The sequence below is a fragment of the Brevibacterium yomogidense genome, from assembly GCF_900163715.1.
Classification (GTDB): domain Bacteria; phylum Actinomycetota; class Actinomycetes; order Actinomycetales; family Brevibacteriaceae; genus Brevibacterium; species Brevibacterium yomogidense_A.
In genome coordinates this window covers 288,358-403,700 of sequence record NZ_FWFF01000017.1, presented here as the reverse complement: position 1 = coordinate 403,700, position 115,343 = coordinate 288,358, and the positions used below count along the sequence as shown (strand labels likewise).

Genomic DNA, 115,343 nt, shown 5'->3' with positions numbered 1-115,343 from the left:
CGCGGCCGCCGGCCAGGTGCTGCAGGTAGGAGTAGTCCTCCGCGATGCGCACGGGGTCCGTCGTCGTGATGAGCGTCGTGGCGGTCGAGAGCTGGATGCGCTCCGTCTGCGCCGCGATGTTCGCGAGCAGCACCGGCGGGTTCGCGGGTGCGGTGAACGGCGGGTTGTGGTGCTGGCCCGTCGCGAAGACGTCCAGGCCCGCCTCTTCCGCGTGCTTGGCGATCGTGACGGTCGCCTTGATCCGCTCGCCCTCTGTGGGCGTCGTGCCGTTGGTCGGGTCGGTCGTGACGTCGCCGATCGTGAAGATGCCGAATTCCATCGCTGCCTCCAGGCTCATGGTCCAGTTGAGTTGTTCACTCCTCAACTACTTACTGAAAACTTTAACCTATAGGAGGCGAGTTTTGTTCCCGGGGGTGCGTGCGGTGGGTCACCGAGGACGTCGGCGAAGGTGTCGGCGAAGACGCCCACGGCCGTCCGTCCCTGTCGGAATCGGACGGCCGCGGGCCGTGTCTCTGAGAACTAGGCCTCTGCGACGACCGGTTCGCTGCCCGCGATCGCGGTCCATCCCAGGTAGCTGCCATCGAGCTCTGCGATGTCATACCCCTGCCGGCGCAGCGCGCTCGCCGCCACGCTGCTGCGGACCCCGCTCTGGCAGTAGGTGACGATCGTGCCGTCCTGCGGGAGTGCATCCATGTGCCACAGGACGCGACCGCCCGACAGCTGCTGCGCACCCGGAAGGTGTCCTGACGCGTACTCCGTCTTGTTCCGCACGTCGAGCAGCATGACCCGCTCGAGATCGTCCAGGTCCTGCGGCGCGACGAGGCGCGGCGGCACCAGATCCAGCCCCTCAAGCGAGCCGATCCACCCCTGGACCGTGTCGATGCCGACCCGCACAAGATGATCGCGCATGCGCTCGGCGTCCTCCGCCGAATCTGCCAGCAGCACGAGCGCCCGTGTCTCGGCCTCCGGGTTGTAGGCCCAGGCACCGAAGCTCGCGGTCTTCGCGGCACCCGGGATGTTGAGCGATCCGGGCACGGTGCCTTCGTGCACGAGGCTGTTGTGCCGGGTGTCGACCAGGATCATCCGGTCGGCCTCCAGCTCTGGTCGCAGGTCGTCGGCGGAGTACTCGACGAGGTCCGGTACGGCACCCAGCACTGCCGGCCCCTCCCGGTTCTGCCGCTTCATGCGACCGAAATACGCGTGCGCGTCCGGCTGTCCGTCCAGCAGTTCGTCGAGGAACCCCTGCTCGTCGTCCTCGCGGAGGTACGGCGCCCACCAGGCGAAGGTCCGCTCGTACCCGACGGTCGTCGTCGGGATCGCACCCAGCGCCTTGCCGCACGCGCTGCCCGCACCGTGGGCCGGGAGCACCTGCACGTAGTCCGGCAGGGCGAGGAAGCGGTCGCGCAGGCTGGCGAAGAGCTGCTTCCCGCCCCCGAAGCGTGTGTCCACTCCCCCGGCAGCCTCATCCAGGAGGTCAGGCCGGCCCAGGTCGCCGACGAAGACGAAGTCGCCCGTGAGCATGAAGCCCGGCGCATCGGCCTGCGCACCGTCCGTCACCAGCAGGGACATATGCTCCGGTGTGTGCCCGGGAGTGTGCACGGCCCGCACGGTGATCTTGCCGAACCGGATCTCGTGGCCGTCCTTCATCCGCACCGCGCCATCGAAATCGGACCCGTACGTCCAGTCCGGGCCGCCCTCGTCCGACACGTACACCGTCGCCCCGGTCGCCGCGGCGAGCTCACGGGTGCCGGAGAGGTAGTCGGCGTGGATGTGCGTCTCCGTGACGCCGACGATCCGCATGCCGTTCGCCTCTGCGATGCGGAGGTAGTCGCCGAGGTCCCGGCGAGGATCGATGACGAGCGCCTCGCCTTCCGCCTGGCAGCCGATGATGTAGCTCGCGTGCGCGAGGTCTTCGTCGTAGATGCGTTCCAAGAGCATGGGAGTCTCCCTGAGATCGGCGGTACGAGTTCAGTCTCGGTGTTCAGTCTCGGTGTTCAGTCGCGGCAGTGGCAGCGGTCCGCCTGCGGCACCCCGGCGAGCGCGTCTTCGATGTGGTCTCCGCATCCCATCCAGGTGGGCTTCTCACACGTGCGGCAGGTGACTCGTCGGCACATAGTTTCTCCTCTTCTCCTATTCCTCTACCCAGTGTGACCGCCGGACACCCCGTGGTCACCTCACAGCGACGACTGTCAGCGATTGAAGAGGCGCGCGAAGAGCCCGCCCCGCTCCGCTCGCGCCGCGGACATCTCTGCGGGCGAGTGCTTCCCGCCGCACCATTCAGCCGTCGGGACGACCTTCTTGACCTGGGCAACGTGCTGTCCGCACCCAGCCCACGTCGTCTTTCCGCAGGTGCGACACTTCGCAGCTCGGCACATCACGACACCTCTTCTCTCCGCATGACACATACCCCCACGGGTATCCAGCTGGAAGCACTATACCCCCACAGGTATGCTGAGAGCTACCCCCGACCCCTCCAACGAGCATAAGGACACAGGATGACTGCAGCCCGCGAGAACATGGCATTGCCAGAATCGATCGCTCACGATCCGGAGGCGAAGAAGAAGATTCTCAACCGCCTCAAGCGCGCGCAGGGTCAGCTGGCCGCGGTGATCGATTCGGTCGAAGACGATTCCCACTGCCGCGAAGTCGTCCAGCAGCTGTCCGCAGTGTCGAAGGCGCTCGATCGGGCAGGGTTCCTCGTGATCTCACACGCGATGCGGCAGTGCATGACGGACCCCGACGGAGACGGCGCAGAAAGCCCGGAGGAGCTCGAGAAGCTGTTCCTCTCCCTCGCCTGATCCAGCCTCACGCACGCCAACCGGATCCTCATGCCGTTACCAGCCGGCGCCTGCGTCCGGCGAGGAATGGTGCCGTCCCACCGGCAGCACGAGCGGCTTGCCCGAGACCGGGTCCTCGATGACCCGGGACGTGAGGCCGAAGACCCTCTGCACCGTCTCCTCGGTCAGCACCTCCTCCGGCAGACCGCGTGCGAACACTCCACCGTCGTGCACGGCGACCAGCCGGTCCGCATACCGGGCCGCCATGTTCAGATCGTGCAGCACCATCGCGATCGTCGTGCCCGACCTGCGGTTCAGATCCGTGAGGAGGTCGAGCACCTCGACCTGGTTCGCGACGTCGAGGAACGTGGTGGGCTCGTCGAGCAGCAGCAGATCCGCCCTCTGCGCGAGCACCATCGCGATCCAGACGCGCTGACGCTGACCTCCGGACAGCTCATCGACCGGGCGCTCCGCCAGATCAGCGGTGTTCGTCACCATGAGCGCCTCTGCGACCGCGCGGTCGTCCTCCGCGGACCAGCGGGCGAACATCCCCTGATGCGGGTGCCGCCCCCGGCCCACGAGGTCGGCCACGATGATGCCCTCCGGCGCGATCGGCGACTGCGCGAGCAGACCCAGTACCCGTGCGACTTCCTTGGTCGGCATCGTGTGGATGTCCCTGCCGTCGAGCACGACGCGTCCGGCCTGCGGCGTGAGCAGCCGTGCCATCGCCTTGAGCAGCGTCGACTTCCCACAGCCGTTCGAGCCGACGATCGCGGTGATCTCCCCGGGCACCAGCTCGATGTCGAGCCCCTCGATGACAGCCCTATCGCCGTATCCGAGCGTGACGTCCTGGGCTGAGAGCTGATGGTCGGTGGTCACTGCGAGCCTCCGGAACGGGTCGAGCGGACGAGGAGATAGATGAGGTACGGGGCGCCGAGCACACCCGTGATCACTCCGACCGGGTAGCGGGTGCCGAACGCGTACTGACCGGCGAAGTCCGCGACGAGGATGAGGAGGGCACCCACTAAGGCTGCGGGGATGAGCGGTGATCCAGCGGATCCCGCCCTGCCCAGCAGTCGCACGGAGATGGGGCCGGACAGGAACGCGACGAACGCCACCGGCCCGGCCGCCGCGGTCGCGAACGCCAGGAGCGTGACGGCGAAGAGGATGAGGAGCAGCCGCGTGCGCTCGACGCTCACGCCCAGCGCGGCCGACGTCTCCTCCCCCAGTCGCAGCGTGTCGAGGCCCTTCGACAGCATCGTGAGGAATACCGCCCCGATCACCACCGCCACGATGAGAGGGGCGGCCTGCTCCATCGTCGCGCCGTTGAGGTTGCCGTTGAGCCATCGCATCGCAGTCTGCAGGTCCCACTGCGCGGCCCGTGAGATCACGTACGAGACGACGGACTGGAGCATCGCGGCGATGCCGATGCCGATGAGGATCAGCCGCGTGCCCGACAGCCCGCCCTTGAAGGACAGGAGGTAGATGACCCCCGCGGTCACGAGCGCGGCGAGGGTCGCGACGACCGACACGGCGGTCTCCGATACGGACAGCATGACGATGCTGAACACCGCCGCGGCCGAGGCCCCGGAGCTGATCCCGATGATGTCCGGGCTGGCGAGGGGGTTGCGCAGCATCGTCTGGAAGGTGATGCCTGCCATGCCGAATGCGATGCCCGCCAGCATGCCCACCAGTGCACGCGGCAGCCGCAGCACGCCGACCGTGAACGAGGCGCCGGGCACCTCGTCGCCCAGGATCACCCGGACCACGTCGCCGGGGCCGTAGAACTGGCGACCGAACATGAGGGAGACAGCGAGCATCGCAAGCACGAGGACCGTGAGCGCTGCGCACACGAGGAGGTAGCGGCGCCGCCGCGACCGGCGGCCCGCGGTGACGCGCTCGATGACCGACCCGACCCGGGCCTCGGCGCCGGAGTGGGCCTCGGCGGTCTGTTTCACAGTGCGCGCACCTTCATGCGGCGGACGATGAGGATGAAGAAGGGTGCGCCGACGAGCGCGGTGACGATGCCGACCTCGAGCTCCTCCGGACGGGCGATGATCCGGCCGATGACGTCCGAGGCGGTGAGCAGCACTGCACCGGTGCACGCCGACAGCGGGAGCAGCCACCGGTGGTCGGGGCCGAAGAGCATGCGGCACACGTGGGGCACGACGAGGCCGATGAACGCGATGGGACCGGCGACCGCAGTCGCGCCGCCGCACAGCAGGACGGCGCCCACGCCGGCGATGATGCGGGTGCGCTCGACGTGGACGCCCAGCCCGCGCGCCATCTCATCGCCGAGCGCCAGCGAGTTGAGCCCGCGCGCGCTCACGAGCGCCAGCACGAAGCCGACGAGGAGGAACGGGGCGACCCGGGAGATCGTGTCGAACGCGGCGCCGCCCACGCCGCCGATCTGCCAGAAGCGGAACGAGTCCATCACCTCGACGCGCGGAAGGATGACGGCGGACACGAGCGAGCTCAGCGCGATCGACGTCGCGGCGCCGGCGAGGGCGAGCTTGAGCGGGGTCGTGCCCCCGCGGCCCAGGGAGCCGACCAGGTAGACGAAGACCGCGGTCACGGCGGCTCCGGCCAGTGCGACCCAGATGAAGGCGTACTGGTCCGTCATGTTGAAGAAGGTCATGCCGATGACGACGAAGAGCGCGGCGCCGTTGTTGATGCCGAAGATGCCGGGGTCGGCCAGCGGATTGCGGCTGACGCCCTGCATCAGCGCCCCGGAGACGCCCAGCGCCGCTCCGACGACCGCGGCGAGCAGGGTGCGGGGGACGCGCTGCGAGACGGCGGCCTCGGCGAGGGTCTCCTGCGATCCGGACACACCGGCGACGATGTCCGCCCAGGTCACCCCGCGTGCGCCGAAGGCGACGGACGCGGCGGCGACGAGGACGAGAGCGACCGCGAGCGCGACGAGCGCGACCGCCCGCACCGACCACGACCGCCTCCGCCCGGTCAGGGCAGGCGGGGCAGGGGCGATGACTGGCGGCGCGATCGGCTGGGCGGTGAGGGAGCTCATGGTGCATCCGCGGCTGGGAGGCCGGATCAGTCCTGTGCGGCCTTCGCAGCGGCCGCGTCGAGGGTCTCGAGGTAGCTGTCCATGTACTCAGTATCGATGTTGAGCGGCGACGGGTTGGACGCGGCGGCTTCCGGGGCGTTCTCCGGCAGCCAGGCGATGGAGTCGCGTTCGACCGCGGGGATCTTCGACAGCAGCGGGTCGTCCTGGAGGGTGGCCTTCTGGTCGTTGTCCTCCGCGACGATGAGGATGTCCGCGTCCGCGAAGGTGTCCGCGGCGGTCTCCGAGCTCTCCGAGCCCATGAACGCCTCGTTGCCCTCGGATGCCGTCGTCACGGATTCGGGGATCTCCATGCCGATCTCCGGGAGGAACTGCACGCGGGGGTCACTGACCGTGAAGAAGCCGAACGTGCTGGCGTCCTGCGGATCCGCGTATCCCCACATCGCGGAGGTCCCGGCGAGGTTGTCGTAGTCGGCCACCTTCTCCTCGAGGACGCCCTCGTTCTCCTCGATGAGCGCCTGGCCCTCCGCCTCGAGGCCCAGTCCCTTCGCGTCCTGCGCGATGGTCTCCTGCCAGGTGGAGCCCCACGGGGTCTCCGGGTAGGCGACGACGGGTGCGATCTGGGACAGGGTGTCGTACTCCTCCTGCGTGAGGCCCGAGTAGCCGGCGAGGATGACGTCCGGCTCCGAGTTCGCGATCGCCTCGAAGTCGATGCCGTCGGTGAAGTCGTAGGTCTCCGGCAGCTCCTCGCCCATCTCCTCGACTGCGTCCTCGACCCACGGCAGGACGCCGTTTCCGTCGTCGTCCCCGTATGTCGCCTGCTCCATGATGACGGGAACGACGCCCAGCGCGAGCGCGGCCTCGTGGTTTCCCCATGCGACCGCTGCGACGCGCTCCGGCTTCTGCTCGATGACGGTCTCGCCGAACGCGTGCTCGACGGTGAGGGGGAAGGAGCCGTCGCCGGATCCTTCGGCCGCCGCACCGGAGTCGGAATCGGTATCGCCGCCTCCGCCGCAGGCGGAGAGGACTAGGGCGGCGGTGGCGGTGACGGCGGCGAGCGCAGAGCGCGTGGTGCGCATGGGCGGTGACTCCTCATGGACGGAATGCGACAGTGGGGACGGACCGAGCGGGCCGGTCCGTCAGGTGTCGGCACGTGCTCGCGCACGCTCGACTCGGGAAGCATACCGCAATGAGATAGGAAGTCCTTACCTAATTCAGGTGATGCTGACCTGACATGGATGCGGGCTGCGGTCGGCGCCTCTACGGTCAGCGCATGACGGAGCTGAGCAGCAGGCTCGATTCGCTGTTGACGATGCCGTCGATCCCGCGGATCCGTCGCAGCATGTCGTCGAAGGCGACCAGGTCGGGGCACGAGGATTCGACGACGAGGTCCCATCCCCCATTCGTCGTGTGCAGCGCCTGGATCTCCGGGAAGCCGCGCAGCTCCCGGATGACGTGGTCCGTCGTGCGGCCCTCGACCTCGACGACGGAGATCGCGCGGACCTGGTCGATCTCCGCCTGATCGCGGACGCGCACGGTGAAGCCGACGATGACGCCGGACGCCGTGAGCCGGTCGATCCGCTTGGTCACCGTCGCGCGCGAGACCCCCAGCATCTGGGCGAGCGTCGCGATCGGCTCCCGGCCGTTGTTGCGCAGCGCGGACAGCAGACGCTTGTCGAGGTCGGTGAGGCGCTCCATGAGCAGAATGCTATATCCGCCCCATCAGACTGTACAGAGAATGGACAGAAGTCGCGCACTTCTCCTCTATCGTGCGCACATCGTTCTCCGTAGCGTGATTCCCGTACCCCACACGACCGATGAGAGAAGGAGTGGCCGATGACCCAGTTCCTCGATGTCGCACACACCGCACGGTGGATCCACCGGGATGGCGCGGAGCGGATCCTCGCCCGCATGACCGAGTACCTCGAGGAGGACTTCCTGCGGTGGGAGCAGTTCGACAAGATCCCGCGCGTGGCGAGCCACACCCCCTTCGGCGTCATCGAGCTCATGCCGACCTCGGACCAGGAGCTGTACTCGTTCAAGTACGTGAACGGGCACCCGTCGAACCCGGCCCGCGGGTTCCAGACGGTCACGGCGTTCGGCGTGCTCGCGGATGTCGACAACGGCTACCCCGTGTTCCTGTCCGAGATGACGCTCATCACCGCGCTGCGGACCGCGGCGACCTCCGCACTGACCGCGCGGGTGCTCGCCCGCGCGGATTCGACGACGATGGCGCTCGTGGGTGCAGGATCGCAGGCGGAGTTCCAGGCCCTGGCCTTCCGCGCGGCGCTGGGCATCGAGGACCTGCGGGTCCGCGATACGGATCCGGCCGCGGTCGCGAAGCTGCGCCGGAACCTGGAGCCGCTGGGCTTCCGGATCACGGAGGCCGCGTCGTCCGCCGAGGCCGTCGAAGGTGCCGACATCATCACGACGTGCATCGCGGACAAGGCGCACAACGCCGTGGTCACGCGCGACATGATCGCCCCGGGCGTCCACGTCAACGCGGTGGGCGGTGACTGCCCCGGCAAGACGGAGCTGGATCCCGGGGTCCTGGAGGCCGGAAAGGTCTTTGTCGAGTTCCCACCGCAGACGCGCATCGAGGGCGAGATCCAGCAGATGGCTCCCGACTTCCCCGTCACGGAGTTCTGGAAGGTGCTTAGCGGGACGGAGACCGGACGGACGTCGGCAGACGACATCACGGTCTTCGACTCCGTCGGGTTCGCGATCGCGGACTTCGCCGCGCTGCGGTGCGCCCGTGACACGACAGCGGGTTCGGACCTGCAGTCCACGATCGACCTCGTCGCGGATCCCGAGGATCCGAAGGACCTCTTCTCACTCGTCACCACTCTGTCTCCTGTGAGGTGAATATGACGTACCAGGCACCCTCCCGGGTCATCCTCATCCGGCCCCACTTCTTCTCCCCCAATCCTGCGACGGCGTCGGACAACGCGTTCCAGACCCCGGCCTCGGGCGATCCTGCCGTCCTCGCCCGCGCAGCGCGCGACGAGGTCACGGGGCTGGCGCGGGCGCTGGCCGACGTGGGCGTCGAGGCGACCGTCTTCGACGACTTCACGACCACGACGCCGGACAGCGTGTTCCCCAACAACTGGTTCTCGACGCATTCCGACGGCAGCGTGGTCCTCTACCCAATGTACGCGCCCAACCGCCGAGCGGAGCGGCGCTCGGACGTCCTCGCACGACTGACGGACGAGTTCCGGGTGCGGCGCGTCATCGACTACTCCGTGGCGGAGCGCGAGGAGAAGTTCCTCGAGGGCACCGGCGCGATGGTGCTCGATCACGACGCCCGGGTCGCGTATGCGTGCCGGTCACGCAGGCTCTCGCCCGAGGTCTTCCGGGACTTCTGCCGCGAGCGCGGCTACCAGCCGGTGCTCTTCGATGCCGCTGACCACCGCGGTGTGCCCGTCTACCACACGAACGTGCTGATGAGCGTGGGGACCAAGCTCGCGGTCGTGGGCAGCGAGATGATCCGTGACGAGCGGCAGAGGGCCGAGGTCCTGGGCCGCCTGCGCGATGCGGGCAAGACGATCGTGGAGATCACCGAGGAGCAGGTGGGCAGGTTCGCAGGGAACTGCATCGAGCTGACGGGTGGTGGGCTGGCAGGCAGTGGGCTGGCAGGCAGTGGGCTGGCGGGCAGTGGGCTGGCGGGCAGTGGGCTGGCCAGCGCTCAGGCGCAGCCTGGCGGCCATACGCAGCACCTTGCGATGTCCTCGACTGCGCACGCGGCACTGTCCGAGGAGCAGCTGGCGCGGATCGCGGAGCATGCGAACGTGCTGGCGGTTCCGGTGCCGACAATCGAACGCGCAGGCGGATCCGTGCGCTGCATGATCGCGGGCAACCACCTCGAGCGGCGGGGAGCGGCTGCGGCGCCGTCGATGGCCGCGTCCTCCGCCGGAAGCCTCATCGCGGTCGGGTGAGTGCGTGGCACATCGCGGTGGGTCGACGTCGCCTCATCGCGCTGAGGAGAGGACGAGTGCCGCTACTGTGGCGGACAGCACCGACGAACGGAGTTCTGCATGACACCCACAGTCGTCCTCACAGGAGGCAGCGACGGGATCGGCGCCGCGGCCGCGCGGATCCTCTCGACCCGGGACGTGAACCTGGTGATCGTCGGCAGATCGGCGGAGAAGACGCGGGCCGTCGCAGCCGAGACCGGCGCGAGTTTCCACATCGCCGATTTCGCGCGTTTGGCGGACGTGGACCGGATCGCCGCTCAGATCGCGGCGGACCACGAGCGGATCGATGTGCTGGCGAACAACGCGGGCGGGATCTTCCCCGGTCCCCAGATCACGGAGGACGGGTTCGAGAAGACGTTCCAGGTCGACCACCTCGCCCCGTTCCTCCTCACCCACCGGCTCCTGGATCCGCTGCTGAAGTGTGGAGGGACGGTCGTGAACACCGCGAGCATCGGCGCGAAGATCTTCGGTCGACTCGACCTGGAGGACATCCAGACACTCGCGACGTTCACGCCCAACCGGGCCTACGGCAACGCGAAGCTCGCGAACATCCTCTTCACCAAGGGGCTGCACGAACGATTCGGGGCACAGGGACTGTCGTCGGTCGCGTTCCATCCGGGAGTCGTCGCGACGAGCTTCGCGTCCGACGGCGGCACCCTGATGAACCGGCTGTACCAGGGAGCGGCGAAACACCTGCTCACCTCACCCGAACAGGGCGGCGGGACGCTGACGCACTTCATCTCCGGCACCCCGGGCGCGGAGTGGGTCTCCGGCGAGTACTACTCCGACCAGTTGAAGGTGGCGCGGACGAACCGTGCGGCGTACGACCCGGAGGTGGTGAGGCGCCACTGGGAGATCGGCGAGGAGCTGCTGCGGCGCCGGGACTGGCTGTGACACGCAGCAGCTGCGACATTCGAGGGGCCGAGCACTCGCTCGGCCCCTCGCTGCCTTCTCTGCTCGTATGCCCGGCGAGCGAAGGATGTCAGAGGAAGGTCGCCGACGCCTCGTCGAGCGCTGTGACCTCGTCGGCAGAAAGCGTCAGCTCCGTGGCGGCGAAGAGCTGGTCGAGCTGAGCCGTGCTTGTCGCTGCTGCGAGCGGAGCGGTGATCTTCCCATCGGCCATCGCCCACGCGAGCGCCACTGAGGCTGCGTCCGTGCTGTGCGCGGCCGCGACCACGTCCAGCGCGGAGACGACCGCCAGCCCTTCCGGGTTGAGGTAGCGCTCGACGGCACCGGCACGCGCACGGCCTTCGAGGTCCGCCTCCGTCCGGTACTTGCCCGTCAGGAATCCACCGGCCAGCACCTGGTACGGGAAGACGGACATGCCGTGCTTGCGAGCCGAGGCCGCCATCTCACCCTCGTACTCCCGTGCCACCAGCGAGTACCGCGGCTGCAGTGCGACCGGCAGCGCGAAGCCGTTCTCCTCCGACACACGGAACCACTCGTCGATCGCATCCGGCGATAGGTTCGACAGCGCGATCGCGCGCACCTTGCCGGCAGTCACGAGGTCGTTGAAGGCCGCCGCGCTCTCGACGATCGGGGTCTCGTCGTCCTGGTAGTGCGCGTAGTACAGGTCGATGTAGTCAGTCTGCAGACGCTGAAGAGATTCGTCCGCGGCGAGTGCGACGTTCTTCGGCGACAGGCCCTCGCGCCCCGGCTTCGCAGCGACCTTCGTCGCGACCACGATGTCGTCGCGCTTGCCGCGCGATGCGAGCCACTGCCCGATCACGGTCTCGGATTCTCCGCCGGAATTGCCGTCGACCCAGAACGAGTACATGTCCGCGGTGTCGAGGAAGTTCCCGCCGCGTTCGACGAAGCCGTCGAGGACGGCGTGGTATTCGGCCGGTGCCTCAGGATTGTTGAAGGTGTTGGTACCCAGTCCCAGCGGGTAGACGTGCAGGTCGGAGGACCCGATGGCTACGGATGTGCTGTTCGCGCTCGATGTCACGAATCGTCCCTTCGCAGTGTCGTATGTGCCTGTTCCCCAGACTAGTCCGGAGTTGCTGTGTCAGCCCTGATCGGCCGTGGGAGCGACCCCTGCCCGCACGCCCCTTGACCTTGACGCAGCGTCAAGGTGTTCCATGGAGGCATGAGAATCGGAGAAGTCGCTCAGCTGGTGGGTGTCACGACGCGGACGGTGCGCCACTACCACCGCATCGGAGTGATTCCGGAACCCGCCAGGCGGGACAACGGCTACCGCGACTACGGTCTGCGGGACGCGATCCTCCTCATGCGTGCGGTCAGGCTCGCAGAGCTGGGCCTCTCCCTCGACGAGGTGGCGGCTGCCCTCCGGGACGATGACATGCGCGAACTTCCCGACATCCTGCAGGACCTCGATGACGACCTGGCTAGGCAGGAGCGCGAACTGCGCACCAAGCGCGATGCTCTCCGAAACCTCCGGCACCGCATCCAGTCCGCATCCGACGACCACAGCTCCGATGCGTTCCTACCGGATCATGCCCGCACACTGTTCGCCTCGCTGCAGATGCACGGAGCAGGCACGAAGAGCCTCGAGGTCGACCGCCAGATCATGAGCGTCCTGCCCGAGGACGCGGTGCAGGAGTGGGCGGACGCAATGTCGGGTGTCGCAGACGACCCAGCCGCAGCCGCACAGATGGCGGATATCTATCGGAGGTTCGACGACCTCGGTCAGGGGGACGCGGCCGAACAGACAGATGATCCCCGAGTCCGGCGTCTTGCTCGCGATCTCCTCGCAGCTGTGCCGGAACCACTCCGCCGGCAGTTCCATGAGGCTCCAGAGGGCGAGGTTCCCGTCCTGGATGCCGTGGCGGACGAACTATCCGCCGCGCAGGCTTCCGTGATCCGGCACCTCCTCGCACTCAGGAGCCCGGAATGAGCACGACACGGTCCACGTCCGGCGCAGAGGTGGCGTCGAATCCCCTCGCGCGAGGACGCGGCACCGCGATCCTCCATGCCGCTCTTCTCGTCCTCGCACCGCTCGAGATCGCCACCGCGATCCTCATCGTTGCCGATGTGCCGGTGGCCGTGTGGATCCCGGTGATCATCGGCGGTCTCCTCGTCACCACCGTGGCCGCCGAGGTCGTCCTCGCCACCCGCGTCTTCCTCCGGGCCCGCCGTGCCGGCTCGCCGAGGAGGGAAGTTGCCAGAACCCTCGTGCGCGAATCCGTTCCGGCGCCGATGGTTCGATTCGCAAGGTTCGAAATCCTGCTGTGGGTCAGCGCCGCGCGGTGGGTAGCACGGCGACCGCTCGTGCCGGCAGGCGGGCGGGGCTTCACCTTCCACTGTCACGAGAGGCCGATCCTCCTCGCCTTCGCCGGCCTGGGACTCGTCGAGATCGCGCTGGTCCACTGGCTGCTGCCGTGGCCGGTCGCGCAGATCATCGCTCTTGTGCTGGGTGTCATGGGAGTGCTCTGGGTGCTGGGGTTCCTCGCGTCATTGTCGACACGGCCCCACTACGTGACCGATGGGACCCTCGCCGTGCGCGTGGACGCCCACACGATGATCCACCTGGACCGGTCGCGTATCGCGACCGCGACACCAGCTCTGAACCACAGCACCGAGGACGGGGTGCGGATCGGCCGGTCCCCCGATGGTGAGGGCGAGGCCGTCTCGATCGTCCGCCACGGTCAGACGAACGTGAGCGTCTCACTGGAACACGGAACGGCGCTCGACGTTCCCGGCCACGGCGTCCTGAACATCAAGAGACTCTCGTTCTGGGTCGATGGGGCGGAGGCGCTGTGTGCGTTGCTCCAGCGGAACTCGCACAGCATCACTGGTTCGGGCACATGACCGTCGACCGGCCATGGCGTCAGCGTGTGGTCACTGCCGCTGAGACGCGCGTTCACGAACTCGCACACGGAGGACCATGGCGAAGATCGACACGACGATGAGCGCAGCTCCACCGAAGCACGCCACGGCAGCAGGAGCGTTGAGCGTCGTGGTCTCTACGTAGCCGCTGGTTTCTGGCCCTGTCCAGCTGAGGCTGCAATGCACCAGCGGCGGGTACAGGGCACTGCTCCACACGCTCCCTCCCGACACTTCTGTTCCCGCAGGTATGACCGGGCAATAGGGACTGGGGTCGTTCAGGTACGTTCTGGAGAGCAGCTGTATCGTCCCCCACTGGTAGACGACCGACAGCAGACTCAGAATCAGTCCTGCGACGAGCAGCAGGCCCCTCCAGCGTTCACGCATGAAATCTGCCATGGATACCCGTTCCTTCCGCAGGTGACAGTGTCACACACAGACCTTCACGAGTTGCTCATCCCTGGGGTGAGCAACGGATAGTGGAACCGAACGATGAAGGGCACCCGTGACATCACAGGTGCCCTTCATCAGATGCTGACGTTGCCGAGGTTCGGCGTCCTCAGATCCACAGCGCCGGGTCGGTGAGCACACCGTCTGGCGTCGGGTGGCCCTCCGCGTCCAGCGGGCGCGACTTGGGGAACTTCACCGTCGCGGGCACGCCCACGGCGGTCCCGCCGGCGGCCACGTCCTTGACGACGACGGCGTTGGCTCCGACAGCGGCGTCCTCGCCGACCTCCACCGGCCCGATCAGCTTCGCCCCCGTGCCGACCACGACGTTGTCGCGCAGCGTGGGGTGGCGCTTCTCCTGCGCCATCGACCGGCCGCCCAGCGTCACCTGGTGGTACAGCATCACGTCGTCGCCGATCTCCGACGTCTCCCCGATCACCACACCGTTCGCGTGGTCGATGAAGAAGCGCTTGCCGATCTTCGCGCCCGGGTGGATCTCCACACCGGTGAGCGTCCGCACCGCCTGCGACAACAGACGGGCGGGCGCCTTCCCCGCGTCGTACTGGTTCAGCTTGTACAGGCCCCGATGCGCCCAGATCGCATGGAGACCCGGGTAAGACAGGGCGATCACCAGATCATTGCGAGCCGCAGGATCACGGCGACGAGCAGTGTCGAGGTCTTCTCGCAGGGTGGCGCGCACAGCCGGACGCGTCAGCCCGAAGGCTGCCGCGCCGACCGCGGCGGCGGCTCCGATCAGTCCGAGGCGTCCACGCATCAGGAATCCATGTACTCCGCGAACAGCGGCGTGGTGAGGTAGCGCTCTCCGAAGTCCGGGAGGATGACGACCACGCGCTTGCCCTGGTTCTCCGGGCGGGCGCCCACAGCCTCGGCGGCGGAGATCGCAGCACCGGACGAGATGCCCACGAGCAGCCCCTCGTCCTTCGCGACCTGGCGCGCGACGTCGAACGAGACCTCGTTCTCGACGGTGACGACCTCGTCGTAGATGTCGCGATCCAGCACCTCGGGGATGAAGTTCGCACCCAGCCCCTGGATCATGTGCGGACCAGCCTCGCCGGTGGACAGGATGGGCGAAGCGGCCGGCTCGACGGCGACGATCTTCGCCTCGATACCCTCCTTCTTAAAGGCACGGCCTACACCGGTGATGGTGCCGCCGGTGCCGATCCCGGAGACGAACACGTCGACCTTGCCGTCCGTGTCGCGGATGATCTCCGGACCGGTCGTCGACTCGTGGATCGCGGCGTTGGCCTCGTTGGCGAACTGGCGGACCAGCACCGCGCCCTCATCTGCGAGTGCTTCGGCCTTCTCCACTGCGCCGCGCATGCCATCGGCCTTGGCGGTGAGCTCGAGCGTCGCCCCGAACGCGCGCAGCAGTGCGCGACGCTCCTTCGACATGGATTCCGGCATCGTGAGGACGACTTTGTAGCCGCGTGCGGCGCCCACCATCGCGAGCGCGATGCCGGTGTTGCCGGACGTCGCCTCCACGATCGTGCCGCCGGGCTTCAGCTGACCCGACTTCTCAGCAGCCTCGATCATCGCGACGCCGATCCGGTCCTTGACCGAGTTCGCCGGGTTCGCACCTTCGAGCTTGGCGACGATCTCTGCGCCGCTGCGCTCGCTCGCCTTGTTGAGTCGCACCAGCGGCGTGCCGCCGACGATCTTCGTGACATCGGAGTGAATGGTCATGTGTGCCCTTTCCGTTCTTCGGTTCCAGTTGCGAGGAACGGCCGGCAGCCGGATGGTGCACACCCGGGCGTCGAGCTCCTCGCTCACACACCAGCCAATGGCTTCAGCTGCTGATTCGTTGCGGTATCAACGATCTTAACCGGGCTGAGGGGCGATTTTGTTCCCGCCGTCCGGAAGGCGGACGGGCGGGTGTGCGCGGCGGGGCGGCCGGTGGCAGGACAGGGCGGGGGCGTTCTGCGCGAGAGACGGGCCAGAGGTTCGAGGGACAGCCGCAGGCGCGTGTCCCTCGAGCGGTCCACCCGTCCCTCGCGAAACAAGCCGGGAGGCGAGGAGGACCGCCACGAGTTCCCCTCATGTCACACGATCACGTCGACGATCACCACTGCGCCCAGCACGCTCATGAGGATCCCAGACGCCGCCGTGACGACGGTCGCCGCGCGCGGTCGTGCGATGAGAATCGCACCCGCGCCCAGCGAGACTGCAAGGTAGATGAGTCCACAGGTGAGGACGTGCACCATGCCCAGGACAATCAGCTGCGCGGCGTCGGACATCGGCGCTGCATCCGACACGAACTGGGGAACCAGCGCCAAGAACATCAGGTACACCTTGGGATTCAGCAGACTGACGCTCAGCCCCTGCAGTGCGACGGCTCGCTTCGAGGGCCGGACGCGCACGCGCTGCTTCACTGCGACTGCGGAGTCGCACTCGCCCACGTGGCCACCGGGCATCATGCACGCGCTGCCCACAGCGTCGAGGGAGCCGCCCCCCTCGTAGCCGAGCGGCATCGGGGAGGCGACCGGCGCCTCGGCGGCACTGCTGCCCGCGGCAGGCGCCGCGGTCCTGCGCTCCTTGAGGAGCGACTGCAGCGCCGAGGTCCCCAGCCAGAGGAGGTAGAGGCCACCGGCGACGCTGATGACGGTGAGCATCCAGGCGTGCTCGGCGACGAGGGCCGCCAGACCCAGTGCCACGGCCAGCGCGATCGCGAAGTGCCCCACGACCATGCCGAGCACGGCCTGGACTCCGCGACCGCGCAGGCCCGCAGTGATGAGGTAGGCCCAGTCGGCACCCGGGGTGCAGATCAGCAGAGTGGTGAGCCCCCAGAAGGCGAAGAGCAGCATGACGTCCATGCGGGCAGACTATTGAGGAAGCGCTCGAATGTGCTTCGCAATCTGTTGCCATTCGCGGATTCTGGCGGGAGACTTATCGCTATGGACGCGATTGACCGGGAGATTCTTTCACTGCTGCAAGACGACGGGCGAGCGACGATGACGCAGGTAGCGGGAAAGGTCGGGCTGAGCCTCTCCGCGTGCCACAGGCGTTTCCGCGATCTGGAGACCAGTGGCGTCATCCAGGGGTTTCGCGCGGAATTGGATTTCGAGAAGCTCGGCAAGCCGTTCGAGGCTCTGGTGTTCGTCACGATGGAGGCTGGGAACCACTCCGCGATGACGGCTTTCGAAGAGGCCGCCGTGCAGGTCCCCCAGATCGTGCAGGCGCAGCGCCTCTTCGGTGCTCCGGACTATCAGCTCTATGTAGCGACGGAGTCGAAGCAGACATACCAGGAGCTCTACGACTCGACGCTCTCGCAGCTGCCGGGTGTGCGGCGCATGACGTCGACTCTCATCATGAAGACCGTGGTCGCCCACCGCGCGCCGCTGTAGAGCTGTGTGCCGATAAGATTCTGCGCATGACCATTCACCCCATCGTCGTCTATGGAGAGCCCGTCCTGCACCGCGCTGCGGACAGGGTGACGGAGTTCGACGACGAGCTGCGCACGCTCGTCGCTGACATGTTCGAAACGCTTGCCGCGTCCAACGGCGTGGGGCTGGCCGCCCCGCAGATCGGCGTCGGCAAGCAGATCTTCGTGTACGACGCGGAGGACGATGTCGCACAGGTGCGGCGCCGCGGCGTGTTCATCAACCCGGTGCTCGTGGGCTCCAAGGTGCCCGACGGCCGTCCGGATCCCGATGACGAATCGGAGGGCTGCCTGTCCGTCCCCGTCCTGGACTTCCCGCTCAAGCGCAGCGAGAAGGTGACGATCAACGGCAAGGACGAGAACGGGGAGACGATCTCACTGGTCGTCGAGGGCTGGTTCGCCCGGATCATGCAGCACGAGTACGACCACCTGCAGGGCACCCTCTACGTCGATCGCCTGCAGGACAAGTGGAAGCGCCGCTGGAAGCGGGCGCAGAAGGCAGAGGGGTACAACGTCCCCGGGGTCTCGTGGCTGCCCGGCACGGATCCGGACCCGTTCGGTCACGGCGAGGACGACGAAGAGGACTGAGGCGGGGCAGACTCAGGCCTCCCGATCACCCCCACCACCAGCACCCTCTCCTGCTACGCTCAGCACACCGAGCCATAAACCACGGGGCAAGGAGCGTTGCACAGGTTTCTTGTCTCCGACCTGACCGCGGAAGGTGCGGAACATGTTGAACCGCCTCCATGACGGCCTGCGACTGAGGACTACCCCAGCGGTGTTCTTCGGGGCTGCAGGCGTCATCATCCTCTTCGTCATCGCTACAATCCTCTTCACGGACCCGCTGTCAACGGCGACGGGCGTCGCGTCCCAGTGGCTCATGGAGAACTTCGGCTGGTTCTACATCCTGGGCGTCACCATCTTCCTCGTCTTCCTCATCTACATCGCAGCCAGCAGGTTCGGCCGTGTGAAGCTGGGACCCGACGACGAGGCTCCCGAGCACTCCAACCTCACGTGGTTCGGCATGCTGTTCGCCGCCGGCATCGGCTCCATCCTCATGTTCTGGGGCGTCGCCGAGCCCGTCAGCCACTTCGGCGACCCCCCGCGGGGTGACGCCCTCGGCATCGAGGCCGAGTCCGTGGCTGCCGCCATGGACGCGATGAACTTCTCGATGTACCACTTCACGTTCCACACGTGGGCGATCTTCACGCTGCCTGCATTAGGCTTCGCATACTTCATCCACAAGCGGAACCTTCCGCCGCGCGTCTCCTCGATCTTCCAACCCATCCTCGGCCGGAGGATCCACGGCCCCATCGGCAAGTTCATCGACATCGTCGCCATCATCGGAACCGTGTTCGGCGTCGCAGTCTCGATCGGCCTCGGCGTCCTGCAGATCAACGGCGGGCTCGAACAGCTCTTCGGTGTGCCGCAGAACGCTGGCTGGCAGCTCATCATCATCGCCGTCGTCACCGGCATCGCAATGATCTCCGTCGGCCTGGGACTCGAGAAGGGCATCAAGGTCCTCTCGAACATCAACATCATCGCCGCTGTCGGCCTGCTGCTCTTCGTGCTCGTCTTCGGCGGCTCGATGCTCTTCCTCCTGAAGGGCACGTTCGAGTCGTTCGGCTCCTACGTGGTGAACCTGCCGGAGCTCGCGCTGTGGAACGACACCTTCGCGAACACCGGGTGGCAGAACACCTGGACCGTCTTCTACTGGGCATGGACCATCACCTGGTCGCCGTTCGTCGGTATCTTCATCGCCCGGATCTCCCGCGGCCGCACCATTCGCCAGTTCGTGGTGGGCGTGCTCGCCGTTCCCTCCCTGTTCTCCGTCATCTGGTTCGGCATCTTCGGCTACGCCGCGCTGGACATCGAACTCAACGGCGACGGCGGACTCGTCGAGCGCGTGGTCGACGACGGCGATATCCCCGGAGCCCTCTTCGAGCTCCTGTCCCACTACCCGGCGGCGTGGATCGTCTCCGTCATCGCGATCGTGGTCGTGGTCATCTTCTTCATCACATCGTTGGACTCCGCGGCCCTGGTGGTCGACACGATGTCCAACGGGCACGAGGACTTCAATCCGCTGGGCCAGCGTCTGTTCTGGGCCGTCGCGGTCGGCCTCATCACCGCGACGCTGCTGGTGTTCTCCGGAGAGGGCGGACTCGAGGCCCTCCAGTCGATCTCCATCCTGATCGGACTGCCGTTCTTCATCATCGCGTTCTTCCAGATGTACTCGGTGCATCGGGCGCTGCGCGAGGATGCCGGCGAGCTGCCCGACATGCGCACCCGCGAGTGGCGCAAGGTGCTGCCGCCGGAGGAGACCATCCGCCGCATGCGGACGGATGACGACAAGTACGATTACGAGGATCCTGCTGACACGACCACGCGGCCACAGCCGGCCACCGAGGTCCCTGTCATGCAGGACCCCTACCTCCGTCCCCCGACGGACCGGGACGTCGACCGCCCCAAGCGCACCGGCACCCTCGCCGGGCGCACGGGCAGCAAGCGGCTGCCGAGGCGGGACCCAGACTCGAACTCCTGAGCGAGCCGATCCCACACCACAACCGCCGCCGAGATCGCAGCTGGGTTCCAGCTGCAGCCTCGGCGGCGGTGTCGGTTGAGGAGGAGTGACGCAGGCGCAGTGTGGCGCAGGCGCCTCGAGAGGTGCTCCTGCTCAGTCGCCCAGGGTGGCGGTCGAGGCCGCACGCACCCGCTTCGCAGTCATGAGCAGGCCGATCGCGGACAGTGCGCCACCGATCGCGATGTACAGCGAGATGCCCGCACTGCCGTCGAAGGTGCCCAGCAGGGCTGTCGCGATCGAGGGTGAGAGCCCGCCGCCCAGCACCGCGCCCAGGTTGTAGGACAGTGCGACGCCGGAGTAGCGGTGCTCGGGCTTGAAGAGACTCACGTAGAAGGCGGCCATGGGGCCGAACACGAAGCTCAGGCCGATGTAGGCGACGATCACCGCGAGGTAGATGAGCTCCACACTGCGGCTGTCGAACAGCCAGAAGTAGGGGAACGCCCAGACGATCTGGAAGAGCGCACCCGCCATCATGACGCGCAGCAGTCCATACCTGTCCGCCAGCCAACCCGCGACGAACACGGCGATGAGCATGCCGACGGACCCTGCCATGCCGCTCAGCAGGATGACGTTGCGGTCCATCCCCAGCTGCTCCGTGCCGTAGGACATGCTGAACGAGTTGATGATGAAGATGAAGAGGTTGAAGCCCAGGTTCACCAGCACACCGCCGATGATCAGCGGCATCGCCGTGGCCAGCACTCCCGCCAGCGGCAGACGCGACGGCTTGGGCTCACTGGCCATCTTCTTGAAGACCGGGCTCTCCGAGATCCCCAGACGCACGTAGATGCCGACCGCGATGAGGATGGCGGAGGCGAGGAACGGCACGCGCCAGCCCCAGTCGGTGAACGCGGGACCGGTCGCGACGGCGACGAGGTTGAAGACGCCGATGCCCAGGATGCTGCCGATGGGCGAGCCAGCGGTGACGAACGCACCGAAGAAGGACTTGCGGCCGACGGGCGCGTGCTCGGTGACCATGAGGAAGGCGCCGGACTGCTCACCGCCCATGAAGAACCCCTGCAGCACGCGGAGCCCCACCAGCAGGATCGGAGCGAGGACGCCGACCGTGGCGTAGGTGGGCAGCAGGCCCATCGCGACCGTGCAGGCGCCCGTGGCCACGAGCGAGACGACGAGCATCGTCTTGCGCGAGAACCGGTCGCCGAAGTGACCGAACACGATGCCGCCCAGCGGCCGCGACAGGAAGCCCGCCCCGAACGTCATGAACGACAGGAGCGTGCCGATCAGCGGGTCGGACTCCGGGAAGAACAGCTTGGGGAACACGAGGCCCGCGGCGAGTCCGAAGATCAGGAAGTCGTAGAGCTCGATGCCGGTGCCGAAGGCACTCGCTCCGGCGACGCGTCGCATCTCCCGCGGGGAGGTGGTCGTGGGTGCGTGCGCAGTCGGCTGGGTGGGTGCGGGTTCGGGGGAACCGGGTGCCGTCGCGGTCATGGAGTCTCCTCTGGTCATCGCCGGGTGCGGTCGGCGCCCGGGAATTCTCTCAGGGAGTGTTAAGAGTCCACGAGAGAGTTCTCCTGGTGAGACGGGAGCGGCCCCGGATGCGCGGGATTCCTACGCATCCGGGGCCGCCGCTCAGACCTCACACGGTGAGGCACCGCGCGGTGAGACGGAGGGTCAGCTCTGCCTGCGCGCCAGCCTCGTCACGACGAGACCGGCGACCACGAGGATGGTGCCCAATGCGAGGGCGAGGCCCACCTGAGCTCCTGTCCGGGGAAGGGTGCCATCGTCGCCGGAGCCACGGTCGTCCTCATCTCCGTGCTCGGCGCCTCCGTCACCGGATCCGTCGTCACCAGATCCGTCGTCACCGGATCCGTCGTCGCCGGAGCCGTTGTCGTCCGATCCGTCGTCGTCTGACCCATCGTGCGGATCATCCGACTCATCGGGACGCGGGGCGTCCGGGGATTCGGACTCGGTCGGGTCGTCGGACGGCTCCCCTGTCGGCTCACCGGTGGGATCACCCGTCGGATCGTCCGTGGGATCGTCAGTGGGATCGTCCGTCGGGTCCTGAGACGGCTCCCCTGTCGGCTCACCGGTCGGCTCCCCCGTCGGATCCTCCGTGGGCTCGCCTGTCGGCTCCTCGCTCGGACCCTCTGTCGGGTCGTCAGACGGGTTGTCCGTCGGGTCATCTGTCGGGTTCGGCTCGGGCTCCTCGTCACCTGCCACGACGACCGTCGTTTCCGCAGTCCGACCATTCACCGTGACACTCACGGTCGCCGTTCCCGGCTGCACCGCGGTGATCTCCCCGGTCCGCGGGTTCACGCGGACTACGTCGGCACCGGCCTCCAGCGCCTCGGCGCCGCCGGCCGCACCCGCAGCACCCGCAGCACCCGCAGCGCCAGCACCCGCAGCACCGCCCGCCTGCGCATCGCGCGCCACAGCCGCTGCGGACGAACCACCCATTGCCTGGTCGCCGCCGTCCACGACGACCCCGTCGCCACCCCACTGCGAGGTCACCGGCCAGCCGACGGGCACGGTGCGGTCGTCCTGTGTGAACTCGGCAGAGACCTCGCCGGTCTGTCCGGGGGTCATCGCCTGCGGAGCGTCGACGCTGATCTCGTCGACCCACGGTCGGGTCTCCGCCGCGAACCACGCGACGCGGTCGGTCGTCGTGGGATTGCCGCCCACATCGCCGAGACCCGGGTCCACACCCAGCATCGTCCACCCGGTGAATCCGCCGTTCGCGGGCGTGCCCGACGGGTTCTTCCCGGAGTTGCCGTTGATCATGTAGCTGACGCCGTCGACGGCGGAGCCGTGGAAGACGCCCACGTGCCCGTTCACCACGGCGGCGGACTTGCCCGTCTCCTCACGGAAGTCACCCAGCAGTGCTTCAAGTTCCTCCGCCTCGCGCCGGTCCGACAGCTGGCTGGACTTCGACGGCAGCGGGTCCTGCGGCGGATGGTGGAAGAACACGGCGGCACCGGTGAGGTGATCGCTCTTGCCCACCTCCTCGAGTGCGTCCTCGAGCATCTGCAGCTGATCCGTATCGCCGTCTCGCAGAGAACCCGACGCGGTGTTCAGCGTGATCGCCTTGGTCCGGCCCAGCGAGCGCTCCGTCGATGCCGGTCCGAAGGCGTCCTCGAAGTTCGAGATCTCCCCGCCCATCACCTCGTGGTTGCCGGGGACGTAGACGTAGGGGATGTCCGACGTCCACTCCTCATCGAGGATCTGCTGTGCGAGCGCGAAGTCCTCCTCCGCCGCCTCGTCGACGAAGTCGCCGTTGATGACGAGCATGTCCGGTTCTGCGGCCTGGATCTCCTGCAGCGTCCGACGGGCACCGGCGACCGCATCGCTGTCCGGGTTCGCCGCGACGAACTGCGCATCGCTCATGACCGCGATGTTCTGCGGCCGGTCCTCGACGCTGCCCGTCGCCAGCAGGGCCGGGTCGTGGACGGGCGCGTCCTCGGTGGGTGCGGCTTCCGGAGTGGCGATCGCCTGGAGTCCGGCCACCGCGATGTCACCCGTGTACTGGGCATCCGGGCGGGTCTCCATCATGCGGATCCGCTCGAACGACAGCGGCTGCGCGAGGCCGGCCGGCACCTCGAAGCGGACCTTCTGCCAGCCGTCGAACGTGAGGTGGTCGCCGTCCAGGTTCGTCACGACGCCGTCCGCTCCGCGCACCTGCAGACGGGGCCACGCGCCGGACCCGTCGCCGCGCACCTGCAGCTCGAAGGCCAGCGTGTTGCCCTCGACCTCCACGGGATCGTTGCTGATGAGGTAGTAGCCGCGGGTCGCGGACGACTGCGTGAAGTCGTAGTCCAGTTCCAGCGACGGCTGCCCGTCCTCGGTGGGCTCGCCGGCGGAGAACGAACCGGTCGCCCGGGCGGTTTCATCGGAGAAGGCGTCCAGGTCGCCGAAGTCCACGACGTCCGTCACGTCCGTGCCCACGGTGACGGGGACGGACGCCGTCACATCCGCCGAGGTCGTCGCGCCTGCCGTGCGGAAGGTCACCGAGCCGCCCGCGGTCTCGTCCGTCGCCGTCACGACGTAGGTGCCGAAGTCGTCGACGCTCACGTCGATGCCGTCACTCGCCTCGACCTCCAGGTCGCGGGATTCGACCCGGGCGGAGTGGCCGTCGGAATCGAAGCCCTCGACCGTCAGCTCCGCGGAGTCGCCCACCTCTGCGAGGTTGAGGGCGCGGTCGCTGGGGCGCAGGCCGATCGCCTCGCCCAGGACGCGCAGATCCTTCCGCGCGGTGTGGCCCTCTGCGGAGTAGGACACGCGCGAGGTGCCGGTCTCGTCACCGCGGACGGATGCGGAGGCGCCGTCCGCCTCGGCGAGGGTCAGCCCGTCCTCGGCCTCGAAGGTGCCGGCCACCGCGAGCGGGTCGAGGTTCTCCCCCAGCCCGGTCCCGCGGTACGAGCGGTGCATGCCGCGCAGGACGGTGTCCTCGCCCTCCAGCTGCGTGTCGAGCTGCACGTCGCTCAGCTGCTCGGCCGGTGCGTCGGAGTAGAAGACGAGTGCGTTGGGCACGTTGCGCTCCGCACCGTCGGACGGCGCGTTCTGGACGGTGGGTGCCTGCGCACCGGCAGGGCGGGCCACCATCGTCGTGGAACCGCCGCCGTCCAGGTTCACCGCGTTGTGCGCGCCGAGGTCCTGGAAGAACTCGCCCATCTCCGGAAGCGTCATGCCGCGGGAGGCTCCGCTGCGCCCGTCGATCGTCGTGACGAACAGCTCCGTGCCGTCCCTGCTGATGCCCACCGCGGTGCGGGGATGGATCCCCGTCGCCAGATCGCCGCTCATGTCCGGCACCGTGCCGTCGGTGAGGATCTGGTTGCTGCCGGCGATCGCGGCGTCGACGTCCTGGGAGGGGCCGATCTCCACGTCGACCGCGTCTCCCACCTCGAGCTCGGCCAGTGCGTGTGCGCCGTCCTCCCGGCCCAGCAGCACCTGGCCGCCTGCGGGGACGTCCGGGTCACCAGCTTCCTCGACGAGGCCCGATGCGTCGACGACTTCCCCGTCGACGACGCTCACACGGGCGATGTCATCGGCGAGCGCGTCCGGTCCGCCTGCGGGGCGGTCCAGCGTGTAGTCGCCCCACGCGGCGGTGTAGACGCCGATCGCGTCGGCCGACAGCTGGGGGTTGTTGAGGCCGCCCAGCTCAAGCTCCTCGCCGTCGGCTGTGAGTGTGCCGGAGGCGGACAGCATCTGCACGGCGGCCTGCTGGCCCGTGATCGTGAGGCTGGGCATGGGCGTCTGCGTGCCGACGCGCAATTCGTCCCGGGACACCGTCGAGTAGATCGGTGCATCGGAGTGGTTGATGTCGAAGAAGGTGCCGTTCACGGCTGCGACAGCCTGGCCGCCCTGCTCGCCGGATGCCATGACCTCACTGGTGGGGGCGCTGCCGCCGGAGACCACGCCGGTGTCTGCGACGTCGACGGAGAGGCTGTCCTCCGTGAGGTCCGCGGTGAGCACATTGCCGTTGTTCCAGCCGCCGTCCTCCATGCGGGAGAAGTTTGTAAGTTCCAGGCCGGGAGCCACCCGGGTGGTCTCCGAGGAGCGCAGGACGGAGCCGTCCGCTCCCAACTGGTCGTCGGTGGGGGCCGCGTGCGCCGGCGCCGAGGTCCCGGGCAGTCCCGGGACGAGCACGGCTCCCGGCGCCACGAGGGCGGTGGCGAGTGCCACCGTCGTGAGGAGTGAGCGTGTGGGTGAGGGTGACATGTTCTCTTTCCGGAGAGTCGCGTCGTCACTCGGTGAGTGACTCGTAGGAGTGCCGCGGAGACTGTGTCATCCCTGATCAGACGTTGTGCGAACACCGAGTAACCCTGAGTGAACCCTGACCGACGGGGGCGTGTCTGTAGCATCGAGGACGGACGTTCCCGCAGAGATGGGTGCAGTCGTCGAAGGAGGCCTGGCGATGGGTGGCGCATTCTTCACGATCGGGCATTCGAACCGGTCGCTCGAGGAGTTTCTGGCGCTGCTCGAGGAGAGCGCAGTGGAGCTCGTCGTCGATGTGCGCCGTCTGCCGGGATCGTCGAAGCACCCACAGTTCGATGAGGACGCGCTGGGCGGGTCCTTGGACACGGCAGAGGTCGAGCTGGTCCCCTCCCCCGCTCTCACCGGCCGGCGCCCCGTGAGCAGGACGGCGCCCTTCGAGGTGAACGCGTGGTGGCAGAACCGGAGCTTCCACAACTACGCGGATCACGCACTGTCCGATGAGTTCGCCGACGCGCTGGACGAGCTGCGCGCGTGGGGATCGGAGAAGCGTGTGGCCGTCATGTGTGCGGAGGCGGTGTGGTGGCGGTGCCACCGGAGGATCATCGCCGATCACCTGCTGGCGCACGGCGAGTCCGTTCAGCACATCATGGGTGCGGAGAAGACCATGGATGCGAAGCTGAGCGACGGAGCCCGCGTGGGCGAGGACGGTCGGGTGACGTATCCGGCGACGGCGCAGGGCTGACGCTGCGGCCGATCCGGAACGGTCACGGTCAGCTCACGCTGCGGCTGGCTCGCTGACCAGTCAGCACAGTGGTCGACGTGGAGACAGACGTCGCCGTGGCGCCAGTCCTCGCCGTGGTGTCAGTCGGCGCTGCGCAGCACGACCCCGTCGACCAGCTGGTGGAGGTGCGCACGGAAGCGGTCCGTCATCGCGGGGCTCGACGCGACCCTGCGCGCGCCGGAGGAGTCGACGAACCCCGCACGGCTGAAGGAGTGGGTCGACCACACGATCGAGTAGGCGAGCATCTCCAGGTCGACGCGCGCCCCGATCCCCGCACGGTCGAGTGCTCCACCGACCCCCTCGGCCACGCGTGCGACGAGCGGCCCTGCGAAATCCTTCACGATCTCATCGACGTCGCTGCCGCGTTCGCCCCGGCTCGCGTCCTCGCCGGCCGGATCCTCCCTGCCGTCCCGATCCGCTCCCTCATCCAGTCCCTCGCCGTCGTCCAGCCAGCGGCGCATCCACAGCGCCGGGACCTCGGGGTGGCTCAGGCAGAAGTCCAGGTAGGCGTCGACGAAGTGGTGGAGCGCCGCGACTGTGGACTCGGCGGTGGGCTCCGCCTCCATCACGTCGCCCAGTGCTGCCATCACCGCAGCACCCTGCGCGGCGTGGGCACGGCGCATCACTTCGCGGTACAGATCCGGCTTGCCGCCCACGTGGTAGGCCACCGTGCCGATATTGAGACCGGCCGCATCGCCGATCGCCCGAGTGCTGGTGGCCTGATATCCGCGCTGCGAGAACAGCTGCGTCGCCGCGGCTATGATCCGCTCGCGGCTGCCGTTCGACTCCTCGGATGCTGTCACGGCCCCACCCTATAGTCACGGGCCCCTCCTCCTTGAGTCACGGTGCCGCACCCCTTGACTTCCTCTCAATCGATCGATTGAATGAGGCGCACGCATCGCTCCGAAGGAGAAGCATGAAGCGCTCACCCACTGTCGTCGTCATCGGCGCCGGCGCAGCCGGACTCGCGACCGCCAAGTCGCTGCTGGACGACGGCATCGACGTCACCGTCCTGGAGAAGGGCGACCGCCCCGGCGGGCTCTGGGCCATCGACAACGCAAGCGGCCTCTCCCCCGCCTACGATTCGCTCCACCTCAACACGAGCAGGAGACGCACCGAGTTCGTCGATTTCCCGATGCCCTCGGACTGGCCCGACTACCCCTCTGCCGCATCGATCGAGGGATACCTGCGGGACTATGCGGATACGTTCGGGGTCACCGACGTCATCCGCTTCGGTGCCGAGGTCACCGACCTCGTGCGCACAGGCGACGCGTGGCGCGTCACCTACCGCGACCTCGGCGACGGCGCAGACTCCGACGCCAGTGCCGACACCGACCGCGGTGCACGTACCGGCCGCGGCGCACCCGCCGGTGCGGACGACAGCACCGACACCCTCGTCGCGGACGCCGTTATCGTGGCCAACGGGCACAACTGGTGCCCGCGCTGGCCGGACCCGGGACCGCCCGGCGACTTCACCGGCCTGCAGATGCATGCACGCGATCACCGCGCTGCGCAGCGGTTCGCGGGCGAGCGCGTGCTGGTGGTCGGGATGGGCAACTCCGCGATGGACATCGCGGTGGATGCGTCCTACGTCGCGGCGGCCCCGGTGCTCCTGTCGGCCCGTCGAGGCGTGCACGTGGTGCCGAAGTACCTCTTCGGCCGACCCTCCGACGCCACCGGCGCACGTCTGGCCACGCTGCCGTGGCGCATGCGCCAGCGGATCGCCCAGACGATGCTGCGGATCGCCGTCGGCACGCCGCAGTCCTACGGTCTGCCGGAGCCCAGCGGCGGACTGTTCCAGAACCACCCGACGATCAGCGACACGATCCACCACCGCCTCACGCACGGCGAGGTCGTCCCGCGGCCCGGCATCGTGCGGTTCGACGGTCGCACCGTCCACTTCGCCGACGGGTCTGCGGACGAGGTCGACACGCTCGTGTGGGCGACCGGGTACCGGGTGAGCATCCCGTTCCTCGGCAGTGAGTGGACCGGTGGGGATCCGGAGCGCATGCCGCTCTACCAGAGGGTGTTCCACCTCGAGGATCCGTCGCTCATGTTCGTCGGCCTCATGCAGTCGACGGGGGCCGCGCTGCCCGTCGTGGAGCAGCAGGCGAAGCTCGCCGCCGCCCACCTCGCCGGCCGCTACGCGCTGCCGGCGCGCACCGAGCAGCAGCGCGCGGTCGCCCGCAGCCGTGCTGCCGCGATCGACCGCTGGGGCGATTCCCGCCCCATGATGCGCATCGACTTCGACGAGTACGTGAACGCTCTGCCGAAGGAGGTCGCCGCAGGCATGGAGCGAGCTCGCCGCGGTTCCAGCGTCTACGCCGTCGCGACGCGCCCCACCCCGACGACGCCCCGCACATCCGCCCAGACGCACGCCCCGCTCGAGGCCGGCACCACGCCCGCGACTCGCACTCTGACCGAGGAGACCGCCCCATGAGCCGCACCCCGCGCACCCCGCGCACGCTGAACGGCATGCGCGTGCTCATCACGGGAGCCTCCGGCACGATCGGCATGGCTCTGGGCCAGCACCTGGCAGCGCAGGGCGCGCGCGTCATCGGACTCGATCTGAGACCGCGTGGCGATGAGGGCTTCGAGGTGCTCGCCTGCGACCTCACCGATGACGCGTCCGTGGCGGCCGGGACCCAGCAGGTGCTCGCGCGGCTGGGCGGGCTCGATGCGCTCGTGAACAACGCCGGCATCGGCGGCCCCGCACCCGCGGAGCTGGCACCGGGCGCGGAGGTCCGCCGCCAGCTGGAGATCAACCTCCTGGGGGCGTGGCGGGTCACGGCGGCCTGCGTCGACGCACTCGTCGCCTCCCGCGGTCGCGTCGTCATGGTCGCCTCGCGCATGGCGGTCATGCAGCTGCCCCTGGCCGCCGCGTACGGCGCCTCGAAGCGCGCACTGACCGCGTACGCGGATGCGCTGCGCCTGGAGGTGGGCACCCACGTGGGCGTCACGTGCGTGTACCCGTCCTCGATCCGCAGCCCGATCCACGATTCGACCGCCGCGGCAGGGCTCTCCCTCGAGGGCATGAGCAGGTACGAGCCGATCAGCGGAGTCCTCACCGCGATCGAATCGGCACTGGTCAGGGCGCGTCCCCGCCGTGATGTGCCGACCACCCGCCGAGGCGCGGTCGAGTTCTTCCTCGCCCGCCACCTCCCAGCAGTGACGGATGTGATCGTGCAGCGCACTCTCGCCGGCCGCGCCCGGTCGGGCGCGTTCGACGGCGCTGCGCTGGCAGCGGGCGTCGTGGCGAGACTGGGAAGCGGGTCCGGCCGATGACCGCCGCCGAGGTCCCGTCCCCCGGCCGTCCCTCCGCCGGTCCGCGTGTGTCGGGCCCGCGCGCCTCCGCCGGCGCACTGTCCGCCTTCGCGACCGGGTCGCTGGGCATGGGCGTGTGGGTGACCGTGCCGGGGCTGCTGCTCCTGTACTTCCTCACCGACGTGCTGGGCGTGGCGGCCGCGCTGGCAGGACTCACACTGCTGGTGCCGAAGGTCATCGATGTGGTCGTCCATCCGCTCATCGGGTCGAGGTCGGATGCGCAGGCCCGCCGGGTCGGGCACCGGCGCCGGATGATGTACGGCGGTCTGCTGCTGGGGCTCGCGATGGTCGCGATGTTCACCGTGCCGTCCGGGCTGGTGGGCACGACGGCCGCCCTCTGGGTGGGTGCCTGGTACATCGTGGGCAACCTGCTCTTCGCGATGTTCCAGGTGCCGTACCTGACCACTCCGTCGGACCTCGTCATCGGCTACGACGAGCGCACGCGCGTCTTCATGTTCCGGATGCTGTTCCTGACGGTCGGTCTGCTGGGCGCCGGCGTCGCGGCTCCCGCACTCGTGACGAGCGGGCAGCGGGGCGACTACACCGTGATGGCTGCGACCCTGTGCGTCGTCATGGTGGTCTCCGCGCTGGTGGCGATCCGGGGCGTCCGCGCGCTGACGTCGTCGTGCGGGTTCCGCACGCCCGCGGAGGGGTCCGGCCGGTCTGCGATCGCCGATGTGCGGGCGGCATGGGCCGACCGTGACTTCCGCGTACTCGTCCTGTCCTACCTGTTCACCGGCACGACGACGCACCTCTTCATGGCCGCCCTGCCGTACTTCGCCCGCTACGTGTACGGCGACGCGGGCCTCACCGCGGTCTTCATGGGTTCGTTCCTGGCACCTGCGGTGGCCGCGGGTCCGGCCTGGATGCTCATCTCCCGCCGCATCGGCAAGCAGCGCGGTCTGCTGATCTCGCAGGCGATCTTCGTCGTCGGCTCCATCGCCCTGCTGGGGACCTCCCACGTGGGTGTGGGGGCCTCGGTCGCGGTCGTGGTGGTCATGGGGACCGCGTTCGCCGGCCTGCAGCTGTTCTCCTTCTCGATGGTGCCGGATGCGGTCGCCGCGGCCGATCGCGACGGTGAGGGCCAGGCCGGGGGCTACACCGGCGTGTGGACGGCGACCGAGGCGCTGGGCACCGCCATCGGCCCGTACGTCTACTCCGCGGCGCTGGCGGTGGGCGGGTTCGTCTCCAGCACCGCGGGTGAGGCGACGGTGCAGCCGGATTCGGCGATCACCGCACTCACGGTCGGCTTCACCCTGGTCCCCGCCGCCCTCATGATCGCCGCGATGGTGTTCCAGCAGCAGTACCGGCTGGACGAGGCGAGGGACGAGGAGACGGGGGTCGAGGAGGCGAGCGCGCACGAGGCAGGCCAGCCGACGGATTGAGAGCGGTCGTACCCCTGGTGGAGTCCGCCGTCCGCGCCTACCGTGGAGCGCAGGACGCACGATCCTGTGCGGGCGCACACACCACGGAGGCAGCCATGGCAGACATCACGGAGACCGCTCGGAGATTCGCGGAGGCCCATGCGTCAGGGGATCTGCTCGTCCTGCCCACTGCATGGGACGCCTGGTCGGCGCGCCTGGTGGAATCCGCGGGCTTCTCCGGGCTGACGATCGGCAGTCACCCCGTGGGCGATGCGCTGGGTCCGGGTGACGGCGAGGCGATGGACTTCGCCGACTACATGCAGGCCACCCGCCGCATCGTCGAGGCGGTCGACCTCCCCGCGAGCGTCGACGTCGAATCCGGGTACGGGCTCGCACCCGAAGAACTGGTGGAGCGGGTGCTGGAGACCGGCGCAGTCGGCATCAACGTGGAGGACACCGTCAGGCGCGAGGGTGGGCGTCTGCGTGAGCGGGCCGAGCATGCGGACTACATCGCCGGGGCCCGGGCCGCCGCCGATGCCGCCGGGGTCGACCTCGTCATCAACGGCCGCACCGATGCGCTGGTCCACGGCACTGCGCTGTTCGAGGACCCGCTCGCCGAGGCCGTCGCACGCATCGAGCTGCTGGAGGAGGCGGGCGCACGCAGTGTCTACCCCGTGGGTCTGCCCGACGGGGATGCAGCGCGAAGCGTTGTCGCCGCGGTGAGCGTTCCGGTCAACGTCACGGCGCACCCGGTCGACGGTGCGAAGGCGGGAAGCCTGGAGGAGCTGCGCGCGATCGGCGTGCGTCGGATCAGCTTCGGCCCGCTGTGGCAGGCTGCGCTCGCAGAGACCAGTGCTCAGCAGCTCGCTGCGTGGAGAGGCTGATCACCAGGCGGGCGCACGGTGCCGTCTTCGCGCGCGTGGTGACACTGACTGCTGAATGATGTGTGCCCCGGTCCAGCTGGACCGGGGCACACGTCGTACTGCTCGAAGCGGAGCGGACGACGGGGTTCGAACCCGCGACCTTCTGCTTGGGAAGCAGATGCTCTACCAGCTGAGCTACGTCCGCGAACGAGGATCACTATACCCCGTCCCCGCGGGGACGTGTGCCGTAACCTCCAGGACCTGTGCCGTGCCCGCGGGGACGCGAGCCGTGACCCGGTTGCCTCAGCTCTTCGGATTGCCCGCGCCCGCCTCACGGGCCTCGCGCGCTGAGGCCACGTCATCGACGACGCGTGCGATGTGCCGCAGGCTGGTGATGAGTGAGCCGTACAGCGGCCAGGAACGCGTCGGCAGGTCTGCGTCGTCGGACAGGTCGGCGGACAGCTGCACCAGCCGGTCGTCGATGGGTTCGACCTCGCGATCGGGATCCGCGATCGCGTACCCGATGTCGTGCAGGATGGTCACCCACCCTTCGCGGAAGCGTGTGTCCCATTCACCCGGCGCGTACGAGGCCTCGCGGAGCGTGCGCACAAGGTGCCGCTGATGCGAGATCCCCTCATCCACCCGCTGGAGGATCTCCCCATAGTCCGCCTGGTCCGGTTTCCCCTGCACACGCTGAAGACGCCGGCGCAGACGCGGATTCGCCCGACGGCTCTCCTGCGCGGTGCGCACCGACTGCCACGCGGAGCGCAGGTCCTCGCCCATCGACTCGATCTCGCGGCTCCACTCGTCTTCGTCGTCCGTGGTCCACGATGATTCGAGCTCGTCGGCCATCATGACGAACACGCGGCCCATGCGCCGATTGATGTGATCGACGTAGCGTGCCGCCTGCCGGTCCCGCAGGGGCGGGATCAGCAGGAGATTCACCAGCAGGCCCACTGCTGCGCCCACCGCCACCTCGATGATGCGGTCGAACAGCATCGGCTGCTGCTCCGTGAACCCGTCGCTCAGCACGAAGACGGCGGTGGTCGCGATCGCCACCCCCTCGTTCCTGATTCCGGGGATCCGGGATGCAGCCAGGCCGACCAGGATCGCCAGCGCGAAGGTCCACACCTCGACACCCAGGAACTGCCCGATCAGGAAGGACACTCCCACTCCCGCCCAGGACGCGATGGTCGTCTGCGCGCCGCGCTTCAGGGACTGATAGACAGTGGGATACACGGTCAGGAGCGCCACCCATGGTGCGAGGAACGGCATCGACGATTCCAGCACGACGACCGCCAACCACCATGCGGCGGTTGCGGCGACGACTGATTTGAGGATCTGCAGGATGTCCGTCGTGAACTCCGGGCGGGTGACGGCCAGCCTCAGCCGCTTCTGCCACGACAGCGTTCCGTCCCCGACTGCGTCATGGGATCCAGTGGTCACGTCGGCCTCCTCGGCTGGTCAGTCCCCTGGCACCCATCATTGCAAGCCTCCTTGCGGTCTGTCGTCCCGACGCTCCCGCGCCAGCGCACCCGGCTCCCGGCCGCCTCCGGTAGCGTGGTCCCCGCCCACCCATGCAGTACCGTCCCGCGCACCCCTGCAGGAGCCGCACGATGAGCGACGATCGCCCCCTCGGCGACGAGGCCACCCCCTCGAACCCAACGGACGCAGCGGATGAGAAGCCGTCCGAGGAGGACCCCTGGGCCGCGGTCAAGCCGTGGCAGGGAAAGGCCGCGCGGCTCGACAAGGTCCTTCTCGTCATCATCATCGGCGTCCCCTTCATCTACCTGGGGCTCATGCCGTTCCGGCCGTGGATGCTCGCCAATGCACCCGTGCTGCAGGAGTTCATCAACGGGGCGAAGACCGCCATCGTCGCAGGGGCAGCGTACGCGCGCGTCGGAGAGATCCCGCTGTGGCTGGTGGTGTTCGCGGGCTTCTTCGGCATGGCGAAGCTCGACTGGGCGTTCTGGCTGGCCGGCCGCAGATGGGGCGACGGGATCCTGCGCCTGTTCGCGCAGAACGAACGCCAGCTCAAGCGCGTGCAGAAGCTCAAGGAGATCCCCGGCTGGGCGCTCTTCCTCATGACCGTCATCGCGCGCTGTCCAGGCATCCCCGGAACCCTCGTCTACCTGACCGCGGGCTGGACTCGGATGCGCCTGGCCCCGTTCCTCATCGCGGACCTGCTGGGCTGCCTCATCTTCACGCTCATCTGGACGACGCTGGGCTACCAGCTGGGCGAGGCCGCCGTGGACATCCTCGAGGTCATCGACAGGTACGCCCTCTGGCTCACCCTCGCGTTCATCGTCGGCATCTTCGTGTGGACGTTCGCGAAGGAGTGGCGCAAGCAGCAGAAGCCGGGGTGAATGAGGCATGCGGCAAGCGATACGAAGTTGACCCTGGTCGAACTTGCTCCTCGGCCAGCCACGCGCAAGTCACACATCGCGCTGTCTGTACGGAGTAGAGCACTCAGGCAACAACCTATGCTGGTGTCAAGGATCATGAGACGAGGGACATATGACGATGTGGGGCATTCACAACGACACCCTGACGGAGGAGCTCGTTGATGAAGGTTTCGTCAGCCTGGGGTGGCAAGAGGTAGGCGACCTCAAAGTGCTTCCGAACGGGCGCGACGGGATCAGAGCCGCACTGGCGGAAGCGAGCCCCGACAGCAAACCGCAGTCCATCGCTAGCCAGGCAGGCGTTCTCTACCGCTTCTGTCATGACATCCAGATCGGCGATGTGATCGTCGCGCCCTACAAGCCCGATAGCACGATAAACATTGGGATCGTGTCGGGCGACTACTACTTCGAACCGACTGCAGCGGAGCATCAGCACCGACGCCGTGTCGAGTGGAAAAGGACCGGGCTACCGAGAACAGTCTTCACTCAACCGGCTCTGTATGAGATCGGAGCCTTCATCACCGTGTTCCGTATTCGAAAGCACACCAGCGAGTTCCTCACCGCACTCAACTCAGGCGTGACGAACGTTGACACTCTCTCCGTAAAGGTGGACCGAGCCGCTGACGACACTGAGGACGTGGATGCCACAGATGAGCCTCGTGCATCACGCATTGAGCGGCATACTCGCGATTTCATTCTGGAGACGCTGCACCGCAATATCCGCCACGACGAGTTCGAGGAGTTCAGCGCAGCGCTTCTGCGGGCCGTCGGATACCAAGCACGGGTAACGCAGTACTCACAAGACGGCGGAGTCGATGTCATCGCCCACAAGGACCCCCTGGGCATTGAACCGCCACAGATCAAAGTGCAGTGCAAGCATCAGACGAGCACCGTCGGCGCCCCTGAGGTGCAGCAGCTCGTCGGGACACAGGGGTCGGGGGACCTTTCCCTATTCATCACCCTGGGGAACTACAGCAGAGACGCACGAACAATTGAGCGCCAACGACCTGGTCTGCGCTTACTCAGCGGCGAGGACATCGTCAGTCTTGTTCTCGATAACTACACCCAGCTCAGCACCAGGTGGCGGGAGATCATCCCCCTGACGAACCTCCTCGTAGTCGCCGACGCTGCAGAACGGTAGATTCCTCGGCCACAATCTTTGCCGGCCCATCATGACTGCCAGCGGCGCTCTCAGCAGAAGGCCGGGCGAGCCCTCATGCTGCTGCGCCCCAGCCCGGCGCCTCAGCGGCGGCGGAACCTGGCCATCAGACGGCGGGCCTTCTCCTGATTCTGCGGTTTCGACGCCTCGCGGCGGACCACACGGATCGCCGAACGAGCCGCCCTGCCCCTGATCAGTCTTCCCAGGAATCCCATGACCATCCTCCTTCGTGGTGATGTGGACGGCCACTATCGCAGACTGAGCCGGGAGTGAGCTGGATCGACGCCAACCCACCGGCCTGACGGAACCCGGCGCCACTCCGCCGACGGTATTCGACCGGTCACGTGAGCACACGATTCGTCGACTTCCTGTGCTCACGTGACCGGTCAGATCCGGCATTGACGGCTCACCCGCGACCAGACGCGTCTCTCGCTCCTTCTTGCCGCTGCCTCTTGTGACCTGAGAATTTGCCGGTAGCATCCTCGGTATGCACGGTAGGGATGCTCCCGCAGGACGCCTGTGCAGAACACGGGCACAGGACCTCGGCAGCCGTGTGTCTTCTCTGAACCGTCATTCCGCCGTCATCGCGCCGCGGCCGACCATCGGCTACGCGAACGATTCCTGGTCTGCTGCCGCCATCGGCTGGTGGGGCGGCGAGCCCTGACGAGCCGGCGGGACGAGCCGACGGATCCTGCCCGGCACGCCCTCACCGCCCGCCCCACCCCCATCTCCGCTCTCACGCGCATCTGAGCTCTCACGCGCATCTGACCACCGACTCCTCTCCGACGACCGACAGGAGCTGCATCAGCAATGGCTGACGACCAGCAGTCGACGAACGACGACGCGACCACCTCCCCCGACGAACCCACCTCGGACTCCCGCACCTCGCACTCCCGCGACACCGCACCCCGCCGCATCAAGGACGACGCCAAGCGCGCGGGCCGCAGGGCCGGCGAGCAGCTGGGCCGCTTCGACTACCGGCGCCCCCGCTATCCGCACAACGACTACCCGCACGACATCCACCCGGCGCTGGTCCCCGGCATCTCCATCGACGAGCAGCGCCGCCGCTACAGCCTCGGCAAGACGGTCTTCGTCATCGCCGGTGCGCTCACGGTCGCGTTCGTCATCTGGGGCATCGTCAACACGGAGAGCGTCAGTGTCGTCTCCGGCGCCGCCTACGACTGGGCGACCCGCAACCTCGGCTGGCTGTTCAACCTCGTGGCGATCGTCGTCCTCGTCGCGCTGCTGGGCATCGCGCTGTCCCCCTACGGCCGGATCGTCCTGGGCAAAGACGGCGAGAAGCCGGAGTTCTCCACCTTCTCCTGGGTCGCGATGCTCTTCGCCGCCGGGATCGGGATCGGCGTGCTGTTCTTCGGCCCGTCGGAGCCGCTCACCTATTTCGTCACCCCACCTCCGCTGACGAACGAGGCGGAGTCCACGCAGGCCCTCCACCACGCGATGGCGCAGACGTACCTGCACTGGGGCTTCCACGCCTGGGCGATGTACGCGCTGGTGGGCGGTGCCGTCGCCTACGCCGCCTACCGACGCGGTCGCGCCCTGCTCATGTCCTCGATCTTCCGCACACTGTTCGGCGACCGCCACACCGACGGGTTCGCGGGCAAGCTCGTCGACATCTTCGCGATCATCGCGACCCTCTTCGGCACCGCTGCAGCCCTGGGCATCGCAGCGATGCAGATCGGCACCGGCGTGAGCCTGGTGGCGGACACGGGCCCGCTGTCGAACAACATGACGGTGATCGTCATCCTCGTCCTCACGGTGGGCTTCGTGATCTCCGCGGTGTCCGGCGTGTCCCGCGGCATCCGCTACCTCTCCAGCATCAACATCGTCCTGACCGTCGGCATCGTGGCCATCGTGCTGTTCGTCGGTCCCACGCTGTTCCTGCTGAACCTGCTGCCGTCAGGCCTCATGGAGTACCTGGGCTCAATGTTCGACATGCTGGGCCGCTCCCTGTCATGGGGTGAGGAGACCGTCGCATTCCAATCCGCCTGGACCATCTACTACTGGGCATGGTGGATCTCCTGGTCGCCGTTCGTCGGCATCTTCATCGCCCGCATCTCGCGCGGCCGCACGATCCGCCAGTTCCTGCTGGGCACGATCTTCATCCCGTCGACGCTGCTGCTGGTCGCCTACGGCATCATGGGCGGCACCTCGATCTGGCTGTACATGAACGGGGCGGAGGGCTTCTCGAACGACATGGCCCCGCCCCAGGTCTTCTTCACCATGCTCGACAGCCTCCCCAACCTGGGCTGGCTGTCCGTGGTGAGCATCGGCGTGCTCGCGATCTTCTTCATCACCTCCGCGGACTCCGCCTCCGTCGTCATGGGCATGCTCACCTCCCGCGGCGACCAGGAGCCCCGCCGCTGGATCGTCGTCTTCTGGGGCCTCGTGATGTCCGGCATCGCCGTGGTCATGCTGCTGCTGGGCGATGCGACGGCGCTCGAGGGTCTGCAGCAGCTGGTCATCGTCACGGCGGTGCCGTTCGCCATCATCATGCTGATGGCGATCGTCGCGTGGCTGCGCGACCTGCGCACGGACCCGCACACCCTGCGCCACACCTACGCGCAGACCGTCATGAGCAACGCTGTGGTCGACGGGGTGGACCGCTACGGCGACGATTTCGCCCTGCAGGTCATCAAGACCGAACCCGGTCAGGGCGCAGGTGCGTCCGTCGATTCGGAGGACGAGGACTACACCGGCTGGTATCAGCGCACGGACGAGGACGGCAATCCGGTGGGCTACGACTACGAGACCGGCGAATGGGAGGACGGCTGGACGCCGGCGGACCCGAACGGCGACTCTTCCGACACGGATGACTCGGACGATACCGCCGCCGAGGTTCCCACAACCGGTGCCGACCCGGAACCCGCCGAGGACGCGGGCCGGTGAGCCGGCGATGCGCAGCCCGGCCACGCTGGCTCCAGGAGCGCGCGCCTCAGCCGTGCGCGTCCGCTCAGTCCGTCGTCACCGCGAGCCGGAACCCCGTGTGCCCCAGCGAGGTGTCCGCGCTCGCGGCGGTGCGGGCCGACGTGCGGTAGCGACGGCAGTAGGAGGCGTGGCACATGTACGAGCCGCCGCGCAGAACGGGTCGAGGGTCGTCGTCGCCGAACGTGCTGACCGTCCACTCCCACACGTTGCCGGTCGTGTTGTGGAGGCCGTATCCGTTGGGCGGGAACGCGTCGGCGGCCACTGTGCCGACGGGCCCGGTGGGGCCGTCGGGGAACTGTCCGGGGAATGTGCTCATGCGCACCTCGCCGCCGGGTTCGCGCTGCGCGCCCCACGGGTAGGGCTGCTGGTCGAGGCCGCCGCGGGATGCGTACTCCCATTCGGTCTCCGTGGGCAGGCGGGCGCCCACCCACTCCGCGTAGGCGAGCGCATCCCGCTGGGACACGTGCGTGACGGGGTGCGCGGCGCGGTCTGCGGACGGCCCGCACGAGTCGGTGACCTCGATAGCCGCTCCAGACCGGGCCTCGGCATCGGTAGCAGCGACCACGCTCGATCCAGGACCCTCCGGCTGGAACCACGTCGCACCGGCGACCTCTCGCCACCACGGGGTGGCGAGGACGGCTGGGGCGGCGGCCCGGACCTCGGCGGGCAGGAGGCCGGAGAAGACGAGCGAGGTGCCCAGGACCTCGGCGTCGGTGCGGTGGCCGGTCTCCTTCACGAAGGCAGCGAACTGGGCGGTGGTGACCGTCGTCGTCGCGATCGCGAAGGGTGCGACGCGGGCGGAGCGGACGGGGCCCTCGCCGTCGGCCGGGTAGGCGAGAGCGTCCTCGGCACCCATGCGGAAGCTGCCACCGGGCAGCCCGGCGAAGCGCAGATCGCTGCCGGCCGCCGCGGTCAGCCGTTCCAGCAGCGCGGCAGGCGGGCCGGCCGTCTCTCCCGCAGCGGGCACGCCGCCGGGCGGAGGCCTCGACTCGCTTCGATCCGGTCCGCAGCACGCACCCACAGAACTCACCTCGTACGTAATCTCCCGAAAGGACGTGACGCATCATGACGCCACCCAACATCGTAGTGATCCAGGCAGACCAGATGGCGGCGCAAGCGCTGGGCGCGTACGGCGATGCGGCCGCGCGCACTCCGCACATGGACGCGCTGGCGGCCGAGGGCGCGGTGTTCGACCGGGCGTACTGCACCACTCCCCTGTGTGCGCCGTCGCGCGCGTCGATGATGACGGGGAAGCTGCCGTCGGATCTGGGCTGCTTCGACAACGGCGATGACTTCGCGGCATCGGAACCGACGTTCGCGCACCGGCTGCGGGCCCGGGGCTACCACACCGCGCTCGTGGGGCGGATGCACTTCATCGGGCCGGACCAGCACCACGGGTTCGAGCAGCGGCTCACGACGGACGTGTATCCGGCGGACATGGACATGGTGCCGGACTGGGAGCGGCCGCTGAAGGATCGTCTGCAGTGGTACCACAACGCGGATCCCGTCTACGAGGCCGGAGTGTCCACCGCCAGCGTCCAGCAGGACTTCGATGACGAGGTGGGCTTCCATGCGCTGCGGCACCTGAACGACCGGGTGCGGGCGAATCAGGCGGCGGGTGAGGACCAGCCGTTCCTCATGGTCACGTCGTTCATCCACCCGCATGATCCGTACGAGCCGCCGCGCGAGCACTGGGACCGCTTCTTCGAGGGGCAGATCCCGGACCCGGCGCATCCGGAGGTGCCTGATGTCGCGCAGGATCCGCATTCGCACCGGCTGCGGACGATGTGCGGGTTCGATGAGCGGGAGCCGACGATCGAGGAGGTCCGCCGGGCGCGGCATGCGTACTACGCGGCGGTGGCGTACATCGACGACCACGTGGGGCGGATCCGCGCGCGCCTGGAGGAGCTGGGCCTGGCGGAGAACACCGTTGTGATTGTGACGAGCGATCACGGAGACATGCTGGGCGAGAAGGGGCTCTGGTACAAGATGTCGCCGTATGAGCAGTCGGCGCGGGTGCCGCTGATCATGTGGGGGCCGGAGGGTCTGGTGCCTAATGGGCGGTTCGCGAACCCGGTGAGCCTGCTGGATCTGGGGGCAACGCTGGAGGAGCTGGCGGGTGCGGGTGCGAGGACCGGAACCGCCGCCGAGGCCGTGGCGGATGCCGGCGCCGGTTCGGCTGCCGAGGCCGCGGCGGCTGCCAGCGGTTCGGTTGCCGGCGCTGCTGAGCAGGCGGTCGCCGAGGGGCGTGCGGGGTTGTCGCTGCTCGAGTCGATGCGACGGGAGACGTCCGGAACGAGTGGTCCCGACGATCGTGCGGTCGTCATCGAGTATCTGGCGGAGGGCACGTACCGGCCGCAGCTCACGCTGGTGCGCGGGCAGCACAAGTTCGTGCTGTGCCCCGGTGATCCCGATCAGCTGTTCGACCTGGAGGCTGACCCGGATGAGCTGGTAAACAAGGCGGAGGATCTGGCGTACGCCGAGGTTGCTGACAGGATGCGCACGGAGCTGGAGGGGCGCTACGACCTCGGTGAGCTCGAATCCTCCGTCCTGGCGAGCCAGGACCGGCGCCGTCTGGTGGCAGGCGCGCTGCAGTCGGGGACGTCGAGGCCGTGGGACTTCGCTCCGGAGCCTCAGCAACGATATGTGCGAGGCGACTTCTGGGGTGCGCTGTCGTACGGGCAGATCAAGGATGGTTCGCGGTAGGAGGGGCTGGCTGACGCTGGTCACCGCGGCCTCGGATGAACCGAGAGTGTAGGACACGGTATTTACCGATCCACACCGTCTCGCGGTCGCCGGTTGGATCAGTAACGCTCACTGGAGTGCGTCGCGCAATCCCGGGGCGACGGATAGAAGTTCTGCAGTCGTCGTCATCTTGTACCGCTCGTCGAGAATCGTCAGCAGACCGGATGCTGTCAGCTTCGGACCGTGCCGTCCGCTGCGCTCGCATATCGCGATCACGGCCCTACATGCCTGCGTGAGGTGCTGTTGCACGGTGTCATAGACGAAGTCCCTCGCCGGTACCGCACGGATCGACGCGGGGAGCTTCGCCTCTGGGAAGTGCTTGAGATTCTCGGTGACGATGACTTCGGCGTTTCCCATCACAGCCGCGGCAACGACGTGCTCGTCGTCGGGGTCCGGCAATCCGTAGGTGCCGTCCAGCGGCCCCCAGTCGGTGACAAGCGCATCGTCGAACGCCCCCGACATCTGGTCGATTAATCTCCGAGCAGCTCGCTCGGCTTCGTTCTCCGGGGCTCCTCGCTCGATCAGCTTCTTCGCCTCGTGATAGACGAGCTCATCGAGGATCGCTGAACTCCACCTCGCTCTGTAACTGCCTTCGGCTGCCAGTGACAGTAGGAAGTCCCGCTGCAGGCTGGGCCACAGCACACTGGTGTCGAGAACGGCGGCAAACACACAGCCAGCCTATGTCAGCACGTTCAGCCAGCCCGCCGCTTCGCCGCGACGGCCTTTCGCGCTGCTTTCAAGTCCGCCAGCGTCTGATCGATGTCTGTCGCCTCATCGACATCGACCGCCAGCGCATCGATCGCCGCATACTGCTCCCGCCGCCGCCTCTCGCGGTAGTCGAGGACATCGGTGAGGGCAATCCGCCGGTGCGAGCCGGAACGCGTGTACGGCAGCTTGCCACCGTCGAGCGCCTTGATCAGCGTCGGCCGGCTGATTCCTAGGAGGTCGGCGGCCTGCTGGGTGGTCAGCGTCTGCGAGGTAGGCGAGACGGTCACCGACAGGCCCTTCTGCATCGCGTCCACGACACGGTGCAGCACCTGGTAGACCTCCTCCGGGAGCTCGACCGGATCCTCTTTCGCAGAGCCGACGAGGTAATAGCGCGGCACGGGATTGAGCTCTTCGTCAGCAGTGAGCATGTCGTAGACGCGGCCCAGCTGCTGCGTATCGCTCGCACTATAGGTCGATGACGCAAGCGTTTCTTGTGCGGTCATGGCGGCGCTCCTCAACTGCTCAACTCGCAAATGCCTTGCGATTGGTTCGTTTAGTGTAGCCCCCAACAACTCTCACCCCAACATCCAGGCACAAGGCTGCTAGACGCCCCGCCCGTCAACCCACTTTCAACGACCCGCGCTGACTCCCGCTGTCATCAAAGTTCGCCGGGTCCAGCCACTCTTCGAATCCGTCCCGATTACGCAGCCACTCGTTGTCGATCATCGAGAACCACGCAGTGTCCCGGCTGCGCCCCTTGTAGACGACGGCCTGACGGAATGTCCCCTCGTACGTGAAGCCCAGCCGTGCCGCCGCCCGGCGCGAAGGCTTGTTGAGGTTGTCGCACTTCCACTCGTACCTGCGGTTGCCGAGCTCGTCGAAGACGTACCTCATGAGCAGATACTGGACTTCAGTGGAGATCGGCGTGCGCTGCACCCGCTTCGAGTACATGATGTTGCCGACCTCGATCACGCCGTTCGCCAGGTCTTGCCGCATGAGCGACACCGTCCCCAGCGCCCCACCGGACACCCCATTGACCACCGCATAGAACCGCGGATCGGTGCTCGCAGCAGCAGACTCGACCCACTCCCTGTACGCCTCCCGCGCAGAGAACGGCCCCACAGACATGTACGTCCAGTCAGCAGGGTCCGTGTCCACGTACTCCTCGAAGAGCTGATCTGCATGCCTGCCCGCATCGAGCGGCTCGAGTCTGCAGTAGCGACCTTCCAACGTCACAGGCCCGGGCGCATCGACCGGGGCCCAGTCGGCCACCGTCGGGCCCACTGGTCGCCCGTATTCGTTCGTGCGCTGCTCTGATGACTTCTCGGCTTCAGTCATGGCGGATCCCCTCGTCGCGTTCCTCCACCATCATGCACGGCCAGGAGCACGAACGGGATGGGTAGCCCGCCATGAATCCACCGTCCACTGAACCGTTCATGTCCCCATATGACGTTTCATGTTGTTCGGTTGCACGCCCGCACGCGGTCTCCGAGTCCGTTCCGTAGCGTGCATCACACGGTCGAGATGGCACGTTCCGAACGATTGGACTCAACGATGACCACAGCAGTAGCCCAGTCCTCACTGACTGACAGCTTTGTCACGGCATTCCGCAATCATCCTGCCGGCGTCGCCGTGGTCACTGCTGACCCCGGCGACGGTCCCGTCGCTATGACTGCAACTTCGGTCTGCTCCGTCGACGCGAACCCGCCGACCGTCGCGTTCTCCGCTTCGAAGAACTCCTCGAGCACGCCCGCGCTCCTCCGGTCCTCGAGCGTCGTGGTGCACCTGCTGAGCGCGCATCAGCTCCACCTCGCCAAGCTCGGCGCGACGAGCGGCATCGATCGCTTTGCAGACACCAGCCTCTGGGATCGCCTGCCCACGGGTGAGGTCGTCTTCCGCGAGGCGGCCGCATGGATCCGCGGCAGCATCATCGGCACGCTGCCGGCCAAGGGCGCCACGCTCTTCATGGTCGAGGGCGACGAGATCGGTGGACACCACGCGGACCCGCACAGGGACGCGGAGCCGCCGCTCGTCTATCACAGCCGCGGGTGGCACACCCTCGGCCCCACCACCCAGATCGCCGGGTGACAGTGGAGCGGGGCCCTCCCATCGGAAGGCCCCGCTCCACTGCCCTGCACCACCAGAAACGCTGGGCTACTTCCCCTGCCACTCCATCGGAGTCTTCGACAGGAACGCCTCGACGGCTGTCGCGAAGTCCTCGCTGCCGTACACCGTGGACACGACGTCCGAATCGTCGACCTCTCCCCCGGCATTCAGACGGCGCAGATTCTCCTTGATCGACCACTGCGTCAGCGGAGCACCACTCGCGACTCGCTCGATGACCCGGTCCGCCGCCTCATTTAGGTCCTCGGCGATCTCCATGAGGAATCCGCTCAGCAGCGCCTCCTGCGCATCGACCCGCCTGGCCGTCAGCAGCATCGACGCCGCCCGCGGCTCACCGAACGCCCGCACAAGCCGGCGCAGGGTATTGGCCGACAGTGTGTTGCCCAGCGTCTTCGCGATCGGCACGGAGAACGACGCAGCGGGCGACGCGACGCGCACATCAGCACAGCTGGCGATCCCCAGTCCACCGCCCACGCAATGCCCGTCGATCACTGCGATGACCGGCTTGTTCACCGCGGCCAGTGCGCCCAGCACCGCGTCGATCTTCTTCTCGTATTCGACGCCGTCCTCGCCGGTGAAGCCTCTGAACTGCGCGATGTCAGTCCCCGCGACGAACGCACGACCGCCCGCGCCGCGCAGCACCAGCACGCGCAGCGACGGGTCCGCATCGACGCGCTCGCAGGCCTCGGCCAGACCCTGGTACATCTCGAAAGTCATCGCGTTGCGCGCATCGGGACGGTTGAACGTCACGTGGAGGGCCGCACCGCGGACCTCTGTGAGCAGATGATCGGTCATGGTCAGCCTTCCTTCGAGTTCATCGCGATCTCTGCGAGCACCCGTTCGGTGTCCGCGCCCAGTGCCGGGCCAGCGTTCCCCTGTGTCATCGCCGACCGCGAGAAGCGCATCGGGTTCCCCAGCTGCGCCACCTCTCCCAGCTCGGGATGCTGCGAGGTCCAGAAGTAGCCACGCGCGTTCAGGTGCTCGTCGTGGAAGACCTGCTCGTAGTCGTTGATGGGGGCGACTGGCACGCCCACACGGTTCATCTCCTCGACGACCTCGTCGATGGTCCGCGTGCGGAAGCGATCCTCGATGACGGCGATGAGTGCGTCCCGGTTCTCCATCCGCGAGGCAGGCTCCGCGTACTTGGGGTGGTCTTCAAGGTCCGCGAGGTCGAACGCCTGGCAGAACCGCTTCCACGTCGCCGGAGCGTTCGCCCCGATCGTCACGTACCCGTCCTTGGCCATGACTGCCTGGTACGGGGCCTGCGCTTGGTGGGCGGAACCGTTCGGGCGGCTCACGACGCCTGCACCGAAGTAGCTTCCGGCTTCCCACACCGCCAGTGACACCGCTGATTCGAAGAGGGACACGTCGAGGTACTGCCCCAGCCCCGATTCCTTCCGCTCGTAGAGCGCGGACACGATGCCCAGCGCCATGTACAGAGCCGTTGTGAGGTCGGAGATCGGCACACCGACCTTTGCCGGCGGCTGGTCCGGGAACCCGGTGATGCTCATGAGGCCGGAGCGCGCCTGCGCCATGATGTCCAGACCTGCCAGTGGTGAGAGCGGGCCGTCCTGACCCCACCCCGATGCCGAGGCGTACACCAGTCCCGGGAACGCCTCCCTGAGGTCGTCGTAGCCGAAACCCATCTTCTTCAGCGAACCGGGGCGAAGGTTCTCCACCAGCACGTCTGCCTCGTTGAGCAGAGCGCGCAGCGTGGCTCGTCCGTCGTCGGACTTCAGGTCGAGGACGATGGATTCCTTGTTGCGGTTGAGCCGGATGAACGGGCTCGAATGTCCGTCGATCATCGGGCCTGAGGCGCGCAGTGAGTCACCGGTGCCCGGCGTCTCGATCTTGATGACGCGCGCGCCCATGTCAGCCAGCTGCATCGTGGCGTAGGGGCCGGCGATGAAGACGCCGATCTCCAGGACCGTGATGCCGGACAGAGGTCCGGCCGAGGTGCCGGTTGAACCATCCGCGCGCGAGGCCGTCGTCCGTGCCAGCCCCTCCGTCGGTTGCGTATTCGCTGCGTCTGCGGACATCTTCCACCTCACTGTGCGTCACATCACTGTCGATTGTCTACAATAGACCAGACGGTGCACGTGTGTACATGCAGGGAGGACTCCAGGGATGACGACAGCAGACGCGTTCCAATCGGATGCGCGCATCGAGAGTCCCAGTCTGGCGGAGCTCGCAGCAGATCGGATCAGCGAACTCGTGTTCCGCGGGGAGCTGGGTCCGGGCGACCGTCTGGTCGAAGAGCACCTCTGTGAACGGCTGGGGGTCTCCCGTGCCCCGGTGCGCGAAGGACTGCGCATCCTCGAGGGCTCGGGACTGGTCGTTCGTCGCCCACGAGCGGGTGTCCGAGTCGCCGAGCTCTCCCAGAACGACGTCTTCGAGATCCTCACCTTCCGCGAGGGTCTCGAACGGATGGCGGTCGATCACTTGTACCGGTTCACGGAGGACGTGACGACCGTCGACACCGCACGGCTGGATGACGCGCTGGAGGACTTGGCGCGGGAGTTCGAGGACGGCACTGACGCCTATCGCCGCGTCGAAGCGAGCTACGCCTTCCACACAGAACTGGTCCGACTCTGCGGCAGTTCACGGATCGTCGCGAGCTACACGCAGATCACGATGCAGGTGAAGCTCTGCATGTCGCTGAACCTGCGGACACTCGAAGCCGAAGAGACACCCGCAGAGAACGTCGCCCGCCACCGGAACCTGCGCACTGCCGTCCTCTCCGGCGAACTCAGCCGCGCGCTGCAGGCGATCGACGAGCACGGCCATGACTCTTTCGCTCGGGAGTTCCTCGAAGAACTCGACGGCGGGACCACACGATCCACCCGGTGGCTGCGGTGCCGAGCTGCCGGCTGAGACACCGTCATCCCTGTACTGCTGCGTCTACCGATAGGACCAGCTGCCTGAACCACTCTCGCGCCGATTCGATGCCCTCTTTCACCGCGGCGCCTCCGTCGACTTCTGTCTCTTCGCGGGCGACGTCATACGCGACTGCCCAATCACCCATGGGGCGCACGGGCAATGGCGGCCAAGACTGTGCACCGCGGAAAGCGAACGTGCGCGTGCAGAACTCCCGCACTGCAATCAGGTCGGGATTCGCAGTGCACAGCAGCTGCAGGTCAACCAAGTCATGCGCACGCGTGTAGTCCAGATCAGTCACTGCATGGATCTTCTGTGCGATCTGGTGCTCCAGGTCGATAAGCTCCACCGGTCGCAACTCTCCGAAGGCGAAGACCGAAGTGAACACAGCGAGGTCGCCATCGATCTTTCGCGGCGAGTGCGCGTGCGCCTCGATTTCCGGATCGGAGACTTCAACGTCCAGCGCAGACCATTCCCGACCGAGGAACGATATCGTCACGCGGTAGGGATGCATCACGTACTGGGGCTGGCTGAGCCCGGGATCGTGCAGCGGCCTTGGCTTCAATGCGGCGGTGAATGCCACGCGATTCGGTGCGGCAGGGTCTTTGCGCAATGCACCTCGAGACGCGGGAACCTCACCCCAGCCCTGCGCCAACATCGTGCGAAACTTCTTCTCGAAGTCGTCGCCGCGCCGGTGCGTCGAAACGTCCAGATCAGCCGTGGCCCTGGTCCCACGCTCCCCCAGCCGGAGCTTCACTCCCATCCCGCCTTTCACCGCAACGGAGTCGGGCAGCATCTGCGACACGATGAGAGTGCAGAGCATCCGGCGCGCGCGTGCGACGGGCACCCCGAACTCGCGCGCCACCTCCTCGAGACGTTCGTTGAGCTGCGCGATCGTGGTCGGCGGAGCAACCGCGCTCATGTGGTGTGCCGTTCGCTCATCAGAGCGCCCCGCGCCTGCTCGTCGAGCAGTTCACGGCGCAGGGCCTCCTCGACCAGAGAGTTCCAGCGCTCCCGCGGCATGCGGTCGCGCATGTCCGCCAACGCACGGCCAACCGTGGTGGCCGGAATGCCCTCGTAGTGCGTCAGGTCGTCGTCGGCCACATCGCTCCGCGCCTCGAGGTCCATCCAGTCGGGCAGAGTTCGCCGCACTCGGCGACGAGTTCCGACCCGAATCCGCGACGGGTTGAGCTGCCCCAGGCCCAGCAGATCCAGCACCGCATCACGGTGCAGGAAGGAGGACTGTCCCGCGAGCGCTGTCGCCACCGCCGGCTGAGTCAGTTCGGTCACGGGAACGTCCCGGTGCACGTACACCCCCTTGCCGTAGGAACGCAGAGCGCCTCGATGAGCGAGCTTTCGCACCTCCACCGGCGGCACCCCCGCGTCCTCGGCGCCAGGAACGGTCACAACCCCATGATGCTCGACTGCGATCTCCCACAGGTCTCGTCGATATCCCATCACGCCACCCCTCCCAGCAGGCCAATACCGTACCACATTTGGTACGGTATTGGCGGTCATCGAGTGGCTTCAGCGACACCCGATCATGGGGCCCTCCCCCACACCTGTCGTCAGTGCCAGCTGGGCGCGAATGCGCAGTCCCGCCCTCACACCCCAGCAGCCTCCGCGACCCGCGCCGTCTCCGCGATCTTCGGCGAGTCCGGCAGCTTCGTCGCCCGCGCCGTGTACCCGCCCTCAGCACCCACACCCGTGAGCAGCTGCGCCAGCGTCACACCCTGCACGTTCGTCAGATCGCTCGCCTGCGTCCGGCAGGAATACCCGTCCGCCAGATAGATCGAGTCCTCCGGCGCATCGCGCAGCGCCGGCAGCAGAGCGTTCTCCGCAACGGCGACGGACACCTCGTAGTGCCCGGCCTCCATCCCGAAGTTGCCCGCCAGACCACAGCAGCCGGACAACTGACGTACGGTCGCGCCCGTGCGCTCCAGCAACTCGCTGTCCGCGCCGAAGCCCATCACCGAGTACTGGTGGCAGTGCGGCTGCACCACGATCGTCTTGCCCGTCAGATCCGGCACCGACACCTCGGCCTCGACCAGGACCTCGGCGACGGTCCGGGTGCGAGCCGCAATGGCCTTCGCCCGCGCGTCCTCCGGGAACAGATCCACCAGGTCGCTGCGCAGCACGGCGGTGCAGCTGGGTTCGACCCCCACGATCGGGATCCCCTTCTGCGCGTACGGCGCCAGCACCTCCATCGTGTTCGTCAGCCGCGACCGCGCCGCATCCAGCTGGCCCGTGGATATCAGCGTCAGTCCGCAGCACGCCTGCGACGGCGGCAGCAGGACTTCGAAGCCGGACGCCTCGAGCACCTCCACCGTCGCCCGCGCACCCGCATCGTCCAGGTACTCGGAGAACGAGTCCGCCCACAGCAGCACCTGCGGCTTCTCGCCGCGCCGCACATCGCCGGTCTTCACGTACTCGTCGCGCATCAGCTCATCCCGACGCACTGCACCGCTGCCCACGTTCTTCTTCGCCCACCGGGAGAAGCGCCGCGTGTTGAACTCGACCATCCCGCGCCGGGTGTCCATCCCGCCGCCGGCCAGCACCAGCTTCGCCAGCGGCCGGAACGACAGCGCGGCGTTCGCCAGCGTCGTCACTCCCGGCACCGCCGTCAGAGCGCGCCCCCACAGGGGCAGCCAGCCCAGGGAGTAGTGCGTGATCGGCCGCACCTTTCCCTTATACGTGCGATGGAGGACCTCCGACTTGTACTGCGCCATGTCCACACCGGCCGGGCAGTCGCTGCCACACGCCTTGCAGCTGAGGCACATGTCCAGCGATTCGTGCACCGCGGCACTGTTGAAGTCGTCGATCAGGCCGCCGTTGGTGACCTCCTGCAGGACGCGCGCCCGCCCGCGCGTCGAATCCTTCTCGTCCTGCGTCGCCATGTACGACGGGCACATGAACCCGCCGGATCCGGAGATGTCCGCCCGGCACTTGCCCACGCCCACGCAGCGGTGGACGGCGTTGGTGAAGCTGCCCTTGTCGTGGGAGAAGGAGAAGCCTCCGGGCGTCGCCCCGATGGAGATCGCCTGCGGACGGCGCAGGTCCTGATCCAGCGGCAGCGGGTCGACGATGACGCCGGGGTTGAGCAGGTTCTGCGGGTCGAAGAGCTGCTTGACCTCCTGCAGAGCGGTGATCGCCTCGTCCGAGTGCTGCAGGGACAGCAGTTCGGAGCGCGCGCGGCCGTCACCGTGCTCGCCGGAAGCCGATCCCCCGAACTTGGCGACCAGGCGGCCCGCGTCCATGAGGAAGTCGCGGAAGACCTGCGTGCCGTTCGGCTGGTCGAACGGGAAGTCGGTGCGCATGTGCACGCAGCCGTCGCCGAAGTGGCCGTACGGCAGGCCCTGTACCCCGTAGCTGTCCATGAGGTCGTCCTGCTCGCGCAGGTAGTCGCCCAGGACCTCGGGCGGCACGGCGGCATCCTCCCAGCCGGTCCAGGCGGGGTCGCCCGTCACGGTCCGGCCCGCCAGACCACCGGCGTCGGCGCGGATGCCCCACAGGGTGGAGGCCTCCTTGCCGGCGGGGATGATGCGGTAGGAATCGGTGCCGGAATCGGCCGCGATCGCCTGCGCGTTCGCGACTGCCTCCGCCGCCGAGGCCCCACCCACCTCGATCAGCAGCCAGCCGGCTCCTGCCGGCAGCTCCGGGACCGCGTCCGCACCCTTGTGGGCGCGGACCATGTCCATGAGGCGGGAGTCGATGCCCTCGACGGCCAGCGGCTTGTGCGGCAGGACGCGCGGCACCGCATCCGCGGCCTCGAACATGTCCGGGTAGCCCAGGGCGAGCACGGTCGGTGAGTTCGGCACATCGCCCAGGGAGACGACCGCTTCCGTGATGGTGGTGAGTGTGCCCTCGCTGCCCACGAGGAACTTCGCGAGGTTCGGCTTGTTCTCCGTCAGCAGGTGCTGCAGCGCATAAGCGGATGCCTGGCGGCTGAAGCGGCCGAACTCCGTGCGGATGACAGCGAGGTTGCGTGCCGCGAGGTCGGCCAGGCCGGGGACGGGGGCCAGCCCCTCCCCCGCTGTGAACTGGCGCCCCATCCCGTCGATGACGTCCATCTGCACAGTGACGTCGACGGTGCGGCCGTAGGAGATGGCATGCGGGCCGCAGGAGTTGTTCCCGATCATGCCGGCGATCGTCGCGCGGTTCTTCGTCGAGGGGTCGGGTCCGAATCGCAGGCTGTGCGGGGCACCGGCCTTCTGCAGCTCGCTCATGAGGACGCCGGGCTGCACCCGTGCGGTCTTCGTGGTGGGGTCGACGTCCAGCACCTTGTTGAGGTGACGGGAGAAGTCGATGACGATGCCCGTGCCGATCGCGTTGCCCGCCTGCGAGGTGCCGCCGCCGCGCGAGGTGATCGGCACCTTGTGGCTGCGGGCCACGTCGAGGATGGACACGACGTCCGCGGTGGTCTTGGGGAACGCGACCACCTGCGGGACGACGCGGTAGTTCGAGGCGTCCACCGCATACTCGGCGCGTCGGCGATCAGACGTGTCGACGGTGCCTTCGATGCTGGTCGTGAGGTCTGCGATGAAGCCGCTCATCAGGGGGTCACTTGTCCTTGAGGACGTCGAGGGCCGCCTCGAGGCCGCCCTGCTTGATCGGGACGCCGGCCAGCTGGAGGCCCATCTGGACACCGGCGAGGGTGCCGGCGAGCGTGAGGTCGCTCAGGTCACCCAGGTGGCCGATGCGGAAGACCGTGCCCTTGAGGTTGGACAGGCCGGCGCCCAGCGACATGTTGAACTTGTCGAGGATGATCTTCCGCAGCTCGTCCGCGTCATGGCCCTCCGGCATGATGACGGCGGTGAGGACGGGCGAGTGCTCGTCCTCGTTGGTGCAGAGCACCTCGAGGCCCCAGGCCTCGACCGCGGCGCGGGTGGCCTTGGCGAAGCGCTGGTGGCGGGCGAAGACGTTGTCCATGCCCTCCTCGTTCAGCATCCGCAGGGCTTCCTTGAGCCCGTAGAGCAGGTTGGTGTTCGGTGTGTACGGCGTCTGGCCGTTCTTCCCGGAGGCGAGCATCTCCGTCCAGTCCCAGAAGGACTTGGGCAGCGTGGAGTGCTTGTGGGCGTCGAGCGCCTTCTGGCTGACGGCGTTGAAGGAGATGCCGGGCGGGAGCATGAGGCCCTTCTGCGACCCGGACACGGTGACGTCGACCTTCCACTCGTCGTGGCGGTAGTCGACGGAGCCCAGCGAGGAGATCGTGTCGACCATGAAGAGTGCCGGATGGCCGGATTCGTCGATCGCGCGGCGGATCTCCGGGATGCGGCTCGTGACGCCGGTCGAGGTCTCGTTGTGGACGACGCAGATGGCCTTGAAGCGGTGGTCGGTGTCCGCGGCGAGCACCTCGCGGACCTTGTCCGGGTCTGCGCCCGTGCGCCAGTCACCGGGGATGACCGTGGGCTTCAGCCCCCACTTCTCCGCCAGTCCGGTCCAGAGGGTGGAGAAGTGTCCGGTCTCGAAGAAGAGGACCTCATCGCCTGCGTTCAGCGTATTGACCAGCGCGGCTTCCCACGCGCCGGTGCCCGTCGCCGGGTAGATGACGACCTGGTTGGCAGTGCCGAAGATGTCGCCCATGCCGGCGAGGACGTGGGAGAAGAGCTCCTGGAACTCCGGTCCGCGGTGATCGATCGTGGGATAGGAGATCGCACGCAGCACAGAATCCGGAACATTGCTGGGGCCGGGGATCTGCAGGAAGTGCCGTCCGCTGTGAGTCATGGTCGTGTCCCTTTCGTGCGCTCGCGGGCGCGGAAAGACGTGGGGTAAGAGATGAACCGGAAAAGAATCTTCACTGATTCCACGATGCGATATCAAGGTTTCAAGTTCTCATCACGTTACCACGCAGAAGTGGCGCACGGCACACGCTATCCGCAGTCCGGACAGCGCTCGAATTCCGCGAGAACTCGCGGAACAGATGTCCCGAAACTCGGCGAAGATCGCCACGCGAGACCCACTTGACGTGACCTGCCTCACCGATGCAAGATTTCACGATGAGCAATACGTGATTTCAATGGGTGAAATCAACCCCGTTCTTCTTCCCACATCGCATCGGAGCGAATTGTGTCTCTAGAAGTCTTATCCATACTCGTCCTAGTGGCGTTGTTCGTCGTCGCCACCTTCACGTCCGTCCATATGGGCGCCCTGGCGCTCATGGCGACGTTCCTGTTCGGCACCTTCGTGCTGGGCGAGGACGTCGACACTCTCTTATCCGGCTTCCCTGCCGACCTCTTCCTCATCCTCGTAGGCGTCACCTACCTCTTCGCCTTGGCGAAGGACAACGGAACCGTGGACTGGATGGTCCATGCGATGGTCAAGGCGGTGGGCGGCAGAGTCGCGCTCATCCCCTGGGTGTTCTTCATCGTCACCGCAATCCTCACCGGCTTCGGTGCCGTCGTGCCCGCCGCGATCGCGATCATCGCCCCGATGAGCATGGGCTTCGCCCGGCGCTACGGCATCAAGCCCCTGCTCATGGGCCTCATGGTCATCAACGGCGGCACCGCCGGCGGGTTCTCCCCCCTGAGCATCTTCGGCACGATCACCAACCAGGTCGTCGAGCGCAACGACCTGCCCGGCAGCCCCGTGCTGCTGTTCCTCATGTCGTTCCTCTTCAACGTCATCCTGGGCCTGATCTGCTTCTACCTGTTCGGCGGACGCGATCTGCTGGGCAAGCGCGACCGCGGACACGGCCTGGAGGATTCCAGTGCCGGCGGGTCCACCACCCGTGGAGCGAAGATGCCCGACGCGCCCCGCGATGATCCGGAGCGCCGTGCGGCCCGTCGATCCGTGCAGACCACGATGGTCAAGGATGAAGACGCGGACGAACAGGTCACCACCCTGGACCGCAACCGCATCATCACGCTCATCGGCCTCATCGTGCTGGCCGTCATGGTCGTCCCGCCGCTCAACCAGGACGTGGGCTTCACCGCGATCTGCATCGCCGTGATCATCTCGCTGTTCTCCCCCAAGGTGAGCAAGGGCGCGGTCAGCAAGGTCGCCTGGCCGACCGTGCTGCTCATCTGCGGCATCGTCACCTACGTGGGACTGCTGCAGCGACTCGGCACCATCGACTGGCTCGGAGATCAGGTCGCAGGCATGGGCGCGCCGCTGTTCGCCGCTCTCATCATCTGCTTCATCGGCGCGGTCGTCTCCGCGTTCGCGTCGACCACCGGCATCCTGGGTGCACTCATCCCGCTGGCCGTGCCGTTCCTGATGACCGGCAGCGTGAGCGAGATCGGGCTCATCATCGCCCTGGCGATCTCGTCCTCCGTCGTGGACTCCAGCCCGTTCTCCACGTCCGGTGCTCTGGTCGTGGCGAACTCGCCCGAGCAGGAACGCGACAAGGTGTTCAAGCAGCTCATGCGATGGGGCTTCTCCATGGTCCTCATCGCACCGATCGTCACGTGGCTGATCTTCGTCGTCCCCGGATGGTGATGATGGACGGTGTCATGTGAGTGACCGACGAAGCGCCCGGCTGAGGACTCTCAGCCGGGCGCTTTGCTGCCTGTCAGCGGATACGCTCGCATACATGTTCACCGTCGGCGTCGACCTCGCGGCAGAGCCGAAGAAGACGGCGCTGGCCACCATTTCGTGGCACGCAGGCGGTGCCTCACTCGACCACCTCCAGGTGGACGTGGACGATGAGACAGTCATCGACCGCTCCCGAGGCGCCGGTTCCGTCGGCATCGACTGTGCCTTCGGCTGGCCGATCGAGTTCGTAGAGTTCCTCACCGCCCATGCCGCAGGGCAACTGCCAGAACGCGACGAGTCGGGACTCGACTGGCGTAGGCGACTCGCTTACCGGCACACTGACCGGTTCGTCCGTGAGCTCACCGGCCAGCGTCCGCTGAGCGTCGCGACGGACCGGCTCGGCCTCACCGCTATGCGGTGCGCCGAACTAATCGACGTGTTCGCCCGCGATGATGAGCCGGTGGACCGCTCCGGTGCCGGCCGAGTCGTGGAGGTGTACCCGGCCGTGGCTCTACGGCAGTGGGAGGTCGTAGTACGCGGCTACAAGACGACTGCAGCACTCCGTCGCCGCGCGCTCGAGAAACTCACCGCACGCGCTCCCTGGTTCGACGTCAGCGACGAACACATGCGACTCATAGAACGATCCGATGATGCGTTCGACGCTTCGGTCTCAGCCCTCATCGCGCGGGCGCACTACCTGGGACTCACGCACGCGCCGCCGCCAGAGGCACGTTCAGCAGCCCGGGTCGAAGGGTGGATCGCAGTCCCGTCGACGTCATTGGACGATCTGCTTCTCAGCGGTGCTGGTGACTCCTGACCATGTTGCGAATCGTCTTCTAAGAGGTCCTATACGCGTCGTATGCCGAGCTGAACGAGACAGCGCGAGCATTGTGTAGCACCTGGCTGCAATATATGCATGTGCTACACATATAGATATGGACACCAAGGATCTGCATTCGCTTGACGACGCGATACACAGCTTTCGGATCGCGACTCAGCGCCCGTCGTATCACAGGTGGATCCTGGACGGCCTGGGCTTTGACGGCGGAATCGCTTCGGTGCGAGTGCTCCGTGCGGTCGCGCGATTGACAACCGACGACGGCGGCCCGTCGATCGGGCAGGTGGCCGCGGAACTCGGCGTGAAGCACTCGACTGCGAGCCGGTTGATAGACAACACGGTCAAGGGATCCCTGCTCGTGAAGTCAGTGTGCGGTGATGACAAACGCCACACGCGGCTAAGCCTCAGTGCGCAAGGTGACGCGGTCCTCGAGCAGGCGACCGTCCGCCGACGACAAGTCATCGCAGAAGCCACCGTTGACTGGGACGATCACGATGTCACGAAACTCGCCGAGCTGCTGCACCGGCTGAGCTTCAGCATCGACGAGCGGTTCGTCCAGGCATGAGAGGCGTCCCAGAGAACTCCGCTGCAGGGGACCAGACTCCTCCGCGCGGTGCGGTGCGCCTGACCCTCGATAGGCAGTTCGGAGCGCTCTTCTGGGGCAAGCTGATCAGCGGGGTGGGAATCTGGATCCACAGCATCGTGGCTGCAGTCGTGGTCTATGCGGCCACTGGATCGGCGCTGTGGGTCGGTCTTGTCTCCGTCGTCCAGTTCGCACCGCAGATCTTCCTCACACCACTCAGCGGCACCTGGGCCGATCGCGGCAACATCGGTCGACAGATCGTCCTGGGACGAGTGCTCTGCTTTCTGGGATCGGGGTCGTTGGCAGCCTTCTGCTTTGTCCGCGGTGACCTCGAAGGTCAGCTCGACGCCGTCATTGTGCTCGCGGCGACTCTGATCACCGGGCTCGGGTTCGTGGTGGGAGGGCCAGCACAGCAGTCGATCATCCCCTTGCTCATTCGCCGCGACGAGTTCCCGACAGCGATGGCGTTGAACTCCCTCCCTATGACCCTCGCCCGGGTGGCTGGTCCTGCCGGAGGGACCTTCGTTGCCGCCCAGTACAGCCCGGCCCTCGCGTTCGCACTCGCGGGGTTGGCCCATGCGCTGTTCGTCGTGATGACTATGCTTGCTGCGTTACCTGCTGGAACGGAGCAAGCAGCCGGCACCGACTTCCGGGTCCGTGCTGCGCTGAGCTATGTACGCCGTGATCGCACAATGCTCCTCCTGCTGATCGTGGTGGCTGCAGTCGGATTCGGATCCGAACCCTCGATCACCCTCGCCCCGGTCATCGCCGACGAGCTCGGCGGCGGGACTCACGTGGTCGGTCAGCTCACCGGCGCGTTCGGCCTCGGGGCCGTCGTCGGATTCTTCGCGTACCGACTCCTCAGCTGGCCGGCGCGGCAACCACGAGTCCTCCAGGTTGGCCTTGCCGCTATGATCCTCGGCACGACTCTTGTAGCACTGGCACCCACTCCGGTGACAGCGATGTGCGCATTCGCTGTCGCAGGTGTCGGGTTCATGATTGCCAACACCGCGGCGATGAACCTGGTTCAGCTGCGTGTCCCCCAGGTGATGCGTGGACGAGTGATGGCGCTGTGGATGGTCGGCTTCGTCGGTTCCCGACCGCTGGCCTCGATCCTCGAAGGGATCCTTGCGGATGCGGTGTCCCTGGAAGCCGCACTTCTCGTGACTGCAGGCGTCATCCTCACGGTGTTCATCGCCTTTCGCCCGAAGCGCCTGGACTTCACTGCGGACGGCCCCTGAGGTCAAGACCCGTCGCGCTTCATGAGCATCTCCTGCATCATCTCGACTACGCGTGGAACGAGTTCGGGGTGCACCTGCGACTCGATCGCCTCGAGGTGGAGCTCCGCGGTCATCGCCACGAACTCGTCGGTCAACGAGGCGTGACGACGCGGCGAAGGACCCTTCGCCGACACGACCTCGACCGGCACGGCCGGTGCGTGGACGGGCACGGCCGGAGCGGGGATGTCGAGGTGCGGCTGCAGTGCAGCCGGCATTCGACCGTCCACCATGACGAGGTCCAGCCGGGACGTCGTGCGAGTCAGCGCAATGTAGAGAAGTCGTGCACCCGCGTCACCTTCGTAGATCTGCTGAGGGTCGACGATGACGACTGCATCGAACTCCAGGCCTTTCGCCGCTTCGGGCGTGACCACGTTGACGCCGTCGCCGAGCTCGCCGTCGCGTGCGAAGACGAACGAGACGTCAGCCTCCGTGAGTGCTGGTCCGATCGCAGCATGCAGAGACAGTGGCGCGATGATGCCGATCATGAGTCCATCGGCGACATGAGGCTCAACCGTCTTCAGAACTGCATCCGCCACGTCGCTGCGCTCGGCCCGCGTCACTCTCGGGACGTAGCCCGCATCGCGCATCGACTGCGGGACATCGAGATCGGGCGCGACCTCATCCTGCAGCGAATTCGCAAGCACCTGAGCTTCGCGAGGCACTCGGTACACGTACCTGAGAGTCTTCCGCGTCACCGCCTCCGCACTCCACAGCTGACCGGGCGGTCGTCGGGTGAGAAGGTCCATGACGGATTTCCACGAATCGCGGCGGTTGGCGCCCGTTGACTGAGCAACGTCACCGGCGAGCGTCAACGCCCCGTTGCGCGAACTGCGCTTGATCGCCTGCAGCTGCATACCCGCAAGGTCCTGAGCTTCGTCGACGATGATGTGGCCGTATCTGCGGATCTTCGCGGGATCGAGCTGCGCCTGGACCTCGTGGAGTAGGAACGCGTCGGAATCGGTCCAGCCCTCCTCGGAGATCGATGGAGCGGACGCCCGGTAGAGGAGGTTGGTCTCCTCGTCGGAGAGGATCCCCTCGCTCGCAGCTGCGAGCTGGCGCTTCGATGAGAAGAGGTCACGGAGGAACTGCTGTGGGGACAGCGCCGGCCACACGCGGTCGACCTGGCTGTTGAACGATTGGGCGTCGAACGACTGCTCGAACGTACTCCTCCTCGGAAGCGGGTACCGATCGACCAGCTCCTGCCGCAGCTTCTCCGCAAGTGCCGTACGGCCCGCGAGGTACGGCATGTGGCTGTATCGCTTCGCCGCGGCATTCACCGCAGGTGCAGGGAGAACCGCAACTTCCCGTGTCGCAGGCATCCGCACTGTGAGCTCGTCTCCGGACAGGCCGACCCTGTTCTGGAGCCCACGGTGCAGGACTGCGACCATTCTTGCGTCGGCCTTCAGTACTCCGACACTCGAATACTCGTGGCGCGGCTTCCGCACGAATCGTTGTCCCAGTTCGGAGATCGCGATCTGCCTGATGCCCTCGTCACCGAGGGCCGGCAGGACATTGCGGATATAGGCCGTCAGGGTCGAGTTGGGCGTGACGACCAGGACGTCATCCGCATCCTGAGCACCCGCCTGGTTGTACAGCAGCCACGACAGACGGTGCAGGGCGACCGCCGTCTTGCCCGTTCCGGGGCCGCCCTGGATGAGCAGGATGTCGTCGGGATCGTGTGACAGGATCCTGTACTGGTCCGCCTGGATCGTCGCGACGATGTCGTGCATCGACGAGTCGCGATGCGCGTCCATGGCAGCGAGCACAGCATCGTCGAGGGCGAATCCTGACCCGTCGGCGTCAGTCTGATCCTCGACCGGAGGTTCGCCTCCACCCTCATGCGCAGACGTTCGGAAGTGGCTGTCAGAGTACGACCTGATCGTGTTCTTGGCTGTCGTGAATGACCTCTTCGACCGGAGGCCCTGGCTGTCACCGGGCATCGCCGCGAGGAACTTCCCGCCGATCGGTGTCTTCCAGTTGACGACGAGCGGGGTCTTCTCCTCGTCCAGGATCGTCGTCTTGCCGATGTAGTACCGACGACCGGTTGCGTCTTCCATCCACCCGACTGACGCCGGGTCGTTGGGTCCCAGCCGTGCTTCACCCGACAGTGTCGCGCTCTTCGCGCGGTGGTCCGCTGGTGTGGCTGACGGGGTAGCGCGTACCTTCTGCGTCGCGAGAGCTGCTTGCCGATGCGTCTCATACGCATGATCGACATATGCCTGCTCTTCGGCGAGGTCCGGCAAGGGTGCAGACTGCGACTTCTTGACCGCTGTCGTGCGGACCGTCGCACTCTTCGAGTCACGCGCGATACTCATATGCTGTCCGATCTTCTCTTCCGTCCCCGCAGATCGTGAGGACCGATCCATCAGTTCTACATCCGTAACACTGCCATTCGGTACGGACACAGACCTTCGAGGGCACACGCCCTCCCCGTCATACGGCATCTACATCCCACGGAACTCGGGCGGCGACAGGTCGATCTTCAAGTGCTCCGCGTGCGGACCCAGATAGCGGATGAGCTCCTCCTGTCGAGGCTGACCCATCACATAGCGGTAGGCACCGACCGTTCGCACAAGTGACGAGTACCGCCGGCTCTCCATACTCAGCGGCATCGCCGGCACGTAGCGCTCGATCGCGGCGTCACCGGTCCTGACCCAGTACGGGTCCAGGAGCGAATCGCCTGCGGGACGGTCGGCCTCGGCGGAGTCGAACATCCTCCGCCACGGATCACCCACCTCCCCCACCGCAGCGGGACCGTACTCATCGGCGATGTTCCTCCGCACAGCGTGGCCCTTGAACCGGTGGACGCGGCCCTCGCGTTGTTCGAGGTCGACGGGGTTGGATGGAAGGTTCCAGTGCACGACCGCGTGGCTGTACGTGTGGAAGTCCAAGCCTTCCTGCCCCACGGACGTACTCGCGAGGACGAACGGCCAGAACGGGGAGTTGAAACCTTCCCGCACCGTCGCCTCGCGCTCGGAGGCCTCGTCACTCGTCGCAGCACGGCCGAACCGGGCTGCGATGTGGGACTTGAGGTGGTGCACGTCCACCTGGGCCTTCCCACGTGCGACGTCGAAGTGGTGGACGGCGTTCTGTGCCGTGCGAATCGATGCAGAACCATGGATGCGCTCTGCGAGCGTCCCGGCCTGCACCGCGGGCGACGCGGTCTCCAGGCCAGCATCCATGAGCATGTGGCAGTACTCGTCGAGCACTGCCTGGAGATTGCCGTCGAAGCAGTAGCGGAGCACCTGTCGCCAGTACGAATCCGCATCTGCCCCGGCATCGTCTGTCGCACCGCGGACGATGGACACGACCGTCGGCCGGTTGAAGAGATTCCGCAGACCGATCGCCGCATGGAGCGCGTGCGCTCGGACCTCGGCGTCGTAGAGCGCACCCGGATCGTCTGCGGATCGGGTGAGCGCGCGCAGAGCGCAGACCCCGGGGCTCGCGGCCGCGATGACCGTCAGAACCAGAGCGAGATCCTCCGGTGGAGGACCGAGCACCTCCTCCAGCTCGTCGATGTCCTTCTTAGCCCATCGTGCGTGGTCCGCAAGACGCGAGCCCTCATGGCGATCAGACCAGGCCCTCATCGGAAGATCGGCGACCCACCCCTCATCCTCCGCGACGAGACGGTCGAGGAGCATCGGTGCCAGCCCATACCAGCGACGGCGGGAACCGTCGCCGCCACGCTGTGGTTCTACGCCCGCTCGCGCGAGCATCTCTTCGATGCGTTGATGCACGTGCCCTCCGTACATCTCAGGATCCAGCGGCAACGATTCGCCCGTCTCCTGCGCGACCCTCAGAGGGTCTCCCGCCCGGGCAAGCGTCGCAGAGGGGTAGATCACGGACAGGTTGGGGAGGTTTCTCGGGGAATCGCGCTCCGAGTCCCATCCGAACGCCAACGGTGTCGCTGGCGAGCCGCTCCCGTACGTCTTCTCCCGCGCAGCTGCGGAAGGGTCGGACCGGACGGCACGCCGCTCCATGTCGTAGCTCACAAGCGAGGCGATCGTCTTGGGCACGACGTTCCACGCGGAGAAGATCAGCTTCTTCGTGAAGCGGCGGGCGCCGTCGCTCGCGTAGACGCCTGCGGGTTCGAGGTACGGCAGGGACGGGCTGATCCAGACCAGCCGCCATGCGTCTTGCGATACCAAGTCGTCGATGAGTGCTCGGAGTTTGGCGTTGGCAGGGTCGACTTCCCCGTATGCGCGGATCGTCGGCCATGGCAGCAGCGCGTCTCGATGCACCCGGAGCTTCTGGACCAGACCCCTGTCTCCGCGCTCCAGACGGTCGAGCAGCTTCTCCTGCAGCTTGTAGCCCCACGAATCCATCATGTTGTGTGTATAGGGCCCTGCACGCCAGAACTCGAAGGGACTTCCCACGCCCAGTTCCTGTCCGATGTCGTCGAGCGCTCGCCAACCCCTCACGTCGGAGGGATCGAGTCTGAGAGTTCCGAGCTCTTTGGTCGTCAGCATCCCGTTCCGGTCCGCTGTGGCCGCCAACCGCTCAGTGCGGGACATTACTGAACGCAGTGCGTCCTCCGCCTGCTCGCGGGCGGCGTCGGCACCGGCGACACTGTCGGGTGTCCCCGTCATGATCCCGCGGCGCATCGTGCTCAGCCATCGGGTGATCTGCTGGGCGGGCTGCCTCCCGGCGAGGAATGCGATCGTGCTCGTGAAGTCGCGATAATGGTCTTCGCCGTCGACGTCGTCGGACAGCGTGTACATCTTGTACGGCGTAGCCGACAGCACCAGAGTCTTCGCACCGTCTGTGCTGATGACCTGCTGAGCGAGCTTCTGCGCGTCGGTAAGAGTGATCGTGCTGTCATCAGCGAAGAGGTCTTTGAATCGCTGGAACTCATCGAGGATCACGAGGTCCGGTCTCAGCAGATCGATGGACGCGTGGGCCATGGCGATCCGCATCTGGGAGATGAGCATCTTCCGCAGTGCTACCGCCTCGTCGTCCGGCACCGAGCCCTCAGCCCATGCCCGCTGGTTCTGCAGCAGCTCCGCGAGGAGCCCCTCACCTCCGGGACCAGACTGCGCGAGCAGGTGATCCCGGAACTGCCGAACGAGGCCTTCGGGCAGATCGCGCTCTTTCTCGAACTCGGCCACTCTCGCGGCGAAGCGCTCTTCCGAAGCCCCCACCGCCAGATAGCTGATCCACGACGGATCCGTGAAGTCATCGGCGGGGAACGCCTGTGTGAGCATCCGCTTGAGGAGCGCCCGCTCTTCCAACTTCCCCGTCGCACGGCCCAGCTCCAGCGACGTTCCGGGGGTGAAGGCGATGACCTGCACGCGCCTGCCTTCGACCTCGCGCAGGGACAGTGGAAGAAGCGTGAGGCGGTCGGCATTGGACTGGACGACACCGTCGGTCAGCTGCGCGAGGCGGGCGAGGTTCTGCCGCGCGATCTGGTGGTTCGAGCAGATGTAGACGATCGTGATTGGTCGGCCGGCGTCCTCAGCGCTCCCCCACAGGTGATCGATCGCCTTCGCCGCGACGCCTTTGGCCACGAGCGTCTTCCCCAGTCCGACCTCGTCCGCGACGAGGAAGCGGTCGACGGTGTCACCGTCGCCCCAGAGCCGCGCAAAGACGTGCTCGACGGTCGCCAGCTGAAAGGGTTTCAGTCCGCTGAGGATCTGCCCGAGGTCGGGACGTTCGTCTGTCATGGCGCACCTTTCGGGCGGACTGTTGCGAGGACGACGTCCCACATGTCGAGGAACTCTTGCGGAAGGCGCTCTTCCGCACCGGGCATGGCACGCAGTTCGTCGATCTGACCTGCAACCGTCGCCAGCTGCTTCGGATCCCTCGTCGCGTGCATGAGGGGTTCGAAGAGGACGATGGGAGGAAGCCCCGCACCTGGCGGCTCGCCGCTCGCCGCGGTCAGGGAGGCGTCTGCTGAACCGTCCCCCTGAGCGTCTGCGGCGAGGACTGCATCGTTCGGATCAAGACCCAGGAGCATCGCGAGATAGAGCAGGACGCTTCGAGGACTGGAGAGGATCGCTGCTAGAGCAGCACGACGCCGATCGATCGGGTCTCCTGAGAGCGCGCAGGTGAGGATACAGCGCCGCGTCACCGCAGCCCCGTCGACGTCTTCGGTCGTCTCCACAGCGAGGAACCTCGTGACGTTCACCGGTGCGACTGTCCAGACTCCCTCGCTCTCCATTCCTCGCGCCGTGGCCGCCACGGACTGCAGCCAGACGGTGGTGTTCGCAGTGAGTGCGTCGTCCGGCACGTCGAGGTCCAACCTGACCGAGACCGTGTTGTCGTCGAGAATCGTCACATCGAGGACGGGCTGTCGGCGCGCCAGCTCACGGTGGAAGTGCTCGATACGGTAACGCACGGCACGTTCGGTGTCCGTCTCCGGCTCCTCATGCTCTGGTGTGAATGGCTCGGTGATGGATCGGAGACCGATGGGGGCGCCCCCTCCACCCAGGACTGCGTCGACTCCGGTCGTCGCCGTCGGTCCCCGGAGGATCACGTCGAACTCGACATTCCGAGTCCATGCTGACTGCGTGATGTTCGCGCTGCCGGTCACGGTGATGGATTCTCCGTCCGCGCCGTCCAGAACGACGGTCTTCGCGTGCAGACCGGTCTCCATAAGTACTGGAGACGTTCCATCGCTGTCCATCTCTGCGTCGTCGTCGGTCCCTTCCGCCGCGGCGTGGAGAACTCGGGTGTCCCATGCGCGCAGTGCATGCCCACCGAGCGCATTCATCGAGTCCGCCCGTGAGATGAGTGTCGCGTCCTCCGCACTCGATCGGACTGCGTCCAGCTGACCCGCCGCGAGGAACGGGCTGATGACGAGCGCCTTCTCCGCACTCTGGGGAAAGGGCCACTCAGCTTCCCCGAGCCCCATCGGCAGCAAGGAGCCATCTGTATACGGAGCGGGCAAGGCGAACCTGGCGGTCGCAAGCGAATCCGCGAGGCCTTCCACCCGCCGGGCTCGTTCCCCGCCGTTCTCATCCGTGGGCCGGGTCGCCAGATCGGGGAGCCTCCGGACGAAGTCGGCGGCGGGTCGCCCCTCGATCGGTCCGTCCGCAGATTCGTCGAGGACCAGGATCGTGTCCCAGGACGAGTCCTGCGTGAGGTTTCGGCTCGTGATGATGAGGCGGTGGTGCGGCGGGAGGTCATCGGCACCGTAGCGAACCGCCCACACCTTGGGGTGGAACGATCCCGTCCGCTCCGGTGGCTCCACTTCGACGATGCTGTCTTCGAGGAACGTCAGGATGCGGCTGTGGGACGCAGGGAGATGTATGCCACCGGACTGGACGAACACGGTTGTGAGGTCGATATACCTCTGGACGGCATCCAACACTCCGACGGTGTCTCCCTCGGATCCCTGAGGAAGAACGTCGCCGTGGGACATCGCGAACGACATCGGTGCGACGAGAACGGACTCGACGGTGAGTGAGTACGTGGTCGCGACCGCGCACTCGATATCGAAGCCGACCGGTGGCCGCAGTGCGTCGGTGAGGAGCAGCTGGTCGTCGGGGCCGAGCATCAGGAGGCGGCCTCCGCGTCGTAGAGGTCCTGCAGATGGTCGCGGACGATGCCCCAGCGGAACGTGTTGCGGCCGGTGCCGGCGGCACCGGTCCATGCGTCCAGCGCCTGGCGGTTGCTCGGGTTGAGCCGCGCCCGAGGCCCCTTCTTCTCCTGCTCCCGGTTCGCCACTCGCGTCGCGAGACTCTGACTGTGAATGAGGTCTTCGGCCGAGGTCGAGTCCGCGACGGACGCGCACCAACCCTCGACGAAGGTCCTTGTCGACGGGGACAGCGCGCGCCCTGTCGACGTGACCATCATCCAGATTCGGCGGAGGTCTTCGCTGTCCGGCACCCCGACGGATCTGGCCTCGTCGAACCATTCGCGTATCCACGCCTCATAGTGCTCGCCGTACGTGCTCCCATCGTCACGCTCGCGGTGTGTCCGGCGGGCCAGGACGAGGTTGTAGAGCAGGTTCGCCCCGTGGGTGGCGACGGAGTATCTGTACGCGCGATCGACCTCGCTGTGGAGCTCGGGCGGCAGATCGCGCATGACCTCTGGGGAGGCGAACGACTCTGGGGCCGAGTCCCGATCGGTCCATCCGTCCGGCTGGTTCTGCACCAGATGCGCCAGCAACGAATCAGGGGCGCTGTAGGTGATCGACTCACGCAGGAACCGCGCGTCCTCTGGCCGCAGAGTGAAGTCCGTCGACGTGAGCAGGTCAGGAGGAGCAGACGGCAGTCCTTCGTGGAGACCGGTCGGAGTCAGCTCCCACACGGCTTCGGGGTCGTCCGTCCGAGGCTGTGTGCGCGCTTGCATCCGGCGCAGGAGGACCCGCTCGAAGTACTGGCGCAGGGTGAATCCTCGCGAGATCACACCCCAGGAGGAGAGCATCCCCCAGTACACGACGGAAGCGGTCCGCTTGAGGTCGGCGCCTGCGACTCTGCCGATTACCCCTGTGACTTCGCGGCCCTCCAGTAATGCCGTGGTCAGCTGGAATTCGCTGCGCGCGAATGCCGCTGACATCTCAGTGACGCTCGACCGACGATCGGCGGCCAGCTGCATGAGCCACGGGACGAAGAGGGCGTAGCGGATGCGGGTGTGCAATGTGGACGTGCCGGGGAAGAGGGCGTCTGCGAACGCATCGCGTATGCCACCGAGGCCCAGGTCGTCGATGGTCGTCGAGTCCCGGAACTGATCGACGAGCTCCGTCATCCGCCGACGCTGCTCCGCGTCCGTGGCCACCCATCCGAAAACCGAGGTCATGGAACCATCCTCGCTGATGAGAACTTCTCTCTTCATCCAGACGCGCGGAGACCGCATATTTTCGCTTGCACCGCCTGAAAGGTTCGAGGGCGGTCGCTGAGTCAGTAGTGTATGCGACACTCACAAACATAGAAGAAAAGGATGGTCACGTTGCGAATCGAAGACAGCAACCCTGAAGCGCATGCGAAGCTACTACAGCTGAAGTCATCGTTGGCCGGAAACACCCCAAAACGCGGCAAGAGAGCGACCGTGCCAGCCCCCGCCCCCAGGAACAAGCCACAACCAATATCCCACACCCGACCTGCGGAAACTCGCCGTACCTCCGCAAAAGAAAATCCGAAGAAGTTCCGCATTGCGCACGCGAAGCTAGACCCAGCGCAAAAGACTTTCGCGACTCAGATAACAAATCGAGTCAGACCGCGTCTTGGAAAGATGAACCCCGTCTTGCTCGAAAAGGCGATTGTACGGACTCTCATCAAAGGCGACCCTCTACCAGAAGATGCTAAACGCTTCTTTGACGCCGTTGAGCAGGATCTCCAACCGAGATTGGGCCCGACTCGCGCTTCTACAGCACGTCGACGTGCCGAACAAGTGCACCGCGAATGGACAGCGACCGAGAGGACCCAGCCATCCAACCCAATGCCACTGCGAAAGACAGCTCCCAGCAAACCCATCATTCACGTACCGCAGTCTCGCCGTAGAACCGCAAGCAAGCAGTCCACCCCGGCTGAGATCCACGGCGCGCTTCAAGCAACGGACGCCAGCATCGACTTCGCCACCGTCCTCGATGCGCTTGAAGATCTCTTCAGGAAGTTGGCAACTATACGCCAAGAACGCGCCTCAGCGGTTTTTCTGCAAGCGATAGACAACCGCTTCGCTCTGGTCGTGCCAGACGATACACGAACTCACGCGCTGCACAATTCTCCGCTATCAGCGCGGTGGGACGACCTGACAGCGCTACCTACAACTCGCGGGCTGGCTTTGTTCAGAAACAAGCCAGAAATCTTTGCCTGGGACATGAGCCTGAACCACTGCTTCATCGCAAAGACAACCGTCTCTGATCTTGAAGGTTTCCTGATAACCGGGTCCCTGCCCCAGCTCGAGATGGAGGACGTTTCCCCGAGGGACCTCAACGCTGGTGTCCTCGCGCGCTTCCTTGCGGGACTCGCAAGAGGGCTCTCAGATCCCGCGGTGAAAAACTTTCCCCTCTCCGCGGACCGCGCACGAAATACATCGCGGCTTTGGAACGATAAGCATTTGAAACGAATGAAGCGACCAGAGTCGCATCGTGTGCGCGAACATCTTCGTCGTCTGCCTTCTGGCGAAATCACCTCAGTTCGCGCGCATAGTCGCTATGGAGACCAAGACTGGCTTGACGGCCATATCCGAGTCCAAGTCCTGCCTCGCAGACGACAGGCACCGGAATAGCAGACAACTGCCGCTGTCAGGTTCAATACCCGACCCACGTTTCCGGTCAGGCCCTGTCACTCTCTGAGAGCCACACGGCGTGGTCGAAGTGCATCAGTGATTCGCCCAGTCCTGTTTGTCCATGGGCTTCAACCACCAGAGACCTTGCCTCTCCAGGTGTGACGTGCTGCAGACCGTTCGCTTCCAGCGCGCGGTTCACGAACCTCACAATCATCGTGTCAGCCTTCACCCCCGGGACCCCCAGATGCATCGAGAAGTATTCGAAAGTCACCCAGCCAAGCCCTCTCACGCTGGTATAAACCTTCTTCATCTCCGCGATATCCTTGCTCCGGAAGTCATTCGCCGTCACGACACCGCTTTCGACAAAGCGTCTCGCCGCCTCGATTGCGACGACGCTTTTCAGCCGCTGCGCCGACTTCGTGCTCCCCATGATCCTTTCGATCTCTCGTTCCCCGACTGCATGGAGAAGCGTGAGATCGTTCTTAGCCTCGCTGTGAGCGTCACGAAACGTCGACAGCCGCCCGCTGACGCCCACACCGGGCCTCTCCGATCGGTAGATTGCACGCATGGAAAAGACCGCGTCCAACAACGCAGTAGAAATTTCCTCTGGCCATCCGCCACCATAGGCATTGAAGTTCTCGGCCGGTATCGCGCGCACTGCATCGACTACTGCGTTGAGTTTCGGGTCAGTTTGCGAAGTCATTCGAAGGGCTCCCCGTGATATCTGATGAAGAAGGACATTCTTCAGTCGCCTTTCCACAGCCTACCCTCATACGGACGCCCCGAGAGCCTCATTCTCGGATTTCCACTCCCACCACCTCACCGCGCAGCGGCAGGTGAACCAGGATCTCCCGCGGCCGCTCCCCCGTCGTGGCCTCCAGCGCGGCCGCGTACGCCGCCAACTGCCCCACGTAGTTCTCTCGCACGTGCCCCACCGGGTCTACGCCCGGGTATGACTTGTGGTCGACGAGCACGTGACCCCCATCGGCCAGCATGATGCGCGTATCGATCCACCCCTCCATCTCCTGATGGAGCTCGTTCCGCCACGCGATCGGCTGCTCCGTGAGGATCTCTGCGCCGGGATACGTCGCTTCCACCCACCGAGCCCATCGCGCACCGGCTTCAACCAGCACGTCCGCGCCCACCACGTCGCCCACGACCCACCGATCCACGATCCGCTGGGCTGCTTCACGCGCCATCGCGGGAGGCAGCACCTGGTGCGGGATGCCCAAGTACGCATGGACAGCATCGCCCACAACGTCCCAGTCGACCCCGCCCTTCGCGATCAGCGGCTCACCCAGCTGCGCGACCACACGGATGTCCGCGTCGATCCCCTCTGACCGCGCGCTGCTCGCCGTGAAACGCGCAGGGATCAGGTCGTCGCGATCAGGCGGCCTGCGCAGCGGAACATCGGTGTACGCATACGCCGACATTGCCCGCTCCCGTTCCAGCACTCGCGGCTCGTCACCGATCGCACTCATCCGCATCGTCACTGCGAGATTCGTCCCCGCAAGCCCAATGCCCTCCGCTGCACCGACCCGCAGGTCGTTCACCCGAACCTCACCAGCAGCGGTCCCTGGTTCGGGCATATCCCACTCCAGCAGCGGCACATCACTGTCGATCGCCTCCGCCAGCGCATTCCCCTGCCCGTCGGGATACGCGAACGCGGCGATGCTGTACAGCTCCGCTCGCGTGAGACCCACGTAGTACAGCCGCGCCGACTCCCGACGCTCCGCGACCTTCCCCGCACTCACCACCGCGCTGCCGTCCAACCGCTCCTTCAGCTCGTCATACCCATCCAGCACCCGCGGCAGGAACCGGATCGACCGACCATCCAGCGGCTTCAGCACGTCGAACGCCTCGGCCTTCTGCACGCTCACCACCTTGTGCCCCCAGTCGCGGCTCTGCGGGATCCCGGTCACCACCACGGGCCACTGCAGTCCCTTCGACTGGTGCATCGTCGTCACGAGCACCGCATCGTGCGCCGTCGCATCGCTGTATTCGTCACCCACGTCCGTGAGGTGCGCCAGCAGACCTGCCGCACTCACAGGAGTCCGTGTCGACCGCGCGGACTCCTCGTACTCGAGTGCCAGCTGCCGCAATCCGTCGAGGTTCGCCAACCGCGTCTCCGGCGCCGACCACCCCTTGATCCGCTGCGGCAGATCCAGCGCATCGATGACCTCCACGAGCAGCTGGGACGGCGAAACATCGGAGACCCTCCCCCGCAGGGAGGCGAGCGCGTGCAGCGTCTCGTCCTCCCACCACGTGTGCGGATGCGCCCTGCGCTCGTCACGGTCAACGATTCGCACCGCGTCGTCGAACCACGTCTCGCGCCGTGCGTGATCCGGAAGGAGCGTCACGAGTTCCGTGAGCGCCACGGTGTCGTTCGAGTCGACGACGGCGGCGAAGCCCGCCCGCACGTACTGCCCCTCCCGGGTCTGCAGCAGTGCGACCGCGGACCCGGTCGCGGGCACACTGCGCTCCAGCAGTCCGTCCACCACGCGGGCGACCTCGCTGTTCGACCGCACGAGAACGGCGATGTCCCCCGGCTCCACCGCCCGATGCGCCACCGGGGCCGCTTCCGAGGCCGCACCCCCGCCAGTGCCAGCCTCACCTGACGAGACGGGCAGCTGAGGTGCCCGCTTGAGGAAGTCGACGATTCCGTCGGCGATCGTCGTCGTCAATCGCGATCCGGCCCGCGCGTCCTTCCCCTTGTCCGTGTCAGGAACCCAGACCTCCCGTCCGCCCTCGTAGCGTCGGGCCTCTCGCTGCGGCGGGATCTCCAGGACCACCTCGTCCTCGGGTTGGTCGGCGAAGATGGATCGGAAGAGCGTGTTCGACAGATCCAGCGGGGCCTGCGAGGACCGCCACGAGTAGCCGAGGTTCTCCGTCTGCGCCGTACCCAACCCGCTCGTACCGTCGACCAGCGAGGCGAAGACATCACTCATGAGCTCCGGGTCGGCTCCGCGGAACCCGTAGATCGCTTGCTTCCGATCCCCGACCCAGATGACGTCGTCGACCAGCTGGGCGAGCTCCATGAAGAGCGCCAATTGGATCGGTGAGGTGTCCTGAAACTCGTCGACCGCCAGCAGCCGGTACCGGGAGGCGACGGACGACCGCACGCGCGCGTTCGACCGCAGCAGGTCGAGCGCGCGCACCTCCTGGTCGACGAAGTCCATGACGCCCAGATCGTTCTTGTACTTCTCATACTCGGCGAGCGACTCGATCGCCGTGTCGAATACGAGGCGAATGAGGTCGATGACGTCTCGTTGGAACGCGCTGTTGGCCAGCAGTTGGCGTGACACGCGTGCAGCGCTCGATCCCGTCAAGACGCCCAGCGGCACCTTCCCCGGCTTCTTCCCGCCTTCCGCAGCGCCGTACCCCGCCGAGGCGATCGTCGCCCAGGTCTTCCACGGCACCCGGGCGAACCGGTCACCGGTCGACCCCTCGCGGGACACCTCAGCATCCGCTCCCCCACTCGACTCGTCGAACTGTCGGAGGAACTTCTCCAGCGAGATGATGCTGCCTTCGACGTTGCCGCGGCTGCGCCCGTCGATGCGCACCCCTTCAAAGTCAACAGGGGCGGCGCCCGGCTCCACATCCCCGTCGTGCACGCGCAGCGCCCACCGGAGCACATCGACATCGGTCCTCAGCTGTTCCAGCCACTGCGACCGTCCGTCGTCGCCCGCGGCGGGCAGCACGCTGAGAAACTCCTGGACCGAGGCCTCGGCGGAGTGACGAAGGTCATCCGCACCGAGCTGGTTCTCCCGTGCCTCCTCGACGACGGTGTTGACGATCTGCGCCCACGCGATGCTCGACGCGAACCGCGATTCGTCCGCAGCCTCACCGTCGTGGCCGGTGCGGATGAGCAGGTCGCGATGCTCGGCCTCGGCGGAGGCGATGACCTCGTCCACGGCCGTGTGGAAAGCCTTCTTCTGCTCCGCTTCGTCCAGAACGCGCAGCTGCGGCGAGTAACCGGCGTCGATCGCATACTCGGAGACGAGTCGACCGGACACGGAGTGGATCGTGCCGATCAGGGCGGTCTGGATCTCCTCGGCGGCGGTGATGTTGCCGTCGTCCAGCAGTCGTTGCTGGGTCTTCTCCACGAGGTCCGCGGCGGCACGCACGGTGAACGTCGTCGCGATGACTTCGCTCGCCTGCAGCGGAGTGCCGGATTCGCCAGGTGTGGACAGTCGCTCGGAGAGCACCTGCGTGAGGCGGTAGGTCTTCCCGGAGCCGGCGGAAGCGGTGATGACGGTGAAAGTCACGAGTAGTCCCCTGTCAGCCCGTAGATGAGCGTGAAGTCGCTGTAAGCCTGATTCGCGTCGATGAAGAGGCGTCCATCGACGGCAGCGTCGTCACTGATCGCAGCGATGGCGTCCTTGTACGGCTTCTTCTCACCGCCCAACAGCGTGCCGGTCTCCAGGTACGCGTCGGCGGCGAGGGCTTCGAAGCGACCCGTGGAGAGACCCGTGAGGGCGTGTTCCACGGACCGTTGGATCCGCGGCCACAGATGGGCGGGGTCGCCCTCGGCCTGCGAATCCGGGTCCAGGTCGCGGTCGGCGGAGACGAACTGTCCCTGCTTGAGCATGTAGAAGGCCGTCAGCGGCGGTTCTCCCCCGCCCGAGGTCCCCACCACCTGTCCGTACACGCTCAGCTGGACGGCCTCGCCGTCGGTGACCATCCGCCGGTAGCGGGTCGTCGAGAACGTCCACTTCAGGTCGAGCACTGCGCGCCGGCCGTCGGTGGTCTCCCCATCGAGGTCCCTGAACCCGCGTAGCTCAGAGTCGTGGCGCATACCGCCGATGGTGAGGGTGAAGGGTTCGATGAACTCCGTCTCTGCTCCGGTGATCCGCACCCCGCGGTCTCTCAGCGCGGTGAAGAGGCGGGTGAGTGAACCGATCGTTGTCGTGCGGAGGGCGTTGTGCCGCGAGCTCTGGCCCGGCAATAGCAGTTCGGACGCGAACCGCGGGACGAACTGCTCGAAGGTCCTCGCGATCATCTGCGGTGAGGGGACCGCGTCGTCGGCGACAGCTCCTGTACGCACGAGGTGTTCGACGACCGCGTGGACAAGCGTGCCGATCATCCGATTGCCGGTGGGCACCTGGACGCCGTAGCCCGAGGAGAGACTCAGGCCGCGTTCCAGGGTCCACGCCAGCGGGGAGTTCAGCAGGGTCGATCTGCGAGTAGGACAGCCGATGCGGCAGCAGGTGCGCGAAGTCGCCGTCGACGGTCCGCGAGACCCGCTCCGGCACGGCGATCTCCTCCGGAAGGACCCGACGGATGCTGAGGCTCTGATCCCAGAGTGACCACCGCTCGCCACCGCCGTGACACGCCACCGGGTGAGCGATCGCGGGGTGGACGAGCACGTCATCGACCGCGGGCGGTGGACTGCTGAAGAGATCCGGACGGTGCTGCGCGTACTGTTCGGCGATCTGAATGAGCGCAGGGTGGAGCCGGCGTTCGGCGCCGCCGACGACACCGGGACAGAAGGCGATGAGGTTCGTCGCGTGGGACAGGCCGCGCAGGGACGCCGCCTGGACGAGTCGATCGCGCTGCGCCGCAGTTGGGATGGTCGCCCCGGCCGTTTCGAGCGCGACGGCCTCGTCGTCGTCCCAGATGTGGGGCTGGGAAGTCTCCGGGCTGTGGGCCGACCACCAGAGAACGGTCTCCGCCCCGGGTGGGACATGCGCGGGATCGGTGACGACAGTCCAGGGCGCAGCGTGAGCCGGACTTGCGGGCGTGATCGCGCTCGGCGCACACACCTCGACGATGTCGAACAGTTCGCGGATGAGGAGAGTCTGCGATCCGATGAGACGGAGGGTATCGAGGAATGTGCTGATGTGAGCGGTGGCGATGTCGATGAACCGGGTGGGTTCGCCTCCTCCCAGTGCGCGCACCCGCTGAGCAAGCCAGCCCACAGCCGCCGTGATGCTGTCGACGTCGACGGAGTTGTCCGCGACGGTCGGAGGATCCGTCCGGAGGAATCCATCGAGCGACTGCGCGATCGACCACGCCGATACCGCCCGCCGGTCATCGTCGGTCTGGGCGGCGGCCCGCAGCGCGAACAATGCGTGCACCCAGGCGGAGTCGTCATCGCCAGAGATGCCCGGTTCGGCGACGAGAGCTCCGAGCAGTGCGTTCCGCACCGCGTGAGGCACGATCCCCGCTGATCGGGACTCAGCCTGGTGGGGGTCGCGTTGCACAGTCACGCGGAAGGAGAGGAACTCGGCGACACGGTGGACATCGACCGGTGGGACGAGTGCGGAGAGGAACAGCGGCAGCAGCTGGCACGCCGGGTCCGTCGATGATGCAGGCTGTCCGAGCGTCGGCATTCCGCGCCTTCGAAGCTGCTGGTCGAGAACGGCGGTGTCGTCGCCCGCGATGATGACTAGGGATTCGTGATGCGCGGTGCTCGACAAGAAGCGAGCTGCGCTCTCTGCGGTCGACCATTCGTCCTCACCGCGGACGATCGCGAGGCTGTCTGGAACTCTCTCGCTGGTCCCTTCATGCGCCACGACACTGACGCCACACCGTTCGAGGAGGTCGAGGAGCTCCCTCCACTCATACGGGAGCACGGCAACGTCGTCCATGACGTCGATGGAGCTGACGCCTAATTGTTGTGGGTCATGACGTTGTAGTCACCGAGCGGGGATGAAGGAACGGGCCCCTGGACTGCACGATGGGTGGTGTCTAAGCAACCATCCAGCAGAAAGAGACCCGCTCCGATGACCCACGCTAACGCCCCACTGACCCCGGAAGGAAGACAGCGCCTCGTCACCCGCGTCCTCGCAGGCGGCCGGCCCATCGCTCACGTCGCCGCTGAAGCCGGCATCGCCCGCTCCACACTCACGAAATGGGTGGCCCGCTATCGGGCTGAAGGCGCCGGCGGGCTTGAATACCGCTCCAGCGCACCAGCAGCCCGCCCCACACGAATCCCCCTGGAGATGCTGGAGCTAATCGATCGCTGGCGTCGCGATCACAAGTGGTCGGCCCGCCGCATCCACCACGAACTGGCCCACCTCGGCCACCACTGCTGCCTGCGCACGGTATCCCGCTGGCTGAAACGACTCGGGATCAGCCGACGTCGTGACCTCGACCCGACAGGAGAGAACAACCGGCACGCCGGGAAGATCACCACCAGGTTCCCCGGCCACATTCTCCACATGGACGTTTAAGAAAGTCGGAAAGATCCCCGACGGGGGCGGCTGGTGGGTACACGGCCGCGGCAGCAGCAAAGCACTGGCGTCCAAGCGCGCGCACAAGCAGCGCGTCGGCTACACCTGAGTTGCGCCACTTTAGTGCACACCCTCCCCGGGGATGTTCTCGAGCATCGCGGCAGCCTCGTCAGGAATGACGGGATGGATCGTGTGCCGCTGCTCACCGGTACGGAGTACCGCCGATCGTAGAGGCGCCAGCCTCGCGGAACTTCTTGATGCTCACCCCCGTCCGCGCCTGGACCACGCGGGATACCGCAAGAGCAGCGAACACGATCGTCAGGTGCGCCTCGATCGAGTCCCGCGTCCGATGAAAGATCGGACGCGCTTTCACATCTGACTTCGACATACGAAACGACTGCTCTACCGTCCACAGATCGTGATACGCCGCCACGACCACGTGACCACTCATCAGCGACATCGGAATGTTCGTGACGTAGCCCTTGATCCTCGTCAACTGTCGGGCTCGCTCGACCAGCGCCCAGTCCACCGCAGGCTGTTTCCCCTTGAGCGACACGAACCGGTCCTTCTTCATCGGTCGCGTTCCTGCGGCGATCTTCTCGGCCTTCTCGATCATCTTGTTGATGTTCCGGTCATCCCGCTTGGCCCGCTTGAACGAGTATTGATACACAATCCTGCGGGACCGGGCTTGCGTTCCGGTGCCCATCACACGCTGGGACTCAGCGATCTCGCCGTCTTCGAAGTACGTGCCCTTCTTCTCGAACCTGTCCGCCAGGTCATACGGCGCTTTCGTGATGAGGGACCCGACGATGAACCGTTGTCCGGCTTCTTCCAACGCCAACAGGTTCGCAGCTGAGAGCATGCCGGCATCAGCGACGATGACGAGGTCATCAATGCCGTGTCGCTCCTTGAACGCGGTCACCACGGGGATCAGTGTCTTCGTTTCGGCTTTGTTGCCCTCGAAGCACTGGACTTCCAGCGGGAACCCCGACCGATCGACCAGCAGACCCACAGTGATCTGGGGGTCGACTTTCCGTTCCTTGCTCATCCCGACTTTCCGTAGCTCATCCTCGTCATCAGCTTCGAAGTACAAGGTCGTCACGTCATAGAGCACGAGCGCGAGCCCGCCGGTGGCTGTTGCATAGTCGAAACAGGCCTGGGACACGACGCCACGGACGCCGTCGGCTTGGATGCGCTGCAATGTCCGTGTGATCGTGCGCAGACTCGGCGGGCTGATGCCGAAATTTTCCATCACGCGGATCGCTTCTGTCTTCGATGTCGGTTCCACGATCCGGGCAAGGACGAGCTTCTTGAAGTGCTCGTCACCGACGGCGTCGAAGCCCAGGTACGCGTAGACGCGTTCGAGGGCTTGCCACAACACGATCGACTGCGTCGACTCGACGACCAGTCCGTGTTCTGGCCGTCCCAGACCGGGAGCATCAAGACCGAGGTCGAGTTCGGGCTGATCGCCGGCAAGTCGGCGGTGCGCGGTGGCGAGAAGGACGTGAAGGTCAGCGTCGGTGTGTGCGGATCCGATGTGCTCGATACCGTCACGGCGGCTGCCGGTCTTGTGCACGATCTGGACAGCGGTAGCGCCGGAGCCGGTCTTGACCTTCCGCACGAACGATCCCATGCGCCTGAGGCTACTCACCCCGAATTAATAGTGCACACCCTCAACCATGAACCCGCAGGTCACAGCCTCACCCACCACAAATCTCAGACTAGGTGGCGCAACTCAGGTCCGAGGACCGTGCCGAGGGGGTCGCCGCCTTCCTGGAGAAGCGCGACCCTCAGTGGCGCGGCCGCTGACACCGCACGGTCCGTTCAACAGCAGCATTCCCACACTTCCTGCGAAAGGCACCACACATGCGAAAGATCATCTGCACCGAGTACGGCAAGCCCGATCTGCTGGCCCTCGTCGAAGAGCCTCAACCCACGCCAGGCCCCGGTGAGGTCCTGGTCCGGGTCGAGGCCGCGGGCGTCAGCTTCGTCGACTCGCTCATCGTGCGCGGCGCCTACCAGGTGGAGCCGCCGCTGCCGTTCACGCCGGGGAACTGCTCCGTGGGAGTGGTGACCCAGGTGGGCGAGGGCGTCGATGAGTCGTACGCGGGCGGCGGGTCGCGTCCGTCATGGCCGGTATCGGCGGTGCGTACACGACGGATCTGGTCGTGCCGGTCGTGGCGCTGGCAGTCGTGCCGGAGGGAGTGTCCCCGCAGATCGCGGCGGCCAGCATCGAGAGCTACCTGACCTTCCTGTTCGGCGTGACGCAGCGGGTGACGATCCGTGAGGGCGAAAAGGTCGTGGTGCTGGGTGCCGGTGGCGGGATCGGACTGGCCGCGGTCGATGTGGCACGCAGCCAGGGTGCCGAGGTGCTGGCGGTTGCGTCGTCGGAGGAGAAGCGGGCGCTCGCGTTGCAGCACGGAGCAACCCATGCGATCGGGTACGACAACCTCAAGGACGAGATCCGTGCACACACGGGCGGCGGCGCGGATGTCGTCATCGACCCGGTGGGCGGCCCTGCGGCGGAGAGCGCCCTGCGCGCGCTGGGCGCTGGTGGACGGTTCTGCGTCATCGGGTTCGCCTCCGGCGAGACCCCCCGGCTGCCGGCGAACATCGTGCTGTTGCGTAACCGGATGATCGTGGGCATCGACTGGGGCGACTGGTCACGCGAGGAGGCGGCCCTGTCAGGGAACGCCCGCCTGCTGGACGAGCTCTACCGTCGGATCGCCGCGGGAGAGCTGCACCCGCCCGAGCCCGCCGTCGCCCCACTGGCCGACGCCGGGAGGATCCTCACTACGATCAGCGAACGCAAGGCAGTGGGCAAGTACGTCCTCGTGCCGTGAGTGGGCGGTCGGCCGCGACAGATCTCCCGTGCACACCATACTCGCGGCATAGACTGAAAATTAGGCCCAACAGCCAGGAAACGATGCCTCGCCGCGACTAGGCGTACACTACAAGAACAGCCCGCGCAGCCTCGGAAGGGACTCAGCACCGCTTCACCACCAACCGAGGAACTGGGAAGCTCAGGACTAGGTGGCCGCTAAACAAGCTGACCCCTGGCACATACCTAGACAAGCGGAGCCAAAGGCGCTGGAAGGGCGGCAAAGCACCTCCCCACACTCGGCTAGCAGCTCGCCCTCGAGCACAAAAGCAGACGATCACGGCCAGCCGCTCACTCCCCCAGCGCCAAGTGGCGGGGCACCCGGCGCAACCGCGCCTTACGGTACCAATGTTGAATAACGTTGAGCATTGATGGCGTCACGGCTGAGGTACGCTGGACGCATGTATCAACAATCGAACCTTGTTGGCGTATCAGCCGCCGCTCGCATCCTCGGAGTAAGTAACTCGACCGTCTACCGGATGGTGGACTCGGGCATCCTGACACCCACTAAGACACCAGGCGGCCAACGTCGGTTCGACACCAACCAACTAGGAGAGTACTTAGCAAAGAGCCGAACCATCGCCGCGCCCCAGAATCCTTCACGGGCACTGGCCGCAGAGGAACCCGCCGAAAAGCCGCCATCAAAAATCGACGCCAGGAACAAACTCAATGACCTAACTGGCGCAGAGTGGATGCCCCTGACGAAGAGCTTCACGTATCAGAAGGGACTTGGGTCGAAACACCCCCATGCGCAAATCGAGAGGCAACATCCTGCTCCATTCTCATTCCAAGATGTATCGCAACTGATTTCCTTCTTCACCAAGGAAGGAATGGTTGTACTAGACCCCTTTGGTGGCGTGGGATCGACCGCAAAGGCCGCAGCCGTCACTGGACGAAAATCAATCAGTATTGAGCTTCAGAAGCATTGGAACGAATTGGCGATTGAAAGATTAGAGACTGAAGTCGCCCCGGGAGACTCCTCCAAACACACATTCATCAACGATGATTCACGTGAAGCCCTACTCAAATTTGAGCCTGAATCAGTAGATTTTGTTATCACAAGCCCTCCTTACTGGTCGATTCTGAATAAGAAGGCAGACCACAAGGTCAAGCAAGAACGCCTCGCCAACGATCTTGCCACCAACTACTCAGACAGCGACCCAAAGGATCTAGCGAACATCGCGGATTATTCCACATTCCTTAAAGTGCTCGCGTCTGACTTCATTGTACCCTCTGCGCGCGCCCTCAAATCTGGCAAATATTTGTGCATGATCGTCTCCGACTTCCGTAATAAGTCCAAGTTCGTCAGCTTTCATTCAGACTTAATCCAGGAACTAGATAACGCCAACACCGAAGATGGCGCCACCCTTGCGCTGCAGGGAGTTAAGGTACTTCTCCAGAATCACAAGTCATTATTACCATACGGCTATCCCTTTGCCTACGTGGAGAATATTCATCATCAATACATTCTCATCTTCCGCAAGGTGGCAAAGCCATGAACGTTACGCAAGAGGTAATAGTTGGCGATTCGGACAAGATCCTCCCGCAATTTATCGCTGAAGGACGGAAATTCGATCTCATACTTACGGATCCACCATACAATTTGAACAAAGACTTCGGCAACGACTCCGACTCGTTGCCTCTGGCTGAGTTCCTAGAGGTGTCGCGAGACCGAATCCAAAACTGTCGGGATCTCCTGACGAATGAAGGCAGCCTTCTCTGGTTCGGCATCCACCACTACATCGGATTCCTGCAGGCAATTATGTACGAGGCTGGACTACATTACCGGAGAATGAACATATGGCGCTACAACAACGGATTCAGTCGGTCAAAAAGAGTTCCCAGAGGTGAATACGAGCCATTCCTATGGTTCACAAACTCTGACCGCAGATGGACCTACAATACCGACGACGTACGAATTCCATACAGAAGCGAGGAGCGTCTAAAGACTCCTGTCTGGTACAGAAACTCAAAGGGGGAGCGCGTAAAGTGGGCTCCTGATCCTCGCGGCGCTATGCGAGGAGATATATGGGAGTTTCCAACTCTGGCGGGCAAACGGTTCGCCAAGGAACGAACCTCGCATCCTACACAAAAGCCTGTAGCCTTGTTTGTGGAGCTATTGAAAGCCTATTGCCCCAAAGACTCAGAGGGGCGTTACGTCGGGGCAGTGTTGGACCCTTTCCTGGGTTCGGGGACCACAGCAGTAGCATGTGAAATACTGAATAGCGAAGGGCACAAGATCAAATGGGTTGGCATTGAGCTAGAGGAGCGATGGGCAACTATCGCACTAGATCGAGTTGATAGGCTCGTCCAACAGCAACGTCTGCTGTAATCTACTTCTCCGGTTCCAGAATCCCCCCAAGCCCACGCGGAATATCCACCGGCCGCCCAAGCGCAGCTTCTATCTGGCTTCTAATTGAAGTAGAGCCGAAATGAGGTGTCAACTGGTCCAGGACCTGAGCAGTAAATGGCTTTCTATTCCAAACGAGCAACAGCATTGCACCAGCGGTCGCCGTCCTAATTTTAAGCTCCAGCACCCGATCAATATCAAGAACCACCTGCCAATAGCCCTGCCGCTCGCGGGGCAAGCCACCACATACGACCAAAGGCACCTGGTCTGCTATCGGAATACCATAACGACTTTCAAGTACCGCAACATCGTCAAGGCTTGCTCGCAACGCTTCCAATGAATCGAACCCGAACTCAACCTCAAGCGAGCCGAGGGCTCCACCCTTCGTCGCGTACGTTCCATCCATCCTTGTATGTACGTCACCTTTTCGACTCAGTGATACAGAGCCTCCAGCGGCCACCAAAAGCGAACGAACTGCCGCCTTCTGAACTGCTTCGGAGGAATTTTCCAGTACTTCCGTAACGCCAACAACACCGATGTCTTTAGCGATAGGCTCTGCCGATTCAAGCGTGGGGAGCTCTGCGATCTGATCCTGCTGCTCAAGTTGGCCCGCCGAAAGCGGCATAGTCTTGGTTCGAGGAGTACTTTCCTGTGATTGATCAGTCGCGACTGTCGCAATCCCTTCAAGGACCGAGATCGCACCAACCGGGCATCGTGCGACGCAGAGACCACAACCAATGCACGTATCAGGGTCAATTTTCGGAGTCTCTAACGTGGCATCCCAGCCGATGGCGTTAACCGGGCAGAGCACACTACTCAGGTCACCAGCTAACGCATCTATACCAGGGACGCTTTGTTCGGATTCTCCAATTTTCCGGCACGGCTCGTCCGCGCACGCAATGCAGCTACTAACGCAATCAGGGCCATTTGGAAAGATCCATTTTGCGGGCGCTGATGCACACTCCTTGACGACTCGCTGTGGGACTTCAGTTAAGAGCCGAAGATTCTTGCGGTCTCCTTTGTGTTCAAAGATCGACATTTACTATTCCTTTCGAACGGCCAATTTCAGATAGATCAATCTTATAGTTTCCGCGGGTTGCGCTCACCGCCAGCTGAAATAGTGATTCCAATCCAATTACGCCTATCCTAAGTCTATACGTTGAATAGATGTCATCTATAATTTTTGCAACCTCTGCCCGCGCGTTCGGCAGGTTGTACCCAACAACGAGGGAAGAAGTGTTCCGCTGGGTGGGATGAGTCTCTCTCGACAGTAATATTACCTTGTTCTCCAGGGCTTGACGTACTGCTTTGAGGGAGAGGTAGAGTTCTTCGGTTGGAGACTTGATTTCAATCGGAATAGATTCTTCCGAGTCCTTAATCAGCGCATCCCATCGCGCTCCATTATCGCCTTCTCGCGATTCTCTGCAATCAAGTCCAAGTAGCGTGAACAGGTCGGCCACCAAAGGGTAGAATTGATTTTGCTTGTCGTTTACTCGCGAGTTGAATAGTAGACGCGAAGCATCTGCAATCGTACTCGTTTTTGCTACGGCATCTTCTATGAGGCCTCTGAGTTCGATTAGGCTGGGTCGTTCAGCAACGGGTAATTTCTCAGAGGTGTGTGCAAAAGCAGATGCACCTAGAATTGTGCCTTCGAAAGTAGATTCAATGCTCGACTCTCGTTTGTCGGAATGCGTCTCGTGTTTCGCTGTTTCCTGGACCACTTCCTGATTTCTGATATCGGGAGTAAGGCCAAGAGCCTCATTCACCGTGTCTGGCCACAGTGTTTGATAGGGAGAGAAGTTCAGCTCCCTGCCTTTCAGCAGCGGCGCAAGTGCATCAGAGTCCGATTTTCTCCTAGCTCTTACTGAATCCACATTAAATCCAGCGCGTTCGAGCATTGAATAGACGCCGGCCCTGATTGCAGGCGCTTTTAAGTTCGGCTCCAGTGCATTGAAATCGCTCAGGCGCAGATCGACCATTGATAGATATTCACGGAGCTTTGTGGCTCCTTTGTCCGTAATCTTAATGCAGCTTAGAGAGCGGTTGTACAACGTCCTGTCTCTTATTCCGGTTTCAATCCAACCATGTCCGCTCAGTTGGCCGATAGGTAGTCGGGTACTATTGTCCACTGATGTAGGTTTCATATTCAAACGTTGGCATAAGTCATTAAAAGCGTCTGATAGTCGAGAATAGTCACCCCTAAGGCTTTTGATCTTTTCAATCATGCCGTCGTATGAGCTCTCGTCGATGTCGTCGCATGACATCGGGCCGAGGCACAGCTCGTGCTTATACATAGTGCCACCGAGATCCCGTAAGGCGCGAAGCACTAGTGGGTAAAACCGTACATTTTCCGTATATTTGACGTTTTGACTGTTTTCTGTCGGGTTCACAAAGCCCAGCAAGGATTCCTCAGCAAGTGCCAAGGCTCCCGCGAAAGTGCTGTTTCCAGCACAGGATCCGATGAACGTGAAAGCTAACGGATACGAGGCCGATCGATCTGCAGGCGCGACCCATCCGAGCATTCGGAACACTTCGGCATACATCTTCATGTTCATTTTGGTGGAGTTCAGAGAATCACTTCGTGAGGAAGTAATTTCAAGTGCCTTATCCCCCGTGTATCCGTATGCGGTGAAGAGATTAGCTTCTGCCATGACATGGCCCATGTCACTCGTGGTAAAGCGCTTTGCATCTTTCAAAGCGCGATACAATACCTGGAAGCTTCCGACCTGTGTCTCAATGTTGGACCCGGGATTCCTGAATCGTAGCATCTGCTTTCCTTTCATCACCGCGCAAAACGCTTATTCAACAATCTTCTAGAAGGATTTCTCGGTGATACGTTCGAGGGTGGTGGCAACGTTTTTCAACAGGCTTTTCCGGACCGGTTCTCCCTTACCTGATGTGGCTCGCGGGTCACTGCGGTATCCTGCTGTGTTTCGGAGTTGCATTTCGCCTAATTCTCTTTAATGCGAATATTTGACAATAGAGGCTCTTCTCGTACGAGGGTGTAGTCCGTTGAGCGCGTCGCTGTCCGTGTAGGAGTCGAGGTCTCCCTGAAGATGGAAGTTCCTACACTGCCCATCCGGAAGACCTCGACATGTCCCACCCTACTTTTGATGCGCCCTGCCTGACCACGTTCTGCCGCCTCGACGAGCTCGGTCTCCAAGCCGTCGGACAACACCTGGAACCCGACCGAGCGATGTTCCAATGCCGAGTCGTTGAACCAGACCAGTGGTGCCAGCACTGCGGATGTGAGGGGACGCCACGGGACACGGTGGTGCGCAGGCTCGCGCACGAACCCTTCGGACACCGACCCACGACGCTGCTGATCCGCGTGCGTCGTTACAAGTGCTCAGGATGCGGCCGGGTGTGGCGCCAGGACACGACCGCAGCGGCGCCGCCGCGGGCAAAGATCTCCCGCGGCGGTCTGCGATGGGGACTGGAAGGACTCGTGGTGGACCATCTGTCCATCTCCCGCGTCGCGGCAGGACTGGCCGTGTCATGGTCGGCCGCGAACGACGCGATCCTCGCTGAAGGCACACGACAACTGATCGATGACCCCCACCGCTTCGACGGTGTCACCACGATCGGTGTCGACGAGCACGTGTGGCGCCACACGAAGCGTGGCGACAAGTACGTGACCGTGATCATCGATCTGACCCCGGTGCGTGAGAAGACCGGACCTGCCCGGCTGCTGGACATGGTCGAAGGCCGCTCCAAAGCAGTCTTCAAGCGGTGGCTGGCTGCACGCTCGCAGCAGTGGCAGAACGGGATCGAGGTCGTTGCGATGGACGGATTCACTGGGTTCAAGACCGCCGCCGCCGAAGAGCTTCCCGACGCTGCTCCGATCATGGATCCATTCCATGTGATCCGGCTTACCGGGGACGCGCTGGAGAACTGTCGGCGCCGTGTTCAGCGCGATGTGTTCGGTCGTCGGGGTAGGACTGGTGATCCGCTCTACCGGGTCCGCCGGACTCTGCTGACAGGAGCGGGTATTCTCATCGAGAAGCAGCATGCGCGACTCGAGGAGGTGTTCGCCGACCAGCGCCATGTCGAGGTTGAAGCGACCTGGGGTGTGTATCAGGACATGATCACCGCGTATCGGGAGACGGACCGCGGGCTGGGGAGGTTCTTCCTGCAGCACACGATCGACCGGATCTCCACGGGGGTGCCCGTGCAGCTGGTCGAGGTCCGCAAGCTCGCTCGTACGCTCAAGCAACGAGCCGCTGACGTCCTCGGCTATTTCGATCGGCCCGGGACCAGCAACGGCCCGACGGAGGCGATCAATGGCCGACTCGAGCATCTGCGCGGGATCGCGCTTGGGTTCCGGAACCTGAGGCACTACATCGACAGGAGTCTGCTCGAAGCCGGCGGTTTCAGACCTCGACTACACCCTCGTTCGTGAAGAGCCACAATAGATCGTGTTGGGCTTGAATTTTTAGTTCAGCTACCACAGTGTCACCGACATCACCTCGCCTCGCAGCGGCAGGTGTACCAGTACTTCTTGCGGCGCCTCCTCCGTCGTCGCTTCGAGCGCAGCGGCGTACACGGCCAGCTGCCCCACGTAGTTCTTCCGCACATGTCCCAGCGGATCTGTTCCCGGGTACGACTTGTGGTCGACCAGGACGTGACCGCCACCCGCCAACAGGATCCGCGTATCGATCCAGCCGTCCATGACCTGGTGGTGCTCGTTGCGCCAGGCGATCGGTTGCTCCGTCAGGAGCTGAGAACCGGGATACGTCTCCTCCACCCACCGCGCCCAGCGCGCGCCCGCTTCGCACAGCACGTCTGGCTGCACCACATCGCCCACGCCCCAGCGGTCGATGATCCGGATCGCGGCCTCCCGCGCCATCGACTCCGGCATCGCTTGATGTGGGATCGCCAAGTACGCGTGCACTGCATCGCCCACGACGTCCCAGTCAACGCCCCCGCGTGCGATGAGCGGCTCCCCCAGCGTCGCGACGACCCGGATCTCCGCATCGATGCCGTCTGAGACCGCGCTGCTGGCCGTGAACCGCGCGGGCACGCGTTCGTCGCCGTCCTGCGGCCTGCGTATCGGCACGTCGGTCCGCGCGAAGAACGACCGAGGCACCTCCCGATCCCACGCGCCAGTATCCCCAGCGGTCGCGTAGTTCCGGATCGTGATGGGCAGGTCAGTGAAGGCTGACCCGTCCTCACTCCGTCGCAGGTCGTGCACGCGCACGATGCCAGGCCCGTCCTCAGCTGGCTCGTCCCATTCGATGACCGGGACGTCGCCAACGACCGCATCGTTGAGCGCGTTGCCCTGTCCATCAGGGCTGGATGCCGCGATGATCCCGTGGAACCGGGCCCGCGTGAGACCCACGTACAGCAGTCGGGCCGTCTCCCGCTTCTCGACCTCAGTCCCCGCGGCCACCACGCGACTGCCCTGCCAGGCCTCCTGCATCGCGGGGAAGGACGCGAGCACGTGCGGCAGGAAGCTGATGGTCCGGCCCGCCAGCGGCTCCTCCACCCGGAAGTCCTCTGCCTTCTGCACGCTCACGGCCCGGTGCCTCCGGTCCTTCGCCTGCGGGATGCCGGTCACGACAACCGGCCACTGGAGGCCCTTCGATCCGTGCAGCGTCAGGACCATGACCTCGTCGTGCGGTTGCGCGCCAGTGCTCGTGCTGGCCTCGTCGACGATGTGAGCGAGCATCCCCATTGCGCTCATCGGGGTGCGCGTCGACCGGGCGCGCTCCTCGTACTCGACTGCCAGCTGCCGCAGCCCGTCCAGGGTGGCGAGTCGGGCCTCGGGCGCGGTCCACCCCTTGATCCGCTGGGGCAGGTCCAGAGCATCGATCACCTCGAGCAGCAGCTGCGCAGGCGCCAGGTCGGAGACCCGCCCGCGCAGATCCGCCAGCGCTCGCAGAGTCTCGTCCTCCCACCACGTCCGGGAGTGTGCTCGCCGCTGCTCCACGTCGACGATCCGTGCGGCGTCCTCGAACCACGAGGTGTGCGCGGCGTGATCCGGCAGCAGGGTGACGAGCTCGGCGAGGGACACCGTGTCCGCCGGGTCCACGACGGCCGCCAGCCCCGCCCGGACCAGCTGTCCCTCGCGCGTCTCCAGCAGCGGCACAGCGGCACCTGTGGCGGGCACTCCGCGGTCCCGGAGCTCGCTCACGACCCGCGTGACCTCAGTGTTCGACCGGACGAGGACGGCGATGTCGCCGGGCACCACCGTCCGGTGCCCGCCGCCCATCGCGGGCACCTGCGGCTCCCGTTCCAGGAGATCGACGATCCCCTGCGCGATCGTGACCGCCAACCGGGAGCCGGCCTGAGGGCTACCGCCCTTGGCGCTGTCGGCCACCCACAGCTCGCGACTGCCCTCATTCCGCAGGTGCTCACGCTGCGGCGGTATGGACAGGACGACCTGGTCCTCCGGCTGATCCGCGAACACGGAGCGGAACACCGTGTTGCTCAGTTCCAGCGGGGGCAGCGAGGACCGCCACGAGAATCCCAGGGTGTCCGTCTGCGCCGGAGCCAGCGTGTCCGTGCCTGCGAGCATCGCGTCGAAGACGTCGTCCATGAGCTGTGGGTCCGCGCCGCGGAAGCTGTAGATCGCCTGCTTCCGGTCGCCCACCCAGATGACGTCGTCGACCAGCTGGGCCAGCTCCATGAAGAGTGCCAGCTGGAGCGGCGAGGTGTCCTGGAACTCGTCGACGGCCAGCAGCCGGTACCGGGCCGCGACGGAATCCCGCACCCGCGCATCCGTCCGCAGCAGGTCCAGCGCCCGGACCTCCTGGTCGACGAAGTCCATGACGCCCAGCTGCTCCTTGAAGTCCCGGTAGGCGTCCAGCGTCTGCACCGCCGTGTCGAACACCAGCCGGATGAGGCCCACGACATCGTCCTGGAAAGCGGGGTTCGCCAGCAGTCCGTGCGTCACGGATGCGCCGCTGGAGTCTGCGAGCACCGCCTTCGGCACCGTGCCGGGAGCCTTGCCGCCACCGGCCGCGGCGAACTCCCCGCGGGCGATCCTCGCCCAGTCGTCCCACGGCACCGCTGCCAGGTCCTCCGCCGTGCCCGAGGCCCCGCCCAGCTTCCGCACGAAGGCGTCCAGCGTGAGGATGCTGCCTTCCACATTGCCGCGGCTGCGACCGATGGTCACGGTCTGCGCGCGGGTCTCGATGCGCTCTCCGGGAGAATCCGTACCCGCGTCCCCGTCCAGCATCCGCAGTGCGTGTCGCAGCACGTCCACGTCCTCGACCAGCAGGTCGCGCCACCGGCTGCGGTCGTCGCTGCCGGTCGCGGGGACGAGGCGGAGAAACTCCCGCACTGAGGCCTCGGCGGAGGTTCGCAGGTCCTCCGCATCCAGGTGGTTCGTGCGTGCGGCCGTCACGATGTCGTTGACGAGGTCCGCCCACGCAATCGGGCCGCCCCATGCCGGGCCTCCCCCGGCGTCTCCGTTGTGGCCGGTGCGCAGCAGGAGGTCGCGGTGGGTGACCTCGGCCTGGGCGATGACATGGTCCGCGGCCGTGCGGAACACCCTCTGCTGCTCCTCCTCGTCGAGCACGCGCACCTGCGGCGAGAAGCCCGCGTCGATCGCGTAGTCAGTGACGATGCGACCGGCCACCGAGTTGACGGTGCCGATGAGGGCGGTGCGGATCTCCTCGGCGGCGACGATGTTCCCGTCGTCCAGGAGGCGCTGCTGGGTCTTCTCGACGAGGTCGGCTGCGGCCCGGACTGTGAAGGTCGTCGCGATGATCTGGTTCGCGCGCAGCGGCGTCTGGGCTGTGGCATACAGGCGGCGTGAGAGTTCCTCGGTGAGACGGTGGGTCTTCCCGGAGCCCGCCGAGGCCGTGATGATCGTGACGGTCATGAGTAGTCCCCCAGCAGTCCGTAGAGTCTCGTGAAGTCGCTGTACTGCTGCCTCTCCTGGATGAGCAGCCGGCCATCAACCTGAGCCGCGTCGCGCAGGGCGGCGAGTGCCTTGTTGAAGGGCTTCTTCTCGTGTCCCACGCCCGTGTCCGTCGCGAGGTATGTGTCCGCAGCCGGTGCGTCGAACGTGCCCTGGGAGATGTGCGTGAGCGTGTGCGCGACCGACTTCCGGATGCGCGGCCAGAGGTGCGCGGGGTCGCCGGGGGCGCGCGATTCGCGGTCCAGCTCCTGGTCCGCAGAGACGAACACTGCCTGCTTGAGCATGTAGTACGCGGTGAGCGGCGCGGTGTCCGGCCGGTCGAGGGCCTGACTGTAGATGCTCAGCTGGACGGCCTCTCCCTCGTTCACAGCCTCCCGGTACGTGCGCGGTGAATAGGTCCACTTGAGGTCGATGACGGCGGGGCGGCCATCAGTCAGCTGCGCGTCCAGATCCCGGAAGCCCGTGAGCTCGATCGTCCGTGGGACGCCGGCGATGTCGAGGGTGATCTCTGAGCGGAACTCCGACTCGGCGCCGGTGACGTGCAGGCCGCGATCGGCGAGCGTGCGGAACAGCTCCGTGAGCGAGTCCAGCGTCGTCGTGCGGACGGACTCAAGCCGGGCGCGCGAGCCCGGCAGCAGGAGTTCGGATGCGAAGCGGGGGACGAAGCGATCGAATACCTCCTGGACGTCCGACCGGGTGGGGACCGCGCCGTCGTCTGCGGCACCGGAGACCACGAGGTGTTCGACGACCGCGTGGACCAGCAGGCCCAGCATCCGGTTGTCGGTGGGTACCAGCGCGCCGAGTCCGGCGGAGAGATTCAGCCCGTACCGCAGCGTCCAGCTCAGCGGGTCGCGGAGCAGCCGGTCGATCTGCGTGAACGAGAGGCGCTCCGGCAGCAGGTGCGTGAAGTCCCCGCTCAGTGAGCGAGAGACGCGAGTGGGCGGAGCCGGGATCTGCTGCGGGACGACAGCAACGTCCAGGCTCCGGTCCCGCAGCGACCACGTCTGGCCCTGCGTCTGGGTCGGGATCGGGTGGGCGAGCGCGGGTGAGGAGAGCACGTCGTGGACAGCCCGGGCGGTCTCGCCGAAGAGGTCGGTGCGGGTCTGTGCGAAGCGACCGGCCAGGTGCACAAGGGCGGGGTGGAGGTGGCGCTCCTGGCCGCCGACGGTCTCGGCATGGAATGCACAGACGTGCGTGGCGCGGGACAGACCGCGCAAGGCCGCTGCCTGTGCGAGGCGCTCGTGCTGCGCGGCGGGCGTCACGGTGGCACCGGTGGCCGACAGGGCTGCGATCTCGTGGGGATCCCAGAGCTCCCGTGCGGATGCCCCGTTGTTGTGCGCCGACCACCACAGAACCGTGTCTGCTCCAACTGGCACCTGCGAGGGTGCGGTGACGACCGTCCAGGGGGCGGCCTCGGCGGGGGCGGCGGCTGCCGTCGCGGCAGGGGCGCAGGCTTCGACGATGTCGTCGAGCTCGCGCACCACGAGTGTGTCGGTGCCGACCAGGTCGATGGTCTGGAGGAACGAGGACACGTGCGCGGCCGCCGCCGTGAGGTAGCGCGAAGGCCGGGCGCCGCCCAGCCGGCGCAGGCGATCGCCCAGCCAGTCGACGGCGGTGATGAGCCGGTCGAGGTGCACTCCCGCGTCGGTGACGCGCACCGGGTCCGTGCGGAGGAACTCGTCGAGCGTCTGGGCGATGGCCCAGGCGGACTGGGCGCGGGGATCTGGGGCGGTGGCTGCGACTGCAGGAGGCTCAGTCTCTGTCGGTTCGGTGGCGAGCGGAGCCTCGGCAGCGGTCCGCAGGTCCTCGAGGGCGCGCATCCATGCGGACTCCGGGTCGCTGGAGATCCCCGCCTCCTGGCCGAGTGCCTGGAGGAGCGCATTTCGCGCCGCGGATGGGACGAGGCCCACTGACCGGGTGGCGGTGGGCTGGGTGCCAGCCTCGGCCTCGGCGTCGGTGGTGATGCGGAGCGCGAGGAGCTCTGCGATGCGGTGGACGTCCAGCGGCGGGATGAGCGCGGTGAGGAACAGCGGGAGCAGCTGCGCGGCGGGGTCGGCAGCGGTGGTGGGAGTGGCGCCCACAGTGGGGAGGCCTCGGCGGCGGAGCTGCTGGTCGAGGACAGCGGTGTCGTCGCCGGCGATGATGACGACGGCGCTGGGGTCCGGCGCGGTCGCGAGGAAGCGTGCGGCGGATTCGGCCGTCGACCACTCGTCCCGTCCGCGGGAAACGGTCAGGTCAGCGAGCGCGAGGGGTGCCTCCTCCGTCCAGGCGATGTCGACGCCGCAGTCGGCGAGCAGGTCCAGGAGCGTGCGCCAGAGCGAGGGAAGGTCGCCGCGGGCATCGGCGACGTCGACGCGTTCGATCCCCAGCGGCCAGGACGAGGCGTGTCCACCGTCGACTAGGCGGCGGAGGTGGTCGAGGACATCGCGGAGATGGTCCGCCGGGCCGGGAGCCAGCGTGGCGCGGGTCTGGCGCGGGGACCCGACCACCACGAGCTCTTCGACCGCCGCGAGTGCCGCGAGCCGCGGCTGCGCGGCGGCACCTTCTGTTGGCGCGGCATGAGGGTCGTGGGGCCAGCCTGCGGCGATCGCGTCGTCGCGCAGGTTCAGGACCGTGCGGGCGGTGTTCCACGGGTCCAGGGCGAAGGAGTCGCGGTACCAGGGGTGCCCCACAGTGGCCATGAGTGCGCGGTACTGCGCGGTGCGTTGGGGACTGCCGGCGTCAGGTCCGGTGAGGCCGAGCCGTGTGCGGAGCAGGGCGAGGAAGGCGGACGAGGAGAGTGCGGTCTGATCCGGGTGGGATGCGGCGTTCGGGGCCGCCGCGTGCCCGACTCCGTGGCTGAGAATGATGCGCATGACGTCCTTCCCCTGAGGAAACGCGCGTGCGAGATCGCACGTCGACACTGGTGCTCACATTAGCGCGGGTGGCAGCAGTTGTGAGCGAGAGATTTCATGCCCTCCGAACGTCTGCGTGGACGCGTTCGTCAGGCTGTTGCCAACAGGCGCCGGCGCACCTGACTCACCCCTGGGGCGAGGTGTTCTTCTCCTCCAGTTTCGTGCCGCCGCTGAGGCACCACTTCTTCCCAGCTGAATCTGCGAACGCAACTTCTGTAATCATCGTCTGACCTTTGCCCTTAACAAGGAAGTCTGCGGCCTCGTTCGACCGGTCAAGATCAATGAGGGCTCCCCAGCCGTACTCGGGGTGGCTTGGCACAACGAACCTACCGGGAGGAAGCGCTCCTAGCTCAAGAGACGGGTTCTCGGAACTGCCGTTCAATCGCTGGCTATCGACCTTGACATTGTAAATTGGCTTGGTCGAGCCGTTGTACAGGAAGATGGCCCATTCCTCTTCCTTCCCGCGTTGAGTCAGCCTCGCCCCGAGCACGAAGACAAGTTCTGCCTGCTCGCGCTCAATTGCCTTCTTCCTATCGTCATCTGCCTTCTTCCTATCTTCATCACGTTTTTGCTCAACCGTCAGCAACCGCGAGCTCACGCGCCACGCGACAAACGCAGCAATCACCGCCAAGATGCCCCCGATTGATCCAACCCACTCGGCAAGCGACCCCACATCGTTCAATGCTTTCACCACCGTGATCCAAACCGCCCGACTAGCACTCTGCCAGTAGTATCAAATCAGGAAGGTCGGCGGGCAACACGTGTCGAATAGCGGCTGGTGCCTGCTGACCCCCTCACTTCACCGCGCCCGTCGTCAGCCCGTCGACCAGGTAGCGCTGGAGCAGCACCGCAATGGTGAAGACCGGGAATACCGCCACCAGTGAGGACACCGCGATCCGGCCGAAGTCCTGGATCCGCTCGCTGAGCATTCCCGCCAGCAGCACTGGGACGGTCTGCACGTCCTCGCTCTGGGTGAGGAACGTGGCGAAGAGGAACTCGTTGTAGTTGAGGATCGCGACGATGACGCCCACCGCGATGAGCGCCGGGGCCAGCATCGGGGCCACCACACGGACGAGCAGTTGGAAGTCCCTTGCCCCATCGAGCCGGCCGGCTTCCTCGATGTCCACCGGAATGCGGCGGATGAAACCGTCCAGCAGCCAGATCGCGACCGGGATGTTGACGAGCGCATAGACGATCGTGAGGCCCACGAGGGTGTTCGTGAGGCCCAGCATCCGCAGGAGCGTGAGCAGCGGAATGATCGCGACGACCGGCGGCAGCAGCCACGGGCTGAGGATGAGCCCGTTCAGCGCCCTGCCGCCGGTGCGGAAGCGCGCGATCGCCCACGCGCCGGGTAGTGCGAACACGAGCGTGAGTACCGCTCCCGAGGCCGCCGCGAGCAGCGAGTTGACCACGCCCTGCGGCACCGGCGAGTTCCAGGCCTTCGCCCAGTTGCCCCAGGCCAGCTCCGTGGGGACGAGGATTCCGGCGGAGATCTGCGCCTGTGTCATGAAGGAGATGGACACGAGGTAGAGCAGGGGCACGAGCACGACGGCGATGCTCAGGAGGACCCAGCCCTCGGCGATCCAGGACCTCTTCGCGCGTTCAGCCATGGCGCAGCCTCCTGACGATGAGGAACACGGGAAGGGTGACGACCGTGACGATGACGGCCAGCAGCAGGGTGATCGTCGCGGCCATGCCCACGTCGAAGCTCTGGAGCGCTGTGCGCCAGATGAGGTAGGCGGGCACCAGCGTCGACGAGCCGGGACCTCCCGACGTCATGACGTACACGAGGTCGAAGACCTTGAAGGCGAGGATGAGCCGGATGAGGAACGCCGCGGCGATCGTGCCGGCGACGGCCGGCAGGGTGATGTGCCCGAACAGCCGGACACCGCGGGCACCGTCGAGCCGAGCGGCCTCGGTGATCTCCGGGTCCTGGCCCAGCAGTGCGGTGAACACGAGGAGGACGACCAGCGGTGTCCACTCCCAGACATCCGCGATCCCCACGCCCACGATCGCCCACGTCGTGTCCGACAGAATCGCGTACGTTCCCGAGGCGGGCGTGAACCGGCTGATGAGCGTGTCCAGTAGCCCGCCGGAGGGACTGAAGACGAAGCTGAAGAGGATGCCCACGACCACGGGCGGGACAATCATCGGCAGAAGGAGCGCCGTGCGCACCACCGGCCCGGAATGCAGGGACCGGTGGAGCGCCACCGCCGTGATGACACCCAGCAGTGTGCTGGCCAGCGCGACTGCGAAGGCGTAGCCGGTCCCCAGCAGCAGCGACCCGCGGATGCCTGCCGAGGCGAGCGCCGTCTCGACGTTCGCCGTCCCGACGAACTCCTGGAAGGGCTTGCCCAGACTCGACTCAGTGAAGGCGGCCGAGGCAATGAAGACGAGTGGATAGGCGGCAAGCACCAGCAAAGTGAGCACGCTGGGGCTCACGAAGAGCGCCCGCTGCACCCGGCCGGGCACTGTCCTGCCCCGTGACTTCCGTCCGGACGTGGTCCGGCCGGAGGCGGGGGCGGTACCAGCAGGTCCGGAGTCTCTCGACTCCTTTCCGGCGTCGTGCTGTGGCCCGCCCGTCACCTCCTCCAGGACTTTGTCCGTGCGCACGGCCGGATCAGCCGTTGCCAAGGAGGCTCTCCCACTCCTGCTGCACCCCGTCCAGCGTCTCCTGCGCAGTACCGCGCTGGCCGGCCAGGTAGGCGGCGAGCTCGTCTGTGAGAATCTGGGCGGCCTCGGTCGCGTTCTCTCCTGTGGGCCAGGCGAGCGCACCGTCGAGGGTGGAGCGGTTGACCTCCTGGAGCTCCGGGAACTCCTCACCGTAGGTCTCATCCTCCAGCGAGGACACCCGGTTGGGGTCGATCCCCGTGGGCGGCAGCGCGGTGAGCAGATCCGCGTTCACCTGGCTGGACGCCGCCCATTCGATGAACTGCTGGGCCAGTTCCGTCTTCTCCGTGTTGCCGGTGACGACCCAGCTGAACCCGGCGACCAGCGAGGCCCGCGGGTCCTCCCCGGCCTCCGCCCGCGGCAGGTAGGTCACGCCCCAGTTGTCGACGACCTCGGACCCGGACTCCGGATCCTGCGAGCGGACGCCCAGGTCCGTCCAGTTCTCGATGAAGGCGACCTTCCCGGCGAACCAGGCGGAGTTGCCGGCTCCGAAGTCCGTCTCCGCCGGCGTGGGCAGGGCGTCGTCCCAGATGTCCTCGAGCGCCTCGAGTGAGGCGACGGCCTCCGGGGAGTTGACCACCGGTGCGCCGTTCTCGTCGAGGAACTCCCCGCCGAAGCCGGCCAGCCGGTTCGCGAAGCTGGCACCCAGGATCATGGGCGACTGCTCGCCGAAGACCGCGGCGCCGTAGACACCGTCCGAGGACTCGTTCTCCGTGATCGTCGCGACCTGCTCCGCGTACTCGTCCCACGTCTCAGGCGGCGCGTCGAAACCGTTCCGCTCGAGAATCTCCGTGTTGTAGAAGAGCGCGTGGATGTCGCCGTCGAACGGCAGCCCGTAGGTCTCCCCGTCCACCTGGGAGTACGGCTCCCAGATCGAGGGGATGAAGTCGTCGACGTCGATGTCGTCATTCGCCTCGACGTACTCGGTGAGCGGCTGGATGGTGCCGTCGGCCGCGAGGTCGCCCAGCGACACGTACCAGGGTGCCGAGACGTCGTAGACGTTCGCGCCGGACTGCTGGTCGAGGGTGAGCTGCGAGGCGATCTCGTCATACGGCACCGTCGTGACGTTGACGGTCACGCCGGTCTCCTCCTTGAACTGCTCGGACAGCCATTCGCCAGCGCCCTCGTGCGAGGCGTTCATGAGGAGGTTGAGCTCCTCCCCCTCAAAGTCGGAGGCGAAGGCGTCGCCACCTGAGCCTCCCGAGCCGCCCTGCCCGCACGCGGACAGGGTGAGTGCGGCAACGGCTGCCAGGGCGAGCACGGAACGTCCACGGGTGCGGGCGAGTCGGCGAGTGCGGGAGGGTGGCGTGCTGGTCATGTGAGTGTCCTCGGGTGGGGCCGGCGTCCTTCGCCGGTCGGCGATGAATGGAGAGTGGTGCGAGTGGTCAGGGCTGGCGGCTGAGGAGCGGGGTCCTCAGGCGCTGCGGGAGGCGAGCAGTTCGGCGCGGGGCGTCTCAGTGGCTTCCGCGCTCAGGTGGGCGAAGGCGCCGCGGTGGGCAGCGGCCGGGTGGGTCGCAGGCAGCCGGTCGGCACCCGTGAGCCGGCCGCGCAGCGTGGCCGGGCCGTCGCTGCCTGCCTGGGGCTCCACTGGGGTGCGAGCCAGGCCGCGCTCGCGCAGCACCGGCAGCACGTGGTCGATGAACTCGTCGTAGCTGCCGGGCAGCGTCGCGTTGATGACGTTGACGCCGTCGATCCCGGCGTCCTGCCACGCCTCGAGCTCGTCGGCGATCTGCTCCGGAGTCCCGACGATGCGGGTCGCCTGTGCGCGGAAGTGCGCGAGGTCGCGGAGCGTGACCTGTCCGTTCGGCGCCATCGCGCGCAGTTCGGAGAGGTGCCCCTGGGCGCCCTCCGTGTGCTCGAGCTCCTCGAGCGGGGTGTCGATCGGCAGGTGGCCGACATCGACGCCCAGGCTTCCGGCGGTGTGGGCGATGAGTGCGTGGACGTCGAGGGATTCGTCGAGGTCCGCCGCACGGGCCCGCGCCTCGGTCTCGGTCGATCCGATGACGAAGGACAGCCCCTGGATGAAGGCCACATCCTCTCGGCGCCGGCCCAGGCGCTCCGCACGGTCCCGGACGTCCCGGGCGTGCGCGGCGGCGATGTCGCGGCGGGGCGCCATCGAGAAGGTGGCCTCAGCATGGCGGGCGGCGACCTCGCGTCCGCGATCCGAGGATCCCGCCTGGAACAGGTACGGCGTGCGCTGCGGCGACGGCGAGGACAGGTGCGGCCCCTCGACGCTGTACCGCGGGCCCACGTGGTTGATCTTCGCCACCCCGGCCGGGTCGCCGTGCAGGCCGGTGCCGCGCTCGTGGTCCCGGGTCTTGTCCTGGAGCAGCGCGTCGTCGTCCCACGAGCCCTCCCACAGCTTGTAGCAGACGTCGAGGTACTCCTCCGCCCAGTCGTACCGGTCGGAGTGGAGGGCCAGATCCTCGCCACCGAAGTTCCGGTGCGCGTTCGCCGAGGCACTCGTCACCACGTTCCATCCGACCCGGCCGCCGGAGAGGTGGTCGAGCGTGGACAGCTGGCGGGCGAAGGCGAAGGGATGCGCCTGGATGACCGACGAGGTCAGCGCCAGGCCGATCCGATCCGTCACCGCGGCGAGGGCGGAGACCAGGACGAGCGGGTCGTTGGCCGGGATCTGCAACCCGCGCCGCACGTGGGAGGCCCAGCCGCCCTCGTGGTTGCCGTAGAGACCGACGACGTCCGCGAAGAAGGCGATGTCGAAGCCCTCGGATTCGAGCTTCTGGACGAGGGACACCCAGTGACCGAGCTCGTTGAAGCGGTGCTGTTCGGCCTCCGGGCGGCGCCAGGCGCCGCCGATGATGTGGCTCGTCGTGTTCATGAGGAAGGCCGAGAGGATCAGCGGCTTACGGGTCATGGTTCTCCCAGAGGTGCGGCAGGGTCGATAGCTGACTGAGGTGGGGCGGGGTGCTGCGGGCGGGCAGTCCCCGGATGGGGGCCTCGGGCGCGGGTCAGAGGTCGGAGGACACGGACCAGATGTTGATGCCGGACTCGCCCTGGGTGATCTCGTCGATCTCCGCGAGCTCCGCGTCGTCGAACGCGGTCGAGGACAGCGCACCGAGGTTCTCGTCCAGCTGGGCGGTCGAGGAGGCTCCGAGCAGGACCGAAGTCACTCCGCCCTCGCGCAGCAGCCAGGCGATCGCGAGCTGCGCGAGTGTCTGTCCGCGACGCTGCGCAACGGCGTTGAGGCGGCGGAGGCGGTCGAGGTTGTCCTCGCTCAGGTGGTGGTCGAGCAGCGAGGAGCGGCCGCCGGAGGGCCGTGCCTTCGGGTCGCCGAGGTACTTGTCGGTCAGCAGTCCCTGCGCCAGTGGGGTGAAGGCGATGGAGCCCAGCCCGGTGTCAGTCAGCGTGTCGAGCAGGCCGTCCTCGACCCAGCGGTTGAGGAGGGAGTAGGCGGGCTGGTGGATGACCAGCGGCGTGCCGAGGTCCTGCGCGATGCTCGCCGCCTGCTGGGTCCGCTCGGCGGAGTAGGAGGAGATTCCCACATAGCGTGCGCGGCCCGAGCGGACGGCGGTGTCGAGCGCACCGATCGTCTCCTCGAGGGGAGTGTCCGGGTCCACGCGGTGGGAGTAAAAGATGTCGAAGTGGTCGACGCCCAGGCGTCCCAGGGACTCGTCGAGGCTGGCGAGCAGGTACTGCCGGGAGCCGAAGTTCCCGTAGGGTCCGCGCCACTGATCCCAGCCGGCCTTCGAGGAGATGATGAGCTCATCGCGGTAGGGCCGGAGGTCCTTGGCGAGGACGCGGCCGAAGTTCTCCTCCGCTGCGCCGGCGGGAGGGCCGTAGTTGTTGGCCAGGTCGAAGTGTGTGATGCCGGAGTCGAAGGCGTGGCGGATGATCTCTCGCTGGGACGCGAAGGGCGTGGTGTCCCCGAAGTTCCACCACAGGCCCAGTGAGATCGGGGGCAGGAGGAGGCCGCTGCGACCCACCCGGCGGTAGCCGAACTGGTCGTAGCGATCCGCGGAGGCCGCGTACGGAGTGTGGGTCTCCGTGCCCCAGGTGGACACGTCGACGGGGCTGCTGCTCTGCGGGCTGGGGGAATCCTGGGCGGGCTGGTTCGTGGGCACGGTGGGTCCTTCGCGGTCTGGTGCATGGGTCCCGGGCGGTGTGAGAGTCCGGGCGGTGCGCGGGCGGCTGGGGCCTCGGGCGGTGTTGGTGCGGACGGTGGTCAGGTGTAGAGCGAGAGGGGCTGGGTCTCGCCGTTGAGGAAGTGGGCTCCGACCTCGAGCTTCTTGTAGTCGACCGGATCGTGGAGGGAGTGCGTGCGGATGTTGCGCCAGTACAGGTCGAAGCCGATCCCGGACGCGGTCGACGAGGTGCCGGTCGCCTCGAATATGCGGTGGGTGAGGTCGGTGGCGACGTCCGAGGAAACGACCTTGAGCTCAGCGATCTCGACGGCCAGCTCTCCGCGGATCTCAGTCGTGACATCGGCACCGAATGCGACGACCTCGTCGAATCGCTGGCCGACCTTCTCTGCGAGCGCGGCGACCGCCGTGGTGCGGGCCTTGAGCTCGCCGTAGAGGCGCTGGACGAAGGGGTCGTGCCGATACTGCTGGGCCTGAGAGAGGAACCAAGCGTTCGGTCGCCGGTTCGTGAGCTCCCGGCCTCGCGCCAGCGCGCCTTCCGCGATGCCCAGGTAGAGGTGGCCGAACGACAGCTGGATGCCCGGCGTCACGAGTGTGGAGAACGGCTCCTCGCCCAGGGCGCCCAGCACGTCCTCGGGTCGGACGAGCACGTCGTGGTACTTCACGGTGTTCGACGACGAGAGTCGCTGCCCGAGGAAGTCCCAGTCGTCGACGTACTCGACGCCCTCCCGTCCGTTCTCCAGCACGAAGGCGAGCACGGTGCCCGCCTCCGGGCCGTCAGCGATCGTCGCGTTGACGACGAGCACATCACCCACGGCCGAGCCCGTGGAGTAGCGCTTGGTGCCGGTGAGCCGGTAGCCGCCGTCGACGGGCGTGAGGACGAGGTCGGGGTCTGTGGGGTTGACGGAGTCTCCCCAGATCCAGCGACCCTCGATGGTGGCCCGGTGCCAGCGCTCGCGCTGGGCGGGGTCGACGACGGAGAAGACGATGTTCGCCGAGTTGATGTAGTGGTACGCGAGGACCTGGGCGATCGAGGCGTCGGCCCGGGCGATGATGCGGACGGCCTCGAACGCGGTGCTCCAGTGGCCGCCTCCCCCGCCCAGCTCTGCCGGCTCGAGGAGGGTGACGAGTCCGGAGTCCTTGAGCAGTCGCACCTCAGCGTGGGGCACGGCGTTCGCGCGGTCCCGCTCAAGGGCATCAGCGGCCAGGGTCTGTGCGACGTCCTGGGCGATCTGCGACCAGTGGCTGCGCTCCTCGGCCGGGGCGGTGGGTGTCCAGTGCGTCCGGCCGGGGGCGGTGCCGATGCTGCTGATCGTCATGGTGTCGTCCTCCGTCTGTGTGCGGTTCTGCGTCTGCGTGCGGTTCGTTGACCGCGCTGTTCGGGCCTCACTGTGCAGTGACGAGCGTCATGAGACGGGCGAGATCGTCACGAATGATTACGCAGCGTCATGCGTCGTCATGCACCGTCATCCCTGGTCACAGGGATTGTCGATGAATCGTGCGGTCGCTATAGGTTCAGTGCGCTACGACGAAGGAGGTCAGGGAATGGGCGCGGTCAGCTTCAAGGACGTGACGCTGCGATACGCAGGCACTGGGCGGCGGCGCCGTCGGCGTGCAGCACGGGGTGGTGCGGAGGTGGCCGGGACGGCTGCTGAGAGTACAGGTGCAACGGGCACAGGCGCACAGAGCGCTTCTGCGGCTGAGCGGCCGGCGCTGGCAGGACTGGACCTGGAGATCGCCGACGGGGAGTTCCTCGTGCTCGTCGGACCCTCCGGGTCTGGCAAGTCGACCGCTCTGCGGATCCTGGCCGGACTCGAGCAGCCGACGTCCGGCGCCGTCCTCATCGACGGGGAGGACATCACCGGGGTCGACCCGGCTGAGCGCGATGTCGCGATGGTCTTCCAGACCTACGCCCTGTACCCGCACAAGACCGTCGAGCAGAACATGAGCTTCGCGCTCCAGCTGGCCAAGGTGCCGCGTGAGGAGATCAGCCGCCGCGTGCGCCGGGCCGCCGAGCAGCTGGGACTCACCGAGCTGCTCGACCGCCGTCCCCGTCAGCTCTCCGGCGGCCAGCGGCAGCGTGTGGCGATGGGTCGCGCGATCGTGCGCGAACCCACCGTCTTCCTCATGGACGAGCCGCTGTCGAACCTCGATGCCCGCCTGCGGGTGCAGACGCGGGCGCAGATCGCCGAGCTGCAGAACCGTCTGGGCACGACGACCGTCTATGTCACCCACGACCAGTCCGAGGCGATGACCTTGGGAGACCGGGTGGCAGTGCTCCACGAGGGCGTGCTCCATCAGGTCGCCCCGCCGCGCGAGCTCTACGATCGGCCGGCAGACATCTTCGTGGCAGGGTTCATCGGCTCCCCTGCGATGAACCTGCTCACCATCACGGACGACGAGTTCGACCGGCTGGCGCCGGGCGGCACGCGTGGTGGCACCCGCGCAGATGACGTCGTCTTCGGTGTTCGACCGGAGCACCTCGTCATCACCCCCGACGATGCCGGGCTGCTCCTGCACATCGATCATGTCGAGGAGTTCGGCGCTGAGGCGTACGCCCATGGACGCCTGGTCGATTCCGCACACACGGAGCGGGTCATCACGCGCCTGCGCACCGATGATCGGCCTGCGCTGGGCGAGACGGTGCGCGTCGTTGCCGACCCCGAGCGCATCCACACCTTCGACCGCGCAACCGGCCAGCGCATCGAGGCGAACGTGACGGTGTCAGCCAGCGCAGTGTGATCGGCCGGGTCGGTCCGAATGGGCTCGCAGCGAGGCACGAGAACGCCGGCCAGCGGCACGCACAGAGACCTCCATCACATGTCCTTATGCGCATGGGGCGATGTTCCTAGAGTGAGAGGTGCACGGCGGGCTTCCGCCGGATCTCTCGTCGAAAGGACGTGCCATGCGCGCAATCGTGTTCGAGAACTTCAAGACCTTCCCCACTCTCACTGACGTCCAGAAGCCCACCCCCGGACCCGGCGAGGTCCTCCTCAAGGTCGCGGGAGCCGGCGCCTGCCACTCCGACGTCGCCATCTACGACGACTTCGAAGAGGGCGCTCCCGGCGCACAGAAGCCCCCGTTCGTGCTGGGCCACGAGAACTCCGGCTGGGTCGAAGAGGTGGGCGAGGGCGTCGACGGCTTCACGAAGGGCGACGCCTACCTGGTCTACGGCCCCATCGGCTGCCAGCACTGCCGCGCCTGCTCGCGCGGACAGGACACCTACTGCGAGAACGCCGCGACCAACCCCTACATGGGTGTCGGCCTGGGCCGCGACGGCGGCATGGCCGAGTACGTGACCGTCCCCGCGCGCAACCTCGTGCCGCTGGGCGACGCTGATCCCATCGATGCAGCACCGCTGTCGGATGCCGGCCTCACCCCGTACCACGCGATTAAGCTGGCGCTCCCCCACCTGGCTGGCGGCGGACGCTTCGCGCTGGTCATCGGACTGGGCGGGCTGGGCCAGCTGGGCGTCCAGATCCTCACGGCCCTCACCGGCGCCACCGTCATCGCGACGGACATGAAGGAGGACGCGATGGCGAAGGCCGAGGCCGCCGGCGCCATCACCGTCCCCGGCGGGCCCGATCAGGTCGCCCGCATCCGCGAGATCACCGGCGGCAAGGGCGTCGACGCGGCTTTCGACTTCGTGGGGGCCGCTGGCACCGTCAAGGTCGCGATGGAATCCATGGCGGTCAAGGGCCGCTGCACGATCGTCGGCATCGCCGGTGGGTCCTTCGAGTGGTCGTTCTTCACCAACCCCTACGAGGCAACGATCACGAACACCTACTGGGGCACGATCGAGGAGCTCCACGAGGTCGTCGACATGTACAGGGCCGGCCAGATCACGCCTGAGGTCGAGCGCTTCACCCTGGACAACGGCCTCGACGCCTACCGGAAGCTGCAGGCCGGCGAGCTGTCTGCTCGCGCCGTGGTGGTTCCGCACGGGGAGTGACAGTGCACCGCACACAAGCGCGAGCCGCCTGAGCTCTCAGCGTGAGTGGACGAACGTGGGGCCATGATCCGCATCGATCATGGCCCCACACTTCCGTTCTGCTGTCAGAACGTGTGGTCGGTCCAGCTGAGTGCCTCCCCGCGGTATTTCGCGGCCCGCACATCGCCGGAGCGCGCATGACCCTCGAACCGCTCGACCCGCGCCGCACGCCCAGTCAGCTCACCGAAGAACGCGGACGACTCCGTGTCCGTGACCTCCTGATAGGTGACGGTGCGCAGGAACTTCCCCACCCACAGTCCGCCCGTGTAGCGCGCCGCACCCCGCGTGGGCAGCACGTGATTGGTGCCGATCGACTTGTCGCCGTAGGAGACGCAGGTCCCCTCCCCCAGGAATAGCGCACCGTAGTGCGTCATCTCATCGAGCGCCCGGCGCGGCTCTGCCGTGAGAATCTGCACGTGCTCGAACGCGTGCTCGTCAGCCAGGGCAAACGCATCCTCGGTCGTGCGGACGACGTGCACCTCGCCCCACTCCCGCCACGACTGCTCCGCGTAATCCCGCGTCGGCATCCCCGGCAGCAGCTCCTCGACGTGCTCCATCGCCTTCCGCGCCATCGCCTCATCTGTGGCGATGAGCACCGCCGGCGACTCCGGCCCGTGCTCCGCCTGCGACAGCAGGTCCACCGCGACGATGAACGGGTCCGCCGTCTCATCCGCGACGATGAGCACCTCCGTGGGACCCGCAACCAGGTCGATCCCGACCTCGCCGAACAGCTGCCGCTTCGCCTCCGCGACGAACGCGTTGCCGGGGCCCGCCAGCATCGAGACTGGCGCGATCGTCTCCGTGCCGACCGCCAGCGCGGCGATCGCCTGGATGCCGCCCAGCAGGTAGATCTCGTCTGCGCCGGCCAGATGCATCGCCACGATCGTCGCGTCCGGCATCTCCCCCTGGATCAGCGGGGTGCACGCGGCGACGCGACGCACGCCCGCGACCTTGGCCGTGAGGATCGTCATGTGCGCGCTGGCCAGCAGCGGGTACTTGCCGCCGGGCACATACGCGCCCACCGCGTCGATCGGCACGTTCTTCTGCCCCAGCTTCACGCCCGGCAGCGTCTCGATCTCGAACTCGCCCAGCGAGGCCAACTGTGCCTCTGCCATCCTGCGCACCTGGTCCTGCACGAAGCGGATGTCGTCGATCACCTGCTGGGGCACCCGCGCCATGACCTCCTCGATCTGCTCCGCGGTGAGCAGGAACGAGTCCGGCCCGTAGTCATCGAACTTCAGCGAGTACTCGCGCACCGCCTCGTCGCCGCGAGCGCGGACGTCCGCGATCACATCCGCGACCGCCTGTTGGACTGTGGGGTCCGCACTGCGCTGGACCTCCGTCTGGGTGCGCGCTTTCAGCACGGTCGACTGGACTGCGGTCATGGTGAGCTCCTTCTGCGGGCATTTCGGTGTACTGGGATACGCTGAATGTATACGTATACATTCGTGTCCGCAACGGCCGCGCAGAGGTGACAGGATGATGTGATGGTCACGAGCAGAGACGTCGCCCAGCACGCCGGGGTGTCCCAAGCGACGGTATCCCGCGTCCTCAACGGCTCGCCCCGCGTCTCCGCCGCCACCGTCGCCCGGGTCCAGGACGCGATCGCCGCGCTGGACTACCACCCGAACGCGGCCGCGGCCTCGATGAAGACCCGTCGCACGGGCACGATCGGCATCATCATCGACCAGTTGAGCAACCCGTTCTTCGTCGAGGTCCTCGAGTCTCTGGCGCAGGTCTTCGCGGATGCCGGGCAGCGCGTCCTGGTCTGGGACCCCTCCCATCACGAGGACGCGGCGATCCACGCCCTGCGCGATCGGACGGTGGACGGAGTCGTCATCGCCGCCTGGCAGGACGACTCCCCCGCCATGCAGGCAGCGCTGGCCTCCGGCCGCCCCGTGGTCATGCTCAACCGCCGCCCCTCTGGCACCGGCTTCGACTCCGTCACCAGTGAGAACCGCGCCGGCGGCCGCCTGGTCGCCCACTACCTTGCCGCGCACCGGCCCGGGCCCGCGCTCTTCGTCGCGGGGCGTCCGGGGACCAGCACCGCCCAGGACCGGGCGGAGGGGTTCCTCGCGGGCCTCTCCGAAGCGGGAGCCCCGCCCCCGGCCATCGTCGACGGGGACTACAGAGCAGAGACCGCCCAGCAAGCGGTCCGCGCGCACATCGCCGACCACGGCGTGCCGCGCTCCGTGTTCTGCGCGAACGACCTCATGGCGTTCGGCGCACTCAACGCTCTGGCCGTCGACGGCGTCCGCGTCCCCGACGACACCTGGGTCGTGGGCTTCGACGATGTCGCGATGGCCGGCTGGCCGGTCATCGGGCTCACCACCGTGAGCCAGCACAGCCGTGACATGGCGCGCGCCGGCGCGGACATGCTGCTGCGGCGCATCACTGAAGGCGGCTCCGACTGCGAGCACCGCACGTTCCCGGCACAGCTCGTCGTCCGCACCAGCACTGCTGGCGTCCCCGCCCAGGGTTCCTGAACCCGGCCGCACGCGGAAGGCGCCGCTGCCAGTCCATGGCAGCGGCGCCTCGGTGGCGGTGTGCCCGTGCAGTCCCACCCACGGGACAGCACGGGCACTTGCTCAGCCTCCGGAGATCAGGTTCGGCAGCCACAGCGACAGCTGCGGGACACCGGACACGATCGCGATGCTGATGAGCAGCACCAGGATGAACGGGATGACGGCCTTCGACAGCGCCGAGAGCGACATCTTCGCCAGGTCCGAAGCCACGAACAGGTTGAGGCCCACCGGAGGCGTCACCAGCCCCACGGACAGGTTCACGACCATGATCATGCCGAAGTGGACCGGATCGATGCCCAGCCCCACTGCCATGGGCAGCAGGATCGGGACGAAGATGAGGATCGCGGCGGCCGCCTCGATGAACATACCGGCGATCAGCAGCAGCAGATTGGCCAGGATGAGGAAGCCGACGACACCCAGGTTGATCGACTCCATGAAGGCGAGGATCTGGTCTGGGAAACCCAGCACATTGATGTAGAAGGCGAACAGACCCGCCGCCGCGATGACGATCATGACGATCGCGGACGTGACGGACGAGTCCGCAAAGGCATCCGCCAGCTTCTTCAGGGTGAACCGCTTGTAGACGAATCCGACGATCAGCGCATACAACACCGCGACGACCGCGGCCTCCGTGGGCGTGAAGATGCCGCCGTAGATTCCGCCCAAGACGATCACGGGCATGAGCAGTGCCAGGATCGACCGCCGGAACGCGATCAGCAGCTCCTTGCCCGTCGCTTTCTGCACTCCCTTGTATCCGCGCTTGCGCGAGTAGAAATACGCCATGAGCAGCAGCGACATCGTCACGATGATGCCCGGCAGAATGCCGGCGAGGAACATGTCACCGGCGGACTCATTAGCCGCGACGGCGAAGAGGATGAGCGGGATGCTGGGCGGAATGATGACACCCAGGGCACCGGAGACCGCCTGGTTCGCAGCGGTGAAGCCTCGCCCATAGCCGTGCGCCAGCATGGCTGGGATGAGGATCGATCCGATCGCCGCCACCGTCGCCGCACCGGATCCGGAGATCGCGGCGAAGAACATCGACGTGAGAACCGCCGCCATGGCGAGACCACCGGTCAGGTGACCGATGAGCGCACTGCCGAAGTCGATGAGGCGCTCGGAGATCCCGCCCACCTGCATGAGATGGCCCGCAAGGATGAAGAACGGGATCGCCATGAGGGGGAACGAGTTGAGCGCGATGAACATCTGCTGGGGAACGACTTCCAGCCCGAAGATGCCCGACGTGCCGATGGCCACCGTCGTCGAACCTGCGATCGCGACAGCGATCGGCGCACCGACGAACAGCAGGACGACAGCACAGATGATGAGGATCATCATGAGCGATCACCGCCCTTCTGCGAACCGTTCGAATCGGTCGCATCCGCGTCATCGGCGTCGCTCAGTCGTGTCGCATCGATCTCTGCTTCTGCCTCCGTCTCGGCCACGAGCTCCTCGACCTCTGATTCCTCTTCAACACCCAGCGCCACACCGAACATCTGGTGGATCGTGTTGATGATGAGGAGGAGTCCACCCACCGGCAGGGCCGCCATCGGGATGCTCATGCTCACCTCGGTCGCCGGTGTCATCTGGTACGAAACCGCGCTGACGATGAAGAACCCGAACACGACGAGAACCAGGTAGAACACGATCGACAGCACACCGGCGACCATGATGACGGTGGACTTCGCCTTACCACTCAGCATGTGCTCCACGATGTCGACCTTCATGAGACGGCCGTTCTTCGCCGCATACGCAGCACCCAGAAGCACCAGCCACACCATGACGAAGCGCGACACCTCCTCGGAGAAGGTGAGGGACTCCCCCACGATGAAGCGGGCGATGACCTGCCACCCGATCAACACCGTCATGACGAGCATGAGTGCCGCGAGAATCCAGCGGACGGCGAGATTCAGTCCGTCCACCACTCGCCTGTACTGCTCCATGAACGCGGTCATTCGTCAGCCTCCTCGGAACGAGCGCTGGGGGCTTCCTCCAAGACCCGACCGATGAGATCGCGAGGGATCTCGTCCTGCCAGGCCTCCAGAACAGGTCGGGTCGCGTCCACGAACGCATCGCGGTCGATCTCCGTCTTCTCCATACCCTCGTCGAGCATGAGCTGAAGAGCCTCGTCCTCCTGAATGGCACTGGCCTCTCGCTGGATATCGGTCGCATACTCACCGGCCTCGAGGATGGCCTGCTGGTCAGCCTCGGAGAACGACTGGAAGTACTTCTCGGAGATCATCATCGGAGCGGGCGAGTACACGTGCTGCGTCATCGCGATGTAGTCCTGCACTTCGAAGAAGCGCACGTCCGCGATCGTCGCGATGGGATTCTCCTGGCTGTCGATGACTCCCTGCTGCAGGGCCGTGTACACCTCCGGCCACGCCATGGGGATCGCGTCGGTACCCAGCGCAGACCATGTCTGAATCTGCGCGGTGCTCTCCTGCGTCCGGTGCTTGATGCCCTGCAGATCCTCCGGAGTCTCGACCGGCTGCTTCGAGTTCGTCTCGTACCGGAAGCCGTTCTCCGTCCACGACAGGATGCGGACATTCGTCGTGTCCAGGAACTCGTCCGCGAGCTCCTGGCCGATCTCTCCATCGAGCACGCCGTAGACGTGATCCAGATCCTCGAAGAGGTACGGCATGTCGAAGAGCATGAACGAGCGGACGAAACCGCCCATAGGGCCGGTCGACGCCATGCCCATCTGGATGGAGTTGATCGACATGCCCTCGACGACCTCGCGCTCACCGCCCAGCGCGTTGTTGTAGTAGAACTTCACTCCGATGCGGCCGGCCGTGAGCTCCGAGAGCTTCTCCGCGAACGCCTTCCCACCTTCGTGGTGGTGGGAATCCGGGCCCAGCGCCAGGCTGAAGTTGATGGTGCCCTCGTAGTCGTCATCCTTGCTGACGATCGCACCGCACGATGACAGCAGCAGACTCGCCGCCGCAGCCATCGCGATGACTCTCAGCTTCTTCCATCCCCGCATTGCGGCCCCTCCTTTCTGAATCGGTAGTCCGTCGCCACGCCCTCGTGGCGAGGAATCTCAGATCGAGATGTTCTCCTTGCCCTTGAGGCCCAGGATCTCCCGCGCCTCATCCGGCGTCGCGACCTCCATGCCCAGCGCTTCCACGAGCTGGACGGCGCGCTCCACCTGCTGCGCGTTCGACTGCGCGAGCTCGCCGCGACCGATCCACAGCGAGTCCTCGAGACCCACACGGATGTGGCCGCCGGATGCGAGGGCGACCGCGCCCAGCGGCATCTGGTGGCGGCCCGCCCCCAGCACCGACCACTCGTAATCCGAGCCCAGCAGCTCATTCGCGATGCGGCGCATGTGCATGAGGTTCTCCGTCGATGCGCCGGTTCCGCCCAGCAGCCCCAGCACCGTCTGGACGAACGGACGATCCGGCGCCAGACCCTCATCGACGAAGTGCTTGAGGTTGTAGAGGTGCGAGGTGTCGTAGCACTCGAACTCGAACTTCGTGCCGTTCGCAGTGCCGCGCGTCAGGATCGTCTCGATGTCCGAGTACGTGTTCTTGAAGATCAGGTCGCGGCTGTTCTCCAAGTGGTCGCGCTCCCACTGGTGCTCGAACTCCGTGAAGCGCTTGAGCATGGGGAACAGGCCGAAGTTCATCGACCCCATGTTGAGGGACGCGAGTTCCGGCTCGAACGTCATCGCCGGCTGCATGCGCTCCTCGACGCTCATGTGCGGCGATCCGCCGCTAGTGAGGTTGATGACTGCATCGGTCGACGCGTTGATCTTCTCGATCATGGGCGCGAAGTCCTCGGGATCCTGCGAGGGACGACCGTCCTCCGGCTTGCGCGCATGCAGGTGGACGATCGATGCGCCAGCCTGCGCCGCCTGGATCGACGCGTCTGAGATCTCATCCGAGGTCGCCGGCAGGTGCGGGGACATGCTGGGGGTGTGTATCGATCCGGTGACAGCACAGGTGATGATGATCTTGCGCTTGGGCGCCATGGTGGGTTCCTTTCGAAGAGCGGTGTGGGTCAGAAGGGAGTTCGGAGCCGGAGTCCGCGGGTTCCGTTCAGTAGAGCTTCTGGGTGAAGCCGTCGACGGAGAGCATCTGGCCGTTGATCTGGCGAGCGTCGGGGCCCACCAGGAAGCTGACCATCCCCGCGACGGATGCGGGATCGATGAACTCGCCGAGCGCGCTCTGGTTGCGGTAGTCGGCGGCGACCTCCTCCACCGAAGAGCCCAGGACTGCGGCCTTCGCCTCGATGACGCCCTCGATCCGGGGGCCGCCCACCGCGCCGGGGCAGATCGCGTTCGTCGTGATGCCCTCCGGCCCCAGTTCGATCGCCAGGGACTTCGTGAACCCGAAGACGGCGGACTTCGAGGCGGAGTACACGGACCGGCCGAACATACCCAGCACACCAGCGGCGGACGACATGTTGAGGATGCGACCCGCCTCGGATTCCCGCAGCAGCGGCAGCAGCGCCTTGACGTGGAGGAACTGGGCGGTGAGGTTGATGGACACGGTCCGCTCCCAGTCCGTCAGCTCGATGTCCTCGACACGGGCGGTGGGGCCGGCGACGCCCGCGTTGTTCACCAGCACATCGAGCCAGCCGAACGTCTCCCGCACCAGATCTGCCAGGGCGGCCGCGTCCTCGGGCTTGGAAGCATCGGCGACCACAGCGTGCAGTCCGGCGCGCTGGGCGTCGTCGACAGCCTCGGCGGACACGTCCGTCACCAGAACGGTGAAGCCGTCTGCGACCAGCCGGTCCGCGATGGCGCGGCCGATCCCTGCGGCTCCGGCGGTGACGACTGCGATGCGCTGACCCATGTCAGGTGTCCTTTCGAGTGAAATGCGTGGTGGTGCGGGGGCAGCCGCAGGTGCGGCCGATGTGCAGCGTGTGCGGAAAGATCACCGTGCGGTGCTCGTCGTACGTGCCGGAACGGAGACGGTGGAGGAGCTGGTGGGCAGCGGCGCTGCCCATCTCCTTGAGCGGCTGGATGACGGTCGTCAGTCCGATGAGGGGTGACGTTGTGTGCCGGAGCCCGTCGAACCCGGTGACGATCATGTCGCGGCCTGCTTCGATCCCGTCCTCGGCGAGCGCTTCCATGACGCCCAGACTGATCTCGTCACTCCCGCACAAGATCGCGTCCGGACGCTCTGGAAGTTCCATGAGGTGCCTTGCGGCGCGGTGACCGCCGGCCCGCGAGAGGTCAGTGGCGATCCTCCTCTCGGTCGGGACGTGCAGACGCGCATTCGACAGTGCGTCGTTCATGCCCTTCTCCCGTTGAGCGGACGCAGTGCTGAATCGCGGGCCGACGACCGTTGCGGGGCGCTGCGGCTGATGACTCACGACGTGCTGCGCCAGTTGTCGCGACGCCGTGTAGTCGTCGATCCCCACGAAGTCGGCGGACACGTACTCGGAACGCCGCGACAGGAACGTGAAGGGGATCCGCTCCTCTCGCAGCGTCAGGAGCGCCGTCGCGTCCTCGCGATGGGACGCAAGGACGATCGCCCCATCGATGTTCCGATTCACCAGGGTCCGTGCCGCAGCTTCCAGACGCGCAGGGTCGTCGTCCGTCGCGACGACGAGGACTTCGAACCCTTCTGCCGCCGCGACCTCGAGGATCTCGTGCGACCAGTACGGAAACATGGGGTTGGTGAGATTCGGGACGATCAGCGCGATCACTCGCGTCAACGCGGAGGCTGCGGACCCGGTCGCGCTGGGGCGCAGCCCCCGAGCATTGGCGAGCTTAAGGATCCGCCGCCGCATCTGGTCGGAAACCCCGGACTTCCCGTTGAGCGCGTACGAGACAGTGGCGGCGGACACACCCAGCTCGCGCGCGATGCTCGCTGCCGAAACCTCCGTCGGATCTGAAGGATCAGCGTCATCCAGGCGCTGTTGCACCACTGGGCCACCTCCTCGTGCTCCCGAAACTCGTGAATGCTGATAAATCTAGACCCCGAGTCTCGCGTTAAGTGATGTTAAGTCCAATGGCTACTGTTACTTAACACGGCCGCCGTGAAGCGGCACAGATGTTGACCACCGGCGATCATTCGAAGCGCAGACCGCCGATGTTGCGACACCCGAAGGAGTCGAGGATGACTGGATCGATCACACGCGCCGCCGTCGTGGGCGGGGGATACATGGGCGGCGGGATCGCCGCGACGATCGCCGGGGCCGGCGTGCCCTGCGTGCTCATCGACATCGATGCGGCGACCAGCCAGCGCCGTGTGGGCGAGCTCCTCGCAGAGTCCCGCGACTGGGTGGACAAGGGCCTCCTCGACGCGGCGGAGGCGGAGGTCGTCGCCGAGAACCTGATCGCGGGCGTCAGCATCGACGAGTCGCTGGCCGGAGTGGGCTTCATCATCGAGGCAGTGCCGGAGGTGCTGGAGCTCAAGCACTCGACGCTGGCCCGCGTCTCCGCCGCCGCGCACCCGCAGGCGATCATCGCCTCGAACACGTCCACCCTGCCCATCGGCACGCTCGCGGAGTCCGTCACCGGGCCGGAGCGCTTCCTGGGCTGCCACTGGATGAACCCGTCCCGGCTGATCCCGGGCGTGGAGATCATCCCCAGCGACCGCACCGTGGAGTCCGCAACGGCCACGGCCACCGACTTCCACCGCCAGGTGGGCAAGCGGCCCACCACGATCAGCGATGTCCCCGCCTTCATCGCGAACCGCCTGCAGCACGCCCTGTTCGCGGAGGCGCTCAAGCTGGTCGACGAGGGCGTCGCCACCCCCGAGGTCGTCGACGAGGTCTCCCGCAACTCCTTCGGCTACCGCCTGGCCGCGTTCGGCCCGTTCGAGGTCGCGGACATGGCAGGACTGGACGTCTACCAGGCGTGCCTGCAGACGGAGTCCGGCGCTTACGGCGACCGCTTCGCCTCCACCCCACTGCTGGAGGAACGGGTCGACGCGGGCGACCTGGGACTGAAAAGTGGCAACGGTATCACCCCGCTGGCCTCCCACGACCCGCAGCGGGTCAGCGCGATCCGCAACCAGTACTTCCGCGGTCTCACCGCACTGCTCGACTCGATCGAGGGACTCGAGGACCTCCGCAGCACACCAGCGGACTCCGTGCCGACTACGGCCAAGGACGACACCAGCGCCTGAGCCAGTACGCGCCCGCTCCTCTCCGACCTCCACCGTCGACCCTGACCCTCCGACTCGAAGGATCCCCATGAACCCCTCCCCCGGCCACGCATCACCGCAGTCGTTCGACCTGACCGGTCGCCATGTGCTGGTCACCGGTGCCGGCCGCGGGCTGGGCCAGTCCATGGCCCTCACCGCCGCCGCCTTCGGCGCGACGGTCACCGCCGTGTCCCGGTCCGCTGACCAGCTGGCCACCACCGCCAAGGCCGCAGCCGGCCTGCCCGGTGAGGTCCGGATCGCGCCCGCAGACGTCGCGGACCTCGACGGCTTGGACTCCCTGGCCTCGGATGCGCACGCGCACGCTCCCCTCTATGGGGTCATCCATGCAGCGGGCGTGCAACGCCGCCTCGACGCGGAGGACGTGACGCCGCAGATCTGGCGGGAGGTCATGACACTCAACTTGGACGCCCCGTTCTTCCTCAGCCAGGCGATCACGAAGCGGCAGATCAACGACGGCCTTGCCGGGTCCCACGTGTTCATCGGCTCGCTCAACAGCAGCATCGGACTGCCACGAAACGTCCCGTATGCGACATCGAAGACGGGGCTGCTGGGCATGACACGTGCACTGTCGAGTGAATGGTCGGGTCGCGGGATTCGAGCGAACGCGATCGGCCCGGGTTACTACCGGACCGCCCTGACGGAGGACCTGCTGAGCTCGCAGGCGGACCACGATCGCATCATGGCTCGCATCCCCATGAAGCGCCTCGGCCTCCCGGAGGAGCTGGGCGGCGCAATCGCCTTCCTCCTGTCGGATGCGTCGTCCTACGTGTCGGGGCAGATCCTCAACGTGGACGGCGGCTGGCTGGGTTCGTGAACCACTTCGAAGACCTCCCTCACATGCTCCGGTAAACATGTGACGCCGGCCACGCCCCGTACCACGCGATCAAACTCGCCCCCAGCTGCCAGGCGGCGGCCAGGGCGTCGACGCGGCGTTCGACTTCGTCGGCGTGAAGAGCACTGTGGATGCGGCGATGAAGTCGATGGCAGTCCAGGGCCGCTGCACCATCGTCGGCATCGCAGGTGGCACCTATGAGTGGTCGTTCTTCACGAACCCCTACGAAGCGACACTCACGAACACCTACTGGGGCACCATCGAAGAGCTCCACGAGGTCGTCGACCTCTACCGCGTAGGCCAGATCGAGCCCGAGGTCGAACGCTTCAGCCTGGAGAACGGTCTGGATGCATACCGCAAGATGGAAGCCGGAGAGCTGTCCGGCCGCGCAGTCGTCGTTCCGCACGGCGAGTAACACCCGCATAGCAGTGCCTCGGTGGAGGCGCCGTCACTCAACGGGTCACAGCGCCTCCGTGGTTGGACGAAGTCTTGTCTGACCAGATCCATCTCCACATCGCACTGGGCGTGCACTTCTCCGCCTTGCTGCCCATCGGCTGCATGGCATACCGCACGCTGACAGTGCATGTGCGGAGACGCAGCCGCTTCAAACTTATTGAACGTTCGTATTGTGGCCTTCGCCTGATTGATCTACCGTGAAAAGTGACCCTCGGCCCTTCCTACGATGCTGCAGGATCCGGGGCGCCACCGTTCGCATACATCACAGGAGATCTCCATGCTCAGAACCCGATTCACCGAACTGCTCGGTATCGACCACCCCGTCGTCCAGGGCGGCATGCAGTGGGTGGGCCGCGCTCCGCTCGCCGCAGCCGTCTCGAACGCCGGCGGTCTGGGCATCCTCACGGCACTCACCCAGCCCACGCCTGAAGACCTCCGCACGGAGATCCGCAAGACGCGGGAACTGACAAGCAAGCCGATCGGTGTGAACCTCACGATCCTCCCGACGATCAGCCCGGTCCCCTATGACGAGTACGTCAAGGTCGCTGTGGAAGAGGGGATCACCGTCATCGAGACCGCCGGCGCCAACCCGGAACCGTACATGCCCCTGTTCAAGGAGCACGGCGTCAAGGTGGTCCACAAGTGCACGGCCGTGCGTCACGCGCTGAAGGCCGAAAAGGTCGGGGTCGATGCTGTGAGCATCGACGGCTTCGAATGCGCCGGCCACCCCGGTGAGGACGACATTCCCGGACTGGTGCTGATCCCGGCAGCGGCGGACAAGCTGTCGATCCCCTTCATCGCATCCGGCGGGTTCGGCGACGGCCGCGGACTGGCCGCGGCACTGGCACTGGGCGCGGACGGCATCAACATGGGATCACGCTTCATGGCGACACAGGAAGCACCCATCCACGACAAGGTGAAGCAGGCGATCGTCGACGGCACCGAACTCGACACGATCCTGAACTTCCGCCCGCTGCGCAACACCGTGCGCGTACGCAAGAACGGCGTCTCCAGCGAAGCGGTCGACATCCTGGACAAGGGCGGGAAGTTCGAAGACGTCCAGCACCTGGTCGCAGGGGCACGTGGCCGCACAGTCTTCGAAGACGGCGACATCGAAGCGGGCCAGTGGACCGTCGGCATGGTGCAGGGCATCATCAACGACGTCCCGTCCGCAGCCGACCTCGTCAACCGCATCGTCGCAGATGCGGAGGAGATCATCACCGGACGGCTGGCGGGGCTGGTGCAGCAGTCAGTCAACGCGTGACACCCCGGAGTTCGTCGGCATCCTGAGCCGCGCTGCGCCGCACGCCGCTGGATCGCCGAAGGAGAAACGACAGGTGGGGCCCGGACATCGTCCGGGCCCCACCTGTCGTCGGTTCAGCCGCCCGGTGCCGCAGTGGCCGGTCTCAACCCCTGCGTCCGGAGCGCTTCTTCAGCCGCGCCTCCATCTGCCGACCGTCCGTGCGGTGGTCCAGGTACGGCTGCTCGGCAACGAGATCGCTGAGCTTGCTGTGACCGAAGTCCCGCGGATCGAAGTCCGCATGCGTCCGGCTCAAGTGCTGGCCCAGCAGGCTGAGATTGGCCCACCCGTCGTCCCCACTGGTGGCGTTGATCGCCTTGGTAAGAGCGCTCTGCAGGTTGATGCGGGAGGCAGGCTCGTTCGCGACGGCATCGGAGAACGTCACAGCAGTCTGGACCGTTGCGGCAGGGGCCGGCTCCGACGGGGGCTTGGTCGCCTCCGGAGCGGGGGCCGCGCTTTCAGCGGGAGCATCGCCTTCCTTGGACGGCGTGCCTTCGCTGTGGTCGTCGCCGCCGAGCAGTTCGAGGTAGATGAACTGGTCTACGGCGTTGCGCAGTGAGATGGGCGTCTTGCGCCTGCCCAGACCGATGACCTTCTTCCCCGACTCGCGCAGGCGCGTGGCCAGGCGGGTGAAGTCGGAGTCCGAGGACACGATCGCGAAGGACTCCACGTTGCCCATCCACATCAGGTCCATCGCGTCGATGATGAGTGCGGAATCCGTGGAGTTCTTGCCCACGGTGTAGGCGAACTGCTGCACCGGCTGGATCGCCCACCGGTTCAGCTCCTTCTTCCATCCGTTGAGCTGTGACGTCGTCCAGTCGCCGTAGGCGCGCTTGATGGTGGGGGTGCCGTAGGAGGCGAGCTCCTCGAGCACTGCTCCAGCGTGGGTGGGTGAGACGTTGTCGCAGTCGATGAGGACAGCGATCCGCGTGTCGTCCTGAGATGAAGTGCTGTGAGGGGCCATGTGCTCAGCGTACTGTCGATCGGTCTACGGAGGGCTCAGCCTGGCGTGGTGCGCGCCTCTGCCACCGGCGTGCACACGCATCCTGCCGACCACGGTGTTGAACGATCGTTCAAACTGCGCTAGAACTGTGTGCGGAACCACAGACGACGGCATGAGCCGGAGAAGAGGACATACGCATGCAGTTCCAGGACAAGACCTTCATCGTCACGGGTGGGGCCTCCGGGCTGGGCGCCGCCACCACCGCAGCGCTCATCGAGCGCGGCGCCACGGTGGTCGTCGCCGACGTCAAGGGCGAGGCGCCCGCTGGCGCGACCTTCATGCAGACTGACGTCACCGACGAGGCCAGCGTCTCCGCGATGGTCGAGCAGGCGAACGCGGACGGCACTCTGGCGGGCGTCGTCAACTGCGCCGGGATCGGCGTCGCGCAGAAGACGGCGGGCAAGCAGGGCCCGCACGACCTCGGCGACTTCACGAAGGTCGTCGGCGTCAACCTCATCGGCTCGTTCAACGTCATCCGCCTGGCAGCTGCCGCGATGCAGAAGAACGAGCCGGGCGAGGACGGCGAGCGCGGCGTCATCATCAACACCGCCTCCGTCGCTGCATACGACGGCCAGATCGGCCAGGCCGCGTATTCCGCCTCCAAGGGCGGCATCGTCGGCATGACTCTGCCGATCGCGCGCGACCTGGCAAGCTCCGGCATCCGCGTCATGACCATCGCACCCGGCCTGTTCCTCACCCCTATGATGTCCGGACTGCCGGAGAAGGCACAGGAGTCGCTGGGCCAGCAGGTCCCGTTCCCGTCGCGCCTGGGCCAGCCGTCGGAGTACGCAGAGCTCGTCACCTCCATCGTGTCGAACCGCATGCTCAACGGCGAGGTCATCCGCCTGGATGGAGCGATCCGCATGGCGCCGCGC

89 protein-coding genes, 1 tRNA gene and 3 pseudogenes (2 of these 93 only partly in view) are annotated in these 115,343 nt (G+C 66.3%); 39 read left to right on the top strand and 54 right to left on the bottom strand.

The window, feature by feature from the left end:
- Positions 1-319, bottom strand: the 5' end (the start) of a protein-coding gene (locus FM105_RS10780) for an LLM class flavin-dependent oxidoreductase (protein WP_087008417.1). 863 nt of this gene lie to the left of the window's left edge; the window shows 319 of its 1,182 coding nt (coding positions 1-319); the start codon lies at positions 317-319; its stop codon lies off the left edge, out of view.
- Between the two features lie 200 nt (positions 320-519).
- On the bottom strand, positions 520-1,938 hold the full coding sequence (locus FM105_RS10775; protein ID WP_087008056.1) for an MBL fold metallo-hydrolase: 1,419 nt from the start codon (positions 1,936-1,938) through the stop codon (positions 520-522).
- Positions 1,939-2,495: 557 nt separating this feature from the next.
- Here FM105_RS10775 and FM105_RS10765 point away from each other — a divergent pair.
- On the top strand, positions 2,496-2,798 hold the full coding sequence (locus FM105_RS10765) for a metal-sensitive transcriptional regulator (protein WP_179207160.1): 303 nt from the start codon (positions 2,496-2,498) through the stop codon (positions 2,796-2,798).
- Between the two features lie 36 nt (positions 2,799-2,834).
- On the opposite strand, the gene FM105_RS10760 is transcribed toward FM105_RS10765, so the two are convergent.
- The 5 genes from FM105_RS10760 to FM105_RS10740 all read right to left on the bottom strand — a co-directional run bounded on the left by FM105_RS10760 (position 2,835) and on the right by FM105_RS10740 (position 7,497).
- The gene (locus tag FM105_RS10760) at positions 2,835-3,656 is read right to left on the bottom strand and encodes an ABC transporter ATP-binding protein (protein ID WP_087008053.1); all 822 of its coding nucleotides are present in this window, start codon (positions 3,654-3,656) and stop codon (positions 2,835-2,837) included.
- Positions 3,653-4,735, bottom strand: a complete 1,083-nt coding sequence (locus FM105_RS10755; protein ID WP_087008051.1) for a FecCD family ABC transporter permease — start codon at positions 4,733-4,735, stop codon at positions 3,653-3,655. Before FM105_RS10755 ends, FM105_RS10760 begins: the two co-directional genes overlap by 4 nt.
- Positions 4,732-5,802, bottom strand: coding sequence for a FecCD family ABC transporter permease (locus tag FM105_RS10750; RefSeq protein ID WP_087008049.1), 1,071 nt, complete (start codon positions 5,800-5,802; stop codon positions 4,732-4,734). Before FM105_RS10750 ends, FM105_RS10755 begins: the two co-directional genes overlap by 4 nt.
- 26 nt (positions 5,803-5,828) lie before the next feature.
- A complete protein-coding gene (locus FM105_RS10745) occupies positions 5,829-6,878 on the bottom strand; it encodes an ABC transporter substrate-binding protein (RefSeq protein ID WP_087008047.1) in 1,050 nt (349 codons plus the stop codon).
- Positions 6,879-7,065: 187 nt separating this feature from the next.
- Positions 7,066-7,497, bottom strand: coding sequence for an Lrp/AsnC family transcriptional regulator (locus tag FM105_RS10740; RefSeq protein ID WP_087008045.1), 432 nt, complete (start codon positions 7,495-7,497; stop codon positions 7,066-7,068).
- Between the two features lie 138 nt (positions 7,498-7,635).
- Here FM105_RS10740 and FM105_RS10735 point away from each other — a divergent pair, with 138 nt between their 5' ends.
- From FM105_RS10735 to FM105_RS10725, 3 genes are all read left to right on the top strand, one after another.
- Entirely contained in the window at positions 7,636-8,664 is a 1,029-nt protein-coding gene (locus FM105_RS10735) for an ornithine cyclodeaminase (RefSeq protein WP_087008043.1), read from the top strand.
- A gap of 2 nt (positions 8,665-8,666) precedes the next feature.
- A complete protein-coding gene (locus FM105_RS10730) occupies positions 8,667-9,734 on the top strand; it encodes an arginine deiminase-related protein (protein WP_218777943.1) in 1,068 nt (355 codons plus the stop codon).
- A 99-nt stretch (positions 9,735-9,833) separates the two neighbouring features.
- The gene (locus FM105_RS10725) at positions 9,834-10,667 is read left to right on the top strand and encodes an SDR family NAD(P)-dependent oxidoreductase (protein ID WP_087008039.1); all 834 of its coding nucleotides are present in this window, start codon (positions 9,834-9,836) and stop codon (positions 10,665-10,667) included.
- A gap of 88 nt (positions 10,668-10,755) precedes the next feature.
- On the opposite strand, the gene FM105_RS10720 is transcribed toward FM105_RS10725, so the two are convergent.
- On the bottom strand, positions 10,756-11,721 hold the full coding sequence (locus FM105_RS10720) for an aldo/keto reductase (RefSeq protein ID WP_087008037.1): 966 nt from the start codon (positions 11,719-11,721) through the stop codon (positions 10,756-10,758).
- A gap of 141 nt (positions 11,722-11,862) precedes the next feature.
- On the opposite strand from FM105_RS10720, the gene FM105_RS10715 reads away from it, so the two are divergent.
- Both FM105_RS10715 and FM105_RS10710 read left to right on the top strand, forming a co-directional pair.
- Positions 11,863-12,630: a MerR family transcriptional regulator gene (locus tag FM105_RS10715; RefSeq protein ID WP_087008035.1), complete on the top strand. Its 768-nt coding sequence runs from the start codon at positions 11,863-11,865 to the stop codon at positions 12,628-12,630.
- Entirely contained in the window at positions 12,627-13,544 is a 918-nt protein-coding gene (locus FM105_RS10710; protein WP_087008033.1) for a hypothetical protein, read from the top strand. The genes FM105_RS10715 and FM105_RS10710 overlap by 4 nt, the downstream gene beginning before the upstream one ends.
- A gap of 30 nt (positions 13,545-13,574) precedes the next feature.
- Here FM105_RS10710 and FM105_RS10705 read toward each other — a convergent pair whose 3' ends face one another.
- The 4 genes from FM105_RS10705 to FM105_RS10690 form a co-directional block, all read right to left on the bottom strand.
- Positions 13,575-13,958 (bottom strand): hypothetical protein, encoded by a 384-nt coding sequence (locus tag FM105_RS10705; protein ID WP_087008031.1) that lies wholly within the window; start codon positions 13,956-13,958, stop codon positions 13,575-13,577.
- Positions 13,959-14,118: 160 nt separating this feature from the next.
- The gene (gene cysE / locus FM105_RS10700; protein ID WP_087008029.1) at positions 14,119-14,781 is read right to left on the bottom strand and encodes a serine O-acetyltransferase; all 663 of its coding nucleotides are present in this window, start codon (positions 14,779-14,781) and stop codon (positions 14,119-14,121) included.
- Positions 14,781-15,710 carry a cysteine synthase A gene (cysK, locus tag FM105_RS10695; protein WP_087008028.1) on the bottom strand — a complete coding sequence of 310 codons (930 nt, stop codon included), beginning with the start codon at positions 15,708-15,710 and terminating at the stop codon, positions 14,781-14,783. Before cysK ends, cysE begins: the two co-directional genes overlap by 1 nt.
- A gap of 356 nt (positions 15,711-16,066) precedes the next feature.
- Positions 16,067-16,837 (bottom strand): LysE family translocator, encoded by a 771-nt coding sequence (locus FM105_RS10690; RefSeq protein ID WP_087008026.1) that lies wholly within the window; start codon positions 16,835-16,837, stop codon positions 16,067-16,069.
- A gap of 81 nt (positions 16,838-16,918) precedes the next feature.
- On the opposite strand from FM105_RS10690, the gene FM105_RS10685 reads away from it, so the two are divergent.
- From FM105_RS10685 to FM105_RS10675, 3 genes are all read left to right on the top strand, one after another.
- Complete coding sequence (locus FM105_RS10685; RefSeq protein WP_087008024.1) at positions 16,919-17,368, top strand: Lrp/AsnC family transcriptional regulator; 450 nt, start codon at positions 16,919-16,921, stop codon at positions 17,366-17,368.
- Between the two features lie 26 nt (positions 17,369-17,394).
- Positions 17,395-17,991, top strand: coding sequence for a peptide deformylase (gene def, locus FM105_RS10680; protein ID WP_087008022.1), 597 nt, complete (start codon positions 17,395-17,397; stop codon positions 17,989-17,991).
- Positions 17,992-18,133: 142 nt separating this feature from the next.
- On the top strand, positions 18,134-19,945 hold the full coding sequence (locus FM105_RS10675; RefSeq protein WP_087008020.1) for a BCCT family transporter: 1,812 nt from the start codon (positions 18,134-18,136) through the stop codon (positions 19,943-19,945).
- 132 nt (positions 19,946-20,077) lie between these two features.
- Here the strand turns inward: FM105_RS10675 and FM105_RS10670 are convergent, their stop codons facing one another.
- Both FM105_RS10670 and FM105_RS10665 read right to left on the bottom strand, forming a co-directional pair.
- Positions 20,078-21,430 (bottom strand): MFS transporter, encoded by a 1,353-nt coding sequence (locus tag FM105_RS10670; protein ID WP_087008018.1) that lies wholly within the window; start codon positions 21,428-21,430, stop codon positions 20,078-20,080.
- Positions 21,431-21,613: 183 nt separating this feature from the next.
- Positions 21,614-25,657, bottom strand: coding sequence for a phosphodiester glycosidase family protein (locus FM105_RS10665; protein WP_087008015.1), 4,044 nt, complete (start codon positions 25,655-25,657; stop codon positions 21,614-21,616).
- Between the two features lie 196 nt (positions 25,658-25,853).
- Here FM105_RS10665 and FM105_RS10660 point away from each other — a divergent pair, with 196 nt between their 5' ends.
- Entirely contained in the window at positions 25,854-26,396 is a 543-nt protein-coding gene (locus FM105_RS10660; protein ID WP_087008414.1) for a DUF488 domain-containing protein, read from the top strand.
- Positions 26,397-26,515: 119 nt separating this feature from the next.
- On the opposite strand, the gene FM105_RS10655 is transcribed toward FM105_RS10660, so the two are convergent.
- Positions 26,516-27,238: a TetR/AcrR family transcriptional regulator gene (locus FM105_RS10655; protein WP_087008013.1), complete on the bottom strand. Its 723-nt coding sequence runs from the start codon at positions 27,236-27,238 to the stop codon at positions 26,516-26,518.
- A 113-nt stretch (positions 27,239-27,351) separates the two neighbouring features.
- Between FM105_RS10655 and FM105_RS10650 the strand changes: the two genes are divergently transcribed.
- From FM105_RS10650 to FM105_RS10635, 4 genes are all read left to right on the top strand, one after another.
- On the top strand, positions 27,352-28,875 hold the full coding sequence (locus FM105_RS10650) for a flavin-containing monooxygenase (protein ID WP_087008011.1): 1,524 nt from the start codon (positions 27,352-27,354) through the stop codon (positions 28,873-28,875).
- Entirely contained in the window at positions 28,872-29,720 is an 849-nt protein-coding gene (locus FM105_RS10645) for an SDR family NAD(P)-dependent oxidoreductase (RefSeq protein WP_218777941.1), read from the top strand. The genes FM105_RS10650 and FM105_RS10645 overlap by 4 nt, the downstream gene beginning before the upstream one ends.
- Complete coding sequence (locus FM105_RS10640; RefSeq protein ID WP_087008009.1) at positions 29,717-31,144, top strand: MFS transporter; 1,428 nt, start codon at positions 29,717-29,719, stop codon at positions 31,142-31,144. Before FM105_RS10645 ends, FM105_RS10640 begins: the two co-directional genes overlap by 4 nt.
- Before the next feature lie 95 nt (positions 31,145-31,239).
- Positions 31,240-32,007 (top strand): isocitrate lyase/PEP mutase family protein, encoded by a 768-nt coding sequence (locus FM105_RS10635; RefSeq protein WP_087008007.1) that lies wholly within the window; start codon positions 31,240-31,242, stop codon positions 32,005-32,007.
- Positions 32,008-32,118: 111 nt separating this feature from the next.
- On the opposite strand, the gene FM105_RS10630 is transcribed toward FM105_RS10635, so the two are convergent.
- Positions 32,119-32,191: transfer RNA gene (locus FM105_RS10630), tRNA-Gly, on the bottom strand.
- A 98-nt stretch (positions 32,192-32,289) separates the two neighbouring features.
- Complete coding sequence (locus FM105_RS10625) at positions 32,290-33,432, bottom strand: FUSC family protein (protein ID WP_256970343.1); 1,143 nt, start codon at positions 33,430-33,432, stop codon at positions 32,290-32,292.
- Between the two features lie 170 nt (positions 33,433-33,602).
- Between FM105_RS10625 and FM105_RS10620 the strand changes: the two genes are divergently transcribed.
- The 3 genes from FM105_RS10620 to FM105_RS10610 all read left to right on the top strand — a co-directional run bounded on the left by FM105_RS10620 (position 33,603) and on the right by FM105_RS10610 (position 38,454).
- Positions 33,603-34,352 carry a DedA family protein gene (locus FM105_RS10620; protein ID WP_087008005.1) on the top strand — a complete coding sequence of 250 codons (750 nt, stop codon included), beginning with the start codon at positions 33,603-33,605 and terminating at the stop codon, positions 34,350-34,352.
- Positions 34,353-34,503: 151 nt separating this feature from the next.
- On the top strand, positions 34,504-35,529 hold the full coding sequence (locus tag FM105_RS10615) for a restriction endonuclease (RefSeq protein ID WP_087008003.1): 1,026 nt from the start codon (positions 34,504-34,506) through the stop codon (positions 35,527-35,529).
- Between the two features lie 828 nt (positions 35,530-36,357).
- Entirely contained in the window at positions 36,358-38,454 is a 2,097-nt protein-coding gene (locus FM105_RS10610; RefSeq protein ID WP_087008001.1) for a BCCT family transporter, read from the top strand.
- A 64-nt stretch (positions 38,455-38,518) separates the two neighbouring features.
- On the opposite strand, the gene FM105_RS10605 is transcribed toward FM105_RS10610, so the two are convergent.
- Complete coding sequence (locus tag FM105_RS10605) at positions 38,519-39,460, bottom strand: formylglycine-generating enzyme family protein (protein ID WP_256970342.1); 942 nt, start codon at positions 39,458-39,460, stop codon at positions 38,519-38,521.
- Between the two features lie 98 nt (positions 39,461-39,558).
- Here FM105_RS10605 and betC point away from each other — a divergent pair, with 98 nt between their 5' ends.
- A complete protein-coding gene (gene betC / locus FM105_RS10600) occupies positions 39,559-41,199 on the top strand; it encodes a choline-sulfatase (RefSeq protein ID WP_179207159.1) in 1,641 nt (546 codons plus the stop codon).
- 108 nt (positions 41,200-41,307) lie between these two features.
- Here betC and FM105_RS10595 read toward each other — a convergent pair whose 3' ends face one another.
- From FM105_RS10595 to FM105_RS10585, 3 genes are all read right to left on the bottom strand, one after another.
- Positions 41,308-41,907, bottom strand: coding sequence for a PIN domain-containing protein (locus FM105_RS10595; protein WP_087007997.1), 600 nt, complete (start codon positions 41,905-41,907; stop codon positions 41,308-41,310).
- Positions 41,908-41,930: 23 nt separating this feature from the next.
- On the bottom strand, positions 41,931-42,449 hold the full coding sequence (locus FM105_RS10590; RefSeq protein WP_087007995.1) for a helix-turn-helix domain-containing protein: 519 nt from the start codon (positions 42,447-42,449) through the stop codon (positions 41,931-41,933).
- A 115-nt stretch (positions 42,450-42,564) separates the two neighbouring features.
- The gene (locus tag FM105_RS10585; protein ID WP_087007994.1) at positions 42,565-43,284 is read right to left on the bottom strand and encodes a GNAT family N-acetyltransferase; all 720 of its coding nucleotides are present in this window, start codon (positions 43,282-43,284) and stop codon (positions 42,565-42,567) included.
- A gap of 216 nt (positions 43,285-43,500) precedes the next feature.
- On the opposite strand from FM105_RS10585, the gene FM105_RS10580 reads away from it, so the two are divergent.
- Complete coding sequence (locus FM105_RS10580; protein ID WP_087007992.1) at positions 43,501-44,034, top strand: flavin reductase family protein; 534 nt, start codon at positions 43,501-43,503, stop codon at positions 44,032-44,034.
- Positions 44,035-44,100: 66 nt separating this feature from the next.
- Here the strand turns inward: FM105_RS10580 and FM105_RS10575 are convergent, their stop codons facing one another.
- Positions 44,101-44,865 (bottom strand): enoyl-CoA hydratase, encoded by a 765-nt coding sequence (locus FM105_RS10575; protein ID WP_087007990.1) that lies wholly within the window; start codon positions 44,863-44,865, stop codon positions 44,101-44,103.
- Between the two features lie 2 nt (positions 44,866-44,867).
- Positions 44,868-46,109 (bottom strand): CaiB/BaiF CoA transferase family protein, encoded by a 1,242-nt coding sequence (locus tag FM105_RS10570; protein WP_087007988.1) that lies wholly within the window; start codon positions 46,107-46,109, stop codon positions 44,868-44,870.
- A gap of 88 nt (positions 46,110-46,197) precedes the next feature.
- Here FM105_RS10570 and FM105_RS10565 point away from each other — a divergent pair, with 88 nt between their 5' ends.
- A complete protein-coding gene (locus FM105_RS10565; RefSeq protein ID WP_087007986.1) occupies positions 46,198-46,944 on the top strand; it encodes a GntR family transcriptional regulator in 747 nt (248 codons plus the stop codon).
- 7 nt (positions 46,945-46,951) lie between these two features.
- Here the strand turns inward: FM105_RS10565 and FM105_RS10560 are convergent, their stop codons facing one another.
- The 4 genes from FM105_RS10560 to FM105_RS10545 all read right to left on the bottom strand — a co-directional run bounded on the left by FM105_RS10560 (position 46,952) and on the right by FM105_RS10545 (position 52,671).
- Positions 46,952-47,869, bottom strand: coding sequence for a nucleotidyl transferase AbiEii/AbiGii toxin family protein (locus FM105_RS10560; RefSeq protein WP_256970341.1), 918 nt, complete (start codon positions 47,867-47,869; stop codon positions 46,952-46,954).
- Positions 47,866-48,465, bottom strand: a complete 600-nt coding sequence (locus FM105_RS10555; protein WP_256970340.1) for a type IV toxin-antitoxin system AbiEi family antitoxin domain-containing protein — start codon at positions 48,463-48,465, stop codon at positions 47,866-47,868. Before FM105_RS10555 ends, FM105_RS10560 begins: the two co-directional genes overlap by 4 nt.
- An 86-nt stretch (positions 48,466-48,551) precedes the next feature.
- On the bottom strand, positions 48,552-51,500 hold the full coding sequence (locus FM105_RS10550) for an FAD-binding and (Fe-S)-binding domain-containing protein (protein WP_087007984.1): 2,949 nt from the start codon (positions 51,498-51,500) through the stop codon (positions 48,552-48,554).
- 7 nt (positions 51,501-51,507) lie between these two features.
- Positions 51,508-52,671 (bottom strand): pyridoxal-phosphate-dependent aminotransferase family protein, encoded by a 1,164-nt coding sequence (locus FM105_RS10545; RefSeq protein WP_087007982.1) that lies wholly within the window; start codon positions 52,669-52,671, stop codon positions 51,508-51,510.
- Between the two features lie 342 nt (positions 52,672-53,013).
- Between FM105_RS10545 and FM105_RS10540 the strand changes: the two genes are divergently transcribed.
- The 4 genes from FM105_RS10540 to FM105_RS10525 all read left to right on the top strand — a co-directional run bounded on the left by FM105_RS10540 (position 53,014) and on the right by FM105_RS10525 (position 57,082).
- Positions 53,014-54,384, top strand: coding sequence for an SLC13 family permease (locus FM105_RS10540; protein ID WP_087007981.1), 1,371 nt, complete (start codon positions 53,014-53,016; stop codon positions 54,382-54,384).
- Positions 54,385-54,478: 94 nt separating this feature from the next.
- Positions 54,479-55,237: a DUF429 domain-containing protein gene (locus FM105_RS10535; protein ID WP_087007979.1), complete on the top strand. Its 759-nt coding sequence runs from the start codon at positions 54,479-54,481 to the stop codon at positions 55,235-55,237.
- A 118-nt stretch (positions 55,238-55,355) separates the two neighbouring features.
- Entirely contained in the window at positions 55,356-55,823 is a 468-nt protein-coding gene (locus FM105_RS10530) for a MarR family winged helix-turn-helix transcriptional regulator (protein WP_087007977.1), read from the top strand.
- Positions 55,820-57,082 carry an MFS transporter gene (locus tag FM105_RS10525; RefSeq protein WP_087007975.1) on the top strand — a complete coding sequence of 421 codons (1,263 nt, stop codon included), beginning with the start codon at positions 55,820-55,822 and terminating at the stop codon, positions 57,080-57,082. Before FM105_RS10530 ends, FM105_RS10525 begins: the two co-directional genes overlap by 4 nt.
- Positions 57,083-57,084: 2 nt before the next feature.
- On the opposite strand, the gene FM105_RS10520 is transcribed toward FM105_RS10525, so the two are convergent.
- The 7 genes from FM105_RS10520 to FM105_RS14715 all read right to left on the bottom strand — a co-directional run bounded on the left by FM105_RS10520 (position 57,085) and on the right by FM105_RS14715 (position 72,665).
- Positions 57,085-59,178, bottom strand: a complete 2,094-nt coding sequence (locus FM105_RS10520; RefSeq protein WP_179207158.1) for a HelD family protein — start codon at positions 59,176-59,178, stop codon at positions 57,085-57,087.
- Between the two features lie 387 nt (positions 59,179-59,565).
- A complete protein-coding gene (locus tag FM105_RS10515) occupies positions 59,566-62,784 on the bottom strand; it encodes a DEAD/DEAH box helicase (RefSeq protein ID WP_087007971.1) in 3,219 nt (1,072 codons plus the stop codon).
- A complete protein-coding gene (locus tag FM105_RS10510; protein ID WP_087007969.1) occupies positions 62,781-64,619 on the bottom strand; it encodes a phospholipase D family protein in 1,839 nt (612 codons plus the stop codon). Before FM105_RS10510 ends, FM105_RS10515 begins: the two co-directional genes overlap by 4 nt.
- Positions 64,619-65,863: a DUF6361 family protein gene (locus tag FM105_RS10505; RefSeq protein ID WP_087007967.1), complete on the bottom strand. Its 1,245-nt coding sequence runs from the start codon at positions 65,861-65,863 to the stop codon at positions 64,619-64,621. Before FM105_RS10505 ends, FM105_RS10510 begins: the two co-directional genes overlap by 1 nt.
- A 1,474-nt stretch (positions 65,864-67,337) precedes the next feature.
- Positions 67,338-67,994 (bottom strand): hypothetical protein, encoded by a 657-nt coding sequence (locus tag FM105_RS10500; RefSeq protein ID WP_143275872.1) that lies wholly within the window; start codon positions 67,992-67,994, stop codon positions 67,338-67,340.
- 88 nt (positions 67,995-68,082) lie between these two features.
- Positions 68,083-71,559 (bottom strand): UvrD-helicase domain-containing protein, encoded by a 3,477-nt coding sequence (locus tag FM105_RS10495; RefSeq protein WP_087007963.1) that lies wholly within the window; start codon positions 71,557-71,559, stop codon positions 68,083-68,085.
- Positions 71,556-72,665: a PD-(D/E)XK nuclease family protein gene (locus FM105_RS14715; protein WP_256970339.1), complete on the bottom strand. Its 1,110-nt coding sequence runs from the start codon at positions 72,663-72,665 to the stop codon at positions 71,556-71,558. The genes FM105_RS10495 and FM105_RS14715 overlap by 4 nt, the downstream gene beginning before the upstream one ends.
- Between FM105_RS14715 and FM105_RS14710 the strand changes: the two genes are divergently transcribed.
- Together FM105_RS14710 and FM105_RS10480 are read left to right on the top strand one after the other, a co-directional pair.
- Complete coding sequence (locus FM105_RS14710) at positions 72,634-73,464, top strand: hypothetical protein (protein ID WP_179207156.1); 831 nt, start codon at positions 72,634-72,636, stop codon at positions 73,462-73,464. The genes FM105_RS14715 and FM105_RS14710 overlap by 32 nt on opposite strands.
- Before the next feature lie 555 nt (positions 73,465-74,019).
- Positions 74,020-74,575: pseudogene (locus FM105_RS10480) on the top strand (helix-turn-helix domain-containing protein); the annotation flags it as partial.
- Between the two features lie 14 nt (positions 74,576-74,589).
- Here FM105_RS10480 and FM105_RS10475 read toward each other — a convergent pair.
- A pseudogene (locus tag FM105_RS10475) lies at positions 74,590-76,102 on the bottom strand (IS1634 family transposase).
- Between the two features lie 233 nt (positions 76,103-76,335).
- Between FM105_RS10475 and FM105_RS15050 the strand changes: the two are divergent.
- From FM105_RS15050 to FM105_RS10460, 4 genes are all read left to right on the top strand, one after another.
- Positions 76,336-76,716, top strand: a complete 381-nt coding sequence (locus FM105_RS15050) for an alcohol dehydrogenase catalytic domain-containing protein (RefSeq protein WP_218777940.1) — start codon at positions 76,336-76,338, stop codon at positions 76,714-76,716.
- The gene (locus FM105_RS10470) at positions 76,599-77,312 is read left to right on the top strand and encodes a zinc-binding dehydrogenase (RefSeq protein WP_218777939.1); all 714 of its coding nucleotides are present in this window, start codon (positions 76,599-76,601) and stop codon (positions 77,310-77,312) included. Before FM105_RS15050 ends, FM105_RS10470 begins: the two co-directional genes overlap by 118 nt.
- Positions 77,313-77,751: 439 nt before the next feature.
- Complete coding sequence (locus FM105_RS10465) at positions 77,752-78,849, top strand: DNA methyltransferase (protein WP_179207155.1); 1,098 nt, start codon at positions 77,752-77,754, stop codon at positions 78,847-78,849.
- Entirely contained in the window at positions 78,846-79,682 is an 837-nt protein-coding gene (locus FM105_RS10460; RefSeq protein ID WP_087007955.1) for a DNA-methyltransferase, read from the top strand. Before FM105_RS10465 ends, FM105_RS10460 begins: the two co-directional genes overlap by 4 nt.
- Position 79,683: 1 nt before the next feature.
- On the opposite strand, the gene FM105_RS10455 is transcribed toward FM105_RS10460, so the two are convergent.
- Together FM105_RS10455 and FM105_RS14560 are read right to left on the bottom strand one after the other, a co-directional pair.
- Positions 79,684-80,739 carry a 4Fe-4S binding protein gene (locus FM105_RS10455; RefSeq protein ID WP_087007953.1) on the bottom strand — a complete coding sequence of 352 codons (1,056 nt, stop codon included), beginning with the start codon at positions 80,737-80,739 and terminating at the stop codon, positions 79,684-79,686.
- Positions 80,726-82,396 carry a hypothetical protein gene (locus FM105_RS14560; protein WP_143275871.1) on the bottom strand — a complete coding sequence of 557 codons (1,671 nt, stop codon included), beginning with the start codon at positions 82,394-82,396 and terminating at the stop codon, positions 80,726-80,728. The genes FM105_RS10455 and FM105_RS14560 overlap by 14 nt, the downstream gene beginning before the upstream one ends.
- Positions 82,397-82,794: 398 nt before the next feature.
- On the opposite strand from FM105_RS14560, the gene FM105_RS10450 reads away from it, so the two are divergent.
- Positions 82,795-84,102: an ISL3 family transposase gene (locus FM105_RS10450; protein WP_087007951.1), complete on the top strand. Its 1,308-nt coding sequence runs from the start codon at positions 82,795-82,797 to the stop codon at positions 84,100-84,102.
- Between the two features lie 42 nt (positions 84,103-84,144).
- Here FM105_RS10450 and FM105_RS10445 read toward each other — a convergent pair whose 3' ends face one another.
- From FM105_RS10445 to FM105_RS10405, 9 genes are all read right to left on the bottom strand, one after another.
- Entirely contained in the window at positions 84,145-87,531 is a 3,387-nt protein-coding gene (locus FM105_RS10445; RefSeq protein WP_087007950.1) for a UvrD-helicase domain-containing protein, read from the bottom strand.
- Positions 87,528-90,425, bottom strand: coding sequence for a PD-(D/E)XK nuclease family protein (locus FM105_RS15015; RefSeq protein ID WP_087007948.1), 2,898 nt, complete (start codon positions 90,423-90,425; stop codon positions 87,528-87,530). Before FM105_RS15015 ends, FM105_RS10445 begins: the two co-directional genes overlap by 4 nt.
- A 163-nt stretch (positions 90,426-90,588) precedes the next feature.
- The gene (locus FM105_RS10435) at positions 90,589-91,155 is read right to left on the bottom strand and encodes a hypothetical protein (protein ID WP_143275870.1); all 567 of its coding nucleotides are present in this window, start codon (positions 91,153-91,155) and stop codon (positions 90,589-90,591) included.
- A 103-nt stretch (positions 91,156-91,258) separates the two neighbouring features.
- Positions 91,259-92,074 carry a carbohydrate ABC transporter permease gene (locus FM105_RS10430; protein WP_087007945.1) on the bottom strand — a complete coding sequence of 272 codons (816 nt, stop codon included), beginning with the start codon at positions 92,072-92,074 and terminating at the stop codon, positions 91,259-91,261.
- Positions 92,067-93,098, bottom strand: coding sequence for a carbohydrate ABC transporter permease (locus tag FM105_RS10425; RefSeq protein ID WP_256970337.1), 1,032 nt, complete (start codon positions 93,096-93,098; stop codon positions 92,067-92,069). The genes FM105_RS10430 and FM105_RS10425 overlap by 8 nt, the downstream gene beginning before the upstream one ends.
- Entirely contained in the window at positions 93,085-94,452 is a 1,368-nt protein-coding gene (locus tag FM105_RS10420) for an ABC transporter substrate-binding protein (protein WP_087007941.1), read from the bottom strand. The genes FM105_RS10425 and FM105_RS10420 overlap by 14 nt, the downstream gene beginning before the upstream one ends.
- Before the next feature lie 96 nt (positions 94,453-94,548).
- Entirely contained in the window at positions 94,549-96,009 is a 1,461-nt protein-coding gene (locus FM105_RS10415) for an NtaA/DmoA family FMN-dependent monooxygenase (RefSeq protein ID WP_087007939.1), read from the bottom strand.
- Positions 96,010-96,103: 94 nt separating this feature from the next.
- Complete coding sequence (locus FM105_RS10410; RefSeq protein ID WP_087008401.1) at positions 96,104-97,156, bottom strand: aldo/keto reductase; 1,053 nt, start codon at positions 97,154-97,156, stop codon at positions 96,104-96,106.
- Between the two features lie 161 nt (positions 97,157-97,317).
- Positions 97,318-98,553, bottom strand: coding sequence for an acyl-CoA dehydrogenase family protein (locus FM105_RS10405; RefSeq protein ID WP_087007937.1), 1,236 nt, complete (start codon positions 98,551-98,553; stop codon positions 97,318-97,320).
- Between the two features lie 226 nt (positions 98,554-98,779).
- Between FM105_RS10405 and FM105_RS10400 the strand changes: the two genes are divergently transcribed.
- Both FM105_RS10400 and FM105_RS10395 read left to right on the top strand, forming a co-directional pair.
- The gene (locus tag FM105_RS10400; protein WP_256970336.1) at positions 98,780-99,976 is read left to right on the top strand and encodes an ABC transporter ATP-binding protein; all 1,197 of its coding nucleotides are present in this window, start codon (positions 98,780-98,782) and stop codon (positions 99,974-99,976) included.
- A gap of 163 nt (positions 99,977-100,139) precedes the next feature.
- Entirely contained in the window at positions 100,140-101,186 is a 1,047-nt protein-coding gene (locus FM105_RS10395) for an NAD(P)-dependent alcohol dehydrogenase (protein WP_087007935.1), read from the top strand.
- A 104-nt stretch (positions 101,187-101,290) separates the two neighbouring features.
- Here FM105_RS10395 and hisD read toward each other — a convergent pair whose 3' ends face one another.
- Complete coding sequence (gene hisD / locus FM105_RS10390) at positions 101,291-102,610, bottom strand: histidinol dehydrogenase (RefSeq protein ID WP_087007933.1); 1,320 nt, start codon at positions 102,608-102,610, stop codon at positions 101,291-101,293.
- 102 nt (positions 102,611-102,712) lie between these two features.
- Between hisD and FM105_RS10385 the strand changes: the two genes are divergently transcribed.
- A complete protein-coding gene (locus FM105_RS10385) occupies positions 102,713-103,711 on the top strand; it encodes a LacI family DNA-binding transcriptional regulator (protein WP_087007931.1) in 999 nt (332 codons plus the stop codon).
- A gap of 102 nt (positions 103,712-103,813) precedes the next feature.
- Here FM105_RS10385 and FM105_RS10380 read toward each other — a convergent pair whose 3' ends face one another.
- The 6 genes from FM105_RS10380 to FM105_RS10355 all read right to left on the bottom strand — a co-directional run bounded on the left by FM105_RS10380 (position 103,814) and on the right by FM105_RS10355 (position 109,630).
- Entirely contained in the window at positions 103,814-105,088 is a 1,275-nt protein-coding gene (locus FM105_RS10380; protein WP_087007929.1) for a TRAP transporter large permease, read from the bottom strand.
- Entirely contained in the window at positions 105,085-105,705 is a 621-nt protein-coding gene (locus FM105_RS10375) for a TRAP transporter small permease (protein WP_087007927.1), read from the bottom strand. Before FM105_RS10375 ends, FM105_RS10380 begins: the two co-directional genes overlap by 4 nt.
- Positions 105,702-106,736: a TRAP transporter substrate-binding protein DctP gene (dctP, locus tag FM105_RS10370; protein WP_087007926.1), complete on the bottom strand. Its 1,035-nt coding sequence runs from the start codon at positions 106,734-106,736 to the stop codon at positions 105,702-105,704. The genes FM105_RS10375 and dctP overlap by 4 nt, the downstream gene beginning before the upstream one ends.
- Positions 106,737-106,793: 57 nt before the next feature.
- Complete coding sequence (locus tag FM105_RS10365; protein ID WP_087007924.1) at positions 106,794-107,726, bottom strand: 3-keto-5-aminohexanoate cleavage protein; 933 nt, start codon at positions 107,724-107,726, stop codon at positions 106,794-106,796.
- A 67-nt stretch (positions 107,727-107,793) separates the two neighbouring features.
- Entirely contained in the window at positions 107,794-108,552 is a 759-nt protein-coding gene (locus FM105_RS10360) for an SDR family oxidoreductase (RefSeq protein WP_087007922.1), read from the bottom strand.
- A 1-nt stretch (position 108,553) separates the two neighbouring features.
- Positions 108,554-109,630 (bottom strand): LacI family DNA-binding transcriptional regulator, encoded by a 1,077-nt coding sequence (locus FM105_RS10355; protein ID WP_143275869.1) that lies wholly within the window; start codon positions 109,628-109,630, stop codon positions 108,554-108,556.
- A 194-nt stretch (positions 109,631-109,824) separates the two neighbouring features.
- On the opposite strand from FM105_RS10355, the gene FM105_RS10350 reads away from it, so the two are divergent.
- The 4 genes and pseudogenes from FM105_RS10350 (at position 109,825) to FM105_RS10335 (ending at position 113,429) form a co-directional block, all read left to right on the top strand.
- A complete protein-coding gene (locus FM105_RS10350) occupies positions 109,825-110,838 on the top strand; it encodes a 3-hydroxyacyl-CoA dehydrogenase family protein (RefSeq protein ID WP_087007918.1) in 1,014 nt (337 codons plus the stop codon).
- A 67-nt stretch (positions 110,839-110,905) separates the two neighbouring features.
- Positions 110,906-111,691 carry an SDR family NAD(P)-dependent oxidoreductase gene (locus FM105_RS10345; protein ID WP_087007917.1) on the top strand — a complete coding sequence of 262 codons (786 nt, stop codon included), beginning with the start codon at positions 110,906-110,908 and terminating at the stop codon, positions 111,689-111,691.
- A gap of 94 nt (positions 111,692-111,785) precedes the next feature.
- Positions 111,786-112,124, top strand: a pseudogene (locus tag FM105_RS10340) (zinc-binding dehydrogenase); the annotation flags it as partial.
- A gap of 318 nt (positions 112,125-112,442) precedes the next feature.
- Complete coding sequence (locus tag FM105_RS10335) at positions 112,443-113,429, top strand: NAD(P)H-dependent flavin oxidoreductase (RefSeq protein ID WP_373404776.1); 987 nt, start codon at positions 112,443-112,445, stop codon at positions 113,427-113,429.
- 142 nt (positions 113,430-113,571) lie between these two features.
- Here FM105_RS10335 and FM105_RS10330 read toward each other — a convergent pair whose 3' ends face one another.
- On the bottom strand, positions 113,572-114,429 hold the full coding sequence (locus FM105_RS10330; RefSeq protein ID WP_087007911.1) for an NYN domain-containing protein: 858 nt from the start codon (positions 114,427-114,429) through the stop codon (positions 113,572-113,574).
- A 176-nt stretch (positions 114,430-114,605) separates the two neighbouring features.
- On the opposite strand from FM105_RS10330, the gene FM105_RS10325 reads away from it, so the two are divergent.
- Positions 114,606-115,343 carry the 5' portion of a 3-hydroxyacyl-CoA dehydrogenase gene (locus FM105_RS10325; RefSeq protein ID WP_087007909.1) on the top strand. Its footprint extends 3 nt past the window's final position, so only the first 738 of its 741 coding nucleotides appear in the window; the start codon lies at positions 114,606-114,608; the stop codon falls past the right edge of the window.

What these genes read in the sequence shown, in the direction of transcription:
- FM105_RS10565 (WP_087007986.1), top strand. Translation starts at nt 46,198, where the DNA reads ATGACGACAGCAGACGCGTTCCAATCGGATGCGCGCATCGAGAGTCCC.
- FM105_RS10575 (WP_087007990.1), bottom strand. Translation starts at nt 44,865, where the DNA reads ATGACCGATCATCTGCTCACAGAGGTCCGCGGTGCGGCCCTCCACGTG.
- FM105_RS10750 (WP_087008049.1), bottom strand. Translation starts at nt 5,802, where the DNA reads ATGAGCTCCCTCACCGCCCAGCCGATCGCGCCGCCAGTCATCGCCCCT.
- FM105_RS10660 (WP_087008414.1), top strand. Translation starts at nt 25,854, where the DNA reads ATGGGTGGCGCATTCTTCACGATCGGGCATTCGAACCGGTCGCTCGAG.
- FM105_RS14715 (WP_256970339.1), bottom strand. Translation starts at nt 72,665, where the DNA reads ATGACGTGCTCGTCCACCCCGCGATCGCTCACCCGGTGGCGTGTCACG.
- FM105_RS10465 (WP_179207155.1), top strand. Translation starts at nt 77,752, where the DNA reads ATGTATCAACAATCGAACCTTGTTGGCGTATCAGCCGCCGCTCGCATC.
- FM105_RS10555 (WP_256970340.1), bottom strand. Translation starts at nt 48,465, where the DNA reads ATGACCGCCAATACCGTACCAAATGTGGTACGGTATTGGCCTGCTGGG.
- FM105_RS10400 (WP_256970336.1), top strand. Translation starts at nt 98,780, where the DNA reads ATGGGCGCGGTCAGCTTCAAGGACGTGACGCTGCGATACGCAGGCACT.
- FM105_RS10570 (WP_087007988.1), bottom strand. Translation starts at nt 46,109, where the DNA reads ATGTCCGCAGACGCAGCGAATACGCAACCGACGGAGGGGCTGGCACGG.
- FM105_RS10525 (WP_087007975.1), top strand. Translation starts at nt 55,820, where the DNA reads ATGAGAGGCGTCCCAGAGAACTCCGCTGCAGGGGACCAGACTCCTCCG.
- FM105_RS10470 (WP_218777939.1), top strand. Translation starts at nt 76,599, where the DNA reads ATGGCCGGTATCGGCGGTGCGTACACGACGGATCTGGTCGTGCCGGTC.
- FM105_RS10610 (WP_087008001.1), top strand. Translation starts at nt 36,358, where the DNA reads ATGGCTGACGACCAGCAGTCGACGAACGACGACGCGACCACCTCCCCC.
- FM105_RS10415 (WP_087007939.1), bottom strand. Translation starts at nt 96,009, where the DNA reads ATGACCCGTAAGCCGCTGATCCTCTCGGCCTTCCTCATGAACACGACG.
- FM105_RS10690 (WP_087008026.1), bottom strand. Translation starts at nt 16,837, where the DNA reads ATGGACGTCATGCTGCTCTTCGCCTTCTGGGGGCTCACCACTCTGCTG.
- FM105_RS10530 (WP_087007977.1), top strand. Translation starts at nt 55,356, where the DNA reads ATGGACACCAAGGATCTGCATTCGCTTGACGACGCGATACACAGCTTT.
- FM105_RS10740 (WP_087008045.1), bottom strand. Translation starts at nt 7,497, where the DNA reads ATGGAGCGCCTCACCGACCTCGACAAGCGTCTGCTGTCCGCGCTGCGC.
- FM105_RS10710 (WP_087008033.1), top strand. Translation starts at nt 12,627, where the DNA reads ATGAGCACGACACGGTCCACGTCCGGCGCAGAGGTGGCGTCGAATCCC.
- FM105_RS10585 (WP_087007994.1), bottom strand. Translation starts at nt 43,284, where the DNA reads ATGACTGAAGCCGAGAAGTCATCAGAGCAGCGCACGAACGAATACGGG.
- FM105_RS10590 (WP_087007995.1), bottom strand. Translation starts at nt 42,449, where the DNA reads ATGACCGCACAAGAAACGCTTGCGTCATCGACCTATAGTGCGAGCGAT.
- FM105_RS10450 (WP_087007951.1), top strand. Translation starts at nt 82,795, where the DNA reads ATGTCCCACCCTACTTTTGATGCGCCCTGCCTGACCACGTTCTGCCGC.
- FM105_RS10640 (WP_087008009.1), top strand. Translation starts at nt 29,717, where the DNA reads ATGACCGCCGCCGAGGTCCCGTCCCCCGGCCGTCCCTCCGCCGGTCCG.
- FM105_RS10635 (WP_087008007.1), top strand. Translation starts at nt 31,240, where the DNA reads ATGGCAGACATCACGGAGACCGCTCGGAGATTCGCGGAGGCCCATGCG.
- FM105_RS10445 (WP_087007950.1), bottom strand. Translation starts at nt 87,531, where the DNA reads ATGACCGTCACGATCATCACGGCCTCGGCGGGCTCCGGGAAGACCCAC.
- FM105_RS10550 (WP_087007984.1), bottom strand. Translation starts at nt 51,500, where the DNA reads ATGAGCGGCTTCATCGCAGACCTCACGACCAGCATCGAAGGCACCGTC.
- FM105_RS10460 (WP_087007955.1), top strand. Translation starts at nt 78,846, where the DNA reads ATGAACGTTACGCAAGAGGTAATAGTTGGCGATTCGGACAAGATCCTC.
- cysE (WP_087008029.1), bottom strand. Translation starts at nt 14,781, where the DNA reads ATGCGTGGACGCCTCGGACTGATCGGAGCCGCCGCCGCGGTCGGCGCG.
- betC (WP_179207159.1), top strand. Translation starts at nt 39,559, where the DNA reads ATGACGCCACCCAACATCGTAGTGATCCAGGCAGACCAGATGGCGGCG.
- FM105_RS10545 (WP_087007982.1), bottom strand. Translation starts at nt 52,671, where the DNA reads ATGACTCACAGCGGACGGCACTTCCTGCAGATCCCCGGCCCCAGCAAT.
- FM105_RS10350 (WP_087007918.1), top strand. Translation starts at nt 109,825, where the DNA reads ATGACTGGATCGATCACACGCGCCGCCGTCGTGGGCGGGGGATACATG.
- FM105_RS10430 (WP_087007945.1), bottom strand. Translation starts at nt 92,074, where the DNA reads ATGGCTGAACGCGCGAAGAGGTCCTGGATCGCCGAGGGCTGGGTCCTC.
- FM105_RS10345 (WP_087007917.1), top strand. Translation starts at nt 110,906, where the DNA reads ATGAACCCCTCCCCCGGCCACGCATCACCGCAGTCGTTCGACCTGACC.
- FM105_RS10675 (WP_087008020.1), top strand. Translation starts at nt 18,134, where the DNA reads ATGTTGAACCGCCTCCATGACGGCCTGCGACTGAGGACTACCCCAGCG.
- FM105_RS10360 (WP_087007922.1), bottom strand. Translation starts at nt 108,552, where the DNA reads ATGGGTCAGCGCATCGCAGTCGTCACCGCCGGAGCCGCAGGGATCGGC.
- FM105_RS10455 (WP_087007953.1), bottom strand. Translation starts at nt 80,739, where the DNA reads ATGTCGATCTTTGAACACAAAGGAGACCGCAAGAATCTTCGGCTCTTA.
- FM105_RS10665 (WP_087008015.1), bottom strand. Translation starts at nt 25,657, where the DNA reads ATGTCACCCTCACCCACACGCTCACTCCTCACGACGGTGGCACTCGCC.
- FM105_RS10745 (WP_087008047.1), bottom strand. Translation starts at nt 6,878, where the DNA reads ATGCGCACCACGCGCTCTGCGCTCGCCGCCGTCACCGCCACCGCCGCC.
- FM105_RS10380 (WP_087007929.1), bottom strand. Translation starts at nt 105,088, where the DNA reads ATGATGATCCTCATCATCTGTGCTGTCGTCCTGCTGTTCGTCGGTGCG.
- FM105_RS10620 (WP_087008005.1), top strand. Translation starts at nt 33,603, where the DNA reads ATGAGCGACGATCGCCCCCTCGGCGACGAGGCCACCCCCTCGAACCCA.
- FM105_RS10335 (WP_373404776.1), top strand. Translation starts at nt 112,443, where the DNA reads ATGCTCAGAACCCGATTCACCGAACTGCTCGGTATCGACCACCCCGTC.
- FM105_RS10505 (WP_087007967.1), bottom strand. Translation starts at nt 65,863, where the DNA reads ATGACCTCGGTTTTCGGATGGGTGGCCACGGACGCGGAGCAGCGTCGG.
- FM105_RS15015 (WP_087007948.1), bottom strand. Translation starts at nt 90,425, where the DNA reads ATGCGCATCATTCTCAGCCACGGAGTCGGGCACGCGGCGGCCCCGAAC.
- cysK (WP_087008028.1), bottom strand. Translation starts at nt 15,710, where the DNA reads ATGACCATTCACTCCGATGTCACGAAGATCGTCGGCGGCACGCCGCTG.
- FM105_RS10510 (WP_087007969.1), bottom strand. Translation starts at nt 64,619, where the DNA reads ATGCTCGGCCCCGACGACCAGCTGCTCCTCACCGACGCACTGCGGCCA.
- FM105_RS10520 (WP_179207158.1), bottom strand. Translation starts at nt 59,178, where the DNA reads ATGGAAGACGCAACCGGTCGTCGGTACTACATCGGCAAGACGACGATC.
- FM105_RS10670 (WP_087008018.1), bottom strand. Translation starts at nt 21,430, where the DNA reads ATGACCGCGACGGCACCCGGTTCCCCCGAACCCGCACCCACCCAGCCG.
- FM105_RS10650 (WP_087008011.1), top strand. Translation starts at nt 27,352, where the DNA reads ATGAAGCGCTCACCCACTGTCGTCGTCATCGGCGCCGGCGCAGCCGGA.
- FM105_RS10685 (WP_087008024.1), top strand. Translation starts at nt 16,919, where the DNA reads ATGGACGCGATTGACCGGGAGATTCTTTCACTGCTGCAAGACGACGGG.
- FM105_RS10730 (WP_218777943.1), top strand. Translation starts at nt 8,667, where the DNA reads ATGACGTACCAGGCACCCTCCCGGGTCATCCTCATCCGGCCCCACTTC.
- FM105_RS10615 (WP_087008003.1), top strand. Translation starts at nt 34,504, where the DNA reads ATGACGATGTGGGGCATTCACAACGACACCCTGACGGAGGAGCTCGTT.
- FM105_RS10705 (WP_087008031.1), bottom strand. Translation starts at nt 13,958, where the DNA reads ATGGCAGATTTCATGCGTGAACGCTGGAGGGGCCTGCTGCTCGTCGCA.
- FM105_RS10580 (WP_087007992.1), top strand. Translation starts at nt 43,501, where the DNA reads ATGACCACAGCAGTAGCCCAGTCCTCACTGACTGACAGCTTTGTCACG.
- FM105_RS10385 (WP_087007931.1), top strand. Translation starts at nt 102,713, where the DNA reads ATGGTCACGAGCAGAGACGTCGCCCAGCACGCCGGGGTGTCCCAAGCG.
- FM105_RS10515 (WP_087007971.1), bottom strand. Translation starts at nt 62,784, where the DNA reads ATGACAGACGAACGTCCCGACCTCGGGCAGATCCTCAGCGGACTGAAA.
- FM105_RS10775 (WP_087008056.1), bottom strand. Translation starts at nt 1,938, where the DNA reads ATGCTCTTGGAACGCATCTACGACGAAGACCTCGCGCACGCGAGCTAC.
- FM105_RS10405 (WP_087007937.1), bottom strand. Translation starts at nt 98,553, where the DNA reads ATGACGATCAGCAGCATCGGCACCGCCCCCGGCCGGACGCACTGGACA.
- hisD (WP_087007933.1), bottom strand. Translation starts at nt 102,610, where the DNA reads ATGACCGCAGTCCAGTCGACCGTGCTGAAAGCGCGCACCCAGACGGAG.
- FM105_RS10365 (WP_087007924.1), bottom strand. Translation starts at nt 107,726, where the DNA reads ATGGCGCCCAAGCGCAAGATCATCATCACCTGTGCTGTCACCGGATCG.
- FM105_RS10535 (WP_087007979.1), top strand. Translation starts at nt 54,479, where the DNA reads ATGTTCACCGTCGGCGTCGACCTCGCGGCAGAGCCGAAGAAGACGGCG.
- FM105_RS10725 (WP_087008039.1), top strand. Translation starts at nt 9,834, where the DNA reads ATGACACCCACAGTCGTCCTCACAGGAGGCAGCGACGGGATCGGCGCC.
- FM105_RS10395 (WP_087007935.1), top strand. Translation starts at nt 100,140, where the DNA reads ATGCGCGCAATCGTGTTCGAGAACTTCAAGACCTTCCCCACTCTCACT.
- FM105_RS10715 (WP_087008035.1), top strand. Translation starts at nt 11,863, where the DNA reads ATGAGAATCGGAGAAGTCGCTCAGCTGGTGGGTGTCACGACGCGGACG.
- dctP (WP_087007926.1), bottom strand. Translation starts at nt 106,736, where the DNA reads ATGCGGGGATGGAAGAAGCTGAGAGTCATCGCGATGGCTGCGGCGGCG.
- FM105_RS10375 (WP_087007927.1), bottom strand. Translation starts at nt 105,705, where the DNA reads ATGACCGCGTTCATGGAGCAGTACAGGCGAGTGGTGGACGGACTGAAT.
- FM105_RS10735 (WP_087008043.1), top strand. Translation starts at nt 7,636, where the DNA reads ATGACCCAGTTCCTCGATGTCGCACACACCGCACGGTGGATCCACCGG.
- FM105_RS10560 (WP_256970341.1), bottom strand. Translation starts at nt 47,869, where the DNA reads ATGAGCGCGGTTGCTCCGCCGACCACGATCGCGCAGCTCAACGAACGT.
- FM105_RS15050 (WP_218777940.1), top strand. Translation starts at nt 76,336, where the DNA reads ATGCGAAAGATCATCTGCACCGAGTACGGCAAGCCCGATCTGCTGGCC.
- FM105_RS10330 (WP_087007911.1), bottom strand. Translation starts at nt 114,429, where the DNA reads ATGGCCCCTCACAGCACTTCATCTCAGGACGACACGCGGATCGCTGTC.
- FM105_RS10765 (WP_179207160.1), top strand. Translation starts at nt 2,496, where the DNA reads ATGACTGCAGCCCGCGAGAACATGGCATTGCCAGAATCGATCGCTCAC.
- FM105_RS10645 (WP_218777941.1), top strand. Translation starts at nt 28,872, where the DNA reads ATGAGCCGCACCCCGCGCACCCCGCGCACGCTGAACGGCATGCGCGTG.
- FM105_RS10500 (WP_143275872.1), bottom strand. Translation starts at nt 67,994, where the DNA reads ATGACTTCGCAAACTGACCCGAAACTCAACGCAGTAGTCGATGCAGTG.
- FM105_RS10420 (WP_087007941.1), bottom strand. Translation starts at nt 94,452, where the DNA reads ATGACCAGCACGCCACCCTCCCGCACTCGCCGACTCGCCCGCACCCGT.
- def (WP_087008022.1), top strand. Translation starts at nt 17,395, where the DNA reads ATGACCATTCACCCCATCGTCGTCTATGGAGAGCCCGTCCTGCACCGC.